The sequence below is a fragment of the Streptomyces sp. NPDC017056 genome (assembly GCF_044332485.1).
Classification (GTDB): domain Bacteria; phylum Actinomycetota; class Actinomycetes; order Streptomycetales; family Streptomycetaceae; genus Streptomyces.
On the sequence record NZ_JBIRPD010000009.1, the window covers coordinates 171,397 to 286,739 of the forward strand.

The window sequence follows — 115,343 nt, forward strand, 5'->3', positions numbered from 1 at the left end:
TCCTCAAGCCGTACGGGCTGACGTTCGCGCGGTACGAGGCGCTGGTGCTGCTCACCTTCTCCAAGGCGGGGGAGCTGCCCATGTCGAAGATCGGCGAGCGGCTGATGGTCCACCCGACCTCGGTGACCAACACCGTGGACCGGCTGGTGAAGTCCGGGCTGGTCGACAAGCGCCCGAACCCGAACGACGGGCGCGGCACGCTCGCCTCCATCACCGACCGGGGGCGCGAGACCTGCGACCGGGCCACCCGCGACCTGATGGCGATGGACTTCGGCCTGGGCGCCTACGACGCCGAGGAGTGCGCGGAGATCTTCACGATGCTGCGGCCGCTGCGGGTCGCGGCCGGTGATTTCAAGGACGGCTGATCCGTGGTAGGGGCGGCGAAGATCGCCCCGGAACGGGCGGTTACGCTCGGACCATGAAACGAAGCGTGCTGACCCGCTACCGGGTGATGGCCTACGTCACTGCCGTGATGCTCCTCGTGCTGTGCGCCTGCATGGTGGCCAAGTACGGCTTCGACACGGGCAAGGACCTCACCCTCGTGGTCTCCCAGATCCACGGCGTGCTCTACATCATCTACCTCGTCTTCGCCTTCGATCTGGGCTCCAAGGCGAAGTGGAAGTTCGGCAAGCTCCTGTGGGTGCTGATCTCCGGCACCATCCCGACCGCCGCCTTCTTCGTCGAGCGCAAGGTCGTCCGGGAGATCGAGCCGCTGGTCGCGGACGGTACGCCGCAGCCCGCGAAGGTCTGAGACGGCCGGGCCGCCGGGCTCCGGCCCGGCAGCCCCGTACCGCTTGAGGGGGGCTCTCCGGTGACTTCCGGCCGCCAGCCATCGACAATTACTAGGACGTCCTAGTAAATTTGCAGGCATGGACGCTGATGCGATCGAAGAGGGCCGCCGCCGCTGGCAGGCCCGGTACGACTCCGCCCGAAAGCGGGACGCGGACTTCACCACGCTCTCCGGCGACAGCGTGGAGCCGGCGTACGGCCCCCGTCCCGGCGACTCGGTCGAGGGCTTCGAGCGCATCGGCTGGCCGGGGGAGTACCCCTTCACGCGCGGCCTGTACCCGACCGGCTACCGCGGCCGCACGTGGACCATCCGCCAGTTCGCCGGCTTCGGCAACGCCGAGCAGACCAACGAGCGGTACAAGATGATCCTCAAGGCGGGGGGCGGCGGACTCTCCGTGGCGTTCGACATGCCCACGCTGATGGGGCGGGACTCCGACGACCCGCGCTCGCTCGGCGAGGTCGGCCACTGCGGTGTCGCCATCGACTCGGCCGCCGACATGGAGGTCCTGTTCAAGGACATCCCGCTCGGCGACGTGACGACCTCGATGACGATCTCGGGACCGGCCGTCCCGGTCTTCTGCATGTACCTGGTCGCCGCCGAGCGCCAGGGCGTCGACCCGGCCGTCCTGAACGGCACGCTCCAGACGGACATCTTCAAGGAGTACATCGCGCAGAAGGAGTGGCTCTTCCCGCCCGAGCCCCACCTGCGCCTGATCGGCGACCTGATGGAGCACTGCGCGCGCGGCATCCCCGCGTACAAGCCGCTCTCGGTCTCCGGCTACCACATCCGCGAGGCGGGCGCGACGGCCGCGCAGGAGCTGGCGTACACCCTCGCCGACGGCTTCGGGTACGTGGAGCTGGGCCTCTCCCGCGGCCTGGACGTGAACACCTTCGCGCCAGGGCTGTCCTTCTTCTTCGACGCCCACCTGGACTTCTTCGAGGAGATCGCGAAGTTCCGGGCCGCCCGCCGCATCTGGGCCCGCTGGATGCGCGACGTGTACGGCGCGACCAGCGAGAAGGCCCAGTGGCTGCGCTTCCACACGCAGACCGCGGGTGTCTCGCTGACCGCCCAGCAGCCGTACAACAACGTCGTCCGCACGGCCGTGGAGGCGCTGGCCGCGGTCCTCGGCGGGACGAACTCCCTGCACACCAACGCGCTGGACGAGACCCTCGCGCTGCCCAGCGAGCAGGCCGCGGAGATCGCGCTGCGCACGCAGCAGGTGCTGATGGAGGAGACCGGCGTCGCCAACGTCGCGGACCCGCTGGGCGGCTCGTGGTTCGTCGAGGCGCTGACCGACCGGATCGAGGCCGACGCCGAGAAGATCTTCGAGCAGATCAAGGAGCGGGGCGCTCGGGCGGTGCCGAACGGCGAACACCCCATCGGCCCGATGACCTCCGGCATCCTGCGCGGCATCGAGGACGGCTGGTTCACCGGCGAGATCGCCGAGTCCGCCTTCCGCTACCAGCAGGCGCTGGAGAAGGGCGAGAAGAAGGTCGTCGGCGTCAACTGCGCCCACGGCTCGGTCACCGGCGACCTGGAGATCCTGCGCGTCAGCCACGAGGTCGAGCGCGAGCAGGTACGGGTGCTGGGGGACCGCAAGGCGGCCCGCGACGACGCCCGGGTGCGCTCCTCGCTGGACGCGATGCTCGCCGCCGCGCGCGACGGCGGCAACATGATCGAACCGATGCTGGAGGCCGTGCGGGCCGAGGCGACGCTCGGCGAGATCTGCGACGTGCTGCGCGACGAGTGGGGCGTGTACACGGAGCCCGCGGGGTTCTGACAGCCGTACGGCCGGGGGGCGGGGCCGTGTGCGGTCCCGCCCCCGGTCCGGTGTCAGACCACCGCGCCGTTTCCGGCCCTGGCCCTGTCGCGGGGGCGGGATGCGGGTGTCTCAGGGGCCGGGTGGCGGCCCTCCAGGACGACGGCGGCCGGGGTGGCCGTGAAGACCGTCGAGGCGATGCCGAAGAGCACGCCCGCGAGCAGCGCCACGGAGAAGTCGGCCAGCGAGTCGCCGCCCAGCACCGCGAGCGCGGCGAGGACGAACAGGGCGCCCATGCCGGTGTTCACCGTACGGGGCACGGTCTGCACGATCGCCCGGTCGGCGAGCCGGGCGAGGCCCTGCGCACCGCGCGCGGCCCGGCTGCCCTTGGCGGCGCGCCGCAGTTCCCGTACGCGGTCGAAGAGCACGACCGTGTCGTTGACGGAGTAGCCGACGACGGTCAGCAGCGCCGCCAGGAAGACGCTGTCCACCGGCTTGCCCAGCCAGGCGAACAGGCCCACCACCAGCACCACGTCCTGCACCATGGCGAGGACCGCCGCCGTCGCGAACGTCCAGCGGAACCGGACGCTCAGGTAGACCAGCTGGGCGGCGACCGCGATGCCCAGCGCGATCAGCGCCTTGCCGCGCAGCTCGCTGCCCATGCTGGGCCCGATCTTCTCGTCCCGCTCGACCTCGGCCGTGCCGCCGGGCACCTGGAGGGCCGCGCGGATACGTTCCTGCTCGGCGTCGGTCAGCTGCTCGGTCCGTACGGCGATGCCGCCGTCACCCGACTCCTGCACGACCGCCCGCGGGAAGCCCGCCTCCGAGACGGCCGCGCGCGCCGTATCGGCGTCCACCGTGCGGCTGGTGCTGTACTCGACGAGCCGGCCGCCGGTGAACTCCACGCCGAACTCCAGGCCGCGGACGCCGATTCCGGTGACGGCGAGCAGCAGCAGGCCGGCGCCGATGCCCAGCCAGGTGCGGCGGTGCCGCATCAGCCGCGGCTCGCGGCGGGCCAGCCACCGCCGTACCCGCCCTTCGGACGCCATGCCGGTGATCGCGGGCCGCCGCTGCACGGAGCGGCGGCGCACCGCCCACTCCGCCAGCACCCGGGTGATGACCAGCGCCGAGACCATCGAGGCCAGCACGCCGATGGACAGGGTGACACCGAAGCCCTTGACCGGTCCGGTGGCGAAGAAGAACAGCAGGCCAGCGGCGAGCAGCGTGGTGACGTTCGAGTCGACGATCGCGCTCCACGCCTTGCCGAACCCCTCGCGCAGCGGGCGCCGCAGATCGCCGCCGGAGCGCGCCGCGCGGCGCGCGTACTCCTCCCTGGCCCGCTCGAAGACCAGCACGTTGGCGTCCACCGCCATGCCGATCGCGAGCACGAACCCGGCGAGCCCCGGCAGGGTGAGGGTGGCGCCGAGGGCGACGAGGACGGCGTACGAGATCAGCCCGTACGCGGCGAGCGCGACCGTGGCCAGCGCGCCCAGCAGCCGGTAGACGACGATGACGAACGCGCCGGTGCACAGCAGGCCGATGACCGCCGCGGTGGCGCTGGCCTTGATCGCGTCGGCGCCCAGCGTCGGGCCGACGGTGCGCTGTTCGACGACCTCGACGGGGACCGGCAGGGCGCCGCCCTTGACGAGGGCCGCCAGGTCGCGGGCCTCGGCGTCGCCGAACCCGCCGGTGATCTGGGCGCTGCCGCCCGCGATGCCGGTCTTGCAGGGCACGCTCTGCTGCATGCCGGGCGCCGAGATGACCCGCCCGTCCAGGACGATCGCCACCCGCCGGGCCGGATCGCCGGGCGCCGCGCACGCGGCCTGCCCGGTGACCCGCGCCCAGGCGTCGGCGGCGGCGCCGCGGAACGCCAGGTCGACGGTCCAGCCGCGGCCGCCCTGCGCGTCGAAGACCGCCTCGGCGTCCTTGACGCCCTCACCGGTCAGCGCCGGCGGTCCGAGCCGCAGGGCCCGGCCGGGCGCGTCGGGGTCGGGGAGGACGCGGGCGCGGTCTCCCTTGGCCTTCGCTTCCGGTGTGCCCTTCGGGTCCTGCGTCGTACCGAGGACGGGGTGGAACGTGAGCTGCGCGGTACGGCCGATGACTTCGACGGCCTCCTTCGGGTCCCGTACACCGGGCAGCTCGGCGACGATGCGCTTTTCGCCGGAGCGGGACAGCGACGGTTCGGCGACACCGAGCGCGTCGACCCGCTGCCGCAGCACCTCCAGGGTCCGGTCGGTGGCGGCGGCGTCGGCGCGGGTGGTGGGCGAGTCCTTGGTCTCCAGCACGATCTGGGTGCCGCCGCGGAGGTCGAGGCCGAGGCGGGCGGGTGTGGTCAGGGCGAAGAACAGCGACACGGCGACGACGGCGAGCGCGATCAGCGCACGCCAGGGTCGCCGCGCCGGAGCGCGGGACGGCATGGGTCTCCCCTTCAGGGATACGGAGGCGGGGCGCGGGCCGGCGGGCGGCCGTACGCCTGGGGTGTCAGCTGCTCCGTACGAAGGGGGGACCGCGCGGACTGCGCGGGGAGTAGCGGGCCGGGGGCGGGGCCCGTTCCTGTCGTGGGCCGACGGTTTCGCCGTGCCCGAAGGGGGAGTGGTACGGGGCGGGCGCGGCGGAGGGCAACGCGCCCTGGAGGCCGGGGAAACGCGGGTGCGGGAGGACCGCGTACGCGGGGGTGGTGGCGGTCTGGCGGGCCACCGGGCGGTCCGGCGCCGGCCGCGCGTCGGCCCGTGGCTGACCGGGCGCGGTGTGCGCGGTGAGCACCTGGGGTGCGGCGGACGATGGCTGGGAAGCGGTGCCGGCGAGGCCGGAAGAGGCCGCCATCAGCGGGCCGGCTGCGGTGCTCGCCGTTCCGGACGTGCCGGCCAGGACCAGCAGGACGGCCCACAGCCCGGCCAGCGCGCGGGGCAGGAAGCCCGGCAGCGCACGGCGCGCTCGTCTGCTCACCGCCCGCCCTCCCGATCCGCCCGTCCGGCCCCTGTACCCAGCCGTGATCCAGGCCGCGATTCCGGCCCAGGGTAGTACGCCGCCCCAGTCCTACCCCGCAGGGAAGCGGAGACGGAAGAGCGCACCGCCGCCCGGCGCCTGCGCGGCGGTGAGTTCGGCGTGGTGCGCGCGGGCGATCTGGCGCGCCATGGCCAGGCCCAGCCCGGACCCGGGCAGCGCGCGGGCCGCCTCGGCACGGTAGAAGCGGTCGAAGACGTGCGGCAGGTCCTCGGCCGCGATGCCGGGGCCGTGATCGCGCACGGTCAGCTCCAGCGCGTCCCCCGCCACGGTCAGTCCGGTCTCGACCGGGCCGCCGGGCGGCGAGAACTTCGCCGCGTTGTCCAGGAGGTTGGACAGCAGCCGGGACAGCCGCGCCGGTACGCCGGGGACCGTCACCCCGGCCGCCGCCCCGTCGGTCCTGGACGTGAAGGTGATCTCCGGCCAGTGGCCGCGTGCCGCCTCCACCGCGTGCGCCAGCAGCGCCGCCGGGCGCACCTGCTCGACCAGCGGCTGCGGTTCCTCGTCCCGGGCCAGTTCGATCAGGTCGTTGACGAGGGTGGTGACCTCGCGCAGCTGGCGGCCCAGGGCGCCGGACGCGCGGTCGCGCTGCGCTGCGGTCAGCCGGTCGGCGCGGGCCAGGAGTTCGGCGTTGGTGCGCAGCGCGGTCAGCGGGGTGCGCAGCTCGTGGGAGGCGTCCGCGACCAGCCGGCGCTGCGCGGCGACCGACTGCTCCAGCTCGCCGAGCATGGTGTTGAAGCTGGCGGCCAGCCGGGTGACCTCGTCCTCGCGCCCGGGCGGCCCGGCGGGCAGCTCGATGCGGTGCCGGGCGTCGCGGGTGGCGGCGATGCGTTCGGCGGTGGCGGTGAGCCGGGCGACCGGGGCCAGGCCGGTGCGCGAGACCCAGTAGCCGAGCCCGGCCGCCAGCAGGACGCCGGCGCCGCCGACCCCGGCCAGTGCCAGGGAAGCCTTCTGTACGCCGCGCTCCACGAGGTCCGAGCGCAGCGCCACCTGGAGTGCCAGGTCCTTGCCGCGCAGCCGCACGGTGTACATCCGCACCGGGTATCCGGCCACGGTCAGTTGCTTGTAGTACGGCGCGCGCCGGCCGGCGGCGACCTCGCGGGTGGCGTCGTCGACCGGCAGCGCGTAGGGCTCACGCGGATCCCTGGACTTGTCGGCGGGGACCGACTGGAGGCAGGGCACGGCCGGGTACTGGCAGCCCTTGTCACCGGCCGACGGGCCCTCCTGGCGGTACTGCTCGGTGTGCTGGGCGGCTGTCTGGGCCAGGCCGAATTCGAGTTGGCGGATCATCTGGTGGCGGGTGATGAAGATGGCCGCGACGCAGATGCCGACCGCCACCAGGGCCACGGCCGCGGACGCGGCGATCGCCAGCCGCGTCCGCAGCGGGCGGCGGCGCCGCCAGCGCGCGCCCAGGCCGCGCCGCCCGCTCACGCCCGTCCCGCCTGGTCCAGGCGGTAGCCGACGCCGTGCACGGTGTGCACCAGCCGGGATTCGCCGCCCGCCTCCAGCTTGCGGCGCAGGTAACCGACGTACACGGCGAGGGAGTTGGAGTCGGGGCCGAAGTCGCGGCCCCAGACCCGCTCCAGAATCACCTCGCGCGGCATCACCTGCCCGGGGTGCAGCAGGAGCAGTTCCAGCAGCGCCCACTCCGTGCGGCTGAACTCCAGCGGCCGGCCGCCCCGGTGGCCGGTGCGGGTCACCGGGTCGACGACCAGGTCGGCGAAGGACAGCGAGGTGTCCTCGACGGCGGCGGCCGACGCGCGGCGCAGCAGCGCCCTCACGCGCGCGACCAGTTCGTCCAGCGCGAACGGCTTGACGAGGTAGTCGTCGGCGCCCGCATCCAGCCCGTCGACCCGCTCGCTGACCGAGTCCAACGCGGTCAGCACGAGGATCGGCGTACGGTCGTCCAGCGCGCGCAGCCGGCGGCACACCGCGAGGCCGTCCAGGACGGGCATCATGACGTCGAGGACGATCGCGTCCGGCTGCCAGGAGGCGACCTCCGAGAGCGCGGCCAGCCCGTCGGCGGCGCCGCGCACCGCGTAGCCCTCCACGCTGAGCCCGTCCTCGACGGCGGCCCGTACCTCCGGTTCGTCGTCGACGACGAGGATCTTCGGCGGGGGCGCGGTGGCGGGCTGCTGGGCGGCGCTCCGGTGCGCGGGGTGCGGTGCAGGCGTGGGCGGCATGCACACAGGCTGCCAAACGACGGTCTTAGAACCTTCTTAGGGCGCTTCGCGAGCGTGGCGGCCATGCGCACACCACTCTCAGTCGTCATCGGCGCGGGCGGTACCGGCGGCCACATCTATCCCGGGCTCGCCCTCGCGGACGCCCTGCGCCGGGCCGTGCCCGGCGCGGTGGTCTCCTTCGTCGGTACGGAACGCGGGCTGGAGACGCGGCTCATCCCGCAGGCCGGCTACCGCCTGCACACCGTGGACATGATCCCTTTCGACCCGTCGCTCGGCGCCAAGCGCTACCTGCTGCCCGCGGCGCTGCTGAGATCCGGCAACCAGTGCCGTTCGATCCTGCGCACCCAGGGCGCCCAGGTCGCGGTCGGCATGGGCGGCTACCCGAGCGCGCCGGTCATCGTCGGCGCGCGGCTGGCGGGGCTGCCCAGCCTGATCCACGAGTCCAACGCGGTGCCGGGCCGGGCCAACAAGTTCGCCGCCCGGCTCACCCCGCACATCGCCCTCGCCTTCGACCGCAGCCGCGAGCACCTGGCGGGCGGGGAGCAGGCCGAGACGGTCGGCATGCCGCTGGTCGGCCCGCTGGCGACGCTGGACCGTACGGCCCTGCGGGCGCGGGCCCGCCGCGAGCTGGGCGTACCGGCGGGCGCCCGCCTCCTGCTCGTCAACGGCGGCAGCCTGGGCGCGGCCCGCCTCACCGAGGCGGCGGTGGGCCTGGCGGCCAGGTACCGGTCCCGTACGGACCTGCGGCTGCTGGTCAAGACCGGGCCCGCCGCCCTGGAGGAGACCAGGGAGCGGCTGGTCGCGACGGGCGGCGCGGCGGTCGCCGAGGCCGTCCCGTACCTGGACCGGATGGACCTGGCCTACGCCGCAGCCGACCTGGTGGTGTGCCGGGCCGGTTCGGCGACCGTCGCGGAGCTGGCGACGATCGGCATGCCGGCCGTCCTCGTCCCGTACCCGCACGCGCCCGGCGACCACCAGACGCACAACGCCCGGGTGCTGTCCGACGCGGGCGCCGCCGCGCTGCTGCCGGACGGCGAGACCACGGCGGAGCGCCTGGACGCGCTGGTCACGCCGCTGCTGGACGACCCCGACCGGCTGGCCGCCATGGGCCAGGCCGCCGACCCGGGCACCCACTCGCGGGCCGCCGACCTGCTGGCCGCCAAGGTCCTCGCGCTGGCCGGCCACCCCGCCGCGCACCCCACCACCCCCTACCTGAAGGAGTCGGCATGAGCACCAACGAGAAGCACGCCGCCATGGAAGCCCGCTGGAAGGGCCGAACGGTCCTGGTCACCGGCGCCGAGGGCTTCATCGGCTCGACGCTGGTGGACCAGCTCGTCGGGTACGGCGCGCAGGTCCGCGCCCTCGTCCACTACAAGCCGTACGCGGACAAGGGCCACCTCGCGCACCACCTGACGCCCGGCAGCCCGGTCGAGATGATCGCGGGCGACGTGCGCGACCCCGGCCGGGTGGCGGACGCGGTGGCCGGCTGCGACACCGTCTTCCACCTCGCGGCCCTCATCGGCATCCCGTACAGCTACGACTCGCCCGGCGCCTACGTCCAGACCAACGTCGTCGGCACCGAGAACATCGCCGAGGCGTGCCGCCGGCACTCCGTGCGCCGCCTGGTGCACACCTCCACCAGCGAGGTGTACGGCACCGCGCTGACCGCGCCGATCAGCGAGGACCACCCGCTTCAGCCGCAGTCCCCGTACTCCGCCTCGAAGATCGGCGCGGACATGATGGCGCTGTCCCACTGGCACGCCTTCGAACTGCCGGTGACGGTCGTGCGCCCGTTCAACACCTACGGCCCGCGCCAGTCCGCGCGCGCCGTCATCCCCACCATCCTGGCGCAGCTGCACTCCGGCTCCCGGCAGATCAGGCTGGGCTCGCTCGCGCCGACCCGCGACTTCACCTACGTCACCGACACCGCGGCCGGGTTCCTGGCGATGGCCGACTGCGACCGGGCGCTGGGCGAGGTCGTCAACCTCGGCACGGGGCGCGAGATCTCCATCGGCGACCTGGCGCGGGCCCTGATAGCCGCGTCCGGGCGGGACGCCGAGGTGGTGGTGGAAGGGTCCCGGCTGCGGCCCGCCGGCAGCGAGGTCCAGCGACTGCTTTCGGACAATTCGCGGGCGCGCGAGTGGGCTTCGTGGACGCCCGAAGTGTCCCTGGAAGAGGGGTTGAAGCGGACTTCCGAGTGGGTCGCGGAGAACGTGCACCTGTTCGCGGCGGACCGGTACCAGGTCTGAGCCCGCCCGGACGACGGGCCGGTCCGGGGCGCTACGCGCCGGGCGGGCCCGTCTCCGCGAGCCCGCCCATCCCGGCCAGCAGTAGCGTGCTGAACTGCTGCGCCCACAGCTCGTCCACCGGCTCCGCGCTGACCAGCGCCCGGTGCACCACCGCGCCCGCGATCACGTCGAAGATCAGCCCCACCGCGCGCCCCGCGGCCGCCGCGCCCTCCTCGCCGGCCGGGTCCGGCGGCAGCTCCCCGCGCGCCTGGGCCCGCTCCCGCCCGAGGACCACCAGCCGCTTCTGCCGCTCCACCACGGCGCTGCGGATGCGGAGGCGCAGCGCCTCGTCGGTGGTGGACTCGGCGACCACGGCCATCAGCGCCGTCTTGGTCTCCGGACGCGCCAGCAGCGCCGCGAACTCCAGGACGACGCCCTCGATGTCGGCCTGGAGGCAGCCGCGGTCGGGCAGTTCGAGTTCGTCGAAGAGGACCGCCACGGCGTCCAGGACCAGTTCGTTCTTGTTGGCCCAGCGGCGGTAGAGGGTCGTCTTGGCGACTCCGGCGCGGGCCGCCACGTCGCTCATCGTGAGCTTGCCCCAGCCCAGTTCGACCAGCGCGGCGCGGGTGGCGCCGAGGATCGCGCGGTCCGCCTCGGCGCTGCGCGGCCGGCCCGTGCGGCCGCCGTGGCCGGTCCGGCCCTTGGGGCCCGTACCGTCCGCGGTGGCGCTGGTGCCGGTGAGGGGGCAGCGGTGCATGCGGGCGACCATACCGGCCAGTAGGAGCCACTGAGCCCTCCCTGGTGAGGCAGATCACTCGCCGGGTTGGGAGGAGGGCTTGCCGGGGCGGGGCGCCGGACAGTTACGCTACGGGTCGTAGCGAAAGGGTGTGCCCATCGGGCGCGCCCCGGACGCGACAACCACAGGCAGCGGGTGGGGACCCGCCGCCACGGCAGTACCACCGGCCCCTCGGGACCGGTGTGAACGCGGCACCCCTGTCCTGCGCCGCACTCCGGCGGGACGCACGGACGGGCCCGGCGCCGCGAGCGTTTTCGCGCACCGTGAATTTTCGGCACCGCTTTTCGCAACGGTCCGCGGAAGGGGGGAGGATAGGCCCATGCAGCCACGCAACATGTCCATGAGTGGAGTCGTCGACCTCGCCGCGGTGAAGGCGGCCGGGGAAGCGAAGCAGAAGGCCGAGCAGGCGCGCGCCGAGGCGGCCCGCACCGGCCGGCCCGCCGGCGGCGGTGCCCGCCTGGTGTTCGATGTCGACGAGGCGGGATTCCAGCAGGACATCCTCCAGCGCTCCACCGAGGTCCCGGTCGTCATCGACTTCTGGGCCGAGTGGTGCGAGCCGTGCAAGCAGCTCGGTCCGCTGCTGGAGCGGCTGGCGGGGGAGTACGCCGGCAAGTTCGTCCTGGCCAAGATCGACGTCGACGCCAACCAGACGCTGTTCCAGCAGTTCGGGGTGCAGGGCATCCCGGCGGTCTTCGCGGTCGTCGCGGGCCAGCCGATCCCGCTGTTCCAGGGCGCGGCCCCGGAGGCGCAGATCCGCCAGGTGCTGGACCAGCTCGTGCAGGCCGCCGAGCAGCAGTTCGGGATCGTGGGCGCGCCCGTCGACCCGGCCGTGGCCGGTGCCGCCGAGGCCGAAGAGGCTCCCGCGCCCGTCGGCCCGTACGACGCGCTCCTGGAGGCCGCGAGCCAGGCGCTGGACAACGGCGACCTCGACGGCGCCGTCCAGGCGTACAAGAACGTGCTCGCCGACGACCCGGCCAACCCCGAGGCCAAGCTGGGCCTCGCGCAGACCGAGCTGCTGCGCCGGGTCCGGGACCTGGACCCGCAGGCGGTGCGCAAGGAGGCAGCCGACGCTCCCGGCGACGTGTCGGCGCAGATCAAGGCGGCCGACCTGGACCTGGTCGGCGGACATGTCGAGGACGCGTTCGGGCGGCTGGTGGACGCCGTCCGGCGCTCGGCGGGCGAGGACCGCGAGGCCGCCCGGGTCCGGCTGCTGGAGCTCTTCGAGGTCATCGGCGCCGACGACCCGCGGGTGATTTCGGCGCGTACGGCACTGGCGCGGGTGCTTTTCTGACCTCCCGGCGCGCCTCCTCCGGCGTCTCCTGAGGCGCTGGGACCTCATCCCTGACAGCGGCCACGTTTTACCAAATCTTGGTAATCGTGGCCGCTGTTACTTTGGGTAAGAGAAGCGTGGGTTTTCGTTCGTGTTTGACCCTGATTTCCCCATGTCTCATCACCGTTAGCGACAACCCTGGGTGCCCGGCCGATTCCGGGCCGTCGCGCGCCGGTTATCTCTCCGTTACTCGCAAGTAACGAACCCCTTGTGCGACGGCCGCCGATGCACCACGATCGGCCACGCTCGGTCCATTCCCGCCGCCCGGCAACCGGTCGGCGCCGCGGGGTTCCTGGGTCCCCACCGAGTGGCCGGCGGCACCGACGCCGGTCCTGGACAGGGGGGTTCCTGCTCACCCGGCAGGGCCTGTCCGCACGGTCGCGCGAGAGCGCGGCCAGTGGTTGTCGCTCGGGGGTGATCGCCGGTGCTTCGGAACGCAGTACGCCTGTACGCCTCCGATACGGGCGCTCTCCTTCCCGAGGACGTAGCACTTCTCCCATCCCAGGTACGGCCGCCGCCTCGTCCGAGGCCCGGGCCGCAACCGGAGATGTACGTCCGAGAAGGAGGAAAGTCATGGAGTCCCTGGCTCGTGGCGGGACCAGATGGAAGCGGTTCGCCGTTGTCATGGTGCCGAGCGTCGCGGCGACGGCTGCCATCGGAGTCGCCATCGCACAGGGTGCGCTGGCGGCATCGTTCAGCGTCTCCGGCCAGCAGTTCAAGGTCACCGCGTCCGAACTGGACGGTGAGGGCTTCGTCCAGTACGGAGCACTCGACGGCGGCGACAAGGGCCAGCACCCGGTCGCCGTGGTGGGCATGAACTCCGCGGAGATCACCAACCTGTGCCAGTCGGTCGTCGTGCCGGTGCCGGTCTTCGGCGACGTGACGATGCAGCTCAAGGCAGGCGGCAAGGGCGGCCCGCGGGTCGAGGCGAAGAAGCTCTACATCGACGCCGACGACCTGAAGACCAACGCGACGTTCACCAACGTCGACATCGGTGTCTCGGTGGACCACACCACCAAGGGTCCCGGTCCGGCGAAGCCCGGCGAGGGCGGCCGGGGGCAGCACCTCCCCAACTCCTTCGCGCAGCAGGCCGACAGCGTGCACTTCGAGAAGGTCCAGCAGCGCGCCTGGGCCACCACGGCCGGCACGTTCAAGCTCAGCGGTCTGCACATGAACGTCAGCCGGGGCAAGAACGAGTGCTACTGACGCACTGAGCGCACGGGTGCGGGACGCACGCCGGGCGGTGGCACCGCCCACCGCCCCGCCCGTCCCGTACCCGTACGCCCGTAGCCACCACAGCGCGTACCTCAGCGCACGTACCACCGATGAGCCAGTCCCGAGGAGCTGTACGACATGAGCGCCGACACGCGACCACGGCTGAACGAGAACATCGGCCGAAAGCGCACCTCGTTCCGGGAGTGGCGGGGCCAGCGCCCGTTCTGGGGCGGGGTGCTGACGCTGCTGGCCGGCTTCCCGATCATGTACATCCCTTACGCGAACCTCACGATCGGTTCGCTGACCGTGCGTATGGCGACGACCGCGGGCGCCGGCTCGCTGATCATCGGCGTACTCCTGGTCGTACTCGGCCTGACCATGTGGTTCCAGCCCGCCTCCCGCGTCTTCGCCGGAGTGGCGGCGATCCTGCTGTCCCTGGTCTCCCTGGTGGTCTCCAACTTCGGCGCCTTCGTGGTCGGCTTCGCCCTGGGACTGGTCGGCGGCGCGCTGGGCGTCTCCTGGGCCCCGGGCAAGCCGGTCGCCCCCGAGGGCGGCGAACCGGCCGGGCCCGCGGGCGGCGCGCCCGGCGACCTGTCAGGAGCGAGCCCGGTCAACGGGGCGAACGGGGGGCACAGTGCCGGGTGACGAGCTGCACGAGATGGGCGCGGCCGCGAAAGGCGCGAGAACCGGGCCGCGCCACGCGGCGCCGCGCAAGCCGCTGCTGACCCGGCTGCACGTGCCCGCCGGCAAGGCGATCGCCATCGCCGCCATGCCGTCCGCCGTCCTGATGGGCATGGGCCTGACGCCGCAGCTGGCGATGGCCAAGCCGCAGCCGGAGAACCCGTTCAAGAAGGGCCCGTGCGTCAGCGCGCCGGACACGGCGGAGCAGGACGCCAAGGACAAGGCCGAGAAGGACAAGGCCGAGAAGGAGAAGGCGGCCAAGGAGAAGGCCGAGAAGGAGAAGAAGGACAAGGCTGCCAAGGACAAGGCCGCCAAGGACAAGGCTGCCGAGGACAAGACGGATAAGGCGGACAAGGCGGACCAGGGCGGGTCCGGCAAGGCGTCCGGTGGCGCGGGTGGCAAGGACACCGCCCCGGCGCCCACCCCGTCAGCCCAGGCCCCGGGCCGGGCCAAGGACACCCCGAAGCCCGCCCCTACCCCGTCCGCCGACCCGTCCCCCTCCGCGTCACCCACGCAGGAGAACCCCTGGTACGACCCGCTGGGCCTGGGCAAGAAGCTGCACGACGCCCTTCACCCCGGCCAGACCAGGCCCGGCGCTCCGGGCACGAAGCCCACTCCGTCCCCGTCCTCCGGCAAGGACAAGGGCAAGGACACGGACTCGGGCAGTACGCCCGGCAAGCCCGCCGACGGCAAGGCCACCGACCCGCTCAAGGACGCCGGGGACAAGGCCGGGAAGGCCGTGCAGGACGGCAAGGACAAGGCGGACGACGCCAAGGACAAGGCGGGCGACGCCCTTCCGTCGCCCTCCCCGTCCCCCAGCGGCAGCGCGGACCCGGGCTCCCCCGACGCGGACGGCAAGAAACCCTTCCCCTGCGTCGAGGAGAAGAAGGTCGCCGGCAAGGACGAGCAGGCCCCGGCCATCGTCCCGAACCAGCCCTGGTACCTGGAGTCCAGCGGCCTGACCCTGCGCGGCCTGGACTACGAGGGCGTCGTCAACCTCACGATGCCCAACGGCCGGACGAAGCAGGCCCTTAAGTTCACCGCCGACAGCATCGACATCGGCGACCTCCACCAGATCGTCGACGGCCAGGCCGGGAAGAAGTACCACGTCCAGGCGGCCAAGGGCTCCACCTCGACGATCCGCGGCGGCAAGGTCACGATGTACACCGAGCGTCTCCAGGGCAACCTCTTCGGCCTCATCCCGATCGTTTTCGACCCGGAGCACCCGCCGCCCCTGAACGTCCCCTTCGCCTACTTCACCAAGGTGAAGATCACCCAGGCGGGCCAGTTCGGCGGCACCCTGACGATCCCGGGGCTGCATCAGTCGATCACGGGCTGAGCCCGGCATACGCGTACGGCGGTGGGCCGCACCCCCGAGGGGATGCGGCCCACCGCCGTGTTCGGGTCCTGCCGCGCGTCAGCCGCGCTCGCCGCCCAGGTGGTGGACGCGGACCATGTTGGTGGTGCCGGGGACGCCGGGGGGCGAGCCGGCGGTGATGATCATGGTGTCGCCGTCGTTGTAGCGCTGGAGCTTCAGCAGCTCGGCGTCGACCAGGTCGACCATCTCGTCGGTGTGCTCCACGTGCGGCACGACGAAGGTCTCCACGCCCCAGCTCAGCGCGAGCTGGTTGCGGGTCGCGGCGTCCGTGGTGAAGGCCAGGATCGGCTGGGCCGCGCGGTAGCGCGACAGGCGGCGGGCGGTGTCACCGGACTTGGTGAAGGCCACCAGCGCCTTGCCGTTGAGGAAGTCGGCCATCTCGGCGGCCGCGCGGGCCACCGCGCCGCCCTGCGTACGGGGCTTCTTGCCCGGGACCAGCGGCTGCAGGCCCTTGGACAGCAGCTCCTCCTCGGCCGCCTCGACGATCTTCGACATCGTCTTGACGGTCTCGATCGGGTACTGGCCGACCGAGGACTCCGCGGAGAGCATGACCGCGTCGGCGCCGTCCAGGATCGCGTTGGCGACGTCGGACGCCTCGGCGCGGGTCGGCCGCGAGTTGGTGATCATCGACTCCATCATCTGGGTCGCCACGATCACCGGCTTGGCGTTCCGCCGGCACATCTCCACCAGGCGCTTCTGCACCATCGGGACCTTTTCGAGGGGGTACTCGACGGCGAGGTCGCCGCGGGCGACCATCACGCCGTCGAAGGCCGCCACGACCTGCTCCATGTTGGCGACCGCCTGCGGCTTCTCCACCTTGGCGATCACCGGTACGCGCCGGCCGACCTCGTCCATGACGCGGTGCACGTCGTTGACGTCCTTGGCGTCCCGCACGAAGGACAGCGCGACCAGGTCGCAGCCCATGTTCAGCGCGAACTTCAGGTCGTCGATGTCCTTCTCGGACAGCGCCGGGACGTTGACCGCCGCACCGGGCAGGTTGATGCCCTTGTGGTCGGAGATGACGCCGCCCTCGATGACGATGCAGCGCACCCGCGGGCCGTCGACCTCGATGACCTGGAGCGCCACATTGCCGTCGTTGATCAGGACCGGGTCGCCCTTGGAGACGTCAGCCGGCAGGCCCTTGTAGGTCGTGCCGCAGATGGTCTTGTCGCCGGGCACGTCCTCGGTGGTGATGACGAACTCGTCACCGCGCACCAGCTCGACGGGGCCGTCGGCGAAGGTCTCCAGGCGGATCTTGGGGCCCTGGAGGTCGGCCAGCACGCCGATGGCGCGGCCGGTCTCCTCGGCGGCCTTGCGGACGCGGTGGTAGCGCTCCTCGTGCTCCGCGTGGGTGCCGTGGCTCATGTTGAATCGGGCCACGTTCATGCCGGCCTCGATCAGCGTCTTCAGCTGGTCGTAGGAGTCGACGGCGGGGCCCAGGGTGCAGACGATTTTGGAACGGCGCATGGCTCAATCCTATCGTTTGTTTCGGAGCGGAATAATTGGGGCTCGGGTGCCCGGATGCGAGGTGGCGGCCAGGCGCCGCGCCGATGCCGGCGGCGCCTGGCAGCAGATGCCGTAGGTCAGTTGCTGACCAGGGCGTATGTCTGGTTGGCGATCTCCAGCTCCTCGTCGGTGGGGACGACGGCGACCGCGACACGGGCGTACTCCGGCGATATCAGCCGCGCCTCGTCGGACCGTACGGCGTTCAGGTCGGCGTCCACCGCCAGCCCCAGTTCCTCCAGGCCCTTGACCGCGGCCTCGCGCACCGGGGCCGCGTTCTCGCCGACGCCCGCGGTGAACGCCACCGCGTCCACCCGGCCCAGCACCGCGCTGTAGGCGCCGATGTACTTCTTCAACCGGTGGATGTAGATGTCGAAGGCGAGCGCGGCCTGCCGGTCGCCCTCGTCGATGCGGCGGCGGATCTCCCGCATGTCGTTGTCGCCGCACAGCCCGATCAGTCCGCTCTTCTTGTTGAGCAGCACGTCGATCTCGTCCGCGTCCATGCCCGCCACCCGCTTGAGGTGGAACACCACGGCCGGGTCGATGTCACCGGAGCGGGTGCCCATGACCAGGCCCTCCAGCGGGGTCAGGCCCATGGAGGTGTCCACGCAGCGGCCGCCGGCGACCGCCGAGGCGGAGGCGCCGTTGCCCAGGTGCAGCACGATGACGTTGACGTCCTCGGGCGCCTTGCCGAGCAGCTCGGCGGTCTTGCGCGAGACGTACGCGTGCGAGGTGCCGTGGAAGCCGTAGCGGCGGATGCGGTGCGCGTCGGCGGTCTCCACGTCGATGGCGTAGCGCGCCGCGTACTCCGGCATCGTGGTGTGGAAGGCGGTGTCGAAGACCGCGACCTGGGGCAGGTCGGGGCGGAGCGCCCGGGCGGTCTTGATGCCGGTGATGTTCGCCGGGTTGTGCAGCGGCGCGACCGGCACCAGCCGCTGGATCTCCTTGAGCACCTCGTCGTCGATCACGGTCGGCTCGGTGAACTTCAGACCGCCGTGCACCACCCGGTGGCCGATCGCCGCCAGCTCGGGCGAGTCCAGGCCGAGCCCGTCCGCCGCCAGCTCGTCGGCGACCGCCCGCAGCGCCTCCTCGTGGTCGGCGATGCGGGATTCGCGCTCCCGCTTGCCGCCGCCCGTGGCCAGCGGGGTGTGTGCCAGGCGCGAGGTCTCTTCCCCGATGCGCTCGACTAGGCCCACGGCGAGCCGCGCGCCGTCGCTCATGTCGAGCAGCTGGTACTTCACCGACGAGGAGCCGGAGTTGAGGACGAGGACGCGGGTGGCATTGGCAGTCATGAAGCAGCTTTCCGTTGGTTGTGGGGGGGGCGGGCGAGGCGCGTCAGGAGCCGGCGGCGGGCGAGCCGCCCGGTGCCGCGCCCTGCGCCTGGATGGCCGTGATGGCCACGGTGTTGACGATGTCCTGGACGAGCGCGCCGCGCGAGAGGTCGTTGACCGGCTTGCGCAGGCCCTGGAGCACCGGGCCGACGGCGACCGCGTTGGCCGAGCGCTGCACGGCCTTGTAGGTGTTGTTGCCGGTGTTCAGGTCGGGGAAGACCAGCACGGTGGCCCGGCCGGCGACCTCGGACTCCGGCAGCTTGGTGCGGGCCACCGCGGCGTCCACGGCGGCGTCGTACTGGATCGGGCCCTCGACCAGCAGGTCGGGGCGGAGCTGCCGGACGATCTCGGTGGCCTTGCGCACCTTGTCGACGTCGGCGCCGGAGCCGGAGGTGCCGGTGGAGTACGACAGCATCGCGATGCGCGGCTCGACGCCGAACTGGGCGGCCGTGGCGGCGGACTGGATGGCGATGTCCGCGAGCTGCTCGGCGTTCGGGTCCGGGTTGACCGCGCAGTCGCCGTAGACCAGGACGCGGTCGGCCAGGCACATGAAGAAGACCGAGGAGACGATCTGGGCGCCCGGCTTCGTCTTGATGATCTCGAAGGCGGGGCGGATGGTGGCGGCGGTGGAGTGCACCGCGCCGGAGACCATGCCGTCGGCCAGGCCCTCCTGGACCATCAGCGTGCCGAAGTAGGAGACGTCCGCGACGACGTCGTAGGCCAGCTCGTAGGTGACGCCCTTGTGGGCGCGGAGCTTGGCGTACAGCTCGGCGAAGCGCTCGCGCAGCGGCGACGTGTGCGGGTCGGTGATCTGGGCGCCGTCCAGGTCGATGGCGAGGTCGGCGGCGCGCTTGCGGATCGCCTCCTCTTCGCCGAGCAGCGTCAGGTCGCACACGTCGCGGCGCAGCAGGACGTCGGCGGCGCGCAGGACCCGCTCCTCGGTGCCCTCGGGCAGCACGACGCGGCGGCGGCCGGAGCGGGAGCGTTCGATCAGCTCGTGCTCGAACATCATCGGCGTGACGCGGCCGGAGCGGGCGACGGAGATACGGTTCGTCAGCTCCGCGGTGTCCACATGCCGCTCGAACAGGCCGAGCGCGGTCTCCGCCTTGCGCGGGGCCGCGGCGTTCAGCTTGCCCTCGATGGCGAACAGCTCGGCGGCGGTCGGGAAGGAGCCGCCGGGTACGGAGATCACCGGCGTGCCGGGGGCGAGCCGGTTGGCCAGCGCCATGATGTCGGGCCCTGGGCGCTCGTCGAGGGTGAGCAGCACGCCCGCTATGGACGGGGCGCCGGCGCTGTGCGCGGCGAGCGAGCCGACGACCAGGTCGGCGCGGTCGCCGGGGGTCACGACCAGGCAGCCGGGGGTCAGCGCCTTGAGGAAGGTGGGCAGCATGGCGCCGCCGAAGACGAAGTCGCGGGCGTCGCGGGCGAGCCCCGAGTCATCGCCGAGCAGCACCTCGGCGCCGAGCGCGTGCACGATCTGGCCGACGGTGGGCGCGGACAGGGAGCCGTCCTCGGGCAGCGCGTAGCAGGGCACGGGCAGGTGGGCGGCGAGCCGCTCGGCGACCGCGGTGCGCTGCCCCGGGGCCACCCGGTTGACGATCACGGCGACGACGTCGCAGCCCAGCGAGTGGTAGGCGCGGTAGGCGTTGCGGGCCTCGGCGCGCACCGACTCGGCCTCCTGGCCCTGGCCGCCGACGACCGGCAGCACCGAGGCGCCGAACTCGTTCGCCAGCCTGGCGTTGAGGTTCAGCTCGGCCGGCAGGTTGGTCGCGGCGTAGTCGGAGCCGAGGACCAGGACGTATTCGTAGTCCTTGGCCACCCGGTGGAAGCGCTCGACGAGCTGGGAGACCAGCTCGTCGGTGCCCTGCTCGGCCTGGAGCCCTGCGGCTTCCTCGTAGCTCATGCCGTACACGGTCTCGGCGGGCTGGGAGAGCCGGTACCGGGCCCGCAGCAGTTCGAACAGGCGGTCGGGCCCGTCGTGCACCAGCGGGCGGAAGACGCCCACCCGGTCCACATGGCGGGTCAGGAGTTCCATGACTCCCAGCTCGACGACCTGCCGGCCGTCGCCGCGGTCGATCCCGGTCACGTACACGCTGCGCGTCACGCGTGCTCTCCGATCCATTCCGTCGTTCGCAAGGTCAAATCAACCGTTATGGTGAGCTTGCCCCTCTTGACAATACCTGCGTCTGTAGATAAGCCGCTCCTCCAGTTTTACGCATGTGTCAGCGGGCTGCCCCAGGGGTGCCCGACGCTGTGAGGGCAACGCCTGCCGGCCCGTGAAACAATCGGACCGGCTCACAAGAACCAACAGCGAGCACAGGAGACACAGCACCATGCGTATCGGAGTCCTCACCGCAGGCGGCGACTGCCCCGGCCTCAACGCTGTGATCCGGTCGGTGGTGCACCGGTCCCTCACCGGACACGACGACGAGGTCATCGGTTTCGAGGACGGCTTCAAGGGACTGCTCGACGGCCGGTACCGCAAGCTGGACCTGGACGCGGTCAGCGGCATCCTCGCCCGCGGCGGAACGATTCTCGGCTCCGCCCGCCTGGAGCGCGCCCGGCTGCGCGAGGCGTGCGAGAACGGCAAGGACCTGGCTCGTGAGTACGGCATCGACGTGCTCATCCCCATCGGCGGCGAAGGCACGCTCACCGCGTCGAAAATGCTCTCGGACGCCGGTCTGCCGATCGTCGGTGTCCCCAAGACCATCGACAACGACATCTCCGCCACCGACCGCACCTTCGGCTTCGACACCGCCGTCGGCGTCGCCACCGAGGCCATCGACCGCCTCAAGACGACCGCCGAGTCGCACCAGCGGGTCATGGTCGTCGAGGTCATGGGCCGGCACGCGGGCTGGATCGCGCTGGAGTCCGGCATGGCCGGCGGCGCCCACGGCATCTGCCTGCCGGAGCGCCCCTTCGACGTGAACGACCTGGTCAAGATGGTCGAGGAGCGCTTCGACCGGGGCAAGAAGTTCGCCGTGGTCTGCGTCGCCGAGGGCGCGCACCCCGCCGAGGGCACGATGGACTACGGCCACGGCGAGATCGACCAGTACGGCCACGAGCGCTTCCAGGGCATCGGCACCGCCCTCGCCCGCGAGCTGGAGCACCGCCTCGGCAAGGAGGCCCGCCCGGTCATCCTCGGCCACGTGCAGCGCGGCGGCACGCCCACCGCGTACGACCGTGTGCTGGCAACCCGCTTCGGCTGGCACGCCGTCGAGGCCGCGCACCGCGGCGACTTCGGCCACATGACCGCCCTGCGCGGCACCGACATCGTCATGACGCCGCTGGCCGACGCGGTCACCGAGCTCAAGACCGTGCCGGCGAACCGGATGCTGGAGGCCGAGTCGGTCTTCTGATCCGCACCGCCACCGACGGCGCGCGTTCCCACCCGGGAGCGCGCGCCGTTCGCGTTGCGGGCGCGCGCTCCGCACCCGTACGGGCCAACGTTCCGGTTAACCGGCCGCTGAGGAGGTACCCGGCGCGCACGAGGAAGGAGGCGTGACCGGGATGAGCGCTTACGTGGATCACCGGACGGACCGGACGGACAGCCGACCGGTCGGCGAGCTGGTCTCCCAGGCGTCGGAGCAGCTGTCCAGCCTGGTACGCGACGAGATGCGCCTGGCGCAGGCGGAGATGGCCCGCAAGGGCAAGCGCTTCGGCGTGGGAGGCGGGCTGCTCGGCGGCGCCGGGACGGTGGCGTTCCTGGCCGCCCAGGCGCTGGTGGCCACCGCGATCGTCGCGCTCGGGCTGGTGCTGCCGCTGTGGGCCGCGGGCCTCGTGGTCGTGGGCGCGCTGCTGGTGCTGGCGGCGGTCCTGGCACTGCTGGGCCGGCAGCGGATCCGCCGCGCCACTCCGCCGGTGCCCGAGGAGGCCATCGGCAGCGTCCACCGGGACATCGAGGAGATCAAGGGAAGGGCGGCCCGGCGATGAGCGGCGACAACGGCAAGGGCGGCGGGTCCGGCGCGAGCCCGGCCGAGCTGCGCGCCCGCATCGAACGGACCCGGCACGAACTCGGCGACACCGTGGCCGCACTGGCCGGCAAGGCCGACGTGAAGGGCCGCGCGCAGGACCGGGCGGCCCGGCTCAAGGACCGGACGCTGCACCGGACCGCGGCCGCGAGAGAGCGGCTGGGGGGCTCCGGCACGGCCCGTACCGCCGCCGTCGCTGGCGGCGCGCTGCTGGCCGGAGCGCTGGTGCTGCGCCGCCGCGCCCGCGCGGGCTCGTGGTCGCGCGCGCTGCGTACGAGAAAGTCCCCGCACCCGCTCGCCAGGGCGGGCGCCAAGGCCCGACGCAAAGGACACCACCGATGATCAAACTTCTCTACAAGCCCCTGGGGATGGTGTTCGGCGCTCTCGGCGGGGTGCTGGCCGGGGCGCTGTTCAAACGCCTGTGGAAGCTGGTCGGCGGGCAGGAGGACGCGCCGAAGGCCACGGACGAGGAGCGCCGCTGGCGCGAGGTGCTGCCGGCAGCAGCGCTCCAGGGCGCGACGCTCGCGGTGGTGAAGGCGGCCGTGGACCGCAGCGGCGCGGTGGCCGTGCGCAAGGCGACCGGCACCTGGCCCGGCTGACCCGGGCGCGCCACCGCGCACCGGTCCCCGGTCACGGCCGGGGACCGGTGCGCGGGGCAGCGCCTCTCAGGCGTGCACGACGTGCCGCTCGTCCGGGACGCAGTGGGTCATGGTGAGCCCGGAGACGTCCCGCGGCGGGTTGCCGCCGAGGTTCGCCAGCCGCTTGCGGTCCTCGTCCGTCAGGTCCTGGCCGGCCAGCGGCTCCAGGTGGGTGACGTCCTCGGGGCCGATGCCCAGGCCCTCGCCGACCCGGCGCCCGAGGTCGTTCTCGACGAGCAGGAAGTGCCAGACCATCCGCTCCTGGACGGGCCGGGCGGCCTGCGAGATCAGGTCCGTCAGGTTCTTCACCAGGTCGTCGCGCTCCCAGTCCTCCAGCAGGCAGTACCGCTGGCCCGCCTGGAGGTAGTCGTTGGCGCGCGGGATGCGCTTGCGGGTGAGCCGGCCGCGGATCTCCGGGCCCTGCTCGTCGTGGGACGGTTCCCGCGCCTCGTGCAGACCGCCGGTGAGCGACGGCTCGTAGTTGACCTCCGGGTCGCCCCCGTGCGGGTCCTGCTCGTACGCCATCAGCCCGTCGCGCTGGTTGGTGTGGACGGTGGCGTGCTTGGCCCGGTTGACCGGCAGCTGGAGGTAGTTCGGGCCGACCCGGTAGCGCTGGGTGTCGCTGTAGGAGAAGGTCCGGCCGACGAGCATCTTGTCGTCGGAGAAGTCCAGGCCGTCGACGAGGACGCCGGTGCCGAAGGAGATCTGCTCGTTCTCGGCGAAGTAGTTGTCCGGCATCCGGTCGAGCACCATCCGGCCGACCGGCTTCGGCGGGAAGTCCTGCTCCGGCCAGGTCTTGGTGTCGTCCAGCGGGTCGAAGTCCAGCTCGGGGTGGTCGTGGTCGTCCATCATCTGGACGAGCAGCTCCCACTCGGGGTGGTCGCCGCTGCCGACCGCCTCGTACAGGTCCTTCGTCGCGTGCCCCAGCTCCCCGGCCTGGACCGCGGCGGCGTCCGCCTCGGTCATGCTGCGCACGCCCGCCTTGGGCATCCAGTGGTACTTGACCAGGACGGTGTGCCCCGCGTCGTTCACCCATTTGTAGGTGTTGACGCCGAAGCCCTGCATGTGCCGGTAGTCGGCCGGGATGCCGCGCGGGCTGAAGAGGTTGACGAGCATGTGCATCGACTCCGGGGTCTGCGACATGAAGTCGAAGATCCGGGCCGGCTTCTGCTCGTGGGTGACCGGGTCGGGCTTGAGGGCGTGGATGACGTCGGGGAACTTGATGGCGTCCCGGATGAAGAAGACCCCCAGGTTGTTGCCGACCAGGTCCCAGTTGCCGTCCTCGGTGTAGAACTTCACCGCGAAGCCGCGCGGGTCGCGGGCCGCCTCGGAGGAGTCCCGGCCGCCGATCACGGTGGAGAACCGGACGGCCACGTCGGTGCGACGGCCGGGCTCCTGGAACAGCTTCGCCCTGGTGTAGCGGCCGGCCGGCTCGTCGCCCCACTTCCCGTAGCTCTCGAAGAAGCCGTACGCGGTCACCCCGCGCGCGTGCACGACGCGCTCGGGGATGCGCTCCCGGTCGAAATGGCTGATCTTTTCGAGGAACTGGTAGTTCTCCAGCGTGGCCGGGCCGCGCGCGCCGACCGTCCGCTGGTTCTGGTTGTCGTGGACCGGGTGGCCCTGCCGGTTGGTGAGCACCGGGCGGTCGTCGCCGGATGCCGCTCCCTGGCTTGCTGCGTCTGTCACTGCTCTCGGTTTCCTTCAGCACTCGAAGGCGCCCGGGTCCGCGCCGTGGGATGGGGCCCCGGATGGTCAGGGGTACCCGTTCGGGCGGGAACAGTGCAGATGCTCACCTTTTTGGTGCAGTCCTCCGTGTTCGGCGTGGGCCTCACGGGTGCTCAGTGTTCCGGCGACGGCTCCCGCCGGGCCCGCCGCTTCTGCCGCCGCCGCAGGCCGCGCGGCCAGGTGCGGGTGTCCCGCGGCTCCACGTACGGCTCCTCCTGCGGCGGGTGGCCCTCGGTGATCGCCCGCTGCCGGGCCAGCTCGGCGTCGAACTCCAGGCCCAGCAGGACCGCCAGGTTGGACAGCCACAGCCAGACCAGGAAGACGATGACGCCCGCCAGGGTGCCGTACGTCTTGTTGTACGAGCCGAAGTTGGCCACGTACAGCGCGAAGCCGCCCGAGGCGCCCAGCCACAGGCCGACGGCCAGGAAGCTGCCGGGGGTCAGCCACCGCAGGCCGGGCGTGCGGACGTTGGGTGTGGCCCGGTACAGGATGGTGATCATCAGCACCACGAGCAGGACCAGCACGGGCCATTTGGCGACCGACCAGACCGCGATGCCGGTGTCGCCGACGCCCAGGCTCCGGCCCGCCTGCCGGGCCAGCCCGCCGGTGAAGACCACGATCACCGCGCTGGCGGCGAGCAGCACCATCAGCAGGACGGTGACGCCCAGCCGCAGCGGCAGGGTCTTCCACACCGGCCGGCCCTCCGGCAGGTCGTACACGGCGTTGGAGGCGCGGATGAAGGCCGCGATGTAGCCGGATGCCGACCACAGCGCGCCCAGCAGGGCCACGACGGCCAGCACGCCGCCCGCACCGGGGCCGTCCTGCAACTGGCGCACCGCGCCGCGCAGGATCTCCCGGGCCGCCTCCGGAGTGATCTGCTCCAGGTTGTCGAGGACGCCCTCGGTCGCCGACTTCCCGATCACGCCGAGCATCGAGACGAGCAGCAGCAGCGCGGGGAAGAGGGAGAGTACGCCGTAGTACGTGAGGGCCGCGGCCCGGTCGTGGAGTTCGTCGTCCACGAACTCCTTGCCGGTGCGGCGCAGTACGGCCCACCAGGAGTGGGCGCTCAGAGCGGTGGGTTTCTCGGATTGCCGTTCGGCTGCCATGGACAGCGGGTTGCCCGTTCGGCGCGGGCGAACCCTGGTGCCGCACCGGGTACGGAAAAGGGCCCGCCCCGTCCCCGGGGGGTAGGGAGGGGGCGGGCCGGCCGGTGGCGGTCACTGGGCGCCGATGGACTCCAGCATGTTCAGCCGGGCGGCGCGGCGGGCCGGCCAGGCGGCGGCGAGGACGCCGACGACCAGGGCGATCGCCAGGAAGATGCCCAGGCGGTCCCACGGCAGGATCATTTCGTACGTCGGCATCGAGGAGGCCGTCATCTTGCCGCCCGCCCAGGCGAGGAAGACGCCCACGCCGATGCCGAGCACCGCGCCGAACAGCGAGATGACGACGGATTCGAGGCGGACCATCTGCTTGATGCCGCTGCGGGCCAGCCCGATCGCGCGCAGCATCCCGATCTCCCGGGTGCGCTCGAAGACCGACATGGCCAGGGTGTTGACGACACCGACCACCGCGATGACCACGGCCATGCCGAGCAGCCCGTAGACCATGTTCAGGACCGTGTCGATGCTGCCGGCGTTCTCCTTGCGCAGCGCGTCCTTGTCCTGGACCTTGAGCAGCGGGCTGTCGCCCAGCGCCTTGCGGATCTCCTTCTCCATCCCGGCGTCCGGCCCGTTGGCCGTCTTGACCAGGACCTTCTCGTCCTTGAGGGGCTTCACGTGCGGGTCGACCAGCGCGGTGGAGCCGAACAGGTCACCGATGGTGGCGTTGTCCTCGTAGACGGCGGCGACCTTCAGCCGGGCCTTCTCCTTCTTCTCCGTGCCGGTGAAGAAGCCGACCTCGTGGGTCTCGCCCGTCTTCCAGTGCAGCTTCTCCGCACGGCTGCGGGAGACCGCGACCCCGCCGTCGCGCACGGCGTCCAGCGACCCGCTGACGAACGTGAGGTCGGTGACCTTGTCGAGGTGCGCGAGGTCGGTGCCGGTGACCGAGCCGTAGCCGCTGCCGCCGTCCGTCTCGAAGGCGGCCGAGCGGAGGGGCACCGCCGCCTGCACGCCGGGCAGCTTCGCGGCCTGCTTCGTCAGTTCGGGGTCCAGGCCGCGGAAGTTGGCCGTGCTGACCTGGTAGTCCGCGGTCAGGCCCTGGGCGGCCATCTCGTCCGAGGCGCGCTGGCCGGAGACGCCGACGACCGTCATGCCGGTGATCAGGGTGAGGCCGATCATCAGGGCGGAGGCGGTGGCGGCGGTCCGGCGCGGGTTGCGCAGCGCGTTCTCCTTGGCCAGCTTGCCGCTGACGCCGAAGACCCGGGTGGTGACCTTGCCGGCCAGCGAGACCAGCGGCCGGGACAGCAGCGGCGCGAGGACGATGACGCCGACCAGGGTGAGCGCCGAGCCCGCCATGGGGGTCATCATGTCCTCGGCGGTCTTCTGGGTGGACACATAGAGCATGATCGCGACGCCGAGGCCGGTGATGACCGCGCCGATGGTGTTGCGGACGACCAGCCCGCGCAGCTTGGGCGCCGCGTCCACCGTGTTCAGCGCCTCGACCGGAGCGATCTTCGCGGCCTTGCGGGACGGCAGCCAGGCGGCCAGCACGGTCACCAGCACGCCGACGCCCAGCGCGGACAGCACCGCGTTCGGGCTGATGACCAGCGGGCCGTCGGGGAAGCCGGCGCCGTTGGCGTTGAGCACGGCGCGCATGGTGACCGCGATACCGGTGCCGAGGGCGAAGCCGACGACGGAGGAGACCAGGCCGAGCAGGCCCGCCTCGGCCAGCACCGAGCGCACCACCTGGCGGCGGGAGGCGCCGATCGCCCGCATCAGCGCGATCTCCCGGCTGCGCTGGGAGATCAGCATGGTGAAGGTGTTGGCGATGATGAAGACGCCGACGAACAGGGCGATGCCGGCGAACACCAGCAGCGTCTTGCTCATCGCCTGGTTGCTCATCTCGACCATCTTGGCCTGCTCGGCGGCGAGCGCGGCACCGCTGGTCGCCGTCGCGCGGTCCTTCGGCAGCAGCTTCTCGACCGCGGCGGTCAGCGCCTTCTCGTCGGTGCCGGGCTTGGCGGCCACGACCAGTTCGTCGTACTGGCCGGGGTGCACGAACAGCTTCTGTGCGGTGGCGGTGTCGAACAGCGCGAGGCTGCCGCCCGCGGTGACCTGCGGGTCCTCGGAGTGCACGATGCCGACGAGCTTCTTGTGCAGGGCCGGTCCGTCGGTGGCGAAGCGCACCGTGTCGCCGACCTTCAGGCCGCCCTTCTCGGCGGCGCCCTCGTCGAGCGCCATCTCGCCGGCCGAGGCCGGGCCGCGGCCCTGGACGAGCGGGTAGCGGCTGTCCTTGCCGCCGGGGCCCGGCTGGTAGTTGGTGGCGACGTTCTGCCAGTCGTTGCCGATCGGCTGGTTCTCCTTGTCGGCGACGGTGGCCCGGCCGCTGACGTTGGCGTGCACGGCGGTCACGCCGGGCAGCGCGCGGACCTGGTCGGCCAGCTTGTCGGTGAGCAGGGTCGTACGGTTCTTCCCGTTCTCGGGGATGGGCGGCGCGTCACCCGAGGTGGCCTGTACGGAGACGGCCACGTCCTTGAAGCTCTTGGCCGAGGCTTTCTTGACGGCCTCGCCGACCGTGTCGCTGAAGACCAGGGTGCCGGAGACGAAGGCGACGCCGAGGAGGACCGCGAGCGCGGTCATCATCAGACGGGCTTTGTGCGCGAGGACGTTGCGCAGAGCGGTACGGAACATGTGGTGGTGTCAGTCCTGAGGTGGGGTGTCGGCGGCGGGCGTCAGCTCGTACGGTGCTTGGCGTCGAACAGCCGCATCCGGTCCAGGACGGCGTCGGCGGTCGGTTCGTACAGCTCCTCGACGATGCGGCCGTCGGCGAGGAAGACCACCCGGTCCGCGTAGGCGGCGGCGACCGGGTCGTGGGTGACCATGACGATCGTCTGGTCCATGGCCCGCACGGACTCGCGCAGGAAGCCCAGCACCTCGGCGCCGGAGCGGGAGTCGAGGTTGCCGGTCGGCTCGTCGGCGAAGATGATTTCCGGCTGGGAGGCCAGCGCGCGGGCCACCGCCACGCGCTGCTGCTGGCCGCCGGAGAGCTGCGCCGGCCGGTGCTTGAGCCGCCCGGACAGCCCGACCGTCTGGATCACCTTCTCCACCCACTCGCGGTCGGGCTTGCGGCCCGCGATGTCCATCGGCAGCGTGATGTTCTCCAGCGCGGTCAGCGTCGGCAGCAGGTTGAACGCCTGGAAGATGAAGCCGATCTTGTCGCGGCGCAGCCGGGTCAGGTGCTTGTCGTTCAGCCCGGTCAGCTCGGTGTCGCCGATCAGCGCCGAGCCGGACGATATGGAGTCCAGGCCGGCCATGCAGTGCATCAGCGTGGACTTGCCGGAGCCGGAGGGGCCCATGATGGCGGTGAAGCGGGCCCGGCCGAACTCGACGGACACGTTGTCCAGCGCGACCACACGGGTCTCGCCCTGGCCGTAGACCTTGCTCAGGTCCGTGGCGCGGGCGGCGACGGCCGCGGTGGCTCGGGCGGGGGCGGGGAAGGCGGCCGCGTGGGACACGGGGTAACTCCTGGGGAGGGGACGGGCGGAACCCGGGGCGGCGGGCCCCGGCGGAACACCGGGCTCCGCGCGGCCCGGTGGGGCCCGTGTGGCGGAGGTGTGGTGCTGTCCCATTCTCGGACGCGCAGGTCACTCGAGTCCTCAGCCCGTGGTGCCGAAAAAATCACCGGCCGGAAGTCCGACGCGCGGCCCCTGGGTCATCCCCTGGAGGGACGGCCGTCCGACTTATGGCCGACTTATGTGCGACGGGGACGGGTGTCGCCGGCCGGCTCGGGGCCGAAGTCCGGTTCCGCCGCGGCCGGGCGGCGCAGCTCGTAGAAACCCGGCACCGACGCCATCAGCAGGACACCGTCCCACAGCCGCCCGGCCGCCGCACCGCGCGGCGCGGGGGAGACCACCGGGCCGAAGAAGGCGGCCCCGTCCGCCGCGATGACGGGCGTGCCCACGTCCTCCCCGACCAGAGCGATGCCACGCGCGTGCGAGGCCCGTATCACCGCGTCGTACTCCGTCGTCCACGCCGCCGCGGCCAGCCCGCCCGGCAGCCCCGCGTCCACCAGCGCCCGCTCGATGCCGTCCCACTCGCCGCGGTGGTGCAGCCGCACGCCGAGCGCCGCGTAGAAGCGGTCCAGGGCCTCCTGGCCGTACCGCTGCTCCACCGCGGCACAGGCCCGCACGGGCGCCCACAGGTACGCGCCCCACTCACCGTCCGGGTCCTCCGGATTGACCTCCCGGCCCTCGTTGAGCACCTGGAGACTCATCAGCCGCCAGCGCACCCGCACCGGGCGCACCCGCGCCACTTCGCGCATCCACTGCGCGGCGACCCAGGTGTACGGGCACACGGGGTCGAACCAGAAGTCCGCCGTGGCGCCCGGAACCGTACCGCCCACCGTGCTGCTCCCCCCTCCGGGCCATGGCGGCCGCAGATCGCGTCCAGGATGCCATCGGCACCGCCCGTGACGTTGTCCGAAAGTGCGGCTCGCGGTGAGCAAACCAGGCGGACAATAGGGGAGTTCGGCCGTGGCGGCGGCCCGGGCGCAGGAAGAGGGTGACGGGGATCGCAGGGCCAGGGCAGCACAAGCCCCGGTTGGGACGGCCGGAGCGGCCGGTGGATCCCGAGGCCGGGCCGGTGGAGCGGTTGGCCTGGGAACTACGGCAGTTGCGGGAGCGGGCGGGGACGCCGAGCTACCGCACGCTCGCCAAGACGGCACACTATTCGGCCAGCACGCTGGCGGAGGCGGCCAAAGGGGAGCGGCTGCCGACGCTCGACGTCGTCCTGGCGTACGCGCGGGCGTGCGGCGGGGAGCGGGCCGAATGGGAGGCGCGGTGGCGGGCCGCGGCCGGGGCCGGGGGCGACGAGCCGGACGAGGTGCGGTGCCCGTATCCCGGGCTGGCCGCCTTCGAGGCGGCGAACGCCGCGGAGTACTTCGGCCGCTCGGCCCTGACCGAGGAACTGGCGGGACGCGTCGAACAGCACCCGCTCACCGTGGTCTTCGGCGCCTCCGGAAGCGGCAAGTCCTCGCTGCTGCGGGCCGGGCTGCTGCCTCACCTGGGCGGGAACTGGCACCCGGCGCTGCTGACCCCCGGCGCGCGGCCGCTCGCCGCCCTCGCGGCGGCGGTGGCCGGGCTGACGGAGGACACCGGCGAAGACGAGGGCGGCGCCGCCGCGCCGGAACCCGGTCCCGCGCCCGAAACCGGGCCCGCGGCGCCGGCCGACCCCGGCGCCCCGCCCGTGCACACCCCCGCAGACCCGGCCGTCGGCCTCCGCCGCCGGATGGACGAGGACCCCGCGGCTCTCGGCATCGCCCTGCGCACCTGGCTCGCCGGACGGCCCGAGCAGACGCGGGTGCTGCTGGTCATCGACCAGTTCGAGGAGGCGTTCACCCTCTGCGCCGACGAGGCGGAACGTCACGCCTTCCTCGGTGCCGTCGCCGGCCTGGCCCGCTCCAGCGAGCGGCGCATCCGCATCGCCATCGGCATCAGGGCCGACTTCTACGCCCGCTGCTTCGTCCACGCCGGCCTGGTCGCCGCGCTGCGCTCGGCCGCCCAGCTACCCGTCGGACCGCCCACCAAGTCCGAGCTGCGCGACATCATCGCCGAACCCGCCCGGCACGCCGGCGTCCGGGTGGACGCGGACCTGGTGGAGGCGGTGCTCGCCGAGGCGGCCGGCCAGCCGGGCGCCCTGCCGCTGGTCGGGCACGCCATGCGCGAGGCGTGGGGCCGCCGCCGCGACGACACCCTGCGGCTGGCCGACTACCGCGCCACCGGCGGCATGCGCGGCGCCGTCGCACAGACCGCGGAGCGGATGTACGAGCGAGCCGCGCCCGCGCAGCGGGACGTGATGCGGGCGGTGTTCCTGCGCCTGACCGCGCTCGGCGAGGGCACGGAGGACACCCGGCGCCGGCTGCCCCGCCGCGAGCTGGACGGCCTCGCCGACCGGCACGAGATCGACGGCCTGCTGCGCAAGCTGGCCGCCGCCCGGCTGATCGTGCTGGCCGACGGCACGGTCGAGGTCGCCCACGAGGCCGTCATCAGGGCCTGGCCCCGGCTGCGGCACTGGCTCGACGAGGACCGGGAGGCGCTGCGTACCCACCGCAGGCTCACCACCGCCGCCGAGACCTGGCACGAACTGGGCCGGGACGCGGGCGCGCTCTACCGGGGCGCGCAGCTCGCGGGCGCGCAGACCTGGGCCAGGGCGCACGGCTCCGCGCTCAACGCGCTGGAACGTGACTTCCTGCGCAGCGCCACCGGCGCCGACCGGCGCCGCGGACGCCGCGCCCGCTGGCTGACCGCGACCCTCGGCGCTCTCCTGGTCCTCGCCCTGATAGCGGCCGGCATCGCCTTGAAGCAGCGCTCGGACGCCGAGGCGCAGCGCCGGATCGCGGTCTCGCGCCAGTACGCGGCGCAGGCCAACGAGCTGATGCGGCAGCAGCCGGAACTCGCGGCGCTGACCGCGCTGTACGGCTACCGGCAGGCCCGCACGGTCGAGGCCAGGGGCAGCCTGCTCAGCGCCTACTCCGCCTACCGGGTCAACCAGTTCACCGGCCACACCGGAGTGGTGAACGCCGTGGCGTACTCGAACGACGGCCACACGCTGGCCACCGCCTCGGTGGACCGTACGGTCAAACTCTGGGACGCCGGTACGACGAACCACATGTTCGCCACCCTCGTCGGCCACACCGGCGCGGTGTACGCGCTCGCGTTCAGCCCGGACGGCCGCACCCTCGCCTCGGCGGGGGACGACGGCACCATCCGCCTGTGGGACGTCGCCTCCCGGCGCTCCCTCGCCGTGCTGGCCGGCCCCGCGCACCGGTTGACGTCGCTGGCCTTCTCCCGCGACGGCCGCACCCTCGCCGCCAGTGGCACGGGCAACGACGTCCGGCTGTGGGACGTGGCCGCGCGGCGGGTGGCCGCCGACCTCGCCGGCCACCGGAGCACCGTGACGGCGGTGGCCTTCTCCCCGGACGGGAAGGTGCTGGCCTCGGCGAGCGCCGACCGTACGGTCCGGCTGTGGGACGCGCGCAGCCACCGGCCGCTGGCCACGCTCACCGGCCACCTCCAGTCGGTCAACGCGGTCGCGTTCAGCCCGGACGGCCGCACCCTCGCCAGCGGGGGCGGCGACCGCACGGTCCTGCTGTGGGACGTCGCCCGGCACCGCAAGAAGGACGAACTCACCGGCACCGCCGACCGGATCCTGGCCCTGGCCTACTCGCCGGACGGCCACGGCCTCGCCGTCGGCAGCGCCGACGGCACCGTCCGGCTGTGGGACGTCACCTCCCGCAGCGCGGGGGAGAAGACCACCGCGCGCATCGAATCGGCGAGCGCGCTGTCCTTCGAGCCGGGCGGCACGGCCCTGGCCGTGCCCACCGAAGACGACGGGGGCAGGGTCCGGCTCTGGCACCCGGCCGGCCGCCGGCAGGCCAGCGTCGGCGGCCGGCAAGGCGCGGTGACCGCGGTCGCGGTGTCCCCGGACGGCCGGGTCGTGGCCGCCGCCGGCAGCAAGCTGACGCTGTGGTCGTCCGACCGGCCGCGGCCGGTGGGCACGCTCGACTCGCCACCGGGGATGATCGCCGGCCTGGCGTTCTCCCCGGACGGCAGCCTGCTGGCCTCCGTGCACGCCGACCGCAAGGTACGCCTCTGGAACACGGCCACGGGCCGGCTGGTCGGCACGCTGGCGGGCCACACGAACACCGTCCGGCAGGCGGCCTTCTCACCCGACGGCAGGCGACTGGCCACGATCTCCGACGACCACAGCGTCCTCCTGTGGGACGTGGCCACCCGCCGCAAGACGGCGGCCATCGCCATGGCCGGCGCCGGGTCCACCGTCGTCTTCAGCCGTGACGGCGGGAGCCTGATCACCACCGAGAACGGCTACGCCGGCGGCACGGTACGGCTGTGGGACGCGGACACCCGCCGCGAGATCGCGGCCTTCTCCGGCCGCTCGTACCCCATCTTCGCCGCCGCCCTCTCCAAGGACGGCGCGACGCTGGCCACGGCCGGCACGGACCTCAGCGTCCTGCTGTGGGACGTGCGCAAGCACCGGCTCACCGACGCCCTGACGGGCCACTCCAACAGCGTCACCTCGCTCGCCTTCAGCCCCGACGGACAGACGCTGGCCTCCGCCGGGGACGACGACGCCGTACGCCTGTGGGACATGGCCACCCGCCGCACCACGGCCGTGCTGTCCGGGCACATGGGCAGCCTGCTGTCGCTGGCCTACTGGCCAGACGGCGGCGAGCTCGTCACCGGGAGCGCGGACGGAACCGTGCGGGAGTGGTACACCCAGGCCGACGAAGCGGCCAAGGGGATCTGCGACTCCTACCGGGCCGGCCACAGCACAAGACCGGCCCCGGGCGTGCCGGCCGACTGGCCCTGCCAGTAACGGCCGCGCCGGCTGCCGGGCCTAGTGGAGGGTCAGGCCGAAGGCCGCCAGTGCCGGTACGACCGGCTGGAGGTAGGACTCGCCGCCGGACGCGCAGTCGCCGGTGGCGCCGATGGTGACGCCGATCGCCGTACGGCCGGAGTGGGCCGGGCGGCCCGCCGTCTCACCGCGTTCGGTGCAGAGCCCGGCCCGGGTGACGCCGTGCACCGTGCCCTCGGGGTAGGAGACGCTGGCGTTCACGGCCAGGACGCGGCCGCAGCGGGTGCCGGTCGTGCCGGCCAGGCACAGCGACTGGCCCACGACGGGCCGGGCGGCGCCGGTGACGTCGAGGTGGCGCCCGCCGCCGAGGTCGATCTCCCCGGGGTAGGAGACGGCCGGGTTGGTGTAGCGGATCACGGCGTAGTCGTCGCCGGGGAAGCGCACCGCTTCCGTGACGCCGACGTGGACGGTACGGGCCGCGTCGGCGTACCAGTCCCGGTTGCCGTCCGCGCAGCGGCCCTCCATGAGCGCGTAATAGGTGTTGCCCTTGGTGGCGTTGAAGCCGACGGTGCAGCGGCCCGCCGCGCCGTACAGGACGTTGCCGCCGCGGATCGCGGTCGGTGCGGCGTCGGCCGGCGGCGTCGTGGCCAGGGTGGCGAGCGTGGCGAGCGCCAGGGCGGCCAGGGAGTGGAGCACGGTGGTGGGTCTCGGTCGCACGGGTCCTCCTCCGGGAGGGACAGGTCAGCCCTTCACCGCGCCGCCCAGCGCGAACCCGCCGCCCAGCCGGCGCGAGATCAGCACGTACAGCAGGACGACCGGCGTCGAGTACAGGATCGAGAACGCCGCCAGCTGGCCGAAGGCGATGGCGCCGTAGTTGCCGAAGAAGGTGAAGATGCTGACGGATGCGGGCAGTTGCTCGGGGGTCAGGAGCAGCAGGAACGGGACGAAGAAGTTGCCCCACATGATGGCGAAGCTGTAGATCGTCACGACCGTGACGCCGGGTCCCATCAGCGGGAGGATGACCCGCCACAGCGTCTGGAGCCAGGAGGCGCCGTCGGTCCAGGCCGCCTCTTCGAGGACCCGCGGGATGCCGTCCATGAAGTTCTTCATCAGCCAGATGGCGAACGGGAGCTGGGCGGTCGCGAGGAAGAGCGCGGTGCCGTACACGGTGTCGATCAGGTTGACCCGGACGTACAGCGCGTACACCGGCACCATGATCGCGGTGATGGGCAGGCAGGTGGAGAACAGGATGGTCAGCAGGTACGGGCGGCTGAACCGGGAGCGGTAGCGGGACAGCGGGTACGCCGCCAGGGCCGCGCAGGCGACCGTCAGGGCGGTGGCGCTGCCGCACAGCACCAGGCTGTTGAGCATCGGCGTGAAGGTGATCTCGTCCGTCAGCACCGCCGAGAAGTTGTCCAGCGAGGGCGCTCCCGGCACCTTCACCCGCAGGTTCGCCTCGGTGTCCAGGGAGGAGAGCACCAGCCAGGCCAGCGGTACCGCGAACGCCACGGCGACGACCAGCAGCGCCGCGTCGGCGGCGAGGCGGCGCCGGGCGCGGCGGGTGAGCAGGGGCCTGGCGGGCCGGGCGCGCACCGCGTCACACCTCCTCGCGCAGCAGGCGCAGGTAGACGACGGAGAAGAGCGCGCCCACCACGAGCAGCAGCAGGGCGACGGCGGTGCCGTAACCGATCAGCGACTTCAGAAACGCCTGGTCGTACATGAACACCGGCAGCGTCTGGCTCCGGCTGCCGGGGCCGCCCCGCGTCATGGCCCAGATCAGCCCGAAGACGGAGAGCGTCTGGAGGGTGTTGAGCATCAGGTTCGTGCCGATGGACCGGCGGATCATCGGCAGCGTGATGTGCCACAGCCGCTGCCGGCCGCCGGCGCCGTCCACCTCGGCGGACTCGGTGACCTCCCTGGGGATCTCCGAGAGCGCCGCCGAGTAGATCAGCATCGAGAAGGCCGTGCCCCGCCAGACGTTGGCGAACGACACGGCCAGGATCGGCAGCGTGAACAGCCAGTTCTGGGACGGCAGGTGGAGCCATTCGAGGAACGCGTTGAGGGTGCCGCGCCGTTCGAAGAAGGTGTAGAGCAGAAAGCCCGCGACGATCTCCGGCAGCACCCAGGCGGTGATGACGACGGCGCCCGTGACGGTACGGACGGCCTTGGAGGCGCGCTGCATCAGCGCGGCGAGCGCCAGTCCCAGGGTGTTCTGGCCCAGGACCGACGAGATCAGGGTGAAGACCAGCGTCAGGACGACGGCGTTCAGGAACGCGGGGTCGCCGAAGGCGCGCCGGAAGTTGGCCAGGCCCACGAAGGAGGTGGACTCCTGGCCGGTCAGCTGCATGTCGGTGAAGGCGATGTAGACGCAGTAGCCGATCGGGCCGGCGAGGAAGAGCAGCATCAGTACGGTCGCGGGGGCGATGGGCGACCAGCGCAGCAGGGCCCGGCGGCGGGCCCGCGCGCCGCGGCCCGCCGTGCCGTACGCGGTGGTCGTCGTGGCGGCACGGGTCATGGCTTGGCGACGACCCGGCCGTCCACGATGGACGTGAGCTGCTCGTCGTAGTCGCGGGCCGCCTTCTCCGGCGTGGCGGCGCCGGAGGTGACCGCCTCCATCGCCTCGCCGATCGCCGCCGACACCTTGGGGTAGACCGGCAGCGCCGGCCGGTACCGGGCCACCGCCACCAGGCCGGTGAAGAAGTCGATGCCCGGGATGGACTTGCGGTACGCGGGGTCTGCCGCCACGTCCTTGCGCACGGCGATCTGCGCGCCGCGCACACACCACTCCAGCGCGTTGCGCTGCGTCTGCAACGTCTCGATGAGCTTCCAGGCCAGGTCCGGCTTGCCCGACTGCCGCGGTACGGACCAGGTCCAGCCGCCGGCCAGGCTCACCTTGCCCGGCGCCGCGCCGTACTGCGTGGGGAACGCCGCCCGGCCCAGCGTCGCCGGCCACTCGGGCCACGGCTTCCCGCCGCCCTTGGGCTGCCACTGCTGGCCCAGCCACGAGCCGTCCAGGTCGATCGCCAGCTTCTCCTCTGGCATCAGCTCGGTGGCCACGTTGGTCTGGATGTTGGGGCTGAGCGCGTCCGACACGTCGGGCCCCAGCTTCTCCCCGTACACGGCGTCGATGAACTCCAGGCTGTCCCGGAAGCCCTTGCTCCCGGTGACCCATTTCTTCTTCGCCGGGTCGTAGAGCTGGTCCTTGCCGGTTCCGTACAGCAGCATCTCGAAGCCCTGCATGACGGCGGCCTCGCCGGCGCCCTTGCCGGTGAAGACGTTGAGCGGGATGACGCCGGGCACCTTCCGCTTGATCGTGCGGGCCGCGTCCAGCACCTCGGCCCAGGTCTTCGGCCGCCAGTCCTGCGGCAGACCGGCCTTCTTGAAGATCTTCTTGTTGAACCACAGGCCGCGGGTGTCCGTGCCGTCCGGTACGCCGTACGTCTTCCCGTCCTGCGCCCGCGCCGCGGCCTTCGCCGCGGGCTCGAACTGCGCCCAGTCGGACCATGTGCCGAGGTAGGGGTCCAGCGGGCGCAACAGCCCTGCCGTGATGTCGGAGTTGATCAGGAAGGTGTCCTCGTAGACCAGGTCGGGGGCGGTCTTGGGGGAGCGCATCATCTGCTGGATCTTGGCGTAGTAATCGTTCTCGGACGCCTGGATCGGGATGAGCTTCACCTTCTTGCCGGGGTTGGCCTTTTCGAACGCGCGAGCCACCATCTCGACGTAGTCGTCCCTGACCGTCACCTTGTTGTTGGTGTCCTTGGGGAAGGCCACCTTGAGGGTGTTCTTGTCGCCGCCGGAGCCGCCGCCGCAGGCGGTGAGCGTGCCGGCGGCCAGCACGGCGGCGGTGAGCAGGGCCATCGGAGCGGTGCGGCGCACGGCATGACCTCCAACTAGTCACGGCAGGCTGCCCGGTGACCGTAAGTCAGGGGCCCTGACCGGTCAATGCCCCGACCAGCGGTACCGCAATTCGGGTCGGCCCACCTGTCCGTACTGCGGGGCACGGGCTGCGCGGCCCGTGTCGACGAGGTGTTCGAGGTAACGGCGGGCCGTGATGCGGGAAATCCCGATCTCCTCGGCGGCGGCGGTCGCGCCGAGGCCCTCGGGGGCGGCGCGCAGCGCGTCGGTCACGGCTCGCAGGGTCGCCGCCGTCAGGCCCTTGGGCAGCGCGGCGGGCTGCGGCGAGCGCAGGGCCGCGATGGCCCGGTCCACCTCGTCCTGCCCGCTGGCCTCCCCGGCGCTCGCGCGGAACGCGGCGTACCGCAGGAGGCGGTCGCGCAGCGTGGCGAACGTGAACGGTTTCAGCACGTACTGCACCACGCCCAGCGACACGCCCTCCCGCACGACGGCCAGGTCGCGGGCCGACGTGACGGCGATGACGTCGGCGCCGTGCCCGGCCGCGCGCAGCGACCGTACGAACGCCAGGCCGTGGCCGTCCGGCAGGAAGAGGTCCAGCAGGATCAGGTCCACGCCGTGCCGGTCCAGGTGCCGCCGGGCCCCGGCGACGGAACGCACCGTGCCCGACACGGTGAAGCCCGGCACCCGGCCCACGTAGAGCGCGTGCGCGTCCGCCGCCACGGGGTCGTCCTCGACGACGAGCACCCGCAGCGGCTCAGGGGCGTCCGGACGCGGCTCGCTCATCCGGCGTTCCCCGCCCCGGTCACGGCGTCCACGGGCCGCAGCGGCAGCCGCACCGTGAACTCGGCGCCGCCCTCGGGAGCCTCGCCCGCCCGCACGGTCCCGCCGTGCCGCCGCACGGCCTGCCGCACGAGCGCCAGCCCGAGCCCGCGGCCCGCGCCGCCCTTGGTGCTCCACCCCCACCGGAACACGTCCTCGGCGTCCGCCGTACCCCGTACTCCGGCCCCGCTGTCCGCCACCCGCAGCAGCAGTTCCCCGCCGTCGGCCAGCGCGGTGACCCGCACGCGGGCGCCCTCGGGCGCCGCCTCGATCGCGTTGTCCAGGAGGTTGCCGAGGACGGTGACCAGGTCGCGCGGCGGCAGGGACGCGGGCAGGACGCCGTCGTCGATGCGGCTGTCGGCGGTCAGGACGAGTTCGACGCCGTGCTCGTTGGCCTGGGCGGCCTTGCCGAGGAGGAGGGCGGCGAGGACGGGCTCGGCGTCGGCGCCGACGACCTGGTCGGTGAGGGCCTGGGCCAGCTCCAGTTCGGCGGTGGCGAACTCCACGGCCTCGTCCGTACGGCCCAGCTCGACCAGGGAGACGACGGTGTGCAGCCGGTTGGCGGCCTCGTGCGCCTGGGAGCGCAGCGCCCGGGTGACGCCGCGTACGGAGTCCAGCTCGCCGGCCAGGGCCTGGAGCTCGGTGTGGTCGCGGAGGGTGACGACCGTGCCGCGCCGCTCGCCGCCGGAGACCGGCGAGGTGTTGACGACCAGCGCCCGGTCGTCGGTGAGGTGGAGCTCGTCCGTGTGGGGAGCGGGGGAGGCGAGGGTGTCGGCGAGGGCCGCGGGCAGGCCGAGCGCGGTGACGGGGCGGCCCCTGGGGTCGCCGTGCAGCCCGAGGAGCTCGCGCGCCCCGTCGTTGAGGAGCGCCACCCGCCGCTCCCCGTCCAGCATCAGCAGCCCCTCGCGCACCGCGTGCAGCGCCGCCTCGTGGTAGTCGTGCAGGCGGCCCAGCTCGGCGGCGTTCATGCCGTGGGTGTGCCGGCGCAGGCGCGCGTTGACGAGGTACGTACCGAGTCCGCCGAGCGCGAGCACGCCGGCCGCGACGGCGGCCAGCGTCGCGACCTCCCGCCGCAGCCCGTCGCTGATCGTCTCGACGGTGATGCCGGAGCTGACCAGGGCGACGACGCGTCCGCCGGCCGCCCGGTCCCGTACCGGCGTGATGACGCGTACGGAAGGGCCGAGCCTGCCGAGGTGCGTCTCGCCGAAGGTCCGGCCGGCCAGCGCCTCCGCGGTCCGGCCGAGGTAGGTGCGGCCGATGGCGGACGGCTCCGGGTGCGTCCACCGCTTTCCTGCCGTGCTCATGACCACAATGAAGTCGACTCCGGCGTCCCGCCGCAGCCGCTCGGTGTACGGCTGGAGCACGGCGGTCGGGTCGGCCGAACGTACGGCCCGCGCCACCGCCGGCGCGTCGGCGACCGCGGTGGCCACCGCGGTCGTCTGCCGGCGCGCAGTCTCCTCGGCCTGCCGCCCGGCCTGGACGTACGTGAAGACGGCGCACCCCGCCACCACGACGGCGACCAGGACCACCTGCACGGCGAACAGCTGCCCCGCCAGACTGCGGGGCCACCGGAAGCGGACGCGGCGGGCGGTGCGCGGCGGACCCCCGGAACGGGAACTCGGCATGCGCGACAGTCTGCCCGGTCATTTATGCGTGAACGAAATGTACACAAGGGTGACGGGCGCCACAGCGGCGTGCATAGTCACCGGGACTGTTCTGCGTACGGGCCGCGTACCGGCACCAGCACGGGCCGCGTACGGGTTGCAGAGCCGCAGACCGGCGCAGAACCGAAGACCGAGGAGTCAGCCGTGGCCGCACAGACCCCACCGCCCGGGGGGAAGACCGAGGAGAGCGCACCGACCGGGAAGCGGGACCGGACGCATTACCTCTACATCGCCGTGATCGGCGCCGTGCTCGCCGGCATCGCCGTGGGCTTCGCCGCCCCCGGCTTCGCCGTCGGGCTGAAGCCGCTGGGCACCGGCTTCGTCAACCTCATCAAGATGATGATCTCGCCGGTCATCTTCTGCACGATCGTGCTGGGCGTCGGCTCGGTACGCAAGGCCGCCAAGGTCGGCGCGGTCGGCGGCCTGGCGCTGGGCTACTTCATGGTGATGTCCACGGTCGCGCTGGCCATCGGCCTGGTGGTGGGCAACGTCCTGGAGCCGGGTTCGGGCCTGCACCTGACCGAGTCGCTGCGGCACGCGGGACAGGCCCAGACCAAGGGCGGCGCGGAGACGACCACCGACTTCCTGCTCGGGATCATCCCGGAGACGCTGGTCTCGGCGCTCACCCACGGCGAGGTGCTCCAGACGCTGCTGGTGGCGCTGCTGGTCGGCTTCGGCCTCCAGGCGATGGGTGCCTCGGGCGAGCCGGTGCTGCGCGGCATCGGGCACGTCCAGCGCCTGGTCTTCCGCGTGCTGTCCATGATCATGTGGGCCGCCCCGGTGGGCGCCTTCGGCGCGATGGCCGCGGTGGTCGGCGCGACCGGCGTGGACGCGCTCAAGTCGCTGGCCGTCATCATGGTCGGCTTCTACGTGACGTGCCTGCTGTTCGTCCTCGTCGTGCTCGGCACGCTGCTGCGCCTGATCGCCGGGGTGAACATCTTCGCCCTGCTGAAGTACCTGGGCCGGGAGTTCCTGCTGATCCTGTCGACCTCCTCGTCCGAGTCCGCGCTGCCGCGGCTGATCGCGAAGATGGAGCACCTGGGCGTCAGCAAGCCGGTGGTCGGCATCACCGTGCCGACCGGCTACAGCTTCAACCTGGACGGCACCGCCATCTACCTGACGATGTCCTCGCTGTTCATCGCGGAGGCGATGGGCAGCCCGCTCTCGATCGGCGAGCAGGTCTCGCTGCTCGTCTTCATGATCATCGCGTCGAAGGGCGCGGCGGGCGTCACGGGCGCCGGGCTGGCGACGCTGGCCGGCGGCCTCCAGTCGCACCGGCCCGAACTGGTCGACGGCGTCGGCCTGATCGTCGGCATCGACCGCTTCATGAGCGAGGCGCGGGCGCTGACCAACTTCGCGGGCAACGCGGTGGCCACGGTCCTCGTCGGCACCTGGACCAAGGAGGTCGACAAGGCCCGGGTGGACGAGGTGCTCGCCGGCCGGCTGCCGTTCGACGAGCGGACGCTGAGCGCGGACGGCCACGGCGCGGACGGTGCCGCGGCGGCCGAGGCGGCGGTCCGGCCCGCCGACGGCTCCAAGGAGCCGGCGAAGGTCTGAGCGGGGCCGGGCCGCCTGCTGCCCGGCACCTCAACGTGGGCGGCGCGCACGGGATTTCCCGGCGCGCCGCCCACGCGCGTCCGGGCCCGACTTGCCAAGGTCGCACCCGGAAAAACCGGTGCCTGGGCCAGAAAATCCTACATGTCGCTTACAACGCCTGGATGGTGCCATAACACCCCCATCACGTTTACGGGAGACTCCTCGTGAAACGTTGCCACTAGATCCCCGACTGCATATCGTCCCCTTTCCGTCTCGCTTCGAGACGATCACAAAGAAAGATCTGGGGGGACACCATGCAGCGCCATAGAGCGCGCTCCCTGAGCTTCCGTCACAGACCGGAGACTCATCCTCGAAACCAGGACATACCTGGCGGGCCCGCGACATCGCGGCCCCTGACCACGATCAGCGCCCTGCTCGCGGGCGCACTGGTGGTCTCACTGCTCCCGGGCCAACTCGCCTGGGCCGACGGGGCGAAAGACTTCAAGCTGCGCCCCGTACAGGAGACGTCGTCCGTACCGGGCACACCGTTGTCACCGGACACCTCCACACCCCTCAGCGACACGGACAAGAACCCGTGGACGCCGCCCAAGGTGGCCTGGCCGAAGGCCGGCGAGAGTGAAGTCACCCTGGACGACGGCGGCAAGGCGGCCGTCAAGACCGCCGCACTCGGCCGCACGGCGACGGCCCACAAGCCCGCCGGGAACCTGCCGGTGAAGGTCGCCCCGGCCGCCGGCGGGGAAGCCGGCGGCAAGCAGGCGGAGCCGGCCACCCGCGTCCGCCGGGCAGCCGCGGCGAAGAACGGCGAGGACGCGCCGCAGCGGCCCGCCAAGGTGAAGGTACGGCTCGCCGACCGCGAAGCCACCCAGCGGGCGGGCGTCGACGGCGTACTGCTCAGCGTGAGCCGCAGCGACGGCGCGACCACCTCCGGCCGTGCCTCGGTCCAGCTCGACTACAACGCCTTCCGCGACGCGTACGGCGCCAACTGGGGCGCGCGCCTGCGGCTCGTACAGCTGCCGGCCTGTGTCCTGGACACACCGGAGAAGGCCGAGTGCCGCACCGCCACGCCTCTCCGGACGGACAACGACTCCGAAAGCGGCACCGTGACCGCCGAGGTCGACGTCCCCGCGGGCCCCGAGGACGCCGGTGGCAAGGCCCCGCAGATGCGGACGATGTCCGTACGGTCCGCGGCCGCGACCGTCCTGGCCGCCAGCGCCGCCCCTTCCGGCGGCGAGGGGGACTTCTCGGCGACGCCGCTGTCCCCTTCCGGTTCCTGGAAGGCGGGCGGCAACGCGGGCGCCTTCTCCTGGTCGTACCCGATGGAGGTGCCGTCGGTCCCCGGCCCCTTGAAGCCCAAGCTGGGGCTCAGCTACTCCTCGGCGGCCATCGACGGCCGTACCGCGTCGTCCAACAACCAGGCTTCTTGGGTCGGTGACGGCTGGGGCCTGGACATGGGCTTCGTCGAGCGCCAGTACATGGCCTGCAAGGACGACAACGGCAAGGGCTCCAACGCTCCGAAGGAAGCGGGAGACCTCTGCTGGAAGTCCGAGAACGCCATGCTGTCGCTGGGCGGCACGAACACGGCGCTGGTCAAGGACGGCAAGACCGGTGAGTGGAAGCCGCAGGCGGATGACGGTTCGCGGATCGAGCATCTGACGGGCAGTGCGGCGGACACCGGCAACGGTGACGACGACAACGAGTACTGGAAGGTCACCACGACCGACGGTACCCAGTACTTCTTCGGCAAGAACCGGCTGCCCGGCTGGTCCGAGGGCAAGGCCGAGACGAAGTCGGCGAACACCGTGCCGGTGTTCGGCAACCACGAGGGCGAGCCGGGCCACAAGGACGCGTTCAAGGACTCCGTTCAGGACCAGGCGTGGCGCTGGAATCTCGACTATGTGGTCGATGTGCACGGCAACGCGATGGCGTTCTTCTACGAGCAGGAGACCAACGCCTACGCGAAGAACTCCGGCGGTACCCACACCTCCAAGCCCAAGGCGGACGCCACGTATGTGCGCGGCGGGCAGCTGGCGCGCATCGAGTACGGGCACCGGGCGGGCAAGGTCTACGACGCCCAGCCGGCGGCCAAGGTGCTGTTCGGCACCGCGGACCGGTGCCTGGCCACGGAGTGCGCGTTCGACAAGAAGCACGCGGAGAACTGGCCGGACACCCCGTTCGACCAGTTCTGCGAAAAGGGCAAGGAGTGCATGAACGGCTCGCCCACCTTCTGGTCGAAGAAGCGTTTGTCCACGGTCACCACCCAGGCCCGCAAGGGCGACGGCTACCAGGACGTGGACACCTGGACGCTGACCCACCAGTTCCCCGGCGTCGGTGACGCGGGCGGCCCCTCGCTGTGGCTGTCGACCATCACCCGCACCGGCAAGGCCGGCGGTACGGCGCTGAGCATGCCGAAGGCGGACTTCGGCGGCACGCTGATGCCCAACCGGGTGGACAGCAACGAGGGCCGGCCGCCGATGAACAAGTACCGGCTCACCCGGATCAGTTCGGAGACGGGTTCGGACACGCTCATCGACTATTCGGCCCCGGAGTGCAAGGCGGGCAAGACGCCGGACCCGGCGTCCAACACCGGCCGCTGCTACCCGATGTTCTGGACGCCGACGGCGGCGGTGGACCCGGTCAAGGACTGGTTCCACAAGTACGTGGTGACCAAGGTGACCGAGAACGACAAGGTGGCGGGCGCCGAGCCCAAGACCACCGCGTACGAGTACCTCGACGGCATCGCCTGGGCCAAGGACACCAACGAGTTCACCCTGGCCAAGCACCGCACCTACAGCGACTACCGCGGCTACGGCAAGGTGCGCACCCGCACCGGCACCAGCAACAAGACGCTGAGCGAGGCGGTGTTCCTGCGCGGCATCGAGGGCGCGAAGGTCACCGACTCCTCGGGCGCCACCACGACCGACGCCGAACAGTACGCCGGTGTGACCCTGGAGACCGCCACGTACGACAAGGACGGTGGCAAGGTCTCGGCCTCGACGCTCAACCGTCCGTGGTCCAAGGAGACCGGCACCCAGACCCGGGCCGGCACCACCGACCTCGTGGCCCGCCAGGTCGGCACCAAGGAGGAGATCTCCCGCACCCTGCTGTCCGACGGCAAGTGGCGCACCACCAAGTCGACCAACGAGTTCAACGACCACGGCCAGATCGTGTCCACCTCCGACGAGGGCGACACGGCCGTCGAAGGCGACGAGATGTGCACCCGCACGACGTTCGCCGCCGACGAGAAGAACTGGCTGCTGTCCTACCCCGCAACGCTCCAGCGCACCGACGCGACCTGCGGAACCCCGGCGAACGCGGACAACACCCTCAACGAGGTCCACACCGCGTACGACGGCAAGGCGCACGGCCAGGCGCCGGAACCCGGCGGGGGCAACCCGACCAAGGTCGACGAGCTGGACCGGTTCGACGGCGGCAAGCCCGTCTTCGTGACCACGTCCGTCGTCGCCTACGACGCCACCGGGCGCACGGTCGAGGAGACCAACGCGGCCGGCCGCAAGACCAGGACCGACTACACGCCGTCCAGCGGCGCCCAGCCGACGAAGGTGACGACCACCGACCCCAAGGGGTACGTGAAGTCAGCTGAGATGGACGGACTGCGCGGACTGACCATCAAGGCTAACGACGCCAACGGTCGCAGCACGATCCAGCGGTACGACGCGCTCGGCCGCCTGACCGCCGCGTGGAAGCCGGGCCGGGCCGAGTCCGAACCGGCGGACGTCCAGTTCTCCTACAACGTCCGGCGTGACGGCCCGACCGTGGTGACCTCCAAGACCCTCTTGGAGAACGGCAAGTACCGCACCGCGCTCACCATCTACGACGGGCTGCTGCGTGCCCGCCAGAAGCAGACGGACGCCCACGGCGGCAAGGGCCGGATCGTCAGCGACACCCTTTACGACAGCCACGGAAGGCAGTACAAGACCAACGCCGAGTACTACAACGAAGGAGCCACCGCACCGGTCGTCCTGTCCGTGGCGGACAACAAGGTCCCGCAGCAGACAGTGACCGAATACGACGGGCAGGGACGGACGACCGCCTCGGTCACCAAGTCGCTGAACGTGGAACAGTGGCGGACCACGACCTCCTACGGAGGCAACTGGACCGCGACCGTACCGCCCAAGGGCGGCACCGCCAAGCTCACGCTCGTCAACGCGCACGACAAGCCGGTCGAGGTGCGGCAGTACAAGAACGGCAAGCCCGAGCTGGGCGCCGCCGCCGACACCTACGAGTCGCTGAAGTACACCTACGACTCCGCCGACCGCCTCACCAAGCTGGTGGACACGGTCGGCAACACCTGGACGGCCGAGTACGACCTGCGCGGCCACCGGATCAAGTCGTCCGACCCGGACAAGGGCACCGTCACCACCACCTACACGCCCGACGGCCAGGTGGCCACCACGAAGGACGCCCGCGGGCAGACGCTCGCGACGACCTACGACGAACTCGGCCGCAGGACCAGCGTCCGCAAGGACAGCGACAAGGGCGACAAGCTCGCCGAGTGGAACTACGACACCCTCGACGGCGGCAAGGGCCTGCTCGGCTCCTCCGTCCGGTACGAGAAGGGCAACGCCTACTCCGTCTCCGTCACGGGCTACGACGTAGCGGGCCGGGCGACCGGCTCGACGGTCACCGTCCCGGAGGCGGAAGGCAAGCTGGCCGGCAGCTACACCTTCACCAGCAGCTACACCCCCAACACCGGACTGGCGGCGACCACCAGCTACCCGGCCGGCGGCGGCCTGGCGGCCGAGACCGTCCGGCACGGCTACACCGAATTCGGCCTGCCCACCTCGCTCAGCGGCAACGGCAAGGTCTACTCCACCGGAAACCAGTACTCGCCCACCGGCGAACTGCTCCAGACCGTCCTGGGCGACGTCGGCCACCGCGCCGTACAGACCTACGTCTACCAGCCCGCCACCCGGCGCCTGGACACGGTGACCAACGACCGGGAGGCCAACGGCCCGCAGACCCTCGACCACAAGACCTACACCTACGACCCCGTGGGCAACATCACCCGCATCCGCAACGACCGCGACGACAAGAAGTCGACCGACACCCAGTGCTACACCTACGACTTCGCCCAGCGCCTGACCGACGCCTGGACGGCCGCGGACGACTGCGCCGCCCAGCCGGCTGACGGCACCGCCCCGAAGGTCGGCGGCGTGGACCCGTACTGGCACTCCTACACCTACGACGCGATCGGCAACCGCACCACCGAAACCCGGCACGACCCCGCCGGCGACAACGCAAAGGACACCCAGCGCAAGTACACCTACCCCAAGCCCGGCCAGCCCCTGCCGCACGCCATGAACACGGTCGGCATCTCCGGCCCCGGCGCACGTGACGACTCCTTCGAATACGACAAGGCCGGCAACACCACCCGCCGCGTCACCGCGGAGGGCGACCAGAAGCTCACCTGGGACGCCGAGGGCCGCATGGCCTCCTCGACCATCGACGGAAAGACCTCCACCTTCCTCTACGACGCCGACGGCAAACGCCTGCTGCGCCGGGACCCGGGAGCGGTCACCCTCTACCTGGACAGCCAGGAACTGAAGCTCGACACCAAGACCGACAAGGTCAGCGGAAAGCGCTTCTACACCGTAAAGAACAGCACCGTCGTCGCATCGTCGGACGGCACCCTGTCGTTCCTCCTCAGCGACCACCACGGCACACCGGAACTCACCATCGACGCCCAGTCGATGCAGTACTCCCGCCGCAACAGCGGCCCCTTCGGCACCGCCCGGGGCCCCCAGCCCGCAACGGACGCCTGGCCCAGCGAACACGGCTTCGTCGGCGGCACGAAGGACACGTCGACCGGGCTGACGCATGTCGGCGCGCGCGAATACGACGCGGAGAACGGAAAGTTCGTCTCCGGCGACCCCCTGCTCAACACGGACAATCCCCAGCAGGTCAACGGGTACGCGTATGCGAACAGCAACCCGGTGACCAACAGTGACCCGAGCGGTAAGTATTCGATGGGTGATTGGGGCTTCGACCTCGGGCTGAGCGTTGTCTTCCTTGCGGAGAACACGGCTGGGGGAGCGCCGCTTCACGAGTACTCCTCCTGGAGTAAGAAGCGCAGGTCGTCGTATCACTCTGCTTCCCGGCAGATGTGGGACGACGGCCCGAAGGGCACACAGACAGGTCGCTTCAACGTGGGGAAGGGCAAGGACCGGGGCATCGTCATGGTCCGCTACTTCATTCACACCCGTGAAGCGATGAAAGTCGCCGGCCCCTTCATGTCGGGCATTCTTCTGGGAGATGACCGGGACTTCTCGGACGACCCTGACCAGGCCTACCGGATGGTGGTCTTCTGGGACACCGCATCCGGCGACGTGGTTTTCAAGGTGGCGCCGTCCCACCTCAATCCGGATAATCTCGCGGTTGCCCCGCTCTATGGTGGCAACATGACTTTTCCGAGGAGAATGGACGCCAACCCATTGGTCATCGACGATTCCGACAACTGGTTTCACGAGTTTGCCACCAGTGAGCTGACCAGGGTCGGTATCAATGTTCTGCAGAAGCGGGATTCGAATTCGGAGATGTTGAATCTCGGGGTGCACGGCGTGCAGCCGGTGGCGCCGGCCGGCGCCGTGGACAACAATCTCTCCATCGCGGCCAATGGCTCCACGGTTTCGGTGCGCCGGGAAGGTAACTCCTACCCCGACATGGAGGCGGTGCAATACCGTCGCAACAGTGAACCGAAGACCATCGCCCGGGACCACATGAACGGCGAATACGGTTTCTCCGCCCTGTTCGAATGGGACAACGTGGATCGCTCCTGGGTGAACAACCGCTGCATATCCGGTTGTGATTAACCCTTAGGTCATGCGCTGCCCGGTGGTCACGTCGGGTCGCCGGGCAGCGCCCCTTTGTCATCCGTATGAGAGAAAGAGGATGGGTACCACCCGTGCCTTATCAAGCAAGTCGTAAACACCGGTACAGACGGCGGGCGTCGCTCGTCGGCGTTGTCACCGCGTTGAGTGTCGGCGCGTCGATGGCCGGGGCCTTTCCGGTCTTCGCCTCGCCGGGGGCCGAGCGGGCCGCCGTGCAGGACGGTGCGCAGGACGAGACGCCCGAGGGGCGCGCCGTTCGGGAAGCCGCGGAGTCCGGTAAGCCGGTCGAGGTGATGAGCAAGCGGGCCGAGACGCGGCAGGTGCTTGCCAATCCGGACGGCAGTTTCACCCGGCGGGAGTTCATCCGTCCCGCGTTCGCCAAGGTCGGTGGCGAGTGGCAGGACGCCGACGCGACCATGCGCAAGCGCGCGGACGGGCGCGTCGGGCCGGCCGCCGCCACCTTCGGGCTGTCCTTCTCCGGTGGTGGCGACGCGCCGCTCGCCACCATGGAAAAGGAGGGCAAGTCGCTCTCCATCACCTGGCCCAAACCGCTGCCCGAGCCCCGTCTGGACGGCCGTTCGGCGGTGTACGCCGACGTGCTGCCCGGCGTCGACCTCCGTATCCAGGCCGATGTCGACGGTTTCGCGCAGTACTTGGTCGTCAAGACCCGTGAGGCGGCCGCACTGCCCGAGCTGCGGGAACTCACCTACGGGGTGAAGAGCGCGGGGGCCGATCTCAAGGCCGACGGGAAGGGCAAGCTGACGGTCACTGCCCCCGACGGCACCGAGCTGTTCAGCGCGCCGACCCCTGTCATGTGGGACTCCTCGCACGAGAAGTCGGCAGGGGCGCCGCAGGCGGCCGCTCCGGAGCCGAGGGCCGCCCGGGCGAAGCGTTCCGTCGCTTCCGTGTCGGCGGGAAATGGTGACAGCGAGCAGCCGCAGCACAACGGGCCCGGCGCGGAGGCGGTCCCGTCGAAGGTGAAGGAGATGCCGACCAGGGTCGTCGGTGACACCCTGCGCATCGCGCCCGACGCGGAGTTCATGAAGGACCCGGACACGGTGTTCCCGGTCACCATCGACCCCATTTTCTCCGGTGGCGGGCGCAACGCCTGGACCATCGCCTACACCAAGGGCGGCTCGCTTTCCGGAACGTCCTTCTGGAACGGCGGCGGGTTCTCGGACCAGCTCGCCCGGATCGGGCACGAGGACTGGACGAACGGCACCGCGCGTTCGTACTTCCAGATGGACACCGACGGGCTGGACGGCGCGAAGATCATGAGCGCGACGTTCAACGTCCTCAATTCCTACTCCTGGTCGTGCTCGCCCACTCCGGTGGACTTCGGCTGGACCGGGCCCATATCCCCTTCGACCACCTGGGACAACCAGCCCAGCTGGAACGAGACGTTGCAGAGCAAGTCCTTCGCCCACGGCTGGACCGGTGACGGCAGCAAGTGCAAGGGCGGCGAGGGCGAGGACTTCGACAGCGACGCGTTGAAGCGTCTGGTGCAGCGTGCCGCCGACGGTGGCGATGCCAACCTGACTTTCGGCCTGCGTGCTCGCTCGGATTACGAGGGGCAGGTCAGCAGCTGGAAGAAGTTCCACAACAACCCGCATCTCGAAGTCACTTACAACCGTGCTCCCAAGGTGAATTCCTTTGCCGCGTTCCAGGGCCCGTGGAGCCCCGGAGGCGAGGACAACCTGAACGTGGCGTGTGACGAGAACCCGGTCACCTGGCCCACCATCGGGCGTAACGACCTCACGCTGACCGCCAAGGTCTCCGACCCGGACGGCGGCAGGGTCACGGCCGCGTTCTCGGTCTGGGAGTACGGCGGGGACGGCGTGATGGAACTGACTGCCGACGTGAATTCGGGCGGTACCGCCCAGGCACCGGTACCGATGTCCAAGTTGGTGGACGGCAAGCGCTACAAGTGGCACGTGCAGGCTCGCGATGGCATCGAGAGCTCGGCGTGGACCAGCCAGTGCGGCTTCAATGCCGACTTGTCGGCTCCCGCCAAGCCGACGGTGACCGCCGCGGACGGCCACCCGCTCGACACGCCCGAGGTCGCCGCTCGCCAGCCCCGCAAGATCAAGCTGCAATCCAGTGACACCTTCGGCCTGGACGGCTTCTGCTACACCCTCAACAAGCCGCTGGCCACCGCGAACACCAAGTGCTCCAACGGGACGTTCGTGAAGGCGAACTGGCTCGGTGCCGCGACCATCACGGTGACCCCCGGCGTCTGGCCCAAGAACCGGCTGCACGTCCAGGCGATTGACAAGGCGGGCAACCTCTCCCCGTACGCCGGGCAGAACGGTTCGGAGACGGACACCACGCTGATCTCCACCAAGGAGCCGGATTTCGTGCACGCGCCCGACGGCAGCGTGCATGGCGACCTTCCGGGCGACCTGGACGGTGACGGCTACGTGGACATGGTGGCCACCGACAAGAGCGGCAACCTCCGCTTCTACGGCGGCAAGGGCGACGGCAGCCTGGAGGACGGCCGGGTCGTCGACTCGGGCGGCTGGAACGGGGCGCAGATCGCGCACCGCGGTGACTTCATCAGCGCCACCGAGGGCCAGACCAAGGACGGCTACGAGGACTTCATCGTCAAGATCGGCAACAAGGTCTACCTCTATCCGGGTGACGGCAGCGGCATGCCGCTGACCGATCGCCGCAAGGAGCTGATCCACCCCACCGGCAAGCAGACCGGGCCGCTCACCGGCCCCGGCGGCAAGTGCGTGGACGTCGAGTCCTCCAAGACGGACAACGGCACCGCTATCCGCATCCTCGGGTGCAACGGCACGGGTGCGCAGGACTTCGAGCTGAGCAACCGCAAGCTGACCGTCCTGGGCAAGTGTGTGGACCTGCCGAACGGGCGGGGTGCCAACGGCACCGCCGTCCAGCTGTTCGACTGCAACGGCGGGCGGGGGCAGGAGTGGCTGGACCGCGGTAACGGGTCCCTGTACAACCCGTCCTCGGGCCGCTGCCTCGACCTGCCGGGAGCGAACACCACCGACGGCACCCGCCTGACGGTCTTCGACTGCAACGACGGCGCCGCACAGCGCTGGAACGTCCCCGGCAGCTGGAAGGACGCCCACCAGATCATCACCCCCGGTGACGCCGACGGCATGCCCGGAGCCGACCTGCTGGTCAACGAGGGCACGGACATGGTGCTTTACAGCGGGACGGCCGAAGGCCCGCTGGCCGCCGATACGGGCACGTACAAGCTCAAGCCGGGCAAGAGCCTCGGGGCTTCCGGAGGGAGCCGTGCCACTTACACGGCGCCCGGCGATGTGACCGGTGACGGCATACCCGATCTCCTCGTCCGTCTCACTCCCCAAGCGGACCACAACGATCCGAGCTACGGGAAGCTCGCCCTGTTCACGGGCGGTCGGACGGCCGATCCCAAGGGCGGCACCCGCTACACCACGGTCGGCAAGGCTGCTCTCTACGGAAGCGCCGGCTGGTCCCTGGACGACGTCCCCGCCATCGCGTCCGCCGGCAACGCCCAAGGCAAGGTCGTCGACACGGGCAAGGGCTACCGCCAGTTCGTGCCGACCGCGGGCCAGGAGACGCCGGACTTCTGGGCGACTCTTCCCGGCGGCGACAACGGCTCCGGCATCCTGCGCTTCTACCCGGGCGGCCGGACGGCTCACGGCGACCCCGTGAAGATCGGCGACGGCGCCTGGGCCAGGGACATCGTCGGCATCTTCTAATGTGAACGCCTGAACCGAAGCAGGAACAAAGCAGGGGCTCCCGGACAACCATCACGGTCGTCCGGGAGCCCCTTCCGTATACGCGCGTGCCCCGTCCGGCTAGTCCGCCACCGTAGGCGACGCCTCCGCCGCCCGTACCGCCTCCGCCACCCGGTCCGCCGGTACGCCCGATGCCGCGAGTACCGTCTCGGCTGCCGCGTGCCCCGCCACCTCGGCCCGCAGGTCGCCTTCGTTGACCGCCTGCATCAGGCCGAACAGCGTGTGTTCGTGTACGTGCGCGAGCGCCCGGGGCGTGAGCGGTGAGCGGAAGAGCCCGGTCTCCAGGCCGCGCGTCAGGATGGTCGTCGCCCGGCGCCGTACCGGCTCCAGGCGGGCCCGGATGCCCGCGTCCGTGACGCTGCACTGGGCGAGCGAGACGAGCAGCCGGTAGCGGTCGGCGCACTTCCACGTGGCGAGGGTGGCCCGGGCCAGCGCCACGTCGGCGGGCTCGGACGGGTCGGCCGTGCCGTCGGTGAAGGCGGTCGTGACGTCCTCCACGGCGGCGTCGGTCAGGGCGGTGATCAGTGCCTCGCGGCTCGGGAAGTGCCCGTAGACGGTGCGCCGTACCACTCCGGCGGCGCGGGCGATCTGGTCCATGCTCGCGTCCGGGTGCCGCAGCAGTTCGGCCAGCGCGATGTCCATGATCCGGCGGCGGTTGGCGTGGGCCCGGCTGGTGAGTGCGGTCATGGCGCTGCGGCTCCTCGGTCGGCGGACGCGTGCGGTCACGGTCCCGCTCCTCCCTCATTTTGCACATGGGTGTGCAGCGTCGTAAATTGCACACCGCTGTGTAATTGCACATCCGTGTGCAAGATGGCGCGCGGTCGCGCGCCGTCGAGACCGATCGACACGTCAGGGGTGAATCGGGTGTCTCTCATGGAGGCCCGGCCGGACCAGGACAGGGACCGGCCCTATACGAAGCGCTGGTGGGCACTGGGCGTACTGTGCCTCAGCCTGCTGATCATCGTGATGGCGAACACCTCGCTCACCGTCGCGGCCCCCGACATGACCGCCGACCTGGGCCTGAGCAGCTCCGACCTGCAATGGGTCATCGACGGCTACACCGTCCCGTACGCCGCCCTGATGCTGATGCTCGGCGCCGTCGGCGACAAGTACAGCCGCCGCGGGGCCCTCGTCCTGGGCCTGCTGGTGTTCGCGGGCGGCTCGGTCGCGGGCGCCCTGGTGGACAGCTCCACCGGCGTCATCGCGGCCCGTGCCGTGATGGGCGTGGGCGCGGCCATGATCATGCCCGCGACGCTGTCGCTGCTGGCCGCCACCTTCCCGCGCAAGGAACGCGCGCTCGCCATCACCATCTGGACCGCGACCGCCGGACTCGCCATCGCCGTCGGCCCGCTCGTCGCCGGCGCGCTCCTGGAGAACCACGGCTGGTCCTCGTCGTTCCTGATCAACGTGCCGGTCGCCGCGCTCGGCATCGTCGGGTCGCTGCTGGTCGTCCCGGCGTCCAAGGCGGGCCACAGCGACCGCCTCGACTACGTCGGCGGCCTGCTGTCCGTCGTCTGGGTCGGCTCGCTGATCTACATGCTCATCCAGGGCCCGCACTTCGGCTGGGACGCCCGTGCCGTCGGCGCCGCCGTCCTCGCCGGCGTCGGCCTGGTGCTGTTCGTCGTCTGGGAGCTGCGCCACCCGCGCCCGGTCCTGGACGTACGCCGCTTCGCGCACCGCGGCTTCGCCGGCTCCAACCTGGCCGTCGCCCTCTTCTTCCTCGCCGTCTTCGGCGCGTTCTACTACCTCACCCAGCACCTCCAGTTCGTGCTGGGGTACTCCCCGCTGGAGACCGGCATACGGATGCTGCCGCTGGCCGGCGCGGTCTTCGTGGGCGCCGCGCTGACCGGCTTCCTGACGCCGCGGCTGGGCATGAAGATCACCGTGACCACCGGCATGGTCGGCGGCACCGTCGCGCTCGCCCTGCTCACCCGCGTGGACGCCGGTTCCTCGTACGGGGACTTCCTCGCCCCGCTCATCGTGCTGGGCCTGGCCATCGGCCTGTCCCTGTCGCCGTGCACGGACGCCATCATGGGCGCCTTCCCCGAGGACCAGCTCGGCGTCGGCGGCGCGGTCAACGACACCTCCATCGAGCTGGGCGGCTCGCTCGGCATCGCCATCCTGGGCTCCGTCCTGGCGAACACCTACTCCTCCAAGCTGTCCGACGCCGCGGCGGCAGCGGCGGCGCACGGCGGTCCCAAGCTGCCGGGCAGCGCCCTGTCCACCGCGCAGGACTCGGTGGGCGCCGGGCTCGCGGTCGCCAAGGAGGTCGGCAAGCAGGTCGCGCAGGGCGCCGCGCCCAAGGTCGGCCCGGAGAAGGCGCAGGCGCTCGGCCTCCAGCAGGCCCAGGCGGTCGCGGACGCGGTGCGCGGGGCGTTCTCCGACGCGGTCGCGCACACCAGCGTGGTCGGCGCGGTGGTGCTCGGCGTGGGGACGGTGCTGGTCGCCGTGCTGCTGCCGCGCCGCCGTGCGCAGAAGCCGGACACCGCTCCTGCGGCCGCCCGCGAGCCGGTCGGTGCGGGGAGCGGCAGCGCGTCCACGCGCGGCTGAGCCACTCCGCGAATCCCGTACCGCGCCGCCGGGTCGATTGTCAGTGGCAGATGCCACGATGCAGTTGGCCCGGTGGTGGTGCGGGCGTTTTCGGGGTGGGAACGAGCGAGGGGCGGAAGCTGATGGGGACGTGGGGCACGGGGCCGTTCGACGGCGACGCGGCGGCGGATTTCCTGGCGGAACTGGCCGCCATGTCGGTGGACCGGCGGCTCGGCGCGATACGCGGCGTGCTGTCCACGGCCGCCGCCGAACGGGACTACCTGGAGGCCCCGCAAGGCGGGATGGCGGTGGCCGCCGCGGCCCTGACCGCCGCGGCCCGGGCCGGCAGCGCGTCCCCCGCCGACCCCGCGTACGGCCCGGAACTGGCGGTCCCCGCGCCGCCGCCCCAGCTCGCCGTCCTCGCGGTCCACGCCCTGGACCGGGTGCTGGCGCCGGATTCGGAACTGGCCGAGCTGTGGGACGAGTCGGGCGACGGCGGCCGGGAGTGGCGGGCGGTCCTGGCCAGGCTGCGTACGGAGCTGTCGGGGCGCGCGGGCTGACCGCCCGCCGTGCGGCGTACCGGCCCGGCACCTACGGTTGATCGCGGAGTGTCACCGGCACCGGCGAGCGAGGAGGATCCGTGGAGTACCGCACTCTCGGGCAGTCGGGCCTCAAGGTGTCCCGGCTCGTGCTCGGCACGTTGAACGTGGGCGCGCGCGAGCAGTTCGCCCAGATCGGCGGGCTCGGCACCGACGAGGCCCGGCGGCTGTTCGACATCGCGCTGGACGCCGGCGTGAACATGATCGACACCGCGAACATGTACTCCTTCGGCCAGGCCGAGGAGATCACCGGCGAGGCCCTCAGAGGCCGGCGCGACGACGTGCTGCTCGCCTCCAAGGTGCGGATGCAGGTGGGCGAGGGGCCCAACGAGGGCGGCTCGTCGGCGTACAGCGTCCTGCGCGAGGTCGAGCGCAGCCTGCGCCGCCTCCAGACCGACCACCTGGACCTGCTCTACCTGCACCAGTGGGACGGCCAGACGCCCGTCGAGGAGACGCTGACCGCGCTGGACCGGCTCGTCGCCGACGGCAAGGTCCGCTACGTCGGCATCTCGAACTTCAACGGCTGGCAGATCATGAAGACGCTGTACACGGCGAAGCTGCACCGCCTCGTCGCGCCCGTGGCCCAGCAGGTCTACTACACGCCCGAGGCCCGCGAGGCGGAGTACGAGATCATCCCGGCCGCCCTGGACCAGGGCCTGGGCACCCTGGTCTGGAGCCCGCTGGGGGAGGGGCTGCTCGGCGGCAAGGTGCGGCGCGGGCGGCAGGTGCCGCCCACGACCCGGCAGGGCACCGACTGGCCCGAGCCGCACGTGGTCGACAAGGAGCGGGCCTACGACATCATCGAGTGCCTGGCCGGGATCGCCGAGGCCCACGGCACGTCCGTCCCGCGGGTGGTGCTCGCCTGGCTGCTCGGCCGCCCCGGCGTCACCGGCCTGGTCATCGGCGCCCGCAACGAGGAGCAGCTGCGCGACAACCTCGCCGCCGCCGACCTCACCCTCACCGCGGCGGAGACGGACCGGCTCACGGAGCTGTCCCAGCTGCCCGCCTACTACCCGTACTGGCACCGCGTCATGAACGCGTCCGACCGCCCGGACCCGGCCGAGGCGCCCTTCCTGGACGGCTGGAAGCGGGCCATGGGCGGCTGAACGGGGCGGAGCCGGGGCGGGGCCGGGGCAGGAAGGCCCCGGCCCGCGGGAGCCGTGCCGTCACACCGGCCGCAGCCAGACGGTGGCCAGCGGCGGCAGCACCGGCGTGACGGACGCGGGCCGCCCGTGCCACGGAACGGACGCGTCGGGCACCAGCGGATCGGGGTTGCCCACCCCGCTGCCGCCGTACCGCGCCTCGTCCGTGTTCAGGACCTCCCGCCAGGCGGCGACGTCCTCCGGTACGCCGAGGGGGTACGCGTGCCGCACCACCGGCGAGAAGTTCGAGACCGCCAGGAGCGGGGTGCCGTCCGTGCCGTAGCGCAGGAACGCGAAGACGTTGTCCTCGCTGGCGCCGCCGTCGATCCAGGAGAAGCCCTCCGGGAGGGTGTCCTGCTCCCACAGCGCCGGCGTGTCCGCGTAGCGGCGGTTCAGGTCGCGGACCAGGTCCCGTACGCCCCGGTGGTCCGGCTCGGCCGAGTACGACGGGTCCAGCAGCCACCAGTCGGGCCCGTGCCCCTCCGCCCACTCCGCCCCCTGGGCGAACTCCTGCCCCATGAAGAGCAGCTGCTTGCCAGGGTGCGCCCACATGTAGCCCAGGTACGCCCGGTGTGTGGCCCGCTGCTGCCACCAGTCGCCGGGCATCTTGGAGACCAGCGACCGCTTGCCGTGCACCACCTCGTCGTGCGAGATGGGCAGGACGTAGTTCTCCGAATACGCGTACACCATCGAGAACGTCATCTCGTTGTGGTGGTACTTGCGGTGCACCGGCTCCTTGCTCACGTACCCCAGCGAGTCGTGCATCCACCCCATGTTCCACTTCAGCCCGAAGCCGAGCCCGCCGAAGCCGCCGGGCCCCACGTGGTGGGTGGCGCGGGTGACGCCGTCCCAGGCCGTGGACTCCTCGGCGACGGTGACGACGCCGGGGCAGCGCCGGTAGACGGTCGCGTTCATCTCCTGGAGGAAGGCCACCGCGTCCAGGTTCTCCCGCCCGCCGTGCGCGTTGGGCGTCCACTCGCCGCTCTCGCGGGAGTAGTCGAGGTAGAGCATGGAGGCGACGGCGTCCACCCGCAGCCCGTCGATGTGGAACTCCTCGCACCAGTAGACCGCGTTGGCGACCAGGAAGTTGCGCACCTCGGCGCGGCCGTAGTCGAATTCGAGGGTGCCCCAGTCGGGGTGCGCGGCCCGCGCCGGGTCCTCGTGCTCGTACAGCGGCCGCCCGTCGAACTCCGCCAGCGCCCACTCGTCCCGCGGGAAGTGCGCCGGCACCCAGTCCATCAGGACGCCGATCCCGGCCCGGTGCAGCGCGTCGACCAGGTATTTGAAGTCGTCGGGGGTGCCCATCCTGGCGGTCGGCGCGTAGAAGCCGGTGACCTGGTAGCCCCAGGAGCCGCCGAAGGGGTGCTCGGCGACCGGCATCAGCTCGACGTGGGTGAAGCCCAGATCCTTGACGTAGGCGGGCAGCTGCTGCGCGAGCTGGCGGTACGTCAGGCCAGGGCGCCAGGAGCCGAGGTGCACCTCGTATACGGAGAACGGCGCCGCGTGCACCGGGCGGTCGGCGCGCCGCTCCATCCACGCCGCGTCCTGCCACCGGTGGTGCGAGGTATGCACGACCGAGGCGTTGGCGGGCGGGCACTCCGTACGGCGGGCCATCGGGTCCGCGCGCAGCGTCCGCGTCCCGTCCGGCCGGGTGATCTCGAACTTGTACAGCTCGCCCTCGCCGAGCCCCGGCAGGAACAGCTCCCACACCCCGGACGACCCCAGGGAGCGCATGGGAAAGCCGGTGCCGTCCCAGTAGTTGAAGTTGCCGACGACGCGCACGCCCCTGGCGTTCGGCGCCCAGACGGTGAAGCGCGTCCCGGTCACCTCCTGGTGCACCATCGGCATCGCGCCCATCGCCTGCCACAGCTCCTCGTGGCGGCCCTCGCCGAACAGGTGGAGGTCCAGTTCGCCGACGGCGGGCAGGAAGCGGTACGGGTCGTGCACCGTCACGTCGTTGTCCTCGTACGAGACCAGCAGCTCGTACTCCGGGATCGCGGCGAGCGGGATGACGCCCCCGAACAGGCCGTCGCCCTCGTCGTGCAGGTCGGCGCGCAGGCCCTTCGCAAGGACGGTCACCCCCTTCGCGTACGGGCGCAGGACGCGGAAGAGCACCCCGCCGCGCACCGGGTGCGCGCCGAGCAGCCCGTGCGGATCGTGGTGCGCGCCGGACAGCAGCCGCTCCCGGTCCCCGGGGTCCACCGGCGGCGCGGTCCGCACGCCCCGGCTCCCGCCGCTCGGCTCCGGCAGGGGCTCGCCGTGGTCGCGCTGGTGCGGCGGACGCTCGGCGGGCGCACTCGGGTCACCGGACCGGCCGGTCTCCACGGGAGAAGCGGCTCCGTCGGCTCCGGCAGGATCGTCCCGCCCCGGCAGGAAGGTCGCCGGGACACCGGACCGGCCGGCGGTTGCCTCCGGGGACGTGCCCCGGACGGCCGTGCCACGGGCGGGCGCGGATTCTTGCGATGGGCGGCGGGACGACGAACGGGCGGTCACGAGAGGAGCCTCCTCGGCCAGATGTCAGATATCAGGGTCGTCTGGAATGTCTGAGGTGCGGGAATCCGGCGCGCGCCGGGCCCGCGCCCCCCGATGCTGGTGCTCCGTAGAGCTGCGGGTGGCCCGCTCCCGCCGTTTCATGCGCGCCCATCGGCCACATCCAGGTCCGGACCCGTACCGGGGTCCATGCCGGTGGCGCCGCGGGACGCCTGCGCCCCGGCGAGCCGCCGTACCGCGGCCATCGGCACCGGCAGCCAGTTCGGCCGGTGCCGGGCCTCGTAGAGCACTTCGTAGACGGCCTTGTCGGTCTCGTAGGCGCGCATCAGCTCGGGCGCCGAGCGCGGGTCGAGCCCGCCGGCCTCCGCGTACCCCAGGCAGTACGCGGCCCGGGTGCGCCGCGCCCACTCCAGCGACCACGGGTCGCCGCCCGAAGGGCCGCTGCGCGCCGCGTAGTCGAACGAGCGCAGCATGGCCGCCACGTCGCGCACCGCCGGCTGCGGACGCCGCCGTTCGGCCAGCGGCCGGGACGGCTCGCCCTCGAAGTCGATCAGCGACCAGCGGCCCTCGTCGGCGGACCGCAGCGTCTGGCCCAGGTGCAGGTCGCCGTGGATGCGCTGGGCGGCCCAGGCGCGGCCGTCGTGCCCGAGCGCCGCCAGCTCGTCGAAGGCGGCGCGCAGCCGGGCGCAGTACGGCCGCAGGGCGGGCACCACCCGCGCGGTGGCCACCAGGCGCTCGTTCATCCGGGCGGCGATCGCGTCGAGTTGGGGGCGGCGCAGCTCGGTGGTGGGCAGCGTCTGGGCCAGCGCGGTGTGCACCTCGGCGGTGGCGTGCCCGAGCGCCCGCGCCGAGCTGGTGAAGTCGGCCTGCACGGCGAGGGCGTTGAGGGCCAGCTGCCAGCCGTCGGCGGAGCCGTTCAGGAACGGTTGCAGGACGCCCAGCGTCACCGGCTCGCCGTCCTCCGCGTCCGGGTCGGTCTCGAACCAGGCGGCGGGTGCCGGGACCCGGCCGCACTTGGCGCGGGCCAGGGCGAGCGGCAGTTCCAGGTCGGGGTTGAGGCCGGGCGCGGTGCGCCGGAAGACCTTGAGGATGTACGCGTCGCCGTACACGACCGAGGAGTTGGACTGCTCGGCGGTGAGGGGCCGGGCCGGCATGCCCGAGGAGATGGTGCTGTCGGGCACCCGGCAGAACCGCAGCCCGCCGAGTCGTCCCGGCACCCGCAGCCGCTCCAGGAGCAGCGCGCACAGCCGGGCGTCCAGCAGGGCGTCGTAGACCGTGCGGCCGTGCAGGGGGCCGCCGGCGGGGCGGCCGATCACCGCGGGGGCGAGCTGCGGCGGCAGCGCGCTGTGGACGCCCAGCAGGAGTTGGTAGCAGTCGGCGGTGGCCGGTTCGGCCGGGTTCTCCGGTGGCGCCGGCTGCGGTGGTGCGCCGGGGGGCGCCGCCGACTGCTGCGCCCGTACGAGCAGGTGCAGCAGCCCCGGCGTGGCGCCACCCGCCGCGCACGGCAGCAACTCGGTCGCCGACACCAGCTGGAACCCCGTGATCGGCCGCCCTTTGCCGGCGAACCACCGCTGCCGTGGCAGCCATTCGCTCAGCAGGGGGACGAGTGAGGACAACAGCGCGGGCGCGGTGGTCGAGAGGCGGTCATGCGAACTGCGGATGGCACGGGTCGAGGCGGTCTCCGACATGGCGTCGCGTCCTTTCCCCGGGCACACGACAGATAGGGCAAAGTGTCCCGGAATGCGGCCTTGACTGTGCGGCGGTGCGGGACGTGTCGGGCGAGGATCGTCCGTACGGCAGCGGCGTCCGTGGGGATTACCCCTGACGCCGGGGTTTCGGCGATGGCTCACCCGGCCCGTGCGGTAGTAGGGAGACTGCCCGTGGGGGCGGTCGGAAAACGCCCGCACCCGCCGGGGCGGCGGATACGGACGGCGGTTTTCCGCCGCCCCGCACGTGCATCGGTACGGCCCCTAGACCGCCCCCCTCCGCAGCCGGAACCAATAGAAGCCGTGACCCGCCAGGGTCAGCAGATAGGGCCATTCGCCGATCGGCGGGAAACGGACGCCGCCGATCAGCTCGACCGGGTGCCGGCCGTTGAATGTCCGCAGATCCAGTTCGGTGGGCTGCGCGAAACGCGAGAAATTGTGGACGCACAGCACCAGGTCGTCCTGGTATTCGCGGAGGAAGGCCAGTACGGCGGGGTTCGACGACGGGAGTTCGGTGTAGGTGCCGAGGCCGAATGCCGGGTTCTGCTTGCGGATCTCGATCATGCGGCGGGTCCAGTGGAGCAGCGAGGACGGCGAGGACATGGAAGCCTCGACGTTGGTCACCTGGTAGCCGTAGACCGGGTCCATGATGGTCGGCAGGAAGAGCCGGCCGGGGTCGCAGGAGGAGAACCCGGCGTTGCGGTCCGGGGTCCACTGCATGGGTGTGCGGACCGCGTCCCGGTCGCCCAGCCAGATGTTGTCGCCCATTCCGATCTCGTCGCCGTAATACAGGATCGGCGAGCCGGGCAGTGACAGCAGCAGCGCGGTGAACAGCTCGATCTGGTTGCGGTCGTTGTCCAGCAGGGTGGCCAGTCGGCGGCGGATGCCGATATTGGCGCGCATCCGCGGGTCCTTGGCATATTCCGCGTACATATAGTCGCGCTCTTCGTCCGTGACCATTTCGAGCGTCAGCTCGTCGTGGTTGCGCAGGAAGATGCCCCACTGGCAGTTGGCCGGAATCTCGGGGGTCTTCGCCAGGATTTCCGAGACCGGGTAGCGCGATTCCCTGCGCACCGCCATGAAGATGCGCGGCATGACCGGGAAATGGAACGCCATGTGGCATTCGTCCCCGCCCACGGAGTAGTCGCCGAAATAGTCGACCACGTCCTCCGGCCACTGGTTGGCCTCGGCCAGCAGCACCGTGTCGGGGTAATGCGCGTCGATCTCCGCCCGTACGTGTTTGAGGAACGCGTGCGAGGCGGGCAGGTTCTCGCAGTTGGTGCCCTCTTCCGCGTACAGGTACGGGACCGCGTCCAGCCGGAACCCGTCGATGCCCAGGTCGAGCCAGAAGCGCAGCGCGGAGAGCATCTCCTCCTGGACGGCCGGGTTCTCGTAGTTCAGGTCAGGCTGGTGGGAGAAGAAGCGGTGCCAGAAGTACTGCTTGCGCACCGGGTCGAAGGTCCAGTTCGACGCCTCGGTGTCGACGAAGATGATCCGCGCGTCCTGGTACTGCTTGTCGTCGTCGGCCCAGACGTAGTAATCGCCGTACGGGCCTTCCGGGTCGGTGCGGGACTCCTGGAACCACGGGTGCTGGTCGCTGGTGTGGTTCATGACGAAGTCGATGATCACCCGCATCCCGCGCTGGTGCGCGGCGTCCACGAACTCCACGAAGTCGGCCAGGTCACCGAATTCCGGAAGGACGGCCGTGTAGTCCGACACGTCGTAACCGCCGTCGCGCAGCGGCGACTTGAAGAACGGCGGCAGCCACAGGCAGTCCACGCCCAGCCACTGGAGATAGTCCAGTTTGGCCGTGATGCCCTTGAGGTCGCCGATGCCGTCGCCGTTGCTGTCCTGGAAGGAGCGCACCAGGACCTCGTAGAAGACGGCCCGTTTGAACCAGTCGGGATCGCGGTCCTTGACCGGCGTGTCCTCGAACTTGTCCGGGACGGGCTCGTTGACGATCAATTGGGTGACCCTCCGATCGGTGAGGACGGTCGCAGGGAGAACACGTGCGCGGGCGCGAGGGAACGGCCCGGCTCAAGGCGCACATAGTTGTCACTGCCCCAGTGGTAGGTCTCGCCGGTGAGCTCGTCGCGCACCGGGACGGAATCGTGCCAATCGAGGCCGAGTTCCGGCATGTCCAACGACACCGTCGCCTCGTGGGTGTGGTGCGGGTCGAGGTTGACGACGGTCAGGACCGTATCGGCTCCGACCCCGTTCCCGGCCCGTTTGGAATAGGCGAGGACCGCGTCGTTGTCGACGGAGTGGAAATGGAGGTGGCGCAGCTGTTGGAGTGCCGGGTGGCGGCGTCGCAAGCGGTTCAGTGCGGTGATGAGAGGTGCGATCGTACGTCCCTGGCGGCTCGCTGTCTCCCAGTTCCGGGGCCTCAGTTGGTACTTTTCCGAGTCGAGGTACTCCTCGCTGCCACTTCGTGCCGGTGTCGACTCGCACAGCTCGAACCCGGCGTAGACACCCCACGTCGGCGAGAGGGTGGCGGCCAGTACGGCGCGTACCTCGAACGCGTGCCGTCCGCCGTGCTGCAGATAGGCGTGGAGGATGTCCGGCGTATTGACGAAGAAATTCGGCCGCATGTACGGGGCCGATTCGCGCGACAGTTCGGTGAGGTACTCGGTGAGTTCGTGCTTGGAGTTGCGCCAGGTGAAGTAGGTGTAGGACTGCTGGAACCCGATCTGTGCCAGCGTGCGCATCATGGCCGGACGGGTGAACGCCTCGGCCAGGAAGATGACGTCCGGATCCGTGCGGTTGACGTCCGCGATGACCTTTTCCCAGAAGAGCACCGGCTTGGTGTGCGGGTTGTCGACCCGGAAGATCCGCACGCCCCGGTCCATCCAGAAGCGCAGCAGCCGCTCCGTCTCCCGCACCAGGCCGTCCAGGTCGGCGTCGAACGCGAGAGGGTAGATGTCCTGGTACTTCTTCGGCGGGTTCTCGGCGTACGCGATGGAGCCGTCGGCGCGGTGGTGGAACCACTCGGGGTGCTCGGCGACCCAGGGGTGGTCCGGCGAGCACTGGAGGGCGAAGTCCAGCGCCACCTCCATGCGCAGGTCGCGTGCCGTACGGACGAAGTGCTCGAAATCCTCGAAGGTGCCGAGGTCCGGGTGCAGCGCGTCGTGGCCGCCCTCGGGGGAGCCGATGGCCCAGGGGCTGCCCACGTCGTGGGGGCCGGCGGACAGCGCGTTGTTGGGGCCCTTGCGGTAGGAGGTGCCGATGGGGTGCACGGGCGGGAGGTAGACGACGTCGAAGCCCATGGCCGCGACCGCCGGCAGCCGCTCGGCCGCCGTGCGGAACGTCCCGCTGACCGGCGCTCTGCCCTTGCGCACCACCGCGCCCTCCGAGCGCGGGAACAGTTCGTACCACGAGCCGTACAGGGCGCGGCGGCGCTCCACCAGCAGCGGTGCCGCCCGCGAGGCGGTGACCAGCTCGCGCAGCGGGTGGCGGGCGAGCGCGCCGGTGACCTCGGGGGCGAGCGCGGCGGCGAGCCGGGTGGCGGCGGGCAGCCGTTCGTCGCGCAGGGTGTCGGCGGCGGCCAGCACCGCTTCCCTGCCGTCCCGCTTGGGTACCCCGTCCGCCGCCCGTTCGTGCAGCGCGGCGCCCTCGGCGAGGACCAGCCCGGTGTCGATACCGGCCGGGATCTTGATGCCGGCGTGGTGGCGCCAGGTGCCGACCGGGTCGGACCAGCCTTCGACGCAGTACGTCCACCGGCCCTCGACGTCCGGGGTGACCTCGGCGCCCCAGCGGTCCGTGCCGGGCGCCAGCTCGCACATGGGCGTCCAGGGACCCGGGCGGCCCAGGGGGTCGCGCAGCACGACGTTGGCGGCGACCGCGTCGTGGCCCTCCCGGAAGACGGTGGCCGAGATCTCGAAGGTCTCGCCGACCACCGCTTTCGCCGGACGACGGCCGCAATCGATCAGCGGGTGGAGGTCCAGCACGGGGATGCGGCCGATCATGGGGTCACCTGGAGGTTGTGAAGTGCTACCGGATTCTGTCCTTTCTATCGTTTTTGTGACGGATGGGCGGGCTGCGGGCATGGGCACTCCTGTCCGCTTTCACTCGGTTGGCGGATGGGGGCGGTGCGGGAAGCCGTGGGGCGCGGTGCGCAAGAGCGCTACCGCACAAGCCTTCCCGTCGCGCGCGGGCGGGCAATCGGGCCGTCCGCGCACTACCGGCACGTAACCGCGGATCGGTATATGACCGGGGCGCGGGCCACGGCTGCCGCTTGAGGGTCCGTTTCGCAGTGTCCCCCGGGTTCCACGCCGACGCGCTGCCCACACCCGGTGCGAACAGGCCGAGTTCGGGGCCCCGTTGGGTCCGTCCGCCGGCAGGGGCGCCGATTCCCTCCTCGTACGGAGCGGCGCCTTCCGGGTGGCCGGAACGCGCCCGTGCGGGAGCGGATCGGCCGAACGGGTGACGGGCCAAAGCCGTTTGGCACCGCGGCAGTTGGCGGCCGGATCGGACCGGATTCCGCGGTACGGGGCGAATCGGGCGGCCATCCGCCGCTACCGTCGTAGCGTGAAGGCCATTCGTCGGTTCACCGTGCGCCCCGTCCTCCCGGAGCCCCTGCGACCGCTCAGCGACCTGGCGCGCAATCTGCGCTGGTCCTGGCACCCCGAGACCCGCGAGCTGTTCCACGCCATAGCCCCCGCCGGGCGGCGCCGGGCGGGGCTGGACCCCGTACGGCTGCTGGGCACCGTCTCCGCCGAACGGCTGGCGGAGCTGGCCGGGGACCGCAGATTCCTGCGCCGGCTGGGCGCCGCCGCCGACGATCTACAGGACTATCTCGGCGGGCCGCGCTGGTACCAGAGCGCCCAGGAGACCGGCCGGGACGGCAGGCTGCCGGCGGCCGTCGCGTACTTCTCGCCCGAGTTCGGCATCACCGCCGCGCTGCCCCAGTACTCGGGCGGCCTCGGCATCCTGGCCGGCGACCACCTCAAGGCCGCCAGCGACCTCGGCGTACCGCTGATCGGGGTCGGCCTGCTCTACCGGCACGGCTACTTCCGCCAGTCGCTCTCCCGCGAGGGCTGGCAGCAGGAGCACTATCCGGTCCTGGACCCCAACGAGCTGCCCTTGGAGCTGCTGCGGGAGGCGGACGGGGCGCCGGCCCAGGTCGCGATCGCGCTGCCAGGGGGGCGGCTGCTGCGTTCGTCCGTCTGGGTGGCCAGGGTCGGGCGCGTACCCCTGCTGCTCCTGGACTCCGACGTGGAGGAGAACGGGCCCGGCGAGCGGGACGTCACCGACCGGCTCTACGGAGGGGGCAGCGAGCACCGGCTGCTACAGGAGATGCTGCTGGGAATCGGCGGGGTGCGCGCGGTACGGACCTACTGCCGGCTGACCGGCCACGCCGCGCCCGAGGTGTTCCACACGAACGAGGGACACGCGGGCTTCCTGGGGCTCGAACGCATCCGGGAGCTGGCCGACGCCGGACGCGAAGGCGGCCCCGGCGAGGCCGGGGGCCCCGTCGGGCTCGACTTCGACGGCGCGCTGGAGACCGTGCGCGCCGGCACCGTCTTCACCACCCACACGCCCGTCCCCGCCGGCATCGACCGCTTCGACCGCGAACTGGTCGCCCGGCACTTCGGCGACGCCGGGGAGCTGCCCGGCATCGACGTCGAGCGCGTCCTCGCCCTCGGCCTGGAGACCTACCCCGGCGGCGAGCCCAACTGCTTCAACATGGCCGTGATGGGCCTGCGGCTCGCCCAGCGCGCCAACGGGGTCTCCACCCTGCACGGCCGCGTCAGCCGGGAGATGTTCGCCGGGCTGTGGCCGGGCTTCGACCCGGAGGACGTGCCGATCACCTCGGTGACCAACGGGGTGCACGCGCCGACCTGGGTGGCGCCCGAGGTCTTCCGGCTGGGCGCCCGGCAGATCGGGGCCGGGCGCGCCGAGGACGCGCTGTCCGTCGGCGACTCGCGGCGCTGGTCGGCGGTGGCCGACATCCCCGACGCCGACGTCTGGGACCTGCGGCGGGTGCTGCGCGAACAGCTCGTCGAGGAGGTGCGGCGCCGGCTGCACGTCGCCTGGCGGCAGCGCGGCGCCGGCGCCGCCGAGCTGGGCTGGATCGACGGCGTACTGGACCCGGACGTGCTGACCATCGGGTTCGCGCGCCGGGTGCCGTCCTACAAGCGGCTCACCCTGATGCTGCGCGACCGCGACCGCCTGATGGACCTGCTGCTGCACCGCGAGCGGCCGATCCAGATCGTGGTGGCGGGCAAGGCCCACCCGGCCGACGACGGCGGCAAGCGCCTCGTGCAGGAACTGGTCCGCTTCGCCGACGACCCGCGGGTACGGCAGCGGCTGGTCTTCCTGCCCGACTACGGCATGGCGATGGCGCAGAAGCTCTACCCGGGCTGCGACGTCTGGCTCAACAACCCGCTGCGTCCGCTGGAGGCGTGCGGGACCTCCGGCATGAAGGCGGCGCTCAACGGCTGCCTGAACCTCTCCGTCCTGGACGGCTGGTGGGACGAGTGGTACGAGCCGGACTTCGGCTGGTCCATCCCCACCGCCGACGGCCACGCCACCGACGAGAACCGGCGCGACGAACTGGAGGCCAACGCCCTCTACGAGCTGCTGGAACAGCGGGTCGCGCCGCGCTTCTACGACCGGGACGCGGCCGGCGTCCCGCAGCGCTGGGTCGAGATGGTCCGCCAGACGCTGGTCAACCTGGGGCCGAAGGTGCTGGCGGGACGGATGGTGCGCGAGTACGTGGAGCGGCTGTACGCGCCCGCCGCCCGCGCCCAGCGCGCCCTGACCCCGCAGGCCGCGACCGAGCTGGCGCAATGGAAGGCGCGGGTCAGGGCCGCGTGGCCGCGCGTCGCGGTGGACCACGTGGAGACCGGGGCCGTGGCCGTGGACCGCACCGAACCCGTCGGCGCGCCCGGCACCCCGCCCAACGGCAGCGCCGAACTGGGCGCGACCCTGTCCCTGCGGGTCCGCGTCGCGCTCGGCGACCTCGCCCCGGACGACGTGGAGGTGCAGGTCGTCTCGGGCCGGGTGGACGAGTCGGACCGCATCACGGACGCGACGACCGTGCCGCTCAAGCCGAGCGGCGGCCCCGACCTGGAAGGACGCTGGCTCTACGAGGGACCGCTCGCCCTGGACCGCACCGGCTCCTTCGGCTACACCGTACGCGTCCTGCCCGCACACCGGCTGCTGGCCTCCCCGGCCGAGATGGGGCTGCTGGCAGTGCCGTCGGAGGCGACGAGCGAGGAGGCGGGGGTACTGATGCGCTGACCCGCCGGAACCCGCTCGCGGACGCCGCCACCCGGCTGTTGTCAGTGGCGTCTGCGAGACTGGTTCGCGGAGGTGGGGAGAGTGAACGACGCGCTGGAGGCGGGGAGTTCGGGGACCGGTGTCCACGTGACGGTGTGGGACGACGGCGCGCCGCCCGGGCCGCCCGCCGTCCTCGTCCACGGCATCCTGACCTGGGGCACCGACGAGCGGTACGGCTTCGCCGCGCAGCGCCCGCTGGCCCGGCGGCACCGGCTGCTCCTGATGGACCGGCGCGGCTTCGGCCGCAGCCCCGGCCTCGTACGGCCGCCCGGCGAGGAGCGGGACGGCCCCACGAGCGACTACGCGACCGATGCCGACGACATCGTCCAACTGCTCGGCGACGGAGCGCATCTGGTGGGCCACGCGTACGGCGGGGTGAGCGCGATGCTGGCCGCCGCCCGACGGCCGGACCTGGTGCGATCGCTCACGCTCGTGCAGCCGGGCGCGCTGCGGCCCGCCGAGGGACACCCCGTCGTGGCCGCCGCGCTGAAACGGGCCCGCGCGAGCGCGGCCGCGCTGCCGGCGGACCTCACACCGGAGGACTTCCTGCGCGCCTCCACGGAGGGCATCGGCCTGGAGATGCCCGAGCCGACCCCGGAGCGGCTGCGCGCCGCCGCGACGTGCATGCGGGAACGGCCGTGCTGGGACGCGGAGATACCCCTGGCGCCGCTGGCCGCGGCGCCCTGGCCGAAGCTGCTGGTCTCGGGGGACTGGGCCGGCGCGCCCGCCCTGTACAAGGAGTACGCCGGCGACGCGCTGGTCGCCTGTGCCGAACACCTCGCCACCGAGCTGGGCGCCGAACACCTCGTCGTGCCCGGCTACTACCCGCACACCCAGCAGCCGGAGCAGGTCAACGCGGCACTCGCCGCGCTGTGGTCGCGGGGCTGAGGCACGCAGGGCACCAGCCCCGGGCGGGTCAGTCCTGGCGGTGCAGGACGGTCTTGTACGCCAGGCGGCCGTCGGCGAAGCACAACCGGTAGGCGGCCTCGTCGGCGTACGCGCGCACGGTGTAGTGCACGCACGTCGTGCCACGGGGCGGTGCCGGGGAGCCCTCCGGCGGGACGTCCAGAGCGAAGAACGGCAGCCGCGACTCCACCGACTCCCGGCTGTCGCCGACCCGCAGCCGGTCGTACTGCTCGCGGTCCAGTACCGACCAGGACGGGCTGATCAGCGCGAAGACCCCCATGAGCAGGAGCAGTGCGGTGAACACCGCCACCGGCACGGCCACCGTCTGCACCAGCCGCCGCCGCACCTGGAGCCGGGCGGACGCCAGCTCCCGCCGGGACAGGCTCCATGGCGCGCCGTCGCCGGGGCCGCGTACCGGCGCCCCGTCGGCCGTCGGCAGCCGCGCCGCCACCTCGAAACCGCCGTCGGACGTGGGAGCGGCCCGCAGTTCACCGCCCGCGAGCCGGACCCGTTCGTCCAGCCCCACCAGCCCGTTGCCGCCCGAGACCGGTGCCGGCGCGGCGCCGGCGCGTGCCACCGCGGCTTGCGGCGGGCCGTTGGCCACCGTGACGTCCAGGCTCCGGTCGTCGCCGGCGATCCGTATGTCCACCGGCGCGCCCGGCGCGTGCTTGGTGGCGTTGGTGAGCCCCTCCTGCACCACGCGGTACACGGCCCGGCCGCCCATCACCGGCATGGCGCCCTCGGCCGCCGCCGCGCCCGGCCCGCGCCGCAACGACACGTCGACGCCGGACGCCCTGGCGCGTTCCACCAGGGCGTCGACGCTGTCGTCGGCGGGCAGCCGGGAGGGCGCCGCCTCGTCGCCGGTGCGCAGCACGCCGATGATGTCCCGCAGCCGCTCGGCGGCCGTACCGGCCGCCACCCGCAGCTCGCCGGCCGCCTCCCGCTGGTCCGGCGCCAGCCGCGGGTCGAGTTCCAGTGCCCCGGCCCGCAGTGTGAGCAGGGCCAGTTCGTGCCCGAGGGAATCGTGCATGTCCCCGGCGATACGGGCCCGTTCGCGCAGCCGGGTGCGGTCGGCGACCGCCTGCTGCTCGTGCTCCATGCGCTCGGCGAGCTGCCAGCCCGTACGGACCAGCGCCGCGTACTGGCGCCGGTAGCGGCCGAGCAGCCACGGCAGCACGACGTTGAAGAGCAGGGTGAGCACCAGGGAGAACCACGGCCACAGGTTGCGGGTGACGAGGACGCACAGCGGCAGGCCGGCGGCCGCGACGCCGGTGAAGAACCACAGCGACGCGCGGGCCCGTCCGACGCGCACACCGGCCAGGTACGCCAGGGCGGCCAGCGCGGCGGCGTACTCGAACGTGAACAGGTCCCGGGACGCCGCCAGCCCCAGCCCGACGGGCACGGCGAGCGCCGCCAGCGGCCACTTCCGGCGCACCGCCACCGCGACGCCGAGCAGCGGGATGCCGACGACCGCCGTCCACATCCGAGTAGGGGGGACGGTGTCGAAAGCGGCGGTGAGCGGTATGCACAGCGCCAGCCAGAGGCAGACGTCCAGCAGGCGGGCGGCCCACCGGGGGCGTTCGGCCGCGGGCGGCGCGAACCGCGTGAGGCGAGTGAGCATGCCGCCAGCTTCGCGGACCGGGGCCCGCCGGCGCCTCGGACGAAAGTAAGCGATGCGCCGCCGGAGCCGGCTCACTCGTCGCCGACGAGCCCGGCCTCGTAGGCGAGGATCGCCGCCTGCACCCGGTTCTTCAGGCCCAGCCGGGCCAGGATCGCGCTCACGTACGCCTTGACCGTGCCCTCCACGACGTGCAGCCGCTGGGCGATCTCCGCGTTCGACAGTCCGGCGCCCACCAGCGCGAGGACCTCGCGCTCGCGTCCGGTCAGCTCCTCGGCCCGGGCCCGCGCCGCGGCCGCCTTGCCCAGCGCCTTGCCCCCGAACTGGCTGATCACGCGCCGGGCCACGGACGGCGAGAGGTACGCGCCGCCCTCGGCGGCCGCCTGCACCCCGGCGATCAGCTCGCGCGGGTCACCGGTCTTGAGCAGAAAGCCGCTCGCGCCGGAACCGAGGGCCCCGGCGACGTACTCGTCCTCGGAGAAGGTCGTGAGCATCACCACGGCGGTCTCCGGCAGCACCTGCCGCAGTTCGGCCACCGCGCCCAGCCCGTCCAGCCGCGGCATGCGGATGTCCAGCAGGCAGACATCGGGCCGGTGCCGCAGCGCCAGCTCCACCGCCTCCCGGCCGTCCGCTGCCTCCGCGACCACCTCGATGCCGGGCACCGCGCCGAGAATGGCGCGCACCCCGGCCCGGATCATGGCCTCGTCGTCCGCCAGCAGCACCCGGACGGGTCCGCCGGCGCGCCCGCCCCCGTGATCAGTCATGCGGTCACCCTAGTCAACCCCCTGCCGCCACCCGTTGCCGGGCAGGTGAAAGGGCGGTGTCCGGAGGGAGGTTGGGAGCCTCCGGACACCGCCCGGTACGGGGTCGTGCGGCCCTGGACGGTCAGCCGGCGGTCAGCGGTGACCGGCTCGCGAACGCCAGGGGCCGCCCCCATGGGGTTACTTGACCGCGACGCCCGTCCACGCCGCCTCGACGCCCTTGACCTCGGCGCCGTCCGCGCCGTACAGGTCGGTGGCCGCCTTGACGGTCGCCTCGCGGGCGCCCTTGTAGTCGGTGTTGGAGGTCATGTACGTGGTCAGGGCCTTGAACCAGATCTTCTCGGCCTTGTCCCTGCCGATGCCCTCGACCTTCTTGCCGTCCGCGGTCGGGCTGTCGTACTTGACGCCGCCGATCTCCTTGGCGCCGCTGCCCTCGGACAGCAGGTAGAAGAAGTGGTTGGCGATGCCCGAGGAGTAGTGGACGTCGACGTTGCCGGCCTCAGGGGTCCAGCTGTCCAGGGACTGGCCGTCCTTGGAGGGCTTGTCCATGTAGCGCAGCGGCTTGCCGTCACCGGCGATGTCGATCTTCTCGCCGATCAGGTAGTCGCCGGCGTCCTCCTTGTTCTTGGCGAAGAACTCCACGGAGGTGCCGAAGATGTCGGAGGTGGCCTCGTTCAGGCCGCCGGACTCGCCGCTGTAGGTGAGGTTGGCGGTGGCCGAGGTGACGCCGTGAGACATCTCGTGGGCCGCGACGTCGATCGAGGTCAGGGGCTTCTTGTTGCCCTCGCCGTCGCCGTACGTCATGCAGAAGCAGCTGTCGTCCCAGAAGGCGTTGGAGTAGTTCTGGCCGTAGTGGACGCGGGAGGTCGCGCCCTTGCCGTCGCCCTTGATGCCGGCCCTGCCGTGCACGGTCTTGTAGTAGTCCCAGGTCAGCTGGGCGCCGTAGGCGGCGTCGACGGCGGCGGTCGCCGGGTCGTCGGCCTTGCCGTTACCCCACGTGTCTTCCTTGTTGGTGAAGAGCTTGCCGTCGCCGCTCTCGCTGCCGCCCAGGTTGAACGTCGAGTGGCCGCCGCGCGAGTCGTCGGTCAGCTCGTAGCCGTCGCCGCCCTTCTTCGTGCCGATCTCGACCGAGCCGCTGTAGGCGCTGGTGCCCGCGCCGTTCTCGATGCCCTGGTACTGGAAGAGCTTCTTGCCGGTGTCGGCGTCGGTGATGACGTGCAGCTCGTTGGGTGTGCCGTCCTTCTGGAAGCCGCCGACCACGGTGTCGTACGCGAGGACCGGCTTGCCCGAGGCGGCCCAGACGACCTTCTTGGGCGTCACGGCCGCTGCCTGCTTGGCGCCGAAGCTCTTCGCGGTGCCCTGTGCGGCTTGCGCCGCGGCCTTCGCGGCGATCTTCGGGGTGGTCGAGGCGACGGCTATCTTCGCGCTGTTGGACCGGGTGGTGCTCTTGACCGCACCGCCCTTGGCGCGGTGCACGATCAGGTCGCCGCCGAGGACGGGCAGTCCGGCGTAGGTGCGGTCGTAGCGGGTATGGGTGGTGCCGTCGGCGTCCTTGACGACGTCCTTGACGACGAGCTTCTCCTGGGCGCCGAGGCCGAGTTCCTTCGCGGTCTGCGCCTTGGTGGCGCCCGCGTCGCGCAGTAGTTCGGCGCGGTGCGAGGCGGTGAGCTGGATCGGCGAGGCCGCCGTGGCCTTGGCGGTGGTGGCGTCGGTGCCTGTGGGGGAGGCGCCCGCCGTACCGGCCGTGACGGCCCCGGCTATCAGTGCGCCGGCTGCTGCCAGCGAGATGCCGGTGATCCGTGCCTTACGGGAAATGTGGGGGGACACGCGTGTGCTCCTTCGACTTTGCCAAGGGTGGGGGTGCAAAGCGATGCGGGTGTTGCTTGCGGGGGAGACTGCCATTCGAACGCGTGCATGTCAGGAGGGCGCCGGGAAGTTGGCGTGAAATCGTCCGTAGAGCGAACATCACTGTTCGTATGCCGGAGCCGCACGCAAAGAGACGGGCGTCGCCCCTGGTGAGGAGCGACGCCCGGTGGTGTGGCCGCGGCGCGGCGGTCAGACCGTACGCCGGATCAGAAGGTCAGCTTCCAGCTGTTGATGTAGCCGGAGTCCTGCTGGTAGACGTCCTGCACCCGCAGGTTCCAGGTGCCGGCGGCCGCCTTGGAGGAGGCGTTGACGGTGTACGTGGCCTTCACGTTCTCCGCCGAGTCGAGCGCGTTGGAGTTCTTCAGCCGGTACGCGGTGCCGTCCGGGGCCACCAGGTCGATCACCAGGTCGCCGCGGTAGGTGTGGACGATGTCCACGTCCACCTTCAGGGCGCTCGGCGCGTTGCCCGCGCGGGTCACCTTGATGGGCGAGCTGACCGCACTGCCCGCGTCCGGGATCTGCACGTCGTCGGTGTTCTCGAACACGTCACCGCCGCTTGCCGGGCTGACGGTCCACGTGAAGTTCGCCGTACCGGTCTTGTTGGCGGAGTCGGTGACGGTGACCGTCACGTTGCTCGTGCCCGCGGTGGTCGGCGTACCCGAGATCAGGCCGGTGTCCTGGTTGATGCTCAGCCCGGCCGGCAGCCCGGTGGCCGCGTACTTGAGCGCGCCCGCGTTGCTGCTGCTGGCCTTGATCTGGAGGCTGGCGGGCTGGCCGACGGTGCTGGTCTGGTTGCCCGGGTTGGTGACGCTGACGCCGGTGTCCGGGACGCGCTGGCCGACGTTGACCGCCGCCCAGGTGTTGGCGACCGTGTTGTACGTGGCGCTGCCCTGGCCGAACAGCTCGGCGGCGGCGGACAGCGTCGCGGTGCGGGCCGCGGCGTAGTTGGTGTTCGCGCTCATGTACTTGGTCAGCGCGGAGAACCAGATCTTCTCGGCGTTGGACCGGCCGATGCCCGGCACCGGCAGGTTGTCGTAGGTCGGGCTGTCGTAGTGGACGCCGTTGATGTCCTTGGGCCCGCTGCCCTCGGACAGCAGGTAGAAGAAGTGGTTGGCGACGCCGGAGGAGTAGTGGACGTCGATGCCGCCGATGCCGGAGTACCAGTAGTCCTTGGACCGGCCGTCCTTGCTGGGCTTGTCCATGTAGCGCAGCGGCGTGCCGTTGCCGTTGATGTCGATCGCCTCGCCGATGAGGTAGTCACCGACGTCCTTGGGGTTGTTGGCGTTGAACTCGACGGCGGCGGCGAAGATGTCCGAGGTGCCCTCGTTCAGGCCGCCGGGCTCGCCGCTGTAGGTGAGGTTGGCGGTGGCCGAGGTGACGCCGTGGGTCATCTCGTGGGCCGCGACGTCGATGGAGGTCAGCGGCTTGACGTTGCCGCTGCCGTCGCCGTACGTCATGCAGAAGCAGCTGTCCTGCCAGAAGGCGTTGACGTAGTTGTTGCCGTAGTGGACCCGGCTGTACGCGCCGACGCCGTCGCCCCTGATGCCGCTGCGGCCGTGCACGTTCTTGTAGTAGTCCCAGGTCAGCGCCGCGCCGTAGTGCGCGTCCACGCCGGCGGTCTGGGCGTTCTGTGGGGTGCCGTCGCCCCACACGTCGTCCGGGTCGGAGAACAGCGTCCCGGTGCCGGAGGTGCCGCGGTTGAGGTTGTAGGTCTTGTGGTTGCCGCGGGTGGTGTCGGTCAGCGTGTACGAGGGAGCGGTGCCCAGGGTGACCTGGCCGCTGTACATGCTGTTGCCGGTGCCCTCTTGGACGGCCTGGTACTCGTGGAGCTTCTCGCCGGTCGTGGCGTTCGTGATCACGTGCAGCTCGTTGGGCGTGGTGCCGTCCTCCTGGACGCCGCCTACGACCGTCTCGTACGCCAGGATCGGCTTGCCGTCGGCGACCCAGATCACCTTGCGCGGCTCCCGGGCGTCCGACTTCTTCGCACCTTGCGCCCGCGACGCCTTGAGCGCCTTGTCCTCGGCCGCCGCGGGGGCCAGCTTCGGCGTGGTGGTCGGCACGTCGATCCGCGACCGCACCGCCTTCGTGACGCCGCGGAGCTTCCCGTTGGCCGCCTCGTGGACGACCAGGCCGCCGCCGAGCACCGGCAGCCCCGCGTAGGTCCGCTCGTAGCGGGTGTGGGTGCTGCCGTTGACGTCCTTGAGGACGTCCTTGACGACCAGCTTCTCCTTCGGGCCGAGCTTGAGCTGCTGCGCCGTCTCGGCGGTGGTGGCCCTGGCCTCCCGCAGCAGTTCCGCACGCTGCGCGGGCGTCAGTTTGGCGGGCAGTGCGCCCGGGTCGGGCTGCGCGGTGACCTGGCCGGGCCGCGGGGCGGCGGCCGTTCCGGCGCCTGCCTGCACGGTCACGGTCAGCATCGCGGCCATGGCGACCACGGCGCCGGTCGCGACGGCGCGCCTATGGGGGGTGCGTCTCACACTGACTCCTTCTGCGGTGGCCGCGACCGGAGGGTGGGCGGCCGAGGGGGACCGGGCGGCGGAGTGACCGTCCGGGCAGAGCGAGGCAGAACACGTGGAACGTGTGGGGGGAGGCACCAGGTGCGGGTGGTCCGGGCCTTCGGGCGTCGAGCGGGCCGTGGGCGCGGAGTGGTGCACTGTGGGGCTCCGCGCAACGGATGCGGGGAAGAGTGCCACCTGAGGACCGCAATTGTCAGTGGCCGGTCAATAGTTGGCCGGAAAACGTCCGTAGAGCGGGGGGTCGGGTCCGTATACAGGACGTGACGGTACGTCCACCCCCACCCGCCCCACGCGGCCGCGCGGGCACCGCCGCGGACCGGCCGCCGCCCGGGAAGAGGCGATCGTCAGCGGGAAGACGCCGGCCGCCGCCCTCCCCACCGGTGGCATACGTTCCGGCGCATACACGTTCGAGGAGCCGGCCGCCGCCAGGACCGGTCGCGAACCGCCGTCTTCGGCCACCCGGCTCCCGCCCGGCGCTCACACCACGCTCTCCCGCCACGCCTGGTGCAGCTCCGCATAGCGGCCGCGCCCCGAGACGAGATCGGCGGGGGAGCCGTCCTCCACGATGCGGCCCTCGGACATGACCAGGACCCGGTCGGCCGTCTCGACGGTGGACAGGCGGTGGGCGATGACGACCGCCGTACGGCCGCGCAGCACGGTGTCCATGGCGCGCTGGACCGCGCGCTCGCCGGGTATGTCGAGGGAGCTGGTCGCCTCGTCGAGGATCAGCACGCCCGGGTCGGCGAGCAGGGCGCGGGCGAAGGCGACCAGTTGCCGCTGGCCGGCGGAAATGCGCCCGCCGCGCTTGCGCACGTCGGTGTCGTACCCGTCGGGCAGGGCCGCGATGAAGTCGTGCGCGCCGATGGCCCGCGCGGCCTGCTCGACCTCCTCGCGGGTGGCGTCCGGGCGGCCGATGGCGATGTTCTCGGCGACCGTGCCGGAGAAGAGGAACGCCTCCTGGGTGACCATCACGACCCCGCGGCGCAGGTCGGCGGTGGACAGGTCGCGCAGGTCCACGCCGTCCATGCGGACGCTGCCGGAGGTGGGGTCGTAGAAGCGGGCCAGCAGCTTGGCCAGGGTGGACTTGCCCGCCCCGGTGGCACCGACGACGGCGACCGTACGGCCGGCGGCGAGGGTCAGGTCGAAGCGCGGCAGCACTTCGCCGCCGGTGCGGTACGCGAACCGGACGCCTTCGAAGGTGACGTCGCGGCCCGGCCGAGAGCCCGGCCGGTCCGGCAGCGGAACCGGATCGGCCGGTTCCGGGACGCTCGGGCGCTGGGCGAGCAGCCCGGCGATCTTCTCCAGCGAAGCGGCCGCCGACTGGTAGGAGTTGAGGAACATGCCGAGCCGGTCGATGGGGTCGTACAGGCGGCGCAGATAGAGCACGGCGGCCGCCAGGACGCCCAGGGCCAGCCCGCCGGAGGCCACTCGGTACGCGCCCCACAGGACCAGCGCGGCGATCGCGACGTTGGCCACCAGGCGGGAGGAGACGACGTAACGGGCCATCTCCAGCATCGCGTCGCCGTTGGTGCGCGCGTGGCGGTGGTTCAGCCGGGCGAACGCGGCGTCGTTGGGGCGCTCGCGCCGGAACGCCTGGACCGGGCGGATGCCGTTGACCGTCTCCGTGAACTTCACGATGACGGCGGCGATCGCGGACGACTTCTCGCCGTAGACGCGGATCGAGCGGCGCTGGAAGGAGCGTACGAGGAGGTAGAGCGGCCCGGCCGTGGCGACGGCGGCGGCGCCCAGGCCCCAGTCGAGGTAGAGCAGCGTCGCCGTGATGTAGACGGTGGCCAGGACGATGCCGATCAGCTCCTGGAGCCCCTCGTTGAGCAGCTCGCGCAGCGATTCGACGTCGGTGGTCGCGCGGGAGATCAGCCGGCCCGAGGTGTAGCGCTCGTGGAAGTCCAGGCTCAGCGCCTGGCCGTGCCGGAAGATCCGGCCGCGCAGGTCGAGCAGCACGTCCTGGCTGATCCGCGCGGAGAGGCGGATGAAGGTGTACTGGAGCCCGCCGGAGGCCGTCGCGCACAGCAGGTAGGCCACGGCCACCGCGATGAGCGGGCCGTGCCCGCCCGCGCGGAGGGCCGGTACGGCGCGGTCGATGGCGTAGGCGACCAGCAGCGGCCCGGCCTGTACGGCGGCCTGCTGGAGCAGGAGGAGGACGGCCGCCGCCCAGACGGTACGGGTGTGCGGCCGCAGCAGCGAGGCCAGCAGGGAGCGCGAGGCGCCCTTGGGGGTGGGCAGGACGTCCTTTTCGAAGGCGTCGGGGGATTCGGGCGTGCCGGGAGCGGCCTGGGGAGGGGACGGCGGCCGGTGCGTGCCGTCGCCGTCCGGCGCGTCCTCCGTGGCCGTACCGGCACTCGTGCTCGTGGTCATCGCACGCTCTCCCCTTCGCGTCGGGCGACGCCCCCGCCGTCCGCGGCGCCGGACATCAGCGCCGCGTACTCCGGGTTGTCGCGCAGCAGTTGGTGGTGGGTGCCGACCGCCGCTATCCGCCCGCCGGACAGCAGCGCCACCCGGTCGGCGAGCAGGACCGTGGACGGGCGGTGCGCGACGACCAGCGCGGTGGTGGTCGCCAGCACCTGCCGCAGGGCCGCCTCCACCAGCGCCTCCGTGTGGACGTCCAGCGCCGACAGCGGGTCGTCCAGTATCAGGAAGCGCGGCCGCCCGACCACCGCGCGGGCCAGCGCGAGCCGCTGCCGCTGCCCGCCGGACAGGCTCAGCCCCTGCTCGCCGACCTCGGTGTCGCGCCCCTCGGGGAGCGCGTCGACGAAGGCGTCGGCCTGGGCGACGCGCAGCGCCCGCACGAGGTCGCCGGTACCGGCGTCGGCGCCGCCCATCAGGACGTTCTCCGCCGCCGTCGCGGAGAACAGCGTCGGCTCCTCGAAGGCCACCGCGACCCGGGTGCGCAGCTCGTCGCGGGTCAGCGCCGTGACGTCCGTGCCGTCGAGGGTGATGCGGCCGCCGGTGGCGTCGTAGAGCCGGGGGACGAGCGCGGTCAGCGTGGTCTTGCCGCTGCCGGTCGCGCCGACCAGCGCCATCGTCTCGCCGGAGCGGATGTGCAGATCGACGCCCTGGAGGACGGGCGGCGCCCCGGCGGGCGCGTCCGGATAGCGGAAGGTGACGTCGTGGAAGCGGAGGCCGTCCGGCGCCCGCCCGTTCCCCGGCCGTCCGCCGCCGCCCTGCCCGTCCTCCCCGGTCCCGCGCGCCGCGGCCGCCTTACGGGCGTCGTCGCGGTCCGCCACCGGCTCGTCCAGGACCTCGAAGTACCGGTCGGTGGCCGCCGCCGCGTCGTTGCTCATCGCCAGCAGGAAACCGATCGACTCCACCGGCCACATCAGGGCCAGCGCCGTGGACAGGAACGCGACGAGGGTGCCGGCCGACAGGCCGCCGTCGGCCACCTGGACCGTGCCGATCACCAGCGCCGCGCCGATGGCCAGCTCGGGGAGCGCCATGATGAAGGCCCACAGGGTGGCGAGCAGCCGGGCCTTGCGCAGCTCGGTCGTGCGCAGCCGGGCGGCCATCGCCCGGAACGCGCGGGCCTGGCTGCGGTGCCGGCCGAAGCCCTTGACGATGCGGATGCCGAGGACCGACTCCTCCACGACCGTGGTCAGGTCGCCGACCTGGTCCTGGGCCCGGCGCGCCGCCACCGCGTACTTCGCCTCGAAGACCGAGCACAGCACGATCAGCGGGACGACCGGCGCCAGCAGGACCAGCCCCAGCGACCAGCGCTGGACCAGCAGGATTCCGAAGCCGACCAGGATCGTGGTGGCGTTGACGAGGAGGAAGGTCAGCGGGAACGCCAGGAAGAGCCGCAGCAGTTGCAGGTCGGTGGTGCCCCGGGACAGCAGCTGGCCGGAGGCCCAGCGGTCGTGGAAGGCGACCGGCAGCCGCTGCACGTGCCGGTACAGGCGCTCGCGCATCGCCGCCTCGACGCTCGCCAGCGGGCGCGCCACCAGCCAGCGCCGCAGCCCGAACAGGCCCGCCTCCGCCAGCCCCAGAAGGAGCAGGTACCCGCCGCCCAGCCACGCGCCGGCCGGGTCCCGCGCCGCGATCGGCCCGTCCACCAGCCACTTGAGCACCAGGGGGATGACCAGCCCGATGCAGGAGGCGACGATCGCCACGAACGCCGCCGAGAACAGCCGCACCCGCACCGGCCGCACGAACGGCCACAGGCGCAGCAGGGAACGCACGGCGGAGCGCCGGGCCACCGGGTCGCGCACGCCGGCGGGAGCGGGGTCGTCGGGCTGCTGCGGACTCGTCACCTTCGCTGTATCGGCCATCGGAACCGAGGGTACGGGGCGCCACTGACAGCGCTCACCGGATTTTCACCGGGACGCGCGGGACACCCGGGCCGGAGGAAGCGAATGCGGTTGCTCGGCCCGTCAGTCCGTCAACACGCGGAGCAGCAGTACCGACCGCTCGGGGACGGTGAGCCGGGCGCCGGCGCGCAAGGTGGTCCCGGGCGGCTCGTCCTGGTCCTCGCGGGAGGTGTCGACGACCAGTTCGTACGCGTCGGCCCAGGGCGGCCCGGGAAGGGTGCAGGCGGCCGGGCGGTGGCCGGTGTGCAGGACGGCGAGGAAGCTGTCGTCGGTGACCTGGCGGCCCTCGGGGTCCCGCTGCGGGATGTCGGTGCCGGAGAGGTACATGCCGAGCGTGGCGGTGGGCGCGTACCAGTCCTGTTCGGTCATCTCCGTACCGCGCGGGGTGAACCAGGCCAGGTCCCGCAGGCCGTCGGGGCGCTGCGGGCGGCCCGAGAAGAACGCGCGGCGGCGCAGTACGGGGTGGTCGCGGCGCAACGCGATCAGGCGGGACGCGAGCGTGGCCAGCGTCCGCCAGCCCGGGTCGCGGAGCAGCGACCAGTCCACCCAGCCGGTCTCGTTGTCCTGGCAGTAGGCGTTGTTGTTGCCGTGCTGCGTACGGCCCATCTCGTCGCCCGCGACCAGCATCGGGACGCCGGTGGACAGCAGCAGGGTGGTGAGCAGGTTGCGCAACTGGCGGCGGCGCAGGGCGCGTACGGAGGCGTCGTCGGTCTCGCCCTCGGCGCCGCAGTTCCAGGAGCGGTTGCCGTCGGTGCCGTCGCGGTTGCCCTCGCCGTTGGCCGCGTTGTGCTTGTACCCGTAGGACACCAGGTCGCGCAGCGTGAAACCGTCGTGCGAGGTGATGAAGTTGACCGAGGCGTACGGGCGGCGCCCGCCCCACGCGTAGAGGTCGCTGGACCCGGAGAGCCGGTAGCCGAGGTCGCGGACGTCGGGGTGCGCGCCGCGCCAGAAGTCGCGCACGGTGTCGCGGTAGCGGTCGTTCCACTCCGTCCACAGCGGGGGGAAGGCGCCGACCTGGTAGCCGCCGGAGCCCACGTCCCAGGGCTCGGCGATCAGTTTGACCCGGCGCAGCACCGGGTCCTGCGCGATCACGGCGAGGAACGGCGAGAGCATGTCCACGTCGTGCATGGAGCGGGCCAGCGCCGCCGCGAGGTCGAAGCGGAAGCCGTCCACGCCCATCTCGGTGACCCAGTAGCGCAGCGAATCGGTGATCAGGCGCAGCACGTTGGGCTGGACGACGTGCAGGGTGTTGCCGCAGCCCGAGTAGTCGGCGTAGCGGCGGCTGCCGTCCGCCAGGCGGTAGTAGCCGCGGTTGTCGATGCCGCGGAAGGACAGGGTGGGGCCCAGCTCGCTCGCCTCGGCCGTGTGGTTGTAGACGACGTCGAGGACGACTTCGATGCCGGCGTCGTGCAGGGCCCGTACCATCCGCTTGAACTCGCCGACCTGCTGGCCGCGGGTCCCGGAGGCGGCGTAGGCGGCGTGCGGCGCGAAGTAGCCGATGGAGTTGTAGCCCCAGTAGTTGCGCAGGCCGCGGCGGAGCAGGTGGTCCTCGTGGGCGAACTGGTGGACCGGCATCAGTTCGACGGCGGTGACGCCGAGGCGGGTGAGGTGGGATATCGCGGCGGGGTGCGCGAGGCCCGCGTACGTGCCGCGCAGCTCTTCGGGGACGCCAGGGTGGCGCATGGTGAAGCCGCGCACGTGCAGTTCGTACAGGACGGTGTCGGACCAGGGCGTCTTGGGCCGCCGGTCGTCCATCCACTCGTCGCCGCCCTCCTCCGGGTCCTCGTCGCCGACCACGACGCCCTTGGGGACGTACGGGGCCGAGTCGCGGTCGTCGCGCACGGTGTCGGCGACGTGCTGCTGCGGCCAGTCGCGCACGTGCCCGTACACCTGGGCGGGCAGCGTGAACTCGCCGTCCACGGCGCGCGCGTACGGGTCCAGGAGCAGCTTGGCCGGGTTCCAGCGGGCGCCGGTCCAGGGGTCCCAGCGGCCGTGCACCCGGTAGCCGTAGCGCTGGCCCGGCCGTACACCGGGCAGGAAGCCGTGCCAGATCTCGTGCGTCAGCTCGGCCAGCGCGCGGCGGGTCTCGCGGCCCTCCTCGTCGAAGAGACACACCTCGACGGCCTCCGCACCGCCCGCCCAGAGCGCGAAGTTGGTGCCCGCGACGCCGTCGGGGCCCGTACGGTAGCGGGCCCCGAGAGGCTGCGGGCTGCCGGGCCGTACCGGTGCGGGCAGCGGGGCGGCCTGCGGCTCCGCGCCCGGCGCGGCGGCGGGCGCGGGCAGCCGGGCGGGGGGTACGCGCACCCGGTGGCCGTTGACGGGCGCCGAGCCGTTCCCCTCCGCGTCCGGGCCGGGCTCCGTGTCCGTGCCAGGGGACGCGCCCTCGGGGCCCTCGCGGTCGTGCTGTCCGCTCCGGCCGCCGTCTTCGCCCCGCACGTCCTGCACTGACTCCTGTTCGGGTGCGCTCGACACAGGGCAGCCTCCCGCGGCTCAGGGCTCGGTCGGGCAGGGCCCCGCGCGGCGTCCCGGCCGCGCCCGGCCCCGTCCTCCCCTGGGTTCTTCCCGCAACGGGCCGTCGGCTCACGTTTCTCCGCGCCGGGCGCGTCGTTGATCTGTCCGTGACCTATCGCGGTGTGACATATCGGGACACGAGACAGCAGTCTCCCGTCCGGGGGGTTCCGGTACGGCGGGCCCCGCACCGCCGCGGCGGCGGGCCGTCCGCCGTGACGGCCGCGGCCGTCACCGCCGCCGTCCTGGCGGGCGCGGCGGCACTGGCCGGCTGCGGCGTCCCCGACGTGCTGACCGGCGGCAAACCGCGGTCCCCGAAGGAAGCCATCAGGGTGTCCCCGGACGACGGCGCGAAGGACGTACGGGCCTCGGACCGCATCCGGGTGCGGGTACCGGACGGGCGGCTGGAACGGGTCGCGGTCAGCCGCATCGAGGACGACGGGAGCATGCCGGTGCAGGGCCGGATCGCCCCGGACGGGCTGAGCTGGCGCCCGACCGCGCCCGCCGGGCTCGCGCCGGCCGCCCGGTACGTGGTGGACGCGGTCGCGCTGGACGGGCACGGCCGCCGCTTCGCCCGCCACACCACCTTCACCACCTACGTGCCTCCGCACCGCTTCGTCGGCTTCTTCACGCCGGAGCACGGCGCCACCGTCGGCACCGGCATGATCGTTTCGCTGGAGTTCAACCGCCCGGTCGCCGACCGCGCGGCCGTCGAACGCGCCGTCTCGGTCACCGCCCGGCCCGCCGCCGAGGTCGCCGCGCACTGGTTCGGCGCCCGCCGCCTGGACTTCCGGCCCCGCACCCGCTGGCGGCCCGGTACCGAGGTGACCATGGACCTGCGGCTGCGCGGCGTCCAGGCGGCTCCCGGCGTCCTCGGCACCCAGCGCAAGAAGGTGCGGTTCAGGATCGGCCGGGATCAGACCAGCAGGGTTGACGCGGCGGCGCACACGATGACGGTGTGGCGCGGCGGGCGGCGGCTGGCGACCCTCCCGGTGACCGCGGGCAGCCTCGGCAGCCCCACGTACAACGGGAAGATGGTGATCCTCGAACGGCACCCGGTGACCCGGATGGACGGGGACACGGTGGGCTTCGGCGGCGAGTACGACATCCCGGACGTGCCGCACGCGATGCGCCTGACCACCTCGGGAACGTTTCTGCACGGCAACTACTGGGCGACCCGGCGGATCTTCGGCGGCTCCAACACGAGCCACGGCTGCATCGGGCTGCGCGACACCCGGGGCGGCGGGCCCGACACCCCGGCCGGCTGGTTCTACGAACGTTCGCTGGTCGGCGACATCGTGGAGGTCGTGCGCTCCCGCGACCGCGTGGTCGCGCCCGACAACGGGCTCGGTGGCTGGAACATGCCGTGGCAGAAGTGGCGCGCGGGCTCGGCGCTGCCGTAGAGACGCCGTGACACGGGGTTGAATCCGGCCGAGTTCGGGGCGAACCGGACTCCCATCCGTGCGTTCCCGCCCCACGCCTACCACTTGAGGCCGAATGGTGACATCGCCGGGTGAAGCCACTGTCAGTGCGGTGTGGTTATCTATCGGCTGAGCGTGCGTGGGTAGGTATGCGCGTACGGGGGAGTGCGGGCCGGGCGAGGGAACAAAGGGGCCAGTCGTGAACGTGCAGCAGGGGCATCCGGTGCCGGGGGCGTGGCGGGGACGACCGCGAAGCAGCAGCGCGCTGCTCGCGCTGCTGCTCGGAGCGCTGCTGATACTGGTCACCGCCTGCGGCGGGGGCGACGACAAGAAGCAGGGCGGCGGGACCGACGCGGACAAGCAGCCCTCGCAGGCCGCCGTGACGATCACGCCGGGGGACGGCGCGAAGGACGTGGCCACCGACGGCGCCCTCAAGGTGACCGCCTCGCGGGGCAAGCTGTCCTCGGTCAAGGTCAAGGACGACAAGGGCAACGCGGTCGCGGGAAAGCTGACCGGCGGCTCCGTGTGGCAGCCCGCCGGCAAGCTGCGCGCGTCCACGACGTACCAGGTCGACGCCGTCGCGGTGGACGACCAGCTGCGCGAGTCGGCGCGGCACTCGACCTTCACCACCCTGGTGCCGAAGAACACCTTCGTCGGCCGGTACGTACCGGAGGACGGCCAGACCGTCGGCGTCGGCATGCCGGTCTCCGTCAACTTCACCCGGGGGATAACGGACCCCGAGGCGATCGAGAAGGGCATCAAGGTCACGGCCGAGCCCTCGGTGCCGATCGTGGGCCACTGGTTCGGCAACGACCGGCTGGACTTCCGCCCCGAGAAGTACTGGGCCCCCGGGACGAAGGTCACGCTCAGCATCGACCTCAAGGGCGTCGAGGGGCGGCCGGGCGTCTACGGCACGCAGTCCAAGCGCATATCCTTCACGGTCGGCCGCAGCCAGGTGAGCACGGTCGACGTGAAGGCGAAGGAGATGTCCGTCGTCCGCGACGGCAAGAAGATCAAGACGATCCCCGTCACCGCGGGCGCCCCCGGCACCGAGACGTACAACGGCCAGATGGTGATCAGCGAGAAGCACGAGGTCACCCGGATGAACGGGGAGACCGTCGGCTTCGGCGGCGAGTACGACATCGCGGACGTGCCGCACGCCATGCGGCTGAGCACGTCCGGCACCTTCATCCACGGCAACTACTGGTCCGGCCGCTCGACGTTCGGCTCCCGCAACGCCAGCCACGGCTGCATAGGTCTCTTCGACCAGCGCGGCGGCGGCGACAGCTCCACCCCGGCCGCCTGGTTCTACGCCAACTCGCTGATCGGCGACGTGGTCACCGTCAAGAACTCGCACGACGAAACGATCGCTCCGGACAACGGGCTCAACGTGTGGAACATGTCCTGGGAGAAGTGGCGGTCCGGCCGGTAGGCCGACCGGCGCTCGCCGGCGTCCGCGGCGTGACCGAAGGGCGCCGGTCCGTGCCGCGTTAACGCGGGCTAACCTGCCCCCATGACTGTGAACTTCGAGGTCGCCGAGGGCGTCGGCACCATCCGCCTGGACCGCCCGCCGATGAACGCACTGGACGTCGCCACCCAGGACCGGCTGCGCGAGCTGGCCGAGGAGGCCACCCGGCGCGAGGACGTGCGCGCCGTCGTCGTCTGGGGCGGTGAGAAGGTGTTCGCGGCCGGCGCGGACATCAAGGAGATGCAGGACATGGACCACGCCGCCATGATCGTGCGCTCCAAGGCCCTGCAGGACTCCTTCACCGCGGTCGCGCGCATCCCGAAGCCCGTGGTCGCCGCGGTCACCGGTTACGCGCTCGGCGGCGGCTGCGAGCTGGCGCTCTGCGCCGACTTCCGGATCGCCGCCGACAACGCCAAGCTGGGCCAGCCGGAGATCCTGCTCGGCCTGATCCCGGGCGCGGGCGGCACCCAGCGGCTGGCCCGGCTGGTCGGCCCGTCCAAGGCCAAGGACCTGATCTTCACGGGCCGCCAGGTCAGGGCCGACGAGGCGCTGGCGATCGGGCTGGTGGACCGGGTCGTGCCGGCGGCCGAGGTGTACGAGCAGGCGCACGCCTGGGCGGCCCGGCTCGCGGCCGGCCCCGCGATCGCCCTGCGGGCCGCGAAGGAGTCGGTCGACGCGGGCCTGGAGACCGACATCGACAACGGTCTGACGATCGAACGGAACTGGTTCGCGGGCCTGTTCGCCACCGAGGACCGGGCGACCGGCATGCGCAGCTTCGTCGAGGAAGGGCCGGGCAAGGCCAAGTTCGCCTGAGACGTATGTGGTTGGCGGGGCTCTTGGGAATTGGCCGGATGCCGATGCCTCGTGCGGGCGAATCGCGGTACACGCCGTGACGCCCCGCAGGGGCCCCGCCCACTGCGCCTGATCATCGGGTAGGCACATGAAGTCACCGCAGGCCGGAGCGGTTTTGGCCGAACTTTTCCTGCCTTCGGCATATGCCGGGGCGGGGGTCCGGAACCGGCTATTCCGGGCAGGGCATTCCCTCCGTTCCGCCCCCGTGACGCCCCGGTAACAGCCATGATGGGGGCATGGCGGGCCTCGAAGGAATGGAGCAGCCGCGGCCGCGGAGCGGCACGGCCGCCGCACGCTGGGGACTTCCCGGAGGTCACCCGGGCGCGGACGGGGAGAGCGGCCCGGCCGACGAGGACGATCTCGCCGCCAGGGCGCTGCAACTGGTGGGTGACCCCACCCTGGAAGAGGTGCGGCTGCCCTCCCGCCCCGAATCCGCCCTCACCGCCCGCCGGCTGACCCAGTCCGTGCTCCTCAAGCGCTGGTCCCTGTCGCCGCAACTGACCGAGCACGCCGTTCTGTTGGTCTCCGAGCTGGTCGGCAACGCCGTCCGGCACACCGGCGCGCGCACCTTCGGGCTGCGGATGCTCCGCCGCCGTGGCTGGATCCGTATCGAGGTGCGCGACCCGTCCCGCGGTCTGCCCTGCCTGATGCCCGTCCACGAGATGGACATCAGCGGGCGCGGCCTCTTCCTGGTGGACAAGCTCTCCGACCGCTGGGGCGTCGACCTGCTGCCGCGCGGCAAGACGACCTGGTTCGAGATGCGGGTCATCGACCGCTGAGCGGCAATGCGGGGACGGCCGTACGGCACGGCCCGCAAACGCGACTGGGGCCTGCCCGCTGTATGTGCGGGTGAGGCCCCAGTGTCGACCGCCGGCGGGCGAAAGGGGTGTACCCGCGGGGTCTGAACGACCTGGCCCGGGTCAATGGGGGTCGCTGCACCGACTATGGCAGGCCGGTCGCGACCTTGCCAAAGGTGCATTACGGACAGATGGCATCGTATGTAGATCAATCACAAGGAGATCAAAGGTGAGCTGCGCCACCGGCCTTGTATTCAGTGGTTAGGTAATCGATTCCCTCAATGGTTATGCGGTCAAGATCGTGGGATGTACAAACAGTTTCGTGTCAGGGCCCCCGGGGTGGCGGTCGGACGTCGGCGACCGCGCCCGCAATCCGTAGGATGGGCCGCTCACGCGCCGGGAGAAGGAAGCGGAAGGAGGCACGGGGCATGGAACGCGTACGCCGCTCGGCCACCGCGACCCTGCTGCTCCTGCTCGCCGTCACCTTCGGGCCGCTGCTGTGCCGGGTGGGCGGCGCCCAGCCGGCGCCCGCGGCAGGCACCGCCGTGGCACAGGCCGCCGCCCTCATACCGGCCGCCGCCGACCGCGCCCCGTCCGGCCGCGCCACGCCGGAGCGCGCCGCCGCCGACTGGACCGAGGCCGGTCCGGCGGCCGGCGTCCCGGTGGCCGAGGGGACGAAGAAGTGCTCACGCCAGCACGCCCCCGGCCAGAACGAGTCGGTTCCGGTCCCCACCCCGAACCGCGGTGAGCCGTCCGCGCCCGCCGCCACCGGCCCCGCCCCGCTCGCGGCCGACGGCCCCGCCTGCTTCGCGCTCGCCCGCCCGCCCACCGGCACCGCGCCCGCCACCGACCACACCGCCCTCCTGCCCGTACTGCGGATTTAGGCCGCCGCCCAGCGCACCGGCCGGCCATCCACCCACCCCAGTACGTCTGGAGCACCCGTATGCCCGCTTCCGCATCACCCACCCGCAAGATCGCCGCCATCGGCGCCGTCCTCGCCCTGGTCGTGGCGCTCGTCGCCATCGGCATCGCCGTCGGCAAGGCCGTCGAGGGCGGTTCCGACGGCGCCTCGAAAACCCCCGGCGCCGCCGCCTCCGTGTCTCCCCAGGAGGACGACGACCAGCAGGCGCTCTACGACCAGCTCGCGCGGCAGACCATCCGGCGCGTGGACGGCGACCCGCTCGCCGTCGGCAAGAAGGACGCCCCCGTCGTCCTGGTCGAGTACGCCGACTACCAGTGCTCGTTCTGCGGACGCTTCACCCGCGAGACACAGCCCGAGCTGATCAAGAAGTTCGTGGACGACGGCACGCTGCGCATCGAGTTCCGCAACTTCACCATCTACGGCGCCGACTCCGAGCGCGCCGCCCGCGCCTCCTGGGCCGCCGGGCAGCAGGGCAAGTTCTGGCAGATGCACGACCAGCTGTACGCCAAGACCAACAAGGGCAGCGCCCTGGCCGAGGACAAGCTCGTCGAGATGGCCCGCAAGAGCGGCGTCGCCGACCTCGACACGTTCCGCACCGACCTCGGCAGCCCCGCCGCCGCTGCCGCCCTCAAGAAGGACCAGGACGAGGGATACGGGCTCGGCGTACAGTCCACGCCGTCCTTCCTCGTCAACGGCCGCCCCATCGCGGGAGCCCAGGCCACCGGGGTCTTCGAGCAGGCGGTCGCCCAGGCCGCCGAGCGGGCGAAGCAGGCCGGCACGCCCGGCGCCCCGGGGAAGGGACGGGGTTCCGGCACGGCGGAGGAGCCGGCGAAGTGACCGACATCGGCTACCTCGCCGCCTTCCTGGGCGGCGCCCTCGCCCTGCTCAGCCCGTGCAGCGCGCTGCTGCTGCCCGCCTTCTTCGCCTACTCCCTCTCCCACCCCGGCCGGCTGCTGGCCCGTACCGGCGTGTTCTACCTGGGCCTCGCCACCACCCTGGTCCCGCTCGGCGCGGCCAGCACGGCCGCCAGCCGGCTGTTCAACGGCCACCGGGACCTGCTCGTCGCCATCGGCGGCTGGGTGGTCATCGCCATGGGCGTCGCCCAGATCCTCGGCCTCGGCTTCGCCTTCAAGCGCGCCCAGCAGGCAGCGGCGCGGATCACACCGCGCTCGGCCGTCTCCACGTTCCTGCTGGGCTGCGTCTACGGCCTCGCGGGCTTCTGCGCCGGGCCGATCCTGGGCGCGGTGCTGACGGTGACGGCGGTCAGCGGCTCCCCGGTCTACGGGGCCTCGATGCTCGCCGTGTACGCGCTGGGCATGGCCCTGCCGCTGTTCGTGCTCGCGCTGCTCTGGGACCGGTTCTCGCTGGGCAGCCGGGGCTGGCTGCGCGGCCGGGAATTCACCGTCGGAAAACTCCGGCTGCACACCACCTCGCTGCTGTCCGGCCTGTTCTTCATCGGCATCGGCGTGCTGTTCCTGACGTTCAACGGGACCAGCGCGCTGCCCGGGATCCTGGACGCGGACACGGAGGTCCGCATCGAGGGGTGGGCCACGCGGATAGGGAACGCCGTGCCGGACTTCGTGCTGGTCGCGGTGGTCGCGCTCATCGTCGCGGCGGTCCTGGGACGTATCGCGCTGCGCCCGGAGAAGCGCCGGGAGGACTGAGGCACCCGGCCCCGGCGTACCTGCTCCGAAGCGGCCGGTACGCCGGGGCCGCGGACCGGACCGTGTCCGGTCGCGGCGATGTCACCAGCTCATGTCCCTGGCGACCTCCTCCTGCGCGGCGGCGATCTCCTCGGCGGTCGAGCCGGTCAGGTCGGTGTCGGCGTCCCACTCAAGGCGGGACAGCAGATCCGCCAGGGCCTGCTTCTGGGCGGGGTGCGTCACCGGCACGGCGTCGAGATCCGTGCTCGTCAGCCAGTCGAACAGCACGACGGCGTCGGCACGCCACATCCGTACGGTCACGGTGGCCGGCCCGGCGGACGCATCGGTGGTCATCGGTCCATCATGCCCGTCGACCACCGGCGCCCCGGCAACCGCGGGACCCGGCCGGTACCGCCGCCGCCGTTCACAGCCACACGTTGTCGCTGACCGACCCCAGTCCCGTACCCGACAGCCGGCGGTGCAGGGCCACCGCCTGGTCCTCCGTGAGGGAGGCGACGTGGTCCGCCGCGGCCCGCAGCCGGTCGCCGTGCAGGGACAGCTCCTCGGCCCGGTCGGCGGGCAGCAGTTCCGGCGCGTCGTGGGTCCAGCGCAGCAGCTCGCCGACGATGCGGCGCTTGCCGTGCTGCTGCGTGGCCAGCGCCGGCCGGTCGATGACATAGCACCACACCAGCTCCTTGAGCAGGTCGCAGGCGGCGCGCCGCTCGTCGGGGATCACCAGGCGGGCCCCGTAGCGGATCGCGTCCGGGCCGCCGACCTCCAGCTCGATGCCCCGGGTGAGGTACGCGATCAGGTCGGCGGTGCGGCGGTTGACCGCGACCGCGTCCTCGTGGCCGCCGCTGTACGGCGCGTGCACGGCCAGCCGCTTGCCGATGTCCGCCATCAGCAGCCGCGCCGTGTCCCGGTCGAACGCCTCGCCCGCGCGCGCCCGCTTGGCCTGTACGTAGTCCAGGAAGCGCCGGGTCTCCCGCTCGGTGTCACCGCCCGCCGCGCCGTCCGGCGGGAAGAGCGCGGCCAGCGGGATCAGGCCGGTGCGGTAGAAGTCCTCCACGTCGTGGCAGGCGTAGGTGACGTCGTCGGCCCAGTCCATGACCTGCTCCTCGACCGGTACGGCGGTGTCCGTACGGCCCGCCCTGACCCAGGCGAACGCCTCCCGGTCGGCGACGTACACGCCCCACTTCACATGGCGCGCCGGGCTCTGGTCGACGGGCGCCCGCTCCCACGGGTACTTCGTCGACGCGTCCAGGCAGGCCCGGGTCAGGTGCAGGCCGCGGTGGCCCGGGTACTTGTGCGCGGCGAGGAAGGTGAGGACCCGCAGCGTCTGGGCGTTGCCCTCGAAGCTGTCCAGCACGCCGTCGGCGAAGTGCAGCTCGTCCATGGTCGTGCGCAGCGCGAGCTCGCCGGCGTGCCCGAACGGCGGGTGGCCGATGTCGTGCGCCATGCAGGCCGCCTCGACGAGGGCCGGGTTGGGGCCGCCGTACCGGCGCTCCAGCCGCTCGGCCATCCGCCGTCCGAGCTGCGCCACCTTCATCGAGTGCGTCAGCCGGGTGTGGTACGCGCCCAGCTCGGCGCTGGCCACCACCTGGCTCTTGCCGGCCAGCGCCCGCCACTGGGTCGAATACAGGATCCGGTCCACGTCGTGCTCGAATCCGGAGCGCTGTCCGTCGTCGGGCACCCGGCGCCGCAGGGAGTGCTGTTCCAGGTCTTCGTCGCTGTACTTGGCCGGTCGCATGGGCGGATGCTACGCGCTGCGCCCAAGGTGCCCTCCCCGGTCCCGGTGGTACGGCTGGTGGGGGCCGGCGTCCGCACGGCGGCGGCGGTCGTTGCACAGCAGGCACTTGCCGTACCCCGGAGGCAGTGGGTCCTCGGGGTCGCCGTACAGCGGATCGACGGCGCCGTGGGGATGTATGGCGCAGCCGGTCGGCCCGGCCGCGGTGCTGAGCGAGCTGGCGGCGGTCAGCGCCTGCCGCAGGACGTCGACGAGCTGGTCGGCGTCCCGCCGGGTGGGCGCCGCCTGGAGGGAGGAGGCGATGTCGGATGCGGTCGTCAGCGCGGTCTGGAGTTCGCGCAGGTCTGCGTAACCCATGCTCCGGAGCGTAGAGGCCCCCACTGACAGTTGATCTTCCGATCGCATTTCACGGCTTCGCATGCCCCATGCATGCCCGCCGCCGGCCACGATTGCGCACATCCGCGGTGACCGTCCCCTTGCCGGAGCATGACGGGCGAGGGGACGGCGGCCGGGAGCGGGCCGGTGCCGGTCAGGGAGCGATCGGCAGCTCACGCTTGTGGGCCGTGGCGTGGTAGCGGCGCACGATCGACTCGTACGCCTGCTCGCCGACCGGCTTGCCTTCGAGGAAGTCGTCGATCTCGTCGTACGTGACGCCCAGGGCGTCCTCGTCCGGCTTGCCCGGGTCCAGCGTCTCCAGGTCGGCGGTCGGCACCTTCTTGACCAGCTCGGCCGGGGCGCCCAGCGCGTCGGCCACGGCCCGCACCCGGCGCTTGGTCAGGCCGGTGAGCGGGACCACGTCCGCCGCGCCGTCGCCGAACTTGGTGAAGAAGCCGGAGACCGCCTCGGCGGCGTGGTCGGTGCCGACGACCAGGCCGTCCTGGGCGCCCGCGACCGCGTACTGCGCGATCATGCGCTGGCGGGCCTTGATGTTGCCCTGGACGAAGTCCTGGTGCCGGTCGTCCCGGAAGGCGAGCCCGCCGGCCAGCGCCGCCTGGAGCATCGCGTCGCTCGCCGGGCGGATGTCGACGGTCAGCTGCCGGTCGGGCTTGATGAAGTCCAGCGCCAGCTGCGCGTCGTGCTCGTCGGCCTGCACGCCGTACGGCAGCCGCATCGCGTGGAACGTCGCGTCGTGCCCGGCCGCGCGGGCCCGCTCCACCGCCAGCTGGCACAGCCGGCCGGCGGTGGTGGAGTCCACGCCGCCGCTGATGCCCAGGACCAGCGCGCGCAGGCCGGTGGACGTCAGCCGCTCCGCGAGAAAGGCCACCCGGCGCTCGATCTCGGCCTGGGCGTCGAACGACGCGGACACCTGGAGATCCCGGGCGATCTCCTGCTGCTGGGACGTGGACGCCGGGTCGGTCACGGCTGCTCCTTCACACGAGGGGCCAGCGCGGTGCGCAGTGCCTGCGCGGTGCTGGTGCGGACACCTACAGACTCTATGCCGGAGCCGCCCAGTTCTTCATGGCGGCCCTGTCCGGGAAGTCGGCCACGTCCTTGTCCAGCGGCCGGCTCGTGTACTGGTGGAAGAGCCAGTCGGCCTGGATGCGCGGTTTCCCGGCGGACACGTAGTCGGCGATCCACAGGCCGTCGGCGGCGTAGGAGGTGGAGTCGTGGTTGAGCCAGAAGTCGCGGTTGCAGTAGAGGATCACGCGGTGTGTGGGCCGCAGCCGCTTGACCTCCTTGAGGAACTCGTCCTTCTGCGCGTTGCTCGCGTACGTGCCGCCGCCGGTGCGCTCCCAGTCCGCCGCCAGCAGGTCACCCTCCTCGGACGCGCACTCGTCGACGAAGTACCTCGCCTGCGCCGCGATGTTGCCCGGCCACAGGAAGTGGTAGAAGCCCACCACGCAGCCCGCATCGCGGGCCTTGGCCGCCTGCGCGTTCTGATGCGGGTTGATGTACGAGCGGCCCTCCGTCGCCTTGATGATCACGAAGTCAAGACCGGTCGCCGAATACGACGGATTGTGTGAGCTGACGTCGACGCCATGCAGCATGAGCGGCCTCCTGCCGACCGAAAACGATCGATTACGATGCGTCACCTGGTGTTATCAGCAGTTCAACATGTCCACGGCATCTTCCGCCAGGGGTCGGCGTCGAACTTCCGCTGATCAACGCCTTGTTGATGCGCGAGCGGTCGTCTGTGACGTTCTCCGATCACTCGTGACCGGCTGCCCGGATCGGTAGCCATGCGTAGGCATCGGGCCCTCGGATACCGGGGAGGGGTTACGGGACCCGGTCGGCGAGGACGCGCGGGCCGGCCGGGAAACCACCACGGTTCGGCCAGGCCCCGTGCGCCGACCCGATGCGCCGACCCCGTACGTCACAGCCCCGCACTCCCGCACCCCGAGAACCCTGCACCACTGCTTGGCCCCCAAACGATTCATCACCGTCCCAGATGTTCGCCAAGGCGCGCATGTACCGGCACGGAGGCGAGCAACACCCCCCTGGGCGACGGTGGACGGCACCGCCGCCACCGGCACCGTACGCACCGCCCGCCAGGGGGAGGCTCGTCATGGAACACCAGCACGGCGGCACACAGTCACGCTGCCCCGCGGCGCCCGCCAAGGACCCGACCCCGTGCGAGGGCCCGCGCGAGGCGGCGACGATCGTCTACCGCCACGGCCACGAGGTCGCGGGCTGCGTCCACCACTGCGCCCGGCTCCTGGCCGGCCTCGAAGGCGCCCGCGTCCACCCCTTCGTCCCGGCACCCAGCGCCCTGGAGGTGTACCTGCGAGCCCGCGAACTCCCCCCGTTCGCCTGGGAAATAGGCAAGTGAGCGGGGGCGGGGCCGGGCTGGGCGGCGTTGTCAGTGGCGGGTCGTAGGGTGCGGGCATGACGAGAACGAGCAGGGGAGCGGACAGCCGGTCCGGTGACGCGCGGCCGTCGACGGCAGGGGCCGCGCCGGGCGTCCAGCCGTACTACGCACGGGCGGCGGAAGCACTGGCCGGGCGGTATGAGAGCGTCCGGTTCGAGACCGTGCACGGCGACTTCCTGCCCCTGCTGCCCGCGGCCCCGGCACGCGTCGCCGACATCGGCGCCGGCACCGGCCGGGACGCCGCCGCGCTGGCCGCCCTCGGACACGACGTCCTGGCCGTCGAGCCCGTCGCCGAGCTGCGCGCCGTCGGCAGGCGGCTGCACCCCTCCCCGGCGATCCGCTGGCAGGCGGACTCCCTGCCCGCCCTGTCCGGCATCGAGGACGAGGAGGGGAGCTTCGGCCTGATCCTGCTCTCCGCCGTGTGGATGCACCTGGACGCCCCGGACCGCCCGGTGGCCATGCGGCGCCTGCACACCCTCCTCGCCCCGGGCGGCCGCCTGCTCCTCTCCCTGAGGCACGGCCCACCACCCGCCGACCGGCAGATGTACGACATCCCGGCCCCCGAAACAACCACCCTCGCCGCCCGACACGGCCTGACCCCGATCCACGAGAGCGCCCACCCGGACGAGCTCGGACGCGACGACATCCACTGGACCTCCCTCGCCTTCGAGAAGGAGCGGATGTGACCCACGACGACTTCTACGCCACCGACCCGTCGGCCCGTGCGTCCTGGCGGTTGGCGATCCTCATGGGCCGCAACTCCCGCACGTACAAGTTCGCCCTCGGCAATGCCTTGCTGCACCACGCGTCCCAGGGCCACACGGAGATCCCGCTGCGCGACCTCGCCGCCCCGTATGCGATGACTCTTCTCGAACGCGCTGCCCGGGCGCCCCAGGCGCCGGAGGGCACGGCCGCGCGCGAGACGGACTTCCTGACCGTCGCGGCGCGCGAGAGCGCGGAGTCCCGCCGCCTCGGCCGTCCCACCGAGCGGCTGCTGGCCGCGGCGGAACGGTCGATGCAGGTGATGGTCATGCGCAAGTTCCACCATCACGGCGGTGCCGAGGTGCCCCACCGCTTCTACGAGCTGGCCGGCAGCCCGCGCAGCCGGACGGTGCTGCTCAGTTCCGCCCTCGGCCGGGTGGCCGGGTCGTACGGGGTCGACGGGCTCCGTGCCGAGCTGGACGCCCGGTGGAGCATCGTGGAGAACTCCTTCGCGACCGGGATAGGCCGCACCCTGATAGAGGAGGGCGTCCGCGTCGACCGGGAGACGCTGCATCTGACGGACCGGCGCCGGCGCCGTCCGGTCACCGGTGTCGCCGCGGCCGTGGCCGGGTTTCAGCACGGGCGCTGTCACATATGCGACGAGCCGGTCGGGCCCGCCGACCGGATCGCCGTCGACCACGTCTTCCCGTACGCGCTCATGCGGCGCTTCGAGAGTGTCGGCGGGTGGCGCGGGCCCGACCTGGACACGCTGTGGAACCTCGCCGTCGCCCACGAGAAGTGCAACGGGGCCAAGAGCGACCGGATGCCGACCGAGGAGGAGCTGACGCGGCTGGCCCGGCGGAACGAGGCGATCATGCGGTCGCCCTGGCCGCTGCGGACGACCTTGCGGATCAGCCTGGAGGGAGCCGGGCGCGGCCGGCGGATATCCGGCTGGAGGGCGTTCCTGCGGGAGGTCGAGAAGGTCTGCGCCTGAGCGGCCGGGCCCGGCCCGGCGGCCGGGCGCCGGCACGTCGTGGGCCGGGCCCCGGCGTCAGCACTCGATGATGTTGACCGCCAGCCCGCCCCGGGCGGTTTCCTTGTACTTGACGCTCATGTCGGCGCCGGTGTCCTTCATGGTCTTGATGACCTTGTCGAGGGAGACGTGGTGGCGGCCGTCGCCGCGCAGGGACATGCGGGCGGCGGTGACGGCCTTGACGGCGGCCATGCCGTTGCGTTCGATGCACGGGATCTGGACGAGGCCGCCGACCGGGTCGCAGGTCAGGCCGAGGTTGTGCTCCATGCCGATCTCGGCGGCGTTCTCGACCTGCTCGGGGGTGCCGCCGAGGACCTCGGCCAGGCCGCCGGCCGCCATGGAGCAGGCGGAGCCGACCTCGCCCTGGCAGCCGACCTCGGCGCCGGAGATGGAGGCGTTCTCCTTGAAGAGCATGCCGATGGCGGAGGCGGCCAGCAGGAAGCGGACCACGCCGTCCTCGTCCGCGCCGGGCACGAAGTTGATGTAGTAGTGCAGGACGGCGGGGATGATGCCGGCCGCGCCGTTGGTGGGGGCGGTGACGACCCGGCCGCCGGCCGCGTTCTCCTCGTTGACGGCCATGGCGTAGAGGGTGGTCCACTCCATGGCGTGGGCCTCGGCGTTGCCCTCGGCGCGCAGCGCGCGGGCGCCGTTGGCGGCGCGGCGGCGTACCTTCAGGCCGCCGGGCAGGATGCCTTCGCGGGACGTACCGCGGGTCACGCAGTCCCGCATGACCTGCCAGATCTCCAGCAGTCCGGCGCGGATCTCGTCCTCCGTGCGCCAGGCCTTCTCGTTCTCCAGCATGAGGGAGGAGATGGACAGGCCGGTCTCGCGGGAGAGGCGCAGCAGCTCGTCGCCGGTGCGGAAGGGGTACTTCAGTACGGTGTCGTCCAGCTTGATCCGGTCCTCGCCGACCGCGTCCTCGTCGACGACGAAGCCGCCGCCGACGGAGTAGTAGGTCTTCTCCAGGAGCGGGGCGCCGGCCGCGTCGTACGCGAAGAGGGTCATGCCGTTGGCGTGGTACGGCAGGGAGCGGCGGCGGTGCAGGATCAGCTCGGTCGACTCGTCGAAGTCGATCTCGTGGTCGGTGCCTATCTCGGCGCCGAGCAGCCGCAGCCGGCCGCTCTTGCGGATCCGCTCGACCTCGTCGTCGGCGGTCTCGACGTCGACGGTGCGGGGGGAGTGGCCCTCCAGGCCGAGCAGGACGGCCTTGGGGGTGCCGTGGCCGTGGCCGGTGGCGCCGAGCGAGCCGAAGAGTTCGGCCCGTACCGCCGTCGTCTGCGCGAGCAGGCCGTCCTTCTTGAGGCGCCCGACGAACATGCGGGCGGCGCGCATCGGTCCGACCGTGTGGGAGCTGGACGGGCCGATGCCGATGGAGAAGAGGTCGAAGACGGAGATGGCCACGGTGGCGGACTCCCTTGTCTGCTCGTGGTGGACGGTGGAGCAAATAGAGCTAAAGGGGCGGACGAAACAGGAGGTACGTTTCTGCGCCGACTGTCGAGCCTAACCCGGACGGCGGACAGACTTTCAGACGGAGGCCATCGGACGGCTGTCCTCCGGGTCAACTACGGAAGACGCAGTGGGGCCGGTCCCGCCGTCGAGCACCGGGTCGGGCCCGGGCAGGCCCGCCCGGTGGGCGAGGACCCCGGCGCGTACCGCCCAGTAGTAGAAGGCGACGGCGGAGAGCGCGACGAGGGCGATGTCCAGGCCGCCGGGGATGACGCCGTGGCCGCCGAAGTCGGGGCTGCCGAGCGCGGACAGCACGGACATCCACACCAGGAAGCCGACCAGCCACCAGGCGGGCGCGAAGTGCCGGCGCAGATTCCGTTCGCCGCGGCACCGCAGCACCACCGCGGCGACCGGCGCCGCGATCAGCGTCAGCAGCGCGACCTTGCCGGTGTCGGGCCACTTCGACCAGTACAGCGCGCAGGCCGCGAAGGCGAAGGTCAGCGGGCAGAGGACCTTCGCGGCGGGCAGCCGGAACGGGCGCGGCAGGTCCGGCTTGGTCTGCCGGAAGACGCCGACCGCGATCGGGCCGATGAGGTACGAGATGACCATGGCGGCGGAGATCACACTGGCCAGCGCGTTCCAGCTGTGGCCGACGGTCACCAGCAGCAGGACCGAGAAGCCGAGGTTGAGCCACATCGCGGGGCGGGCGGTCCCGTACCGGGGGTGCACGGCGGCCAGCTTCTTGGGGAAGAAACCGGTCTCGGCGAGGTTCTGGACCATGTACGCGGCGGACGCGACGTTGGCGATGTTGGAGCCGGCCGGCGAGATGAAGGCGCCGAACTGGAGCATCGTGACGACCCAGTGCAGCATCAGGACCTTGGCCAGGTCGGCGAAGGGCGAGTTGAAGTTCACCCCCTGCCAGCCGCCGGCCTGCGCGAGCTGCTCGGGCGGCACCGCGCCGAGGTAAGCGGCCTGCAGCGCGAGGTAGATCACCAGGCCCAGCGAGAGCGCGCCGACCAGCGCGATCGGAATGGCCCTGCCGGGGTTCTTGGCCGCGCCGCCGAGGTTGACCACGGCCTGGAAGCCGTTGAAGGCGAAGACCACGCCGCAGGTGGTCACGGCGGTCAGCACGGCGGGCCAGCCGTACGGAGCGAAGCCGCCCTGGGCGGTGAAGTTCGAGGTGTGGAAGCCGGAGGCGATCAGCGCGGCCACGGCCAGCACCGGGATCGCGAACTTGACCAGCGTCAGGACCGTGTTGGCGCGGGCCAGCAGCTGGACCGACCAGTAGCAGGTCAGCCAGAGCGCGCAGGTCAGCAGCAGCGCCACGCCCATGCCGCCCGTGGTCAGGTGGTGGGTGGCCGGGTCGACCAGCCCCTGGGCCCAGCCGAAGCTCCAGGACGACATGTACTGGGTGGCGGCGATGGACTCGATCGGGATGAGCGAGGCGACCGCGATCCACACCGCCCAGCCGGTGAGGAAGCCGAGGACGGGGCCGTGCGAGAGGTGGCCGTAGCGGGCCATGCCGCCGGGGATGGGGTAAGCCGAGCCGACCTCCGCGTAGGACATCGCGATCATGCCGATGAAGACGGCGCCGATGACCCAGGCGACGAGCGCCGCGGGCCCGGCCACCTGGGCGGCGGCGCCGGCGCCGAAGAGCCATCCGGAGCCGAAGATCGAACCGATGCCGATCATGATCAGCGCGAAGAGGCCGATCCCCTTGCGGTTGCCCGCGCTCATGTCCATGCCGTGCGTGTTCCGTCCTGCTGTGGTGCGAAGGGCCCCGCGTCGTTGAGGGGCCGTTCTCAGCCTATGGGGCGGAAAATCACCGTAAGGGGGACGGAAAAGCCGTGCGCCCGAGGTCAACGACCCCGGGCGCACGGCCTGTTCACCCCTCGGACACCGCCTCGGCGGCGCCTTGCGGGGCGTACTTCATGAAACGCGTCACACGGCCGCGGCGGCAGGGCGCGCCCCCGGCGGCCGGGTGGCGCGGGTCACAGCGAGGGGTACAGCGGGTGCTTGCCGGCCAGGGCGGTCACCCGGGCCTTGAGCGCGTCGGCGTCGTAGGACGGCTTGAGCGCCTCGGCGATGATGTCGGCGACCTCGCGGAAGTCCTCCGCCTGGAAGCCGCGGGTGGCCAGCGCCGGGGTGCCGATCCGCAGACCGGAGGTGACCATCGGGGGCCGCGGGTCGTTCGGGACGGCGTTGCGGTTGACCGTGATGCCGACCTCGTGGAGGCGGTCCTCGGCCTGCTGGCCGTCCAGCTCGCTGTTGCGCAGGTCCACCAGGACCAGGTGCACGTCGGTGCCGCCGGACAGCACGGAGACGCCGTGCTCGGTGATGTCGGACTGCGTCAGGCGCTCGGCGAGGATGCGCGCGCCGTCCAGGGTGCGCTGCTGGCGCTCCGTGAACTCCTCGCTCGCCGCGACCTTGAAGGACACCGCCTTCGCCGCGATCACGTGCTCCAGCGGGCCGCCCTGCTGGCCGGGGAAGACCGCCGAGTTGATCTTCTTGGCGAGCTCCTGGGTGGACAGGATCACACCGCCGCGCGGACCGCCGAGGGTCTTGTGCGTGGTGGTGGTCACGACGTGGGCGTGCGGCACCGGGTTGGGGTGCAGCCCGGCCGCGACCAGGCCGGCGAAGTGCGCCATGTCGACCATCAGGTACGCGCCGACCTCGTCGGCGATCCGGCGGAACGCCGCGAAGTCCAGCTGGCGCGGGTACGCCGACCAGCCGGCGACGATCAGCTGCGGGCGGGTCTCCTTGGCCAGGCGCTCGACCTCGCCCATGTCGACCAGGCCGGACTCCTCGTCGACGTGGTAGGGCACCACGTTGTAGAGCTTGCCGGAGAAGTTGATCTTCATGCCGTGGGTCAGGTGCCCGCCGTGCGCGAGGTTCAGGCCCATGATCGTGTCGCCCGGCTTGAGCAGCGCGAACATCGCGGCGGCGTTGGCCTGCGCGCCGGAGTGCGGCTGCACGTTCGCGGCCTCGGCGCCGAAGAGCGCCTTGACGCGGTCGATGGCGATCCGCTCGACCACGTCGACGTGCTCGCAGCCGCCGTAGTAGCGGCGGCCCGGGTAGCCCTCGGCGTACTTGTTGGTGAGGACCGAGCCCTGGGCCTCCATGACGGCGGCGGGGGCGAAGTTCTCCGACGCGATCATTTCGAGGGTGGACTGCTGGCGGTGGAGCTCGGCGTCGACGGCGGCGGCGACGTCGGGGTCGAGCTCGTGGAGGGAGCTGTTCAGAAGCGACATGACTCTTCCTGGGGTACGCGGGGCACGGGGCCCCGCCAGGCGGCGGGTGGGCGGGCTCAGCCGGTGAAGGCGGTGTACTCGTCGGCCGAGAGCAGGTCGTCCGGCTCGCCGCTGACCTTCACCTTGAACAGCCAGCCGCCCTCGAACGGGGCGGTGTTCACCAGCGAGGGGTCGTTGACGACATCCTCGTTGATCTCCGTGACCTCACCGTCGACGGGGGAGTAGAGATCGCTGACGGACTTGGTCGACTCCAGCTCACCGCAGGTCTCGCCCGCCGTGACCGTGTCTCCGACCTCAGGAAGCTGCACGAAGACGACGTCGCCGAGCGCGTTGGCGGCGTGCTCGGTGATGCCGATCACCGAAACGCCCTCCTCGGCGGCCGACAGCCACTCGTGCTCCTTGCTGTAGCGCAGCTGCTGGGGGTTGTTCATGTCTTGATTCTCCTGGATGCGGTGGCGTGCTCGGTGCAGGGGTCTTGACAGATGAGACGGAGACGCGTCTGGGACGGAGGTACGGGCGTCACTTCTGGCGCTTGTAGAACGGCAGCGCCACGACCTCGTACGGCTCGTGGGTGCCACGGATGTCCACCGCCACACCCGCCGTGCCGGGCGCGGCGTGCGCGGCGTCCACGTAGGCCATCGCGACGGGCTTGCCGAGAGTGGGGGAGGGTGCACCCGAGGTGACCTCGCCGATGACCGAGCCGTCGTCGGCGACGACCGCGTAGCCGGCGCGCGGCACCCGGCGGCCCTCGGCGATCAGCCCCACCAGCTTGCGGGGCGGCGCGGCCTCGGCGCGGTCCCGGGCCGCCTCCAGGGCGGCGCGGCCCACGAAGTCGCCGCCGTTCGTCGTCTTCTCGAACTTCACGACCCGGCCCAGGCCCGCGTCGAACGGGGTGGTGTCCGTGGTCAGCTCGTGCCCGTACAGCGGCATGCCCGCCTCCAGGCGCAGCGTGTCCCGGCAGGACAGGCCGCAGGGCACCAGGCCGGCGCCCTTGCCCGCCTCGGTCAGCGCCTCCCAGAGGGCCGGCGCGTCGGCCGGGCGGACGAACAGCTCGAAGCCGTCCTCGCCGGTGTATCCGGTGCGGGCGATCAGCGCCGGCACGCCCGCGACGGTGCCGGGCAGCCCGGCGTAGTACTTGAGGCCGTCCAGGTCCGCGTCGGTCACGGCCTTGAGGATGCCGGGGGACTCGGGGCCCTGCACGGCGAGCAGCGCGTACGCGTCCCGGTCGTCGCGGACCCCGGCGTCGAAGCCGTCCGCCCGCTCGGTGAGGGCGTCCAGCACGACCTGGGCGTTCGAGGCGTTGGCGACGACCATGTACGCGGTCTCGGCGAGGCGGTAGACGATCAGGTCGTCCAGGATGCCGCCCTCGGCGTTGCAGATCATGGTGTAGCGGGCGCGGCCGACGGCCACGCCGCCGATGTTGCCGACCAGCGCGTAGTCCAGCAGGTCGGCGGCGCGCGGCCCGGTGACGGTGATCTCGCCCATGTGGGAGAGGTCGAAGAGGCCGGCGCGGGTGCGGACGGCGGTGTGCTCGTCCCGCTCGCTGGCGTACCGCAGCGGCATGTCCCAGCCGGCGAAGTCGGTCATGGTCGCGCCGAGGGCGCGGTGGATCGTGTCCAGCGCGGTCCGGCGGGGGGCTTCGGTCATGGTTCTGGCTCCCGGGCATGGGTGACAAGACGGTCTCCCCATCTGTCATCGGAACCTGAGAGGTTCACCGGAAAGCCGTCACCGGTCCGGTTTGCACCTTGGGTGGAGCCACACCACGGCGGCCCGCTTTTCAGATCTGCCTCGCCCGCGCGGTATCGGGGCCTGAGAGATTCAAGGGAGGACTTGCTCCTTCGGCGCCCCGCCGTGACGGCCGGGGACTCTCCCGCGCGGATTCAAGCGGCCGGTATGCAGTTGGCTGAGCGTGGCACCCGTACGAGGGCGCGCCCGGTGAGGGGCGGCCCGGCACATGGCGCGCACATCATCGCACGGGATCGCCGGATAAAGGAGCCCTGGTCGCACCGGTGTTCGCGAGGAGGTCACGACCATGTCCGGGGTGTGTACGGATCGGGCGGATTCCTTGAACCGTATTACCTTTTCTTGACACTCTGCGGGTAAGGGGACGGATCCATCGGACCGGGAGGGGCGATCACGGTGCACAGGCAAGCCGCATTCGCGACGAGTCCGGGAGGCGCGCCCCCGGGCTGCGTCCCGGAAGTGACCCCGGGCGCCGTCCCCGGGCCCCTGCGGCTGCCGGGCCCCGGCCGCGGGCAGGCCGGACGAGCGGCGGACGCGGTCCCGGTACCGGACGCGGCCGCGGTGGTCGACGTCGCCCCGGTGCCGGACGTGCCCGACGTGATCGACCTCAGAGACCGGCGCACCGCCCGCGACGTGTCCGAGCTGCACTTCTCCGCGGGCGACCTGGTGGTGGTCTCCGGGCTGCCGGGCAGCGGCAAGAGCACCCTCATGCTCCGGGTGGTGCCCGCCCTCGACGGCCACGGTGCCGTCGTGCACCGCGTCGACTCGCAGGACGTACGGGAGCGTTGGGAGCGCGGCCGGCTGCGCCGCCTGCCGTACGCGCTCTACCGGCCGCTGGTCAGGGCGGCCCACTACCTGGGGCTGCGGCGGGCGCTGCGCTCCGGCCTCAGCGTGGTGGTGCACGACTGCGGAACGCTGGCGTGGGTGCGGCGCTGGCTCGCGCGGGAAGCGCGGCGCGGCGGGCGCGGGCTGCATCTGGTGCTGCTGGACGTGCCGCCCGAGGTCGCGCTCTCCGGGCAGCGGTCGCGCGGACGCGGAGTCTCCGGTTACGCCTTCGCCCGGCACCGGCGCGCGGTGCGGCGGCTGATCATCCGCGCGCAGGCGGCCCGGCTCCCGGCCGGCTTCAGCTCGGCCGTCCTGCTGGACCGGCGGGCGGCGGACGCACTGCGGCGGGTCGGCTTCGCGCAGCGGCCGCCGGCAGCCGCGGCCGAGGCCGCCGGGCCCGGCGCGGCGTACGTCTGACGGGTCGTACGGAACTCCCCGCACGACCCGTCGGTACCGGTCCTAGCTCTGGGATATCTCCCGCAACTGCGCCTCCTCCGGACGCTCGGTGCCGGGCCGATCTAGAGGCCCAGGGCCTTGAGGAGCGTCGCCGGCAGCGTCAGCACCGAGTTGAGCAGCGAACCGGCGGGCTGCTGGGCCTGGTCGGCGGGCTGCTGCTGCGGCTGGTCGGCAGGCGCCTGCTGGCCGGCGGGCCGCTGCTGGTCGGCGGGCTGCTGCCGCGGCGCGTCGGCGGGCGGCTGCGGGTCGCTGGTCGGCGCCTTCGGCTGGGCGGCCGGCTCGTCGTCGGCGTCGGTGTCGTCCGCCTGGCCGGCCGGCTGGGCGACGGGCCGGTTGGCGGGCTGCGCGGCGGGCTGGGCCGCCGGCCGCTGACGCAGGTCGCCGACCAGCTTGTCGATGCCGAGGCTCTTGAAGACGTTGGTGACGGAGGTGGTGACCGCGTCGGTCAGCTCCCTGGTCGACCGGGCGTTGTCGGCGTTCTCGTCCGGGGCCGGGACCCGGACGCCGGTCAGCTCGTCGAGCTCGATCCGCAGGTTCCGCGACGCCCTGTCCAGCGCGGCGGTGTCGGCGGAGACCGACCGGTCGGAGTCCTTGTTCAGCAGGTCCGCCAGGCGCCGCGCGTCCAGGAGGACGCTGTCCAGGTGGGTGCGGGCCGCTCTGACCTGGACGGAGTGGCTGCGGTCGTCGGCGAGCTTCTCGGTCAGCTCGGTGTTGGCGTCGGCCAGCCGGCCGAGGTCGTCGACGATGACGCTCTGGTTCCGGACGGGCGGCTTGGGCTCGTCCGCCGCGGCCGCGGAACCCGCGACACCGAGGGCGAGGGCGCCGACGGTGGCCGCGCTGACGAGGGCGGTGGTGGTCCGGTGCGTTGCCATCAGGAGGTGTGCCTTTCTGTAGGAACGGCAGGGCAAGATCACCCTGGAGCCACCTTCGGAGCGGTATGCACGGTCCGCAACCGCTCGCGTGCGTTCGGTGGTCATCCGGATGCACCCGGGCTCCTCCTCCCTGCTGGCGTTAGGGTCTTCGACCAGGTAAGAGCCTGTACGTGAGCGGGTGGGTGGACATGGACTTTCCGGAGCAGGGCATTCCGCAGCTGGGGTGGCCCGCCAACGAACTGGAGGAGGTGCTCGCCGCCTCGGTGGGGCACCCCGGGGCGGGCGCCCGCATCGTCGAGGTGCTGGGGCGCAGCCGTATATGGGTGCCGCTGCCCAAGGGCGGCGGCCCCGAGAGCGCGGGGATGGGCCGGTCCGGCCTGGACCTGCCCACCGTCGAGATCGACTCGGCCGCGTATGTCCCGGTTTTCAGCTCCGAACAGGAGTTCCAGCGGGTGGCCGGGCCGAACCTGTCCTTCACCGTCGCGCCGGCCGCCGAGTTCGCGCGCGGGCTGCCCCCGCTGATCGGCATGGCGGTCAACCCGGACGGCACGGTCGGCGTCCCGCTGCCGCCCGCCGCGGTGGCCGAGCTGTGCCGGGCTGGCCGCCCGGACCAGCCGGGGGCGCCGAGCGGCGCCCGCGTCCGGCTCTTCGAGCCGGACTGGCAGGAGGAACCGGTCGACTTCCTGGCCGCGGCCGGGCTGGAGTTCTCCGGCGCCGGCTTCGTGGTCACCGCGCGCCGCGCGCTGGCCAGCGTCGAGGGGGACGCGCCCGCGCTGTTCGTCGGTGTACAGGTGGACGCCGCCGCCGTCGCGCCGCACGACCCGGCCGTACGGGACGCGGTGACCGCGGCCCTCGGGCGGGCCCTCGGCGGTACGCCGCTGACCTGGCCCGTCCAGCTCGTCATGCTGGACCTCGCCCAGGGTGACCCGGTCGCCGACTGGATGCTGGAGCGGGTCAGGCCCTTCTATACCCGCGACCTCGCGTAACGGTCGGTGCCCCCGCCGTGCCGCCGCCCGCCGGGGCGCCCGCTCCCCGTGACCGCAAGCCACGTGTGCTGATCCGACCGGGGCCCGGACGCAGGCTCTAAGCTGTTGGTGCAACCGGCAGGCGTACCCCACGTGCCTGCCGACAGGAAGGGACGGACCACGTGAGCGCGGGTGCGCATCAGGGAGCGGCTGCCGGGCAGGTCGAGCAGATGCTGCAGCAGGTCTCGCCCGGCCGGTACGACGCCTACGAGGCGTTGCTGCAAGCGCTCGCCGCAGGTCAGGTCTGGATGCTGCTCTGGCACGGCCAGGCCGGTTCGCCCGATGCGCAGTACGGCAACATGGAGGTCGACGGGCTCGGCTACGCGCCGTGCGTGACCTCGGCGCCCGAACTCGCCGCCAGTGGCTGGAACCGCGCGCACGAAGTCGTCTACGGCCGGGACATCGCGGCCACCCTCTTCCCCGACCGCTGGGGGCTGTGGCTGAATCCGCACGCCCCCGGCGGTGGTGTGGGCATCCCGTGGCTGGACCTGCGGCGTATCGCGGGCGGCCTGGACCGGCTGCCCGCCGGGCCGCTGCGGATCACCGAACCGGCCATCGAGATCCCCCAGTTCTACGCCCTGCTGGGGCAGAACGCGCACCGTACGCCCGCCGTGCGCTCCCTGCGCCGGGCCTGGGTGCAGCCCGCGCTGGGCGCCCCGTACCTGGCGATCGGCCTGGACCTGTACGACACGGGCCAACCGGCCGTGGACTCGGTGCGGTTGATGATCCAGCAGTCCATCGGCGCGGTGCCGGAGGGGCTGCCCGTCTCGACGGTCGCGATGAACGACGAGTACGACCCGGTCGGCATGTGGATGCGGGCCAACGCGCGCCCCTTCTTCGACCGGGACGCGTACGCCGCAGGCCCGGTGCCCGCGCCGGCCCCCGCGCCGTCGTACGGATACGGCTACCCCCGCCCGTACTGACGTGCCCCCGCGCCCGTACCCCGCCCCGCGGTACCGGCCGGCTGTCTTCTCTCCTCACCCCATGGGTTTGCGCTGGCTCGAAATGGCCCCCCGTGCCCGTTAGTTGACCCCTGATTCGGGTCGTGTGCCCCGCTCATTCGTGGCTTGTGTCCGCATAACGGAAGCCCGTGGGCCACATCACAGTTGCGCATCCATTCCCGGTCAGGGCTGGTGAGTGATCGCGAATCGGATGAAGACTCCCGCAGCAGAGGGCTCCGGCCCTGTGTACGAGAGTTCTGCCGCTCGTCGTCGCGTGATGTTCCGCGGCTTCTGCACTACCGGCAACACCTGTAACACCTGCACCTGCAACGCCCGCACTAAATGCACCAGTTGCTCCAGCTGTTCCAGATTTCTCCCAGTTGCTCTAGATGCACCACTCGCACCAGTGATGTGAACCAGGCCGCAGACCGCGGCGCGCAAGGGCCGGCCGGCGCCGGCCGAGAGGGGTCAAAGGCACCGTGACCGCACCGATCGAGACCACCGGGGCGGCTGCCGAGGCGCAGCCGGAAGCGGTGCTGGCAGGCGTCGAGAGCAAGAAGATCGAGGGGCGCTCGCTCGGCCAGATCGCCTGGCTGCGCTTCCGGCGCGACAAGGTCGCGGTAGCGGGTGCCATCGTTGTCACCCTGCTCATCGTGATCGCGGCACTGTCCCGGCCGATCCAGTCCTGGCTGGGCCTGGACCCGAACATCCCGCACCAGGACCTCATCGACACCAACACCACCCTGCCCAAGGGCGACTTCGGCGGCATGAGCTGGGACCACCCGCTCGGCATCGACCCGAAGTTCGGCCGGGACCTGCTCGCGCGCGTCCTGGAGGGCTCCTGGGTCTCGCTGATCGTCGCGTTCGGCGCGACGCTGCTGTCGGTGGCCATCGGCACCGTGCTCGGCGTGGTGGCCGGGTTCTACAGGGGCCGGGTGGACGCGCTGATCAGCCGGCTGATGGACGTCTTCCTGGCCTTCCCGCTGCTGCTGTTCGCCATCGCCATCTCGGCCTCGCTCCAGGGCGGCGCCTTCGGTCTCGAAGGACTGCCGCTGCACATCTCGGTCCTGATCTTCGTGATCGGTTTCTTCAACTGGCCGTACATGGGCCGGATCGTGCGGGCCCAGACGCTGTCGCTGCGCGAGCGGGAGTTCGTGGACGCCGCGCGCGGCATGGGCGCCCGCGGCCCGTTCATCCTCTTCCGGGAGCTGCTGCCCAACCTGGTGGGCCCGATCATCGTCTACTCGACGCTGCTGATCCCCTCCAACATCCTCTTCGAGGCGGCGCTGAGCTTCCTGGGCGTCGGCATCCAGCCGCCCCAGGCGTCCTGGGGCGGGATGCTCAACCAGGCCGTCAAGTTCTACGAGGTGGACCCCCAGTACATGCTCGTGCCCGGCCTCGCGATCTTCGTCACCGTGCTCGCGTTCAACCTCCTCGGCGACGGCCTCAGGGACGCGCTCGACCCGCGCAGCCGCTGACGCCCGCCGGCCCCGTACGCCCGGCAGGCACCCCACCCAAGATTCCGACCAACGAAGGGGAAACCGACCACTATGCGAAGGTCAGTCCCGGTCGCGGCGATCGCGGCCCTCACCAGTGCGGCCCTGTTGCTGTCCGGCTGCAGTGGCAAGAGCAAGGGCGGCGGCTCCGCCGAGGCGAACGCCGCCACCAAGGGCATCGTCAACGCCTCGGACGAGAAGGGCGGCACGCTCACGTACGCGATGAGCGACGCCCCCGAGTCCTTCGACCCCGGCAACACGTACTACGTCTACATCTGGAACTTCAGCCGCCTGTACGCGCGCCCCCTCACCACCTTCAAGCCGGGCCCCGGCCCCAAGGGCAACGTGCTGACGGCCGACCTCGCGGAGTCGATGGGCAAGGCCAGCGACAACAACACGACCTGGACGTACAAGCTCCGCAAGGGCCTCAAGTACGACGACGGGAAGCCGATCACCTCGAAGGACGTCAAGTACGCCGTCGAGCGCAGCAACTTCTCGCGCGAGGTCCTCTCGCTCGGCCCGAACTACTTCCAGACGTACCTCAAGGACAACGAGGGCGGCTACAAGGGCCCGTACAAGGACAAGAACCCCGAGGGCCTGAAGTCCATCGAGACGCCGGACGACCAGACCATCGTCTTCCACCTCAAGCAGCCCTTCGCCGAGTTCGACTACCTGGTCAGCGCCCCGCAGACCGCGCCGGTGCCGCGGGCCAGGGACAAGGGCGCCGACTACACCAAGGACGTCGCCTCGTCCGGCAGTTACAAGTTCGAGTCCTACGAGGAGGGCAAGAAGGTCGTCCTCGTCCGCAACCCCCACTGGTCGGCCGCCACCGACCCGCTGCGCAAGCAGCTGCCGGACAAGATCGTGCTGAACATGAAGGTCGCCCAGTCGACGATCGACAAGGACTTGAAGGCGGGCAACACGCTCGTCGACATGGCCGGGCGCGGCGTGGACTCCCAGACCCAGGCCCAGCTCCTGACGGACAGCAAGGAGAAGGGCAACACCGACAACGCGCTCGGCCAGCGCCTGGCCTACGTGGCGATCAACACCAAGGTCGCGCCGTTCGACAAGCCGGAGTGCCGCAAGGCCGTGCAGTACGCGGTCGACAAGAAGGCCGCGCAGACCGCGCTCGGCGGCCCGGTCCGCGGCGACATCGCCACCACCTTCCTGCCGACCGACCTCGACGGGTACCAGAAGTTCGACCTGTACCCGCAGAAGTACAACGGTGACGCCCTCGACCTGACCGAGGCCAAGAAGCACTGGCAGGCATGCGGCGCCGGCAACGTGAGCACCACGATCACCGCGCGCAACGACCGGCAGGACGAGGTGGACGCGGCGACTTCGGTGGTCAACTCCCTCAAGAAGATCGGCGTCAACGCCAAGATCCAGACGTACCCGAGCGGCAAGTACTTCTCGGACTACGCGGGCGTGCCGGAGTTCACCAAGAAGAACAACGTCGGCCTGATGATGATGCAGTGGGGCTCGGACTACCCGGCCGGCTTCGGCTACCTGAACCAGGTCGTCAACGGCAAGGCGATCCAGAAGTCCGGCAACACCAACCTCTCCGAGCTGGACGACCCCACGATCAACAAGCTGCTGAACGACGCCATCGCCAACGGCGACAAGGCGCAGCGCGAAAAGATCTACGCGGAGATCGACAAGAAGACGATGGAGCAGGCCGTCATCGTCCCGCTGACCTACTTCAAGGTCCTGATGTACCGCTCGCCGAAGGCCACCAACCTGGTCTCCACCTCGGCCTACAGCGGTGAGTACGACTACCTCAACATCGGCGTCAAGAAGTAGCAGCCCCGGAAGGCAGGTGAAGGCATTGGTGTCCGCGGGCCGGCCGGGTCCGGTCCGCGGCGCCGACGCCGCAGTCCCGTGTTCTCGTACATCATCCGCAGGTTGATCAGCGCGGTGATTCTGCTGCTGATCGTCAGCGCGGTCACCTTCGGCATCTTCTTCGTGCTGCCGAAACTGGCCGGGCAGACCGCCGACCAGTTGGCCGGGCAGTACATCGGAAAGGCCCCATCGGCCGCGGACATCGCCGCGGTGAAGAAGAACCTCGGCTTCGACAAGCCGGTCTTCGTACAGTACTGGGACTTCCTCAAGGGCATCTTCGTCGGTGTCGACTACAAGTTCGGCCCCGACGCCGCCACATGCAACGTGCCGTGCTTCGGCTACTCCTTCAAGACCCACATCGAGGTCTGGCCCGAGATCCAGACCAGGCTCCCGGTGACCATCTCGCTGGCCGCGGGCGCGGCCGTGGTGTGGCTGGTCTCCGGCGTCGCCACCGGCGTGCTCTCCGCGCTGCGCCCCGGTTCGGTCTTCGACCGGCTGGCGATGGGCGTCGCCCTGGCGGGCGTCTCGCTGCCCATGTTCTTCACCGGCGCGCTGGCGCTGGCCCTGTTCACCTACCAGTGGCCGATCTTCGAGCGGAGCGACTACGTGCCGCTGTTCGAAGACCCGTTCATGTGGGCCCAGACGCTGGTGCTGCCCTGGTTCACGCTGGCCTTCCTCTACTCCGCCCTCTATGCCCGCCTGACCAGAGCGGGCATGCTGGAGACGCTGAGCGAGGACTACATCCGGACCGCGCGCGCCAAGGGCCTGGACGAGCGCAAGGTCGTGGTGCGCCACGGCCTGCGCGCCGCGCTCACCCCGATCATCACGGTCTTCGGCATGGACGTGGGCCTGCTGCTCGGCGGCGCGCTCATCACCGAACAGGTCTTCTCGCTCAAGGGCGTCGGCGCGTTCGCCGTCGAGGCGATCAACTCCAACGACCTGCCGAACATCCTCGGCGTCACCTTGCTCGCCGCGTTCTTCATCGTCCTATGCAACCTGGTGGTGGACGTTCTGTACGCCGCCGTCGACCCGCGGGTGAGGCTCTCGTGACCGACTCCCCAGACTCCACCACCGGGCCGGGCACCCCGGACGCCACCACGGCGGGGCCCGCCCCTGCGGCCGACCTGACCAAGACGGGCGCCGCGGTCGGCGAACCGGCGGCGGCCGGCTCCGGAACGCCCACCGCCTTCCTCGAAGTGCGCGACCTCAAGGTGCACTTCCCCACCGACGACGGCATCGTGAAGTCCGTGGACGGCCTCTCCTTCTCCCTGGAGAAGGGCCGTACCCTCGGCATCGTCGGCGAGTCGGGGTCCGGCAAGTCCGTCACCTCGCTCGCCGTGATGGGCCTGCACCGGGCCTCCCGGCAGCAGCGCAGCAAGGTGGACATGTCCGGCGAGATCTGGCTGGACGGCAAGGAGCTGGTCGGCGCCGACCCGGACGACGTGCGCAGGCTGCGCGGCCGCGAGATGGCGATGATCTTCCAGGACCCGCTGTCCGCGCTGCACCCGTACTACACGGTCGGCCAGCAGATCGTGGAGGCGTACCGCGTCCACAACGACGTGGACAAGAAGACCGCGCGCAAACGGGCGGTCGAGATGCTGGACCGGGTGGGCATCCCGCAGCCCGACAAGCGGGTGGACGACCACCCGCACCAGTTCTCCGGCGGCATGCGCCAGCGCGCGATGATCGCCATGGCGCTGGTCAACAACCCCGAGCTGCTGATCGCCGACGAGCCGACCACCGCGCTGGACGTGACGGTGCAGGCGCAGATCCTCGACCTGATCCGCGACCTCCAGAAGGAGTTCGGCTCCGCGGTCATCATCATCACCCACGACCTGGGCGTGGTCGCCGAGCTGGCGGACCAGCTGCTGGTGATGTACGGCGGCCGGTGCGTGGAGCGCGGCCCGGCGGAGAAGGTCTTCTACGAGCCGCAGCACCCGTACACCTGGGGCCTGCTGGGGTCGATGCCGCGCATCGACCGGGAGCAGACCGAGCGCCTGATCCCCGTCAAGGGATCGCCGCCCAGCCTGATCAACGTCCCCTCCGGCTGTGCCTTCAACCCCCGTTGCCCGTACGCGGACGTCCCCGCGGACGACCTCACCCGCACGGTCCGCCCCGAGCTGCGCCAGATCGACGATGGGGGCACCCCCGCCAATGAGGGCGTAGCCGGCGGGGGAGGCCACTTCGCCGCCTGCCACCTGTCGCAGGAGGAGCGGGAACGGATCTGGACCGAAGAGATTGCGCCGAAGCTGTGACCGAGACAGACGAGACCGGCGTCGCTGCCGGCACGACGGAAGGCAGCGCCGCCGACGCCGCGCCGCTGCTCAAGGTGCGCGGCCTGGTGCGGCACTTCCCGATCACCAAGGGCCTGCTCAAGCGGCAGGTCGGCGCGGTGCAGGCGGTCGACGGCATCGACTTCGACGTACGGCAGGGGGAGACCCTGGGCGTGGTCGGCGAGTCCGGCTGCGGCAAGTCGACGATGGGCCGGCTGATCACGCGGCTGGACGAGCCCACCGGCGGCACCATCGAGTTCGAGGGGCGGGACATCACCCACCTGTCGGCGGGCCGGCTGCGCCCGATGCGCCGCGACGTACAGATGATCTTCCAGGACCCGTACGGGTCGCTGAACCCGCGGCACACCATCGGCGGCATCGTCGGCACCCCCTTCCGCCTCCAGGGCGTCGAGCCCGAGGGCGGCGTGAAGAAGGAGGTGCAGCGGCTGCTGGAGCTGGTGGGCCTGAGCCCGGAGCACTACAACCGCTATCCGCACGAGTTCTCCGGCGGGCAGCGGCAGCGCATCGGCATCGCGCGGGCGCTGGCGCTCAAGCCCAAGCTGGTCGTCGCCGACGAGCCGGTCTCCGCGCTGGACGTCTCCATCCAGGCGCAGGTCGTCAACCTCATGGACGACCTCCAGGAGGAGCTGGGCCTGACCTACGTCATCATCGCGCACGACCTGTCCGTCATCCGGCACGTCTCGGACCGGATCGCGGTGATGTACCTCGGCAAGATCGTGGAGCTGGCCGACCGGAAGTCGCTGTACGAGGCGCCGATGCACCCGTACACCAAGGCGCTGCTGTCCGCCGTGCCGGTGCCCGACCCCAAGCGGCGCACCCAGCGCGACCGCATCCTGCTCAAGGGCGACGTGCCCTCGCCGATCGACCCGCCCTCCGGCTGCCGGTTCCGCACCCGCTGCTGGAAGGCGACCGAGGTGTGCGCGACCACCGAACCGCCGCTGGTGTCCCTGCGCACCGGTCACAAGGTGGCCTGCCACCACCCGGAGAACGCGCCGGAGAACGCCACGGCGCAGTCACCGGATGCCTCGGGGAGCGAGGACTGACCCCGGGCGCCGGCACGGCACGGTGAGGCGGGGGCCGGTGCGCGGAGGGGGGAGCACCTTCCGCGCACCGGCCCTCCGGCGTCCGCTGCCGCCCCTTGACCGGCCGGTGGTGCCGACCAAAAATTCGGGCATGGCCACTGATCACGCGCTCACCGCCTACGAGGCGGTCGCGGCGGACTACGACACCATCGTGGAAGACCCGTACCTGCTGCGCTGGGTCACCTTCTACCGCAGACTCGTCGAGCGGTACGGCTCGGGCGGCACCCGGCTGCTGGACGCGGGCTGCGGCACCGGCCGCGGCACCCTCGCCCTGCGGGACCGCCTCGGGTACACGGTGACCGGCTGCGACCTGTCGCCGCCGATGATCGAGGTCGCGCGCGCCAAGCCGGAGGCGGCGGGTGTCCCGTTCGTCGTCGCCGACCTGCGGGACATGCCGGACCTCGGCTCCTTCGACGTCGTCACGTGCATGGGCGAGCCGCTGAGCTACCTGGCCGACGGCGCGGAGCTCGCGGCCGCCTTCGCGGGGCTGGGGCGGCAGCTGGCGGACGGCGGCATCGTCGTCTTCGACATGACCACGCTGGGCAGCTTCCGGCGCGACTACGCGGTGACCAGGGTCGTGGACCGGGACGGGCGCTTCGACGTGTGGCGGGGCGGGCCCGTACCCGTGGAGCCCGACACGGTCGTCGACGTCACCCACGACTACTTCGCGCGCACCGGCGACGACGCCTGGCGGCGGGTCTCCTCCCGCCACCTCTACCGCCACCACTCCGACGCCACGGTGCGCCGCGAGCTGGCGGCCGCGGGCCTGCGGCTGGTCGCGGCGCACGGCGTCGAGGGCCGCAAGCTGACCGATTCCGTTGACGAGGACGCCTGCCGCAAGATCCTGTACGTGGCCGCACGGCAGTCCGGTGGAGACGCCAACTGATCGGTAAAGCATGACAAGTTGGCAAAGTCCCGAGTGAAAACCGACAAGAGAGTGCAGAGTCGGCGCGGTTGTATACCGGACGACATCCGTGTGTTCGAAGGGACGGCTCATGGCACTCTCCCGTTCAGCACGTCGCTCCGCTCGGCTGCTGCCCCTCGCGACGGCGGCGGCCGCCGCCTTCTCCCTCGCCGCGGCCCCCGCCGCCGCACCCGGCGCCCCGGGCGTCGGCGACCCGTACTTCCCCAACCTCGGCAACGGCGGCTTCGACGCCCTGCACTACGACCTCGGCGTCAGCTACGAGCCCGCCACCGGCCGCCTCGACGGCCGTACGGAACTGACCGCGCGCGCCACCCAGGACCTCGACTCCTTCCACCTCGACCTCCAGAAGCTGGAGGTCACGTCGATCGAGGTGGACGGCAGACGCGCGAAGTTCACCCGCTCCGGCGACGAGATCACGGTCACGCCCAAGCGGCCCCTGGAAGAGGACGAACGATTCACCGTCGAGGTCGAGTACGGCGGCGTGCCGCTGCCGCTCAGCGGGCCCATCGTCTTCGGCTCGGACTACGGCTGGATGAAGACCAAGGACGGCGTCTTCGTCGCCTGCGAACCCAACGCCGCCTCCACCTGGTTCCCCTCCAGCGACCACCCGGGCGACAAGGCCACGTACGACATCCGCATCGACGCGCCCGAAGGGCTGACCGGCGTCTCCAACGGCCGGCTGGTCGACCACTACGACGAGGACGGCCGCTCCTACTTCCACTGGCGCGAGCGCGAGCCGATGGCGACCTACCTCGCCACCGCCACGATCGGGAAGTTCGACGTGCGCACGGGCACCACCCCCGGCGGCGTCCCGATCTACGTCGCCACCGACCCCGCGCTGCCCACCGGCACCGTGGACGTCTACGGCATCACGGCCGCCACCACCGACTACTTCTCCCGGGTCTTCGGCCCGTACCCCTTCGAGGAGACCGGCGCGATCGTCGACGACATGCCGCAGGCGGGCTTCTCCCTGGAGACCCAGACCAAGCCGGTCTACTCGGCCGTCCGCAA

84 protein-coding genes and 1 riboswitch (2 of these 85 only partly in view) are annotated in these 115,343 nt (G+C 71.8%); of the genes, 42 read left to right on the forward strand and 42 right to left on the reverse strand.

Annotated features, from left to right (window positions below; translation table 11 throughout):
- The 3 genes from ACH4OW_RS18350 to ACH4OW_RS18360 all read left to right on the forward strand — a co-directional run.
- Positions 1 to 365, forward strand: partial view of a MarR family transcriptional regulator gene (locus ACH4OW_RS18350; RefSeq protein WP_360135547.1) — the 3' portion only. 145 nt of this gene lie to the left of the window's left edge; the window shows 365 of its 510 coding nt (coding positions 146-510); its start codon lies beyond the left edge, outside the window; its stop codon occupies positions 363 to 365.
- A 53-nt stretch (positions 366 to 418) separates the two neighbouring features.
- Positions 419 to 751: a DUF3817 domain-containing protein gene (locus tag ACH4OW_RS18355; protein ID WP_030023405.1), complete on the forward strand. Its 333-nt coding sequence runs from the start codon at positions 419 to 421 to the stop codon at positions 749 to 751.
- 118 nt (positions 752 to 869) lie between these two features.
- Positions 870 to 2,570 carry a methylmalonyl-CoA mutase gene (locus ACH4OW_RS18360; protein WP_398028883.1) on the forward strand — a complete coding sequence of 567 codons (1,701 nt, stop codon included), beginning with the start codon at positions 870 to 872 and terminating at the stop codon, positions 2,568 to 2,570.
- 53 nt (positions 2,571 to 2,623) lie between these two features.
- Here the strand turns inward: ACH4OW_RS18360 and secD are convergent, their stop codons facing one another.
- The 4 genes from secD to ACH4OW_RS18380 all read right to left on the reverse strand — a co-directional run bounded on the left by secD (position 2,624) and on the right by ACH4OW_RS18380 (position 7,735).
- Complete coding sequence (gene secD, locus ACH4OW_RS18365; protein ID WP_398028885.1) at positions 2,624 to 4,966, reverse strand: protein translocase subunit SecD; 2,343 nt, start codon at positions 4,964 to 4,966, stop codon at positions 2,624 to 2,626.
- Between the two features lie 64 nt (positions 4,967 to 5,030).
- Complete coding sequence (locus ACH4OW_RS18370) at positions 5,031 to 5,495, reverse strand: hypothetical protein (RefSeq protein ID WP_360135541.1); 465 nt, start codon at positions 5,493 to 5,495, stop codon at positions 5,031 to 5,033.
- Between the two features lie 90 nt (positions 5,496 to 5,585).
- Positions 5,586 to 6,983 (reverse strand): sensor histidine kinase, encoded by a 1,398-nt coding sequence (locus ACH4OW_RS18375; RefSeq protein ID WP_398028887.1) that lies wholly within the window; start codon positions 6,981 to 6,983, stop codon positions 5,586 to 5,588.
- Positions 6,980 to 7,735, reverse strand: coding sequence for a response regulator transcription factor (locus tag ACH4OW_RS18380; protein WP_398028889.1), 756 nt, complete (start codon positions 7,733 to 7,735; stop codon positions 6,980 to 6,982). The genes ACH4OW_RS18375 and ACH4OW_RS18380 overlap by 4 nt, the downstream gene beginning before the upstream one ends.
- A 63-nt stretch (positions 7,736 to 7,798) precedes the next feature.
- On the opposite strand from ACH4OW_RS18380, the gene ACH4OW_RS18385 reads away from it, so the two are divergent.
- Together ACH4OW_RS18385 and ACH4OW_RS18390 are read left to right on the forward strand one after the other, a co-directional pair.
- The gene (locus ACH4OW_RS18385; protein WP_398028891.1) at positions 7,799 to 8,965 is read left to right on the forward strand and encodes a UDP-N-acetylglucosamine--N-acetylmuramyl-(pentapeptide) pyrophosphoryl-undecaprenol N-acetylglucosamine transferase; all 1,167 of its coding nucleotides are present in this window, start codon (positions 7,799 to 7,801) and stop codon (positions 8,963 to 8,965) included.
- Positions 8,962 to 9,984 (forward strand): GDP-mannose 4,6-dehydratase, encoded by a 1,023-nt coding sequence (locus ACH4OW_RS18390; RefSeq protein ID WP_398028893.1) that lies wholly within the window; start codon positions 8,962 to 8,964, stop codon positions 9,982 to 9,984. Before ACH4OW_RS18385 ends, ACH4OW_RS18390 begins: the two co-directional genes overlap by 4 nt.
- A 31-nt stretch (positions 9,985 to 10,015) precedes the next feature.
- Here ACH4OW_RS18390 and ACH4OW_RS18395 read toward each other — a convergent pair whose 3' ends face one another.
- A complete protein-coding gene (locus tag ACH4OW_RS18395) occupies positions 10,016 to 10,732 on the reverse strand; it encodes a TetR/AcrR family transcriptional regulator (RefSeq protein WP_398028895.1) in 717 nt (238 codons plus the stop codon).
- 346 nt (positions 10,733 to 11,078) lie between these two features.
- Between ACH4OW_RS18395 and ACH4OW_RS18400 the strand changes: the two genes are divergently transcribed.
- The 4 genes from ACH4OW_RS18400 to ACH4OW_RS18415 all read left to right on the forward strand — a co-directional run bounded on the left by ACH4OW_RS18400 (position 11,079) and on the right by ACH4OW_RS18415 (position 15,324).
- Positions 11,079 to 12,050 carry a tetratricopeptide repeat protein gene (locus ACH4OW_RS18400; protein WP_398028897.1) on the forward strand — a complete coding sequence of 324 codons (972 nt, stop codon included), beginning with the start codon at positions 11,079 to 11,081 and terminating at the stop codon, positions 12,048 to 12,050.
- A gap of 612 nt (positions 12,051 to 12,662) precedes the next feature.
- Complete coding sequence (locus ACH4OW_RS18405) at positions 12,663 to 13,295, forward strand: DUF6230 family protein (RefSeq protein ID WP_398028899.1); 633 nt, start codon at positions 12,663 to 12,665, stop codon at positions 13,293 to 13,295.
- 147 nt (positions 13,296 to 13,442) lie between these two features.
- Positions 13,443 to 13,949 carry a DUF6114 domain-containing protein gene (locus ACH4OW_RS18410; protein ID WP_398028901.1) on the forward strand — a complete coding sequence of 169 codons (507 nt, stop codon included), beginning with the start codon at positions 13,443 to 13,445 and terminating at the stop codon, positions 13,947 to 13,949.
- Positions 13,939 to 15,324, forward strand: a complete 1,386-nt coding sequence (locus tag ACH4OW_RS18415) for a hypothetical protein (RefSeq protein WP_398028903.1) — start codon at positions 13,939 to 13,941, stop codon at positions 15,322 to 15,324. The genes ACH4OW_RS18410 and ACH4OW_RS18415 overlap by 11 nt, the downstream gene beginning before the upstream one ends.
- Before the next feature lie 78 nt (positions 15,325 to 15,402).
- Here ACH4OW_RS18415 and pyk read toward each other — a convergent pair whose 3' ends face one another.
- From pyk to pta, 3 genes are all read right to left on the reverse strand, one after another.
- Entirely contained in the window at positions 15,403 to 16,830 is a 1,428-nt protein-coding gene (pyk, locus tag ACH4OW_RS18420) for a pyruvate kinase (protein WP_398028905.1), read from the reverse strand.
- A 116-nt stretch (positions 16,831 to 16,946) separates the two neighbouring features.
- Positions 16,947 to 18,158 carry an acetate kinase gene (locus ACH4OW_RS18425; protein WP_398028907.1) on the reverse strand — a complete coding sequence of 404 codons (1,212 nt, stop codon included), beginning with the start codon at positions 18,156 to 18,158 and terminating at the stop codon, positions 16,947 to 16,949.
- A gap of 43 nt (positions 18,159 to 18,201) precedes the next feature.
- Entirely contained in the window at positions 18,202 to 20,301 is a 2,100-nt protein-coding gene (pta, locus tag ACH4OW_RS18430) for a phosphate acetyltransferase (RefSeq protein ID WP_398028909.1), read from the reverse strand.
- Between the two features lie 229 nt (positions 20,302 to 20,530).
- Between pta and ACH4OW_RS18435 the strand changes: the two genes are divergently transcribed.
- The 4 genes from ACH4OW_RS18435 (at position 20,531) to ACH4OW_RS18450 (ending at position 22,767) form a co-directional block, all read left to right on the forward strand.
- Entirely contained in the window at positions 20,531 to 21,556 is a 1,026-nt protein-coding gene (locus tag ACH4OW_RS18435; RefSeq protein WP_360135515.1) for an ATP-dependent 6-phosphofructokinase, read from the forward strand.
- Between the two features lie 151 nt (positions 21,557 to 21,707).
- Positions 21,708 to 22,130, forward strand: coding sequence for a phage holin family protein (locus ACH4OW_RS18440; protein ID WP_398028911.1), 423 nt, complete (start codon positions 21,708 to 21,710; stop codon positions 22,128 to 22,130).
- Positions 22,127 to 22,510: a DUF3618 domain-containing protein gene (locus tag ACH4OW_RS18445; RefSeq protein ID WP_360135511.1), complete on the forward strand. Its 384-nt coding sequence runs from the start codon at positions 22,127 to 22,129 to the stop codon at positions 22,508 to 22,510. Before ACH4OW_RS18440 ends, ACH4OW_RS18445 begins: the two co-directional genes overlap by 4 nt.
- Positions 22,507 to 22,767 (forward strand): DUF4235 domain-containing protein, encoded by a 261-nt coding sequence (locus tag ACH4OW_RS18450; RefSeq protein ID WP_360135509.1) that lies wholly within the window; start codon positions 22,507 to 22,509, stop codon positions 22,765 to 22,767. The genes ACH4OW_RS18445 and ACH4OW_RS18450 overlap by 4 nt, the downstream gene beginning before the upstream one ends.
- A 66-nt stretch (positions 22,768 to 22,833) precedes the next feature.
- Here ACH4OW_RS18450 and ACH4OW_RS18455 read toward each other — a convergent pair whose 3' ends face one another.
- The 5 genes from ACH4OW_RS18455 to ACH4OW_RS18475 all read right to left on the reverse strand — a co-directional run bounded on the left by ACH4OW_RS18455 (position 22,834) and on the right by ACH4OW_RS18475 (position 30,030).
- Positions 22,834 to 24,492, reverse strand: a complete 1,659-nt coding sequence (locus ACH4OW_RS18455; RefSeq protein ID WP_360135507.1) for a catalase — start codon at positions 24,490 to 24,492, stop codon at positions 22,834 to 22,836.
- Positions 24,493 to 24,644: 152 nt separating this feature from the next.
- Entirely contained in the window at positions 24,645 to 25,637 is a 993-nt protein-coding gene (locus tag ACH4OW_RS18460; RefSeq protein WP_360135505.1) for a YihY/virulence factor BrkB family protein, read from the reverse strand.
- 111 nt (positions 25,638 to 25,748) lie between these two features.
- Positions 25,749 to 28,319: an ABC transporter permease gene (locus tag ACH4OW_RS18465; protein ID WP_398028915.1), complete on the reverse strand. Its 2,571-nt coding sequence runs from the start codon at positions 28,317 to 28,319 to the stop codon at positions 25,749 to 25,751.
- 41 nt (positions 28,320 to 28,360) lie between these two features.
- Positions 28,361 to 29,143, reverse strand: a complete 783-nt coding sequence (locus ACH4OW_RS18470; RefSeq protein WP_360135501.1) for an ABC transporter ATP-binding protein — start codon at positions 29,141 to 29,143, stop codon at positions 28,361 to 28,363.
- 236 nt (positions 29,144 to 29,379) lie between these two features.
- Positions 29,380 to 30,030, reverse strand: coding sequence for a disulfide bond formation protein DsbA (locus tag ACH4OW_RS18475; RefSeq protein ID WP_360135499.1), 651 nt, complete (start codon positions 30,028 to 30,030; stop codon positions 29,380 to 29,382).
- A gap of 218 nt (positions 30,031 to 30,248) precedes the next feature.
- Between ACH4OW_RS18475 and ACH4OW_RS18480 the strand changes: the two genes are divergently transcribed.
- Positions 30,249 to 34,022, forward strand: a complete 3,774-nt coding sequence (locus ACH4OW_RS18480; RefSeq protein ID WP_398028917.1) for a hypothetical protein — start codon at positions 30,249 to 30,251, stop codon at positions 34,020 to 34,022.
- Positions 34,023 to 34,043: 21 nt separating this feature from the next.
- Here the strand turns inward: ACH4OW_RS18480 and ACH4OW_RS18485 are convergent, their stop codons facing one another.
- The 6 genes from ACH4OW_RS18485 to ACH4OW_RS18510 all read right to left on the reverse strand — a co-directional run bounded on the left by ACH4OW_RS18485 (position 34,044) and on the right by ACH4OW_RS18510 (position 40,300).
- Positions 34,044 to 34,718 (reverse strand): S1 family peptidase, encoded by a 675-nt coding sequence (locus ACH4OW_RS18485; RefSeq protein WP_398028919.1) that lies wholly within the window; start codon positions 34,716 to 34,718, stop codon positions 34,044 to 34,046.
- A gap of 24 nt (positions 34,719 to 34,742) precedes the next feature.
- Entirely contained in the window at positions 34,743 to 35,594 is an 852-nt protein-coding gene (locus ACH4OW_RS18490) for a carbohydrate ABC transporter permease (RefSeq protein WP_398028921.1), read from the reverse strand.
- 4 nt (positions 35,595 to 35,598) lie between these two features.
- Positions 35,599 to 36,516: a carbohydrate ABC transporter permease gene (locus tag ACH4OW_RS18495; RefSeq protein WP_398028923.1), complete on the reverse strand. Its 918-nt coding sequence runs from the start codon at positions 36,514 to 36,516 to the stop codon at positions 35,599 to 35,601.
- Complete coding sequence (locus ACH4OW_RS18500; RefSeq protein ID WP_360135491.1) at positions 36,513 to 37,877, reverse strand: extracellular solute-binding protein; 1,365 nt, start codon at positions 37,875 to 37,877, stop codon at positions 36,513 to 36,515. The genes ACH4OW_RS18495 and ACH4OW_RS18500 overlap by 4 nt, the downstream gene beginning before the upstream one ends.
- A 63-nt stretch (positions 37,878 to 37,940) precedes the next feature.
- Entirely contained in the window at positions 37,941 to 38,639 is a 699-nt protein-coding gene (locus ACH4OW_RS18505) for a response regulator (protein ID WP_360135489.1), read from the reverse strand.
- On the reverse strand, positions 38,636 to 40,300 hold the full coding sequence (locus ACH4OW_RS18510) for an ATP-binding protein (RefSeq protein WP_398028926.1): 1,665 nt from the start codon (positions 40,298 to 40,300) through the stop codon (positions 38,636 to 38,638). The genes ACH4OW_RS18505 and ACH4OW_RS18510 overlap by 4 nt, the downstream gene beginning before the upstream one ends.
- 183 nt (positions 40,301 to 40,483) lie before the next feature.
- Here ACH4OW_RS18510 and ACH4OW_RS18515 point away from each other — a divergent pair, with 183 nt between their 5' ends.
- The 3 genes from ACH4OW_RS18515 to ACH4OW_RS18525 all read left to right on the forward strand — a co-directional run bounded on the left by ACH4OW_RS18515 (position 40,484) and on the right by ACH4OW_RS18525 (position 52,457).
- A complete protein-coding gene (locus tag ACH4OW_RS18515) occupies positions 40,484 to 41,896 on the forward strand; it encodes a cation:dicarboxylate symporter family transporter (protein WP_398028928.1) in 1,413 nt (470 codons plus the stop codon).
- 428 nt (positions 41,897 to 42,324) lie between these two features.
- Positions 42,325 to 48,726 carry an RHS repeat domain-containing protein gene (locus tag ACH4OW_RS18520; RefSeq protein WP_398028930.1) on the forward strand — a complete coding sequence of 2,134 codons (6,402 nt, stop codon included), beginning with the start codon at positions 42,325 to 42,327 and terminating at the stop codon, positions 48,724 to 48,726.
- 161 nt (positions 48,727 to 48,887) lie between these two features.
- Complete coding sequence (locus tag ACH4OW_RS18525; RefSeq protein ID WP_398028932.1) at positions 48,888 to 52,457, forward strand: ricin-type beta-trefoil lectin domain protein; 3,570 nt, start codon at positions 48,888 to 48,890, stop codon at positions 52,455 to 52,457.
- 99 nt (positions 52,458 to 52,556) lie between these two features.
- Here ACH4OW_RS18525 and ACH4OW_RS18530 read toward each other — a convergent pair whose 3' ends face one another.
- Positions 52,557 to 53,183 (reverse strand): TetR/AcrR family transcriptional regulator, encoded by a 627-nt coding sequence (locus tag ACH4OW_RS18530; RefSeq protein ID WP_360135479.1) that lies wholly within the window; start codon positions 53,181 to 53,183, stop codon positions 52,557 to 52,559.
- 186 nt (positions 53,184 to 53,369) lie between these two features.
- On the opposite strand from ACH4OW_RS18530, the gene ACH4OW_RS18535 reads away from it, so the two are divergent.
- The 3 genes from ACH4OW_RS18535 to ACH4OW_RS18545 all read left to right on the forward strand — a co-directional run bounded on the left by ACH4OW_RS18535 (position 53,370) and on the right by ACH4OW_RS18545 (position 56,730).
- Positions 53,370 to 55,046, forward strand: a complete 1,677-nt coding sequence (locus tag ACH4OW_RS18535; protein ID WP_398029087.1) for an MFS transporter — start codon at positions 53,370 to 53,372, stop codon at positions 55,044 to 55,046.
- 122 nt (positions 55,047 to 55,168) lie between these two features.
- Positions 55,169 to 55,585, forward strand: coding sequence for a DUF4259 domain-containing protein (locus tag ACH4OW_RS18540; RefSeq protein WP_398028934.1), 417 nt, complete (start codon positions 55,169 to 55,171; stop codon positions 55,583 to 55,585).
- A gap of 80 nt (positions 55,586 to 55,665) precedes the next feature.
- On the forward strand, positions 55,666 to 56,730 hold the full coding sequence (locus ACH4OW_RS18545) for an aldo/keto reductase (RefSeq protein ID WP_360135475.1): 1,065 nt from the start codon (positions 55,666 to 55,668) through the stop codon (positions 56,728 to 56,730).
- Positions 56,731 to 56,790: 60 nt separating this feature from the next.
- Here ACH4OW_RS18545 and glgB read toward each other — a convergent pair whose 3' ends face one another.
- From glgB to ACH4OW_RS18565, 4 genes are all read right to left on the reverse strand, one after another.
- The gene (gene glgB, locus ACH4OW_RS18550) at positions 56,791 to 59,016 is read right to left on the reverse strand and encodes a 1,4-alpha-glucan branching enzyme (RefSeq protein ID WP_398029088.1); all 2,226 of its coding nucleotides are present in this window, start codon (positions 59,014 to 59,016) and stop codon (positions 56,791 to 56,793) included.
- Positions 59,017 to 59,396: 380 nt separating this feature from the next.
- Positions 59,397 to 60,944, reverse strand: a complete 1,548-nt coding sequence (locus ACH4OW_RS18555) for a maltokinase (RefSeq protein WP_398028936.1) — start codon at positions 60,942 to 60,944, stop codon at positions 59,397 to 59,399.
- Between the two features lie 282 nt (positions 60,945 to 61,226).
- Positions 61,227 to 62,927 carry a maltose alpha-D-glucosyltransferase gene (gene treS, locus ACH4OW_RS18560; RefSeq protein ID WP_360135469.1) on the reverse strand — a complete coding sequence of 567 codons (1,701 nt, stop codon included), beginning with the start codon at positions 62,925 to 62,927 and terminating at the stop codon, positions 61,227 to 61,229.
- Positions 62,924 to 64,927 carry a maltotransferase domain-containing protein gene (locus ACH4OW_RS18565; RefSeq protein ID WP_398028939.1) on the reverse strand — a complete coding sequence of 668 codons (2,004 nt, stop codon included), beginning with the start codon at positions 64,925 to 64,927 and terminating at the stop codon, positions 62,924 to 62,926. The genes treS and ACH4OW_RS18565 overlap by 4 nt, the downstream gene beginning before the upstream one ends.
- A 562-nt stretch (positions 64,928 to 65,489) precedes the next feature.
- Between ACH4OW_RS18565 and glgP the strand changes: the two genes are divergently transcribed.
- Together glgP and ACH4OW_RS18575 are read left to right on the forward strand one after the other, a co-directional pair.
- Positions 65,490 to 68,207 (forward strand): alpha-glucan family phosphorylase, encoded by a 2,718-nt coding sequence (gene glgP, locus ACH4OW_RS18570; RefSeq protein WP_398028941.1) that lies wholly within the window; start codon positions 65,490 to 65,492, stop codon positions 68,205 to 68,207.
- A gap of 81 nt (positions 68,208 to 68,288) precedes the next feature.
- A complete protein-coding gene (locus ACH4OW_RS18575) occupies positions 68,289 to 69,134 on the forward strand; it encodes an alpha/beta fold hydrolase (protein ID WP_398028943.1) in 846 nt (281 codons plus the stop codon).
- 28 nt (positions 69,135 to 69,162) lie between these two features.
- Here ACH4OW_RS18575 and ACH4OW_RS18580 read toward each other — a convergent pair whose 3' ends face one another.
- The 7 genes from ACH4OW_RS18580 to glgX all read right to left on the reverse strand — a co-directional run bounded on the left by ACH4OW_RS18580 (position 69,163) and on the right by glgX (position 82,704).
- The gene (locus ACH4OW_RS18580; protein ID WP_398028945.1) at positions 69,163 to 70,773 is read right to left on the reverse strand and encodes a sensor histidine kinase; all 1,611 of its coding nucleotides are present in this window, start codon (positions 70,771 to 70,773) and stop codon (positions 69,163 to 69,165) included.
- Positions 70,774 to 70,844: 71 nt separating this feature from the next.
- Entirely contained in the window at positions 70,845 to 71,534 is a 690-nt protein-coding gene (locus ACH4OW_RS18585; protein WP_360135461.1) for a response regulator transcription factor, read from the reverse strand.
- Positions 71,535 to 71,711: 177 nt separating this feature from the next.
- Positions 71,712 to 73,358: a M4 family metallopeptidase gene (locus ACH4OW_RS18590; protein ID WP_360135459.1), complete on the reverse strand. Its 1,647-nt coding sequence runs from the start codon at positions 73,356 to 73,358 to the stop codon at positions 71,712 to 71,714.
- A 245-nt stretch (positions 73,359 to 73,603) separates the two neighbouring features.
- The gene (locus ACH4OW_RS18595; protein ID WP_398028947.1) at positions 73,604 to 75,871 is read right to left on the reverse strand and encodes a M4 family metallopeptidase; all 2,268 of its coding nucleotides are present in this window, start codon (positions 75,869 to 75,871) and stop codon (positions 73,604 to 73,606) included.
- A 516-nt stretch (positions 75,872 to 76,387) separates the two neighbouring features.
- Positions 76,388 to 78,286, reverse strand: coding sequence for an ABC transporter ATP-binding protein (locus ACH4OW_RS18600; protein WP_398028949.1), 1,899 nt, complete (start codon positions 78,284 to 78,286; stop codon positions 76,388 to 76,390).
- Positions 78,283 to 80,193 carry an ABC transporter ATP-binding protein gene (locus ACH4OW_RS18605; RefSeq protein WP_398028951.1) on the reverse strand — a complete coding sequence of 637 codons (1,911 nt, stop codon included), beginning with the start codon at positions 80,191 to 80,193 and terminating at the stop codon, positions 78,283 to 78,285. The genes ACH4OW_RS18600 and ACH4OW_RS18605 overlap by 4 nt, the downstream gene beginning before the upstream one ends.
- Before the next feature lie 102 nt (positions 80,194 to 80,295).
- Positions 80,296 to 82,704 carry a glycogen debranching protein GlgX gene (gene glgX / locus ACH4OW_RS18610; protein WP_398028953.1) on the reverse strand — a complete coding sequence of 803 codons (2,409 nt, stop codon included), beginning with the start codon at positions 82,702 to 82,704 and terminating at the stop codon, positions 80,296 to 80,298.
- A 251-nt stretch (positions 82,705 to 82,955) separates the two neighbouring features.
- Between glgX and ACH4OW_RS18615 the strand changes: the two genes are divergently transcribed.
- The 7 genes from ACH4OW_RS18615 (at position 82,956) to ACH4OW_RS18645 (ending at position 89,864) form a co-directional block, all read left to right on the forward strand.
- The gene (locus ACH4OW_RS18615) at positions 82,956 to 84,143 is read left to right on the forward strand and encodes an Ig-like domain-containing protein (RefSeq protein WP_398028955.1); all 1,188 of its coding nucleotides are present in this window, start codon (positions 82,956 to 82,958) and stop codon (positions 84,141 to 84,143) included.
- 223 nt (positions 84,144 to 84,366) lie between these two features.
- Positions 84,367 to 85,593, forward strand: coding sequence for an Ig-like domain-containing protein (locus tag ACH4OW_RS18620; RefSeq protein ID WP_398029090.1), 1,227 nt, complete (start codon positions 84,367 to 84,369; stop codon positions 85,591 to 85,593).
- A gap of 81 nt (positions 85,594 to 85,674) precedes the next feature.
- Positions 85,675 to 86,442, forward strand: coding sequence for an enoyl-CoA hydratase-related protein (locus ACH4OW_RS18625; RefSeq protein ID WP_360135449.1), 768 nt, complete (start codon positions 85,675 to 85,677; stop codon positions 86,440 to 86,442).
- A 275-nt stretch (positions 86,443 to 86,717) separates the two neighbouring features.
- On the forward strand, positions 86,718 to 87,260 hold the full coding sequence (locus ACH4OW_RS18630) for an ATP-binding protein (RefSeq protein WP_360135447.1): 543 nt from the start codon (positions 86,718 to 86,720) through the stop codon (positions 87,258 to 87,260).
- Between the two features lie 446 nt (positions 87,261 to 87,706).
- Complete coding sequence (locus ACH4OW_RS18635; protein ID WP_360135445.1) at positions 87,707 to 88,162, forward strand: hypothetical protein; 456 nt, start codon at positions 87,707 to 87,709, stop codon at positions 88,160 to 88,162.
- 59 nt (positions 88,163 to 88,221) lie between these two features.
- Positions 88,222 to 89,037 (forward strand): DsbA family protein, encoded by an 816-nt coding sequence (locus ACH4OW_RS18640; RefSeq protein WP_398028958.1) that lies wholly within the window; start codon positions 88,222 to 88,224, stop codon positions 89,035 to 89,037.
- Positions 89,034 to 89,864 carry a cytochrome c biogenesis CcdA family protein gene (locus tag ACH4OW_RS18645; RefSeq protein ID WP_398028960.1) on the forward strand — a complete coding sequence of 277 codons (831 nt, stop codon included), beginning with the start codon at positions 89,034 to 89,036 and terminating at the stop codon, positions 89,862 to 89,864. Before ACH4OW_RS18640 ends, ACH4OW_RS18645 begins: the two co-directional genes overlap by 4 nt.
- Positions 89,865 to 89,945: 81 nt before the next feature.
- On the opposite strand, the gene ACH4OW_RS18650 is transcribed toward ACH4OW_RS18645, so the two are convergent.
- The 5 genes from ACH4OW_RS18650 to ACH4OW_RS18670 all read right to left on the reverse strand — a co-directional run bounded on the left by ACH4OW_RS18650 (position 89,946) and on the right by ACH4OW_RS18670 (position 93,578).
- Positions 89,946 to 90,197 (reverse strand): hypothetical protein, encoded by a 252-nt coding sequence (locus ACH4OW_RS18650; protein ID WP_398028962.1) that lies wholly within the window; start codon positions 90,195 to 90,197, stop codon positions 89,946 to 89,948.
- Between the two features lie 70 nt (positions 90,198 to 90,267).
- On the reverse strand, positions 90,268 to 91,593 hold the full coding sequence (locus ACH4OW_RS18655; protein WP_360135437.1) for a dGTP triphosphohydrolase: 1,326 nt from the start codon (positions 91,591 to 91,593) through the stop codon (positions 90,268 to 90,270).
- Between the two features lie 9 nt (positions 91,594 to 91,602).
- Positions 91,603 to 91,947, reverse strand: a complete 345-nt coding sequence (locus tag ACH4OW_RS18660) for a hypothetical protein (protein ID WP_360135435.1) — start codon at positions 91,945 to 91,947, stop codon at positions 91,603 to 91,605.
- A 172-nt stretch (positions 91,948 to 92,119) separates the two neighbouring features.
- Positions 92,120 to 92,950: an ammonia-dependent NAD(+) synthetase gene (gene nadE / locus ACH4OW_RS18665; RefSeq protein ID WP_360135433.1), complete on the reverse strand. Its 831-nt coding sequence runs from the start codon at positions 92,948 to 92,950 to the stop codon at positions 92,120 to 92,122.
- Between the two features lie 73 nt (positions 92,951 to 93,023).
- Positions 93,024 to 93,578, reverse strand: coding sequence for a GH25 family lysozyme (locus tag ACH4OW_RS18670; RefSeq protein ID WP_360135431.1), 555 nt, complete (start codon positions 93,576 to 93,578; stop codon positions 93,024 to 93,026).
- 518 nt (positions 93,579 to 94,096) lie between these two features.
- On the opposite strand from ACH4OW_RS18670, the gene ACH4OW_RS18675 reads away from it, so the two are divergent.
- From ACH4OW_RS18675 to ACH4OW_RS18685, 3 genes are read left to right on the forward strand one after another with little or no spacing between them, the layout of a single operon-like run.
- Complete coding sequence (locus ACH4OW_RS18675) at positions 94,097 to 94,360, forward strand: hypothetical protein (protein ID WP_360135429.1); 264 nt, start codon at positions 94,097 to 94,099, stop codon at positions 94,358 to 94,360.
- Between the two features lie 56 nt (positions 94,361 to 94,416).
- Positions 94,417 to 95,085 carry a class I SAM-dependent methyltransferase gene (locus ACH4OW_RS18680; RefSeq protein WP_398028966.1) on the forward strand — a complete coding sequence of 223 codons (669 nt, stop codon included), beginning with the start codon at positions 94,417 to 94,419 and terminating at the stop codon, positions 95,083 to 95,085.
- Positions 95,082 to 96,095, forward strand: coding sequence for an HNH endonuclease (locus ACH4OW_RS18685; protein ID WP_398028968.1), 1,014 nt, complete (start codon positions 95,082 to 95,084; stop codon positions 96,093 to 96,095). The genes ACH4OW_RS18680 and ACH4OW_RS18685 overlap by 4 nt, the downstream gene beginning before the upstream one ends.
- 57 nt (positions 96,096 to 96,152) lie before the next feature.
- Here the strand turns inward: ACH4OW_RS18685 and ACH4OW_RS18690 are convergent, their stop codons facing one another.
- From ACH4OW_RS18690 to gcvT, 5 genes are all read right to left on the reverse strand, one after another.
- A complete protein-coding gene (locus ACH4OW_RS18690; protein ID WP_360135423.1) occupies positions 96,153 to 97,535 on the reverse strand; it encodes an L-serine ammonia-lyase in 1,383 nt (460 codons plus the stop codon).
- 123 nt (positions 97,536 to 97,658) lie between these two features.
- A complete protein-coding gene (locus ACH4OW_RS18695; protein WP_398028970.1) occupies positions 97,659 to 99,323 on the reverse strand; it encodes an APC family permease in 1,665 nt (554 codons plus the stop codon).
- A gap of 248 nt (positions 99,324 to 99,571) precedes the next feature.
- Complete coding sequence (gene glyA / locus ACH4OW_RS18700; RefSeq protein ID WP_360141116.1) at positions 99,572 to 100,831, reverse strand: serine hydroxymethyltransferase; 1,260 nt, start codon at positions 100,829 to 100,831, stop codon at positions 99,572 to 99,574.
- A gap of 56 nt (positions 100,832 to 100,887) precedes the next feature.
- Complete coding sequence (gene gcvH / locus ACH4OW_RS18705; protein WP_360141119.1) at positions 100,888 to 101,262, reverse strand: glycine cleavage system protein GcvH; 375 nt, start codon at positions 101,260 to 101,262, stop codon at positions 100,888 to 100,890.
- Positions 101,263 to 101,350: 88 nt separating this feature from the next.
- Complete coding sequence (gene gcvT, locus ACH4OW_RS18710) at positions 101,351 to 102,478, reverse strand: glycine cleavage system aminomethyltransferase GcvT (RefSeq protein WP_360141127.1); 1,128 nt, start codon at positions 102,476 to 102,478, stop codon at positions 101,351 to 101,353.
- Between the two features lie 140 nt (positions 102,479 to 102,618).
- A riboswitch (glycine riboswitch) is annotated at positions 102,619 to 102,714 on the reverse strand.
- A 319-nt stretch (positions 102,715 to 103,033) separates the two neighbouring features.
- Here gcvT and ACH4OW_RS18715 point away from each other — a divergent pair.
- On the forward strand, positions 103,034 to 103,816 hold the full coding sequence (locus tag ACH4OW_RS18715; protein WP_398028973.1) for an AAA family ATPase: 783 nt from the start codon (positions 103,034 to 103,036) through the stop codon (positions 103,814 to 103,816).
- A 101-nt stretch (positions 103,817 to 103,917) separates the two neighbouring features.
- On the opposite strand, the gene ACH4OW_RS18720 is transcribed toward ACH4OW_RS18715, so the two are convergent.
- Positions 103,918 to 104,727 carry a hypothetical protein gene (locus tag ACH4OW_RS18720; protein ID WP_398028975.1) on the reverse strand — a complete coding sequence of 270 codons (810 nt, stop codon included), beginning with the start codon at positions 104,725 to 104,727 and terminating at the stop codon, positions 103,918 to 103,920.
- Between the two features lie 188 nt (positions 104,728 to 104,915).
- Between ACH4OW_RS18720 and ACH4OW_RS18725 the strand changes: the two genes are divergently transcribed.
- From ACH4OW_RS18725 to ACH4OW_RS18765, 9 genes are all read left to right on the forward strand, one after another.
- On the forward strand, positions 104,916 to 105,713 hold the full coding sequence (locus ACH4OW_RS18725; protein ID WP_360141160.1) for an enhanced serine sensitivity protein SseB: 798 nt from the start codon (positions 104,916 to 104,918) through the stop codon (positions 105,711 to 105,713).
- A gap of 161 nt (positions 105,714 to 105,874) precedes the next feature.
- On the forward strand, positions 105,875 to 106,675 hold the full coding sequence (locus ACH4OW_RS18730) for an enhanced serine sensitivity protein SseB C-terminal domain-containing protein (RefSeq protein WP_360141136.1): 801 nt from the start codon (positions 105,875 to 105,877) through the stop codon (positions 106,673 to 106,675).
- Between the two features lie 497 nt (positions 106,676 to 107,172).
- Entirely contained in the window at positions 107,173 to 108,171 is a 999-nt protein-coding gene (locus ACH4OW_RS18735; protein ID WP_360141139.1) for an ABC transporter permease, read from the forward strand.
- A 72-nt stretch (positions 108,172 to 108,243) separates the two neighbouring features.
- Positions 108,244 to 109,992, forward strand: coding sequence for an ABC transporter substrate-binding protein (locus ACH4OW_RS18740; RefSeq protein ID WP_398028978.1), 1,749 nt, complete (start codon positions 108,244 to 108,246; stop codon positions 109,990 to 109,992).
- 78 nt (positions 109,993 to 110,070) lie between these two features.
- Complete coding sequence (locus ACH4OW_RS18745) at positions 110,071 to 111,081, forward strand: ABC transporter permease (protein ID WP_398028980.1); 1,011 nt, start codon at positions 110,071 to 110,073, stop codon at positions 111,079 to 111,081.
- Entirely contained in the window at positions 111,078 to 112,286 is a 1,209-nt protein-coding gene (locus ACH4OW_RS18750; protein WP_398028982.1) for an ABC transporter ATP-binding protein, read from the forward strand. Before ACH4OW_RS18745 ends, ACH4OW_RS18750 begins: the two co-directional genes overlap by 4 nt.
- The gene (locus tag ACH4OW_RS18755; RefSeq protein ID WP_398028984.1) at positions 112,283 to 113,368 is read left to right on the forward strand and encodes an ABC transporter ATP-binding protein; all 1,086 of its coding nucleotides are present in this window, start codon (positions 112,283 to 112,285) and stop codon (positions 113,366 to 113,368) included. Before ACH4OW_RS18750 ends, ACH4OW_RS18755 begins: the two co-directional genes overlap by 4 nt.
- Positions 113,369 to 113,498: 130 nt before the next feature.
- The gene (locus ACH4OW_RS18760; protein WP_398028986.1) at positions 113,499 to 114,293 is read left to right on the forward strand and encodes a class I SAM-dependent methyltransferase; all 795 of its coding nucleotides are present in this window, start codon (positions 113,499 to 113,501) and stop codon (positions 114,291 to 114,293) included.
- Positions 114,294 to 114,402: 109 nt separating this feature from the next.
- A protein-coding gene (locus ACH4OW_RS18765; protein WP_360141157.1) for a M1 family metallopeptidase crosses the window boundary here: on the forward strand, positions 114,403 to 115,343 show its 5' portion. The gene runs 463 nt beyond the window's last position; only the first 941 of its 1,404 coding nucleotides appear in the window; its start codon is at positions 114,403 to 114,405; its stop codon lies beyond the right edge, outside the window.

Bases quoted from the DNA above. Each gene is read 5' to 3' on its own strand.
- ACH4OW_RS18445 (WP_360135511.1), top strand. From the start codon at position 22,127: ATGAGCGGCGACAACGGCAAGGGCGGCGGGTCCGGCGCGAGCCCGGCC.
- ACH4OW_RS18400 (WP_398028897.1), top strand. From the start codon at position 11,079: ATGCAGCCACGCAACATGTCCATGAGTGGAGTCGTCGACCTCGCCGCG.
- ACH4OW_RS18650 (WP_398028962.1), bottom strand. From the start codon at position 90,197: ATGACCACCGATGCGTCCGCCGGGCCGGCCACCGTGACCGTACGGATG.
- pyk (WP_398028905.1), bottom strand. From the start codon at position 16,830: ATGCGCCGTTCCAAAATCGTCTGCACCCTGGGCCCCGCCGTCGACTCC.
- ACH4OW_RS18440 (WP_398028911.1), top strand. From the start codon at position 21,708: ATGAGCGCTTACGTGGATCACCGGACGGACCGGACGGACAGCCGACCG.
- ACH4OW_RS18670 (WP_360135431.1), bottom strand. From the start codon at position 93,578: ATGCTGCATGGCGTCGACGTCAGCTCACACAATCCGTCGTATTCGGCG.
- ACH4OW_RS18395 (WP_398028895.1), bottom strand. From the start codon at position 10,732: ATGGTCGCCCGCATGCACCGCTGCCCCCTCACCGGCACCAGCGCCACC.
- ACH4OW_RS18580 (WP_398028945.1), bottom strand. From the start codon at position 70,773: ATGCTCACTCGCCTCACGCGGTTCGCGCCGCCCGCGGCCGAACGCCCC.
- ACH4OW_RS18465 (WP_398028915.1), bottom strand. From the start codon at position 28,319: ATGTTCCGTACCGCTCTGCGCAACGTCCTCGCGCACAAAGCCCGTCTG.
- ACH4OW_RS18540 (WP_398028934.1), top strand. From the start codon at position 55,169: ATGGGGACGTGGGGCACGGGGCCGTTCGACGGCGACGCGGCGGCGGAT.
- ACH4OW_RS18460 (WP_360135505.1), bottom strand. From the start codon at position 25,637: ATGGCAGCCGAACGGCAATCCGAGAAACCCACCGCTCTGAGCGCCCAC.
- ACH4OW_RS18505 (WP_360135489.1), bottom strand. From the start codon at position 38,639: ATGAGCGAGCCGCGTCCGGACGCCCCTGAGCCGCTGCGGGTGCTCGTC.
- ACH4OW_RS18760 (WP_398028986.1), top strand. From the start codon at position 113,499: ATGGCCACTGATCACGCGCTCACCGCCTACGAGGCGGTCGCGGCGGAC.
- ACH4OW_RS18635 (WP_360135445.1), top strand. From the start codon at position 87,707: ATGGAACGCGTACGCCGCTCGGCCACCGCGACCCTGCTGCTCCTGCTC.
- ACH4OW_RS18535 (WP_398029087.1), top strand. From the start codon at position 53,370: ATGGAGGCCCGGCCGGACCAGGACAGGGACCGGCCCTATACGAAGCGC.
- ACH4OW_RS18695 (WP_398028970.1), bottom strand. From the start codon at position 99,323: ATGGACATGAGCGCGGGCAACCGCAAGGGGATCGGCCTCTTCGCGCTG.
- ACH4OW_RS18355 (WP_030023405.1), top strand. From the start codon at position 419: ATGAAACGAAGCGTGCTGACCCGCTACCGGGTGATGGCCTACGTCACT.
- ACH4OW_RS18510 (WP_398028926.1), bottom strand. From the start codon at position 40,300: ATGCCGAGTTCCCGTTCCGGGGGTCCGCCGCGCACCGCCCGCCGCGTC.
- ACH4OW_RS18660 (WP_360135435.1), bottom strand. From the start codon at position 91,947: ATGGGTTACGCAGACCTGCGCGAACTCCAGACCGCGCTGACGACCGCA.
- ACH4OW_RS18405 (WP_398028899.1), top strand. From the start codon at position 12,663: ATGGAGTCCCTGGCTCGTGGCGGGACCAGATGGAAGCGGTTCGCCGTT.
- ACH4OW_RS18680 (WP_398028966.1), top strand. From the start codon at position 94,417: ATGACGAGAACGAGCAGGGGAGCGGACAGCCGGTCCGGTGACGCGCGG.
- ACH4OW_RS18390 (WP_398028893.1), top strand. From the start codon at position 8,962: ATGAGCACCAACGAGAAGCACGCCGCCATGGAAGCCCGCTGGAAGGGC.
- ACH4OW_RS18585 (WP_360135461.1), bottom strand. From the start codon at position 71,534: ATGACTGATCACGGGGGCGGGCGCGCCGGCGGACCCGTCCGGGTGCTG.
- ACH4OW_RS18600 (WP_398028949.1), bottom strand. From the start codon at position 78,286: ATGACCACGAGCACGAGTGCCGGTACGGCCACGGAGGACGCGCCGGAC.
- ACH4OW_RS18380 (WP_398028889.1), bottom strand. From the start codon at position 7,735: ATGCCGCCCACGCCTGCACCGCACCCCGCGCACCGGAGCGCCGCCCAG.
- ACH4OW_RS18725 (WP_360141160.1), top strand. From the start codon at position 104,916: ATGGACTTTCCGGAGCAGGGCATTCCGCAGCTGGGGTGGCCCGCCAAC.
- gcvH (WP_360141119.1), bottom strand. From the start codon at position 101,262: ATGAACAACCCCCAGCAGCTGCGCTACAGCAAGGAGCACGAGTGGCTG.
- ACH4OW_RS18360 (WP_398028883.1), top strand. From the start codon at position 870: ATGGACGCTGATGCGATCGAAGAGGGCCGCCGCCGCTGGCAGGCCCGG.
- ACH4OW_RS18530 (WP_360135479.1), bottom strand. From the start codon at position 53,183: ATGACCGCACTCACCAGCCGGGCCCACGCCAACCGCCGCCGGATCATG.
- glyA (WP_360141116.1), bottom strand. From the start codon at position 100,831: ATGTCGCTTCTGAACAGCTCCCTCCACGAGCTCGACCCCGACGTCGCC.
- ACH4OW_RS18655 (WP_360135437.1), bottom strand. From the start codon at position 91,593: ATGCGACCGGCCAAGTACAGCGACGAAGACCTGGAACAGCACTCCCTG.
- ACH4OW_RS18410 (WP_398028901.1), top strand. From the start codon at position 13,443: ATGAGCGCCGACACGCGACCACGGCTGAACGAGAACATCGGCCGAAAG.
- ACH4OW_RS18435 (WP_360135515.1), top strand. From the start codon at position 20,531: ATGCGTATCGGAGTCCTCACCGCAGGCGGCGACTGCCCCGGCCTCAAC.
- ACH4OW_RS18495 (WP_398028923.1), bottom strand. From the start codon at position 36,516: ATGACCCGTGCCGCCACGACGACCACCGCGTACGGCACGGCGGGCCGC.
- ACH4OW_RS18640 (WP_398028958.1), top strand. From the start codon at position 88,222: ATGCCCGCTTCCGCATCACCCACCCGCAAGATCGCCGCCATCGGCGCC.
- ACH4OW_RS18720 (WP_398028975.1), bottom strand. From the start codon at position 104,727: ATGGCAACGCACCGGACCACCACCGCCCTCGTCAGCGCGGCCACCGTC.
- ACH4OW_RS18630 (WP_360135447.1), top strand. From the start codon at position 86,718: ATGGCGGGCCTCGAAGGAATGGAGCAGCCGCGGCCGCGGAGCGGCACG.
- gcvT (WP_360141127.1), bottom strand. From the start codon at position 102,478: ATGACCGAAGCCCCCCGCCGGACCGCGCTGGACACGATCCACCGCGCC.
- ACH4OW_RS18625 (WP_360135449.1), top strand. From the start codon at position 85,675: ATGACTGTGAACTTCGAGGTCGCCGAGGGCGTCGGCACCATCCGCCTG.
- ACH4OW_RS18385 (WP_398028891.1), top strand. From the start codon at position 7,799: ATGCGCACACCACTCTCAGTCGTCATCGGCGCGGGCGGTACCGGCGGC.
- ACH4OW_RS18555 (WP_398028936.1), bottom strand. From the start codon at position 60,944: ATGTCGGAGACCGCCTCGACCCGTGCCATCCGCAGTTCGCATGACCGC.
- secD (WP_398028885.1), bottom strand. From the start codon at position 4,966: ATGCCGTCCCGCGCTCCGGCGCGGCGACCCTGGCGTGCGCTGATCGCG.
- ACH4OW_RS18675 (WP_360135429.1), top strand. From the start codon at position 94,097: ATGGAACACCAGCACGGCGGCACACAGTCACGCTGCCCCGCGGCGCCC.
- ACH4OW_RS18605 (WP_398028951.1), bottom strand. From the start codon at position 80,193: ATGGCCGATACAGCGAAGGTGACGAGTCCGCAGCAGCCCGACGACCCC.
- ACH4OW_RS18740 (WP_398028978.1), top strand. From the start codon at position 108,244: ATGCGAAGGTCAGTCCCGGTCGCGGCGATCGCGGCCCTCACCAGTGCG.
- ACH4OW_RS18425 (WP_398028907.1), bottom strand. From the start codon at position 18,158: ATGACTGCCAATGCCACCCGCGTCCTCGTCCTCAACTCCGGCTCCTCG.
- ACH4OW_RS18565 (WP_398028939.1), bottom strand. From the start codon at position 64,927: ATGATCGGCCGCATCCCCGTGCTGGACCTCCACCCGCTGATCGATTGC.
- ACH4OW_RS18450 (WP_360135509.1), top strand. From the start codon at position 22,507: ATGATCAAACTTCTCTACAAGCCCCTGGGGATGGTGTTCGGCGCTCTC.